This window comes from Planomonospora alba, assembly GCF_039534085.1.
GTDB lineage: Bacteria > Actinomycetota > Actinomycetes > Streptosporangiales > Streptosporangiaceae > Planomonospora_B > Planomonospora_B alba.
Window position 1 is genome coordinate 1 of the sequence record NZ_BAAAUT010000022.1, and the last position, 111,228, is coordinate 111,228.

General features: G+C 74.2%; 107 protein-coding genes and 1 pseudogene. 52 read left to right on the plus strand and 56 right to left on the minus strand.

The annotated features are described in order from the left end of the window. Positions 1-1,004 (plus strand): sensor histidine kinase (locus tag ABD823_RS14885; RefSeq protein WP_344859864.1); only part of this gene is annotated, 1,004 nt, incomplete at its 5' end. Here the strand turns inward: ABD823_RS14885 and ABD823_RS14890 are convergent. The 6 genes from ABD823_RS14890 to ABD823_RS14915 form a co-directional block, all read right to left on the minus strand. After that, the gene (locus tag ABD823_RS14890; RefSeq protein WP_344859866.1) at positions 994-2,157 is read right to left on the minus strand and encodes a methyltransferase; all 1,164 of its coding nucleotides are present in this window, start codon (positions 2,155-2,157) and stop codon (positions 994-996) included. The genes ABD823_RS14885 and ABD823_RS14890 overlap by 11 nt on opposite strands. A gap of 94 nt (positions 2,158-2,251) precedes the next feature. After that, the gene (locus tag ABD823_RS14895; protein ID WP_344859869.1) at positions 2,252-3,295 is read right to left on the minus strand and encodes an endo-1,4-beta-xylanase; all 1,044 of its coding nucleotides are present in this window, start codon (positions 3,293-3,295) and stop codon (positions 2,252-2,254) included. 305 nt (positions 3,296-3,600) lie between these two features. Further along, entirely contained in the window at positions 3,601-4,128 is a 528-nt protein-coding gene (locus tag ABD823_RS14900; protein ID WP_425566616.1) for an NUDIX hydrolase family protein, read from the minus strand. A gap of 142 nt (positions 4,129-4,270) precedes the next feature. Next, positions 4,271-4,738: a peroxiredoxin family protein gene (locus ABD823_RS14905; RefSeq protein ID WP_344859873.1), complete on the minus strand. Its 468-nt coding sequence runs from the start codon at positions 4,736-4,738 to the stop codon at positions 4,271-4,273. A 59-nt stretch (positions 4,739-4,797) separates the two neighbouring features. After that, complete coding sequence (locus ABD823_RS14910; protein WP_344859875.1) at positions 4,798-5,379, minus strand: RNA polymerase sigma factor; 582 nt, start codon at positions 5,377-5,379, stop codon at positions 4,798-4,800. Between the two features lie 164 nt (positions 5,380-5,543). Further along, a complete protein-coding gene (locus tag ABD823_RS14915) occupies positions 5,544-6,443 on the minus strand; it encodes an ROK family protein (RefSeq protein WP_344859877.1) in 900 nt (299 codons plus the stop codon). A gap of 504 nt (positions 6,444-6,947) precedes the next feature. Here ABD823_RS14915 and ABD823_RS14920 point away from each other — a divergent pair. The 3 genes from ABD823_RS14920 to ABD823_RS14930 all read left to right on the plus strand — a co-directional run bounded on the left by ABD823_RS14920 (position 6,948) and on the right by ABD823_RS14930 (position 11,322). After that, positions 6,948-8,645, plus strand: coding sequence for a DEAD/DEAH box helicase (locus ABD823_RS14920; RefSeq protein ID WP_344859879.1), 1,698 nt, complete (start codon positions 6,948-6,950; stop codon positions 8,643-8,645). Positions 8,646-8,861: 216 nt separating this feature from the next. Continuing rightward, positions 8,862-10,445: an MDR family MFS transporter gene (locus tag ABD823_RS14925; protein ID WP_344859881.1), complete on the plus strand. Its 1,584-nt coding sequence runs from the start codon at positions 8,862-8,864 to the stop codon at positions 10,443-10,445. Between the two features lie 190 nt (positions 10,446-10,635). Further along, on the plus strand, positions 10,636-11,322 hold the full coding sequence (locus tag ABD823_RS14930) for a class I SAM-dependent methyltransferase (RefSeq protein WP_344859883.1): 687 nt from the start codon (positions 10,636-10,638) through the stop codon (positions 11,320-11,322). A gap of 21 nt (positions 11,323-11,343) precedes the next feature. Here ABD823_RS14930 and ABD823_RS14935 read toward each other — a convergent pair whose 3' ends face one another. Further along, positions 11,344-12,366: a DUF305 domain-containing protein gene (locus ABD823_RS14935; protein WP_344859885.1), complete on the minus strand. Its 1,023-nt coding sequence runs from the start codon at positions 12,364-12,366 to the stop codon at positions 11,344-11,346. 925 nt (positions 12,367-13,291) lie between these two features. Between ABD823_RS14935 and ABD823_RS14940 the strand changes: the two genes are divergently transcribed. Together ABD823_RS14940 and ABD823_RS14945 are read left to right on the plus strand one after the other, a co-directional pair. Continuing rightward, the gene (locus ABD823_RS14940; RefSeq protein WP_344859887.1) at positions 13,292-14,179 is read left to right on the plus strand and encodes a DUF2382 domain-containing protein; all 888 of its coding nucleotides are present in this window, start codon (positions 13,292-13,294) and stop codon (positions 14,177-14,179) included. 136 nt (positions 14,180-14,315) lie between these two features. Then, positions 14,316-14,675 (plus strand): PRC-barrel domain-containing protein, encoded by a 360-nt coding sequence (locus ABD823_RS14945; RefSeq protein WP_344859889.1) that lies wholly within the window; start codon positions 14,316-14,318, stop codon positions 14,673-14,675. Here the strand turns inward: ABD823_RS14945 and ABD823_RS14950 are convergent. Continuing rightward, the gene (locus ABD823_RS14950) at positions 14,602-15,015 is read right to left on the minus strand and encodes a hypothetical protein (protein WP_344859891.1); all 414 of its coding nucleotides are present in this window, start codon (positions 15,013-15,015) and stop codon (positions 14,602-14,604) included. The two genes, ABD823_RS14945 and ABD823_RS14950, sit on opposite strands and share 74 nt — an antisense overlap. A gap of 89 nt (positions 15,016-15,104) precedes the next feature. On the opposite strand from ABD823_RS14950, the gene ABD823_RS14955 reads away from it, so the two are divergent. Then, the gene (locus ABD823_RS14955; RefSeq protein WP_344859893.1) at positions 15,105-15,914 is read left to right on the plus strand and encodes an SGNH/GDSL hydrolase family protein; all 810 of its coding nucleotides are present in this window, start codon (positions 15,105-15,107) and stop codon (positions 15,912-15,914) included. A 12-nt stretch (positions 15,915-15,926) separates the two neighbouring features. Here ABD823_RS14955 and ABD823_RS14960 read toward each other — a convergent pair whose 3' ends face one another. Then, positions 15,927-16,373, minus strand: a complete 447-nt coding sequence (locus ABD823_RS14960) for a nuclear transport factor 2 family protein (RefSeq protein ID WP_344859895.1) — start codon at positions 16,371-16,373, stop codon at positions 15,927-15,929. A gap of 31 nt (positions 16,374-16,404) precedes the next feature. Further along, complete coding sequence (locus ABD823_RS14965) at positions 16,405-17,283, minus strand: TIGR03619 family F420-dependent LLM class oxidoreductase (RefSeq protein ID WP_344859897.1); 879 nt, start codon at positions 17,281-17,283, stop codon at positions 16,405-16,407. A 125-nt stretch (positions 17,284-17,408) separates the two neighbouring features. Between ABD823_RS14965 and ABD823_RS14970 the strand changes: the two genes are divergently transcribed. The 3 genes from ABD823_RS14970 (at position 17,409) to ABD823_RS14980 (ending at position 18,738) form a co-directional block, all read left to right on the plus strand. Beyond that, entirely contained in the window at positions 17,409-17,855 is a 447-nt protein-coding gene (locus tag ABD823_RS14970) for a MarR family winged helix-turn-helix transcriptional regulator (RefSeq protein WP_344859899.1), read from the plus strand. Positions 17,856-17,956: 101 nt separating this feature from the next. Next, positions 17,957-18,454, plus strand: a complete 498-nt coding sequence (locus ABD823_RS14975; protein ID WP_344859900.1) for a hypothetical protein — start codon at positions 17,957-17,959, stop codon at positions 18,452-18,454. Further along, entirely contained in the window at positions 18,451-18,738 is a 288-nt protein-coding gene (locus ABD823_RS14980) for a hypothetical protein (RefSeq protein WP_344859902.1), read from the plus strand. Before ABD823_RS14975 ends, ABD823_RS14980 begins: the two co-directional genes overlap by 4 nt. Positions 18,739-18,913: 175 nt before the next feature. Here ABD823_RS14980 and ABD823_RS14985 read toward each other — a convergent pair whose 3' ends face one another. Together ABD823_RS14985 and ABD823_RS14990 are read right to left on the minus strand one after the other, a co-directional pair. Further along, positions 18,914-19,765 carry a DUF72 domain-containing protein gene (locus ABD823_RS14985; protein WP_344859903.1) on the minus strand — a complete coding sequence of 284 codons (852 nt, stop codon included), beginning with the start codon at positions 19,763-19,765 and terminating at the stop codon, positions 18,914-18,916. A 213-nt stretch (positions 19,766-19,978) separates the two neighbouring features. Next, on the minus strand, positions 19,979-20,245 hold the full coding sequence (locus ABD823_RS14990; protein ID WP_344859905.1) for a hypothetical protein: 267 nt from the start codon (positions 20,243-20,245) through the stop codon (positions 19,979-19,981). Between the two features lie 424 nt (positions 20,246-20,669). On the opposite strand from ABD823_RS14990, the gene ABD823_RS14995 reads away from it, so the two are divergent. The 3 genes from ABD823_RS14995 (at position 20,670) to ABD823_RS15005 (ending at position 24,605) form a co-directional block, all read left to right on the plus strand. After that, positions 20,670-21,659: a glucosyl-3-phosphoglycerate synthase gene (locus ABD823_RS14995; RefSeq protein WP_344859907.1), complete on the plus strand. Its 990-nt coding sequence runs from the start codon at positions 20,670-20,672 to the stop codon at positions 21,657-21,659. 156 nt (positions 21,660-21,815) lie between these two features. Beyond that, the gene (locus ABD823_RS15000) at positions 21,816-22,436 is read left to right on the plus strand and encodes a pyridoxamine 5'-phosphate oxidase family protein (RefSeq protein ID WP_344859908.1); all 621 of its coding nucleotides are present in this window, start codon (positions 21,816-21,818) and stop codon (positions 22,434-22,436) included. 57 nt (positions 22,437-22,493) lie between these two features. After that, positions 22,494-24,605, plus strand: a complete 2,112-nt coding sequence (locus ABD823_RS15005; protein WP_344859910.1) for a TerD family protein — start codon at positions 22,494-22,496, stop codon at positions 24,603-24,605. A gap of 223 nt (positions 24,606-24,828) precedes the next feature. Here ABD823_RS15005 and ABD823_RS15010 read toward each other — a convergent pair whose 3' ends face one another. The 3 genes from ABD823_RS15010 to ABD823_RS15020 all read right to left on the minus strand — a co-directional run bounded on the left by ABD823_RS15010 (position 24,829) and on the right by ABD823_RS15020 (position 27,544). Continuing rightward, a complete protein-coding gene (locus ABD823_RS15010) occupies positions 24,829-25,581 on the minus strand; it encodes a class I SAM-dependent methyltransferase (protein WP_344859912.1) in 753 nt (250 codons plus the stop codon). A 144-nt stretch (positions 25,582-25,725) separates the two neighbouring features. Further along, positions 25,726-27,048: a Na+/H+ antiporter NhaA gene (gene nhaA, locus ABD823_RS15015; protein WP_344859914.1), complete on the minus strand. Its 1,323-nt coding sequence runs from the start codon at positions 27,046-27,048 to the stop codon at positions 25,726-25,728. Between the two features lie 136 nt (positions 27,049-27,184). Then, positions 27,185-27,544, minus strand: coding sequence for a DUF3040 domain-containing protein (locus ABD823_RS15020; protein ID WP_344859915.1), 360 nt, complete (start codon positions 27,542-27,544; stop codon positions 27,185-27,187). Positions 27,545-27,981: 437 nt separating this feature from the next. On the opposite strand from ABD823_RS15020, the gene ABD823_RS15025 reads away from it, so the two are divergent. The 5 genes from ABD823_RS15025 (at position 27,982) to ABD823_RS15045 (ending at position 32,501) form a co-directional block, all read left to right on the plus strand. Further along, positions 27,982-28,434 carry an STAS domain-containing protein gene (locus tag ABD823_RS15025; RefSeq protein WP_344859917.1) on the plus strand — a complete coding sequence of 151 codons (453 nt, stop codon included), beginning with the start codon at positions 27,982-27,984 and terminating at the stop codon, positions 28,432-28,434. A gap of 133 nt (positions 28,435-28,567) precedes the next feature. Beyond that, positions 28,568-29,860, plus strand: coding sequence for a GAF domain-containing sensor histidine kinase (locus tag ABD823_RS15030; protein WP_344859919.1), 1,293 nt, complete (start codon positions 28,568-28,570; stop codon positions 29,858-29,860). 100 nt (positions 29,861-29,960) lie between these two features. Next, entirely contained in the window at positions 29,961-30,239 is a 279-nt protein-coding gene (locus ABD823_RS15035; protein WP_344859921.1) for a DUF2795 domain-containing protein, read from the plus strand. Beyond that, positions 30,229-31,518, plus strand: a complete 1,290-nt coding sequence (locus ABD823_RS15040; protein WP_344859923.1) for an erythromycin esterase family protein — start codon at positions 30,229-30,231, stop codon at positions 31,516-31,518. The genes ABD823_RS15035 and ABD823_RS15040 overlap by 11 nt, the downstream gene beginning before the upstream one ends. Before the next feature lie 56 nt (positions 31,519-31,574). Continuing rightward, positions 31,575-32,501, plus strand: a complete 927-nt coding sequence (locus ABD823_RS15045; RefSeq protein WP_344859924.1) for a PfkB family carbohydrate kinase — start codon at positions 31,575-31,577, stop codon at positions 32,499-32,501. A gap of 54 nt (positions 32,502-32,555) precedes the next feature. Here the strand turns inward: ABD823_RS15045 and ABD823_RS15050 are convergent, their stop codons facing one another. Further along, on the minus strand, positions 32,556-33,983 hold the full coding sequence (locus ABD823_RS15050) for a M20/M25/M40 family metallo-hydrolase (protein WP_344859926.1): 1,428 nt from the start codon (positions 33,981-33,983) through the stop codon (positions 32,556-32,558). Between the two features lie 205 nt (positions 33,984-34,188). Then, on the minus strand, positions 34,189-35,610 hold the full coding sequence (locus tag ABD823_RS15055) for an MFS transporter (protein ID WP_344859928.1): 1,422 nt from the start codon (positions 35,608-35,610) through the stop codon (positions 34,189-34,191). 485 nt (positions 35,611-36,095) lie between these two features. Between ABD823_RS15055 and ectA the strand changes: the two genes are divergently transcribed. The 8 genes from ectA to ehuA all read left to right on the plus strand — a co-directional run bounded on the left by ectA (position 36,096) and on the right by ehuA (position 42,603). Continuing rightward, a complete protein-coding gene (gene ectA / locus ABD823_RS15060) occupies positions 36,096-36,560 on the plus strand; it encodes a diaminobutyrate acetyltransferase (RefSeq protein ID WP_344859929.1) in 465 nt (154 codons plus the stop codon). Between the two features lie 78 nt (positions 36,561-36,638). Continuing rightward, on the plus strand, positions 36,639-37,925 hold the full coding sequence (ectB, locus tag ABD823_RS15065) for a diaminobutyrate--2-oxoglutarate transaminase (protein ID WP_344859931.1): 1,287 nt from the start codon (positions 36,639-36,641) through the stop codon (positions 37,923-37,925). After that, the gene (locus ABD823_RS15070) at positions 37,922-38,317 is read left to right on the plus strand and encodes an ectoine synthase (RefSeq protein WP_344859932.1); all 396 of its coding nucleotides are present in this window, start codon (positions 37,922-37,924) and stop codon (positions 38,315-38,317) included. The genes ectB and ABD823_RS15070 overlap by 4 nt, the downstream gene beginning before the upstream one ends. Positions 38,318-38,436: 119 nt before the next feature. Next, positions 38,437-39,330 carry an ectoine hydroxylase gene (gene thpD, locus ABD823_RS15075; RefSeq protein ID WP_344859934.1) on the plus strand — a complete coding sequence of 298 codons (894 nt, stop codon included), beginning with the start codon at positions 38,437-38,439 and terminating at the stop codon, positions 39,328-39,330. Positions 39,331-39,468: 138 nt separating this feature from the next. Continuing rightward, entirely contained in the window at positions 39,469-40,398 is a 930-nt protein-coding gene (gene ehuB, locus ABD823_RS15080) for an ectoine/hydroxyectoine ABC transporter substrate-binding protein EhuB (RefSeq protein ID WP_344859936.1), read from the plus strand. 21 nt (positions 40,399-40,419) lie between these two features. Next, positions 40,420-41,166 (plus strand): ectoine/hydroxyectoine ABC transporter permease subunit EhuC, encoded by a 747-nt coding sequence (gene ehuC, locus ABD823_RS15085; RefSeq protein ID WP_344859938.1) that lies wholly within the window; start codon positions 40,420-40,422, stop codon positions 41,164-41,166. After that, positions 41,166-41,819 (plus strand): ectoine/hydroxyectoine ABC transporter permease subunit EhuD, encoded by a 654-nt coding sequence (ehuD, locus tag ABD823_RS15090; protein ID WP_344859940.1) that lies wholly within the window; start codon positions 41,166-41,168, stop codon positions 41,817-41,819. Before ehuC ends, ehuD begins: the two co-directional genes overlap by 1 nt. 22 nt (positions 41,820-41,841) lie before the next feature. Further along, positions 41,842-42,603, plus strand: coding sequence for an ectoine/hydroxyectoine ABC transporter ATP-binding protein EhuA (ehuA, locus tag ABD823_RS15095; RefSeq protein ID WP_344860058.1), 762 nt, complete (start codon positions 41,842-41,844; stop codon positions 42,601-42,603). A 118-nt stretch (positions 42,604-42,721) separates the two neighbouring features. On the opposite strand, the gene ABD823_RS15100 is transcribed toward ehuA, so the two are convergent. Continuing rightward, positions 42,722-43,717 carry a saccharopine dehydrogenase NADP-binding domain-containing protein gene (locus tag ABD823_RS15100; RefSeq protein ID WP_344859942.1) on the minus strand — a complete coding sequence of 332 codons (996 nt, stop codon included), beginning with the start codon at positions 43,715-43,717 and terminating at the stop codon, positions 42,722-42,724. Next, positions 43,714-45,159 carry an MFS transporter gene (locus ABD823_RS15105; RefSeq protein ID WP_344859943.1) on the minus strand — a complete coding sequence of 482 codons (1,446 nt, stop codon included), beginning with the start codon at positions 45,157-45,159 and terminating at the stop codon, positions 43,714-43,716. The genes ABD823_RS15100 and ABD823_RS15105 overlap by 4 nt, the downstream gene beginning before the upstream one ends. Positions 45,160-45,198: 39 nt before the next feature. Here ABD823_RS15105 and ABD823_RS15110 point away from each other — a divergent pair, with 39 nt between their 5' ends. After that, positions 45,199-45,915, plus strand: a complete 717-nt coding sequence (locus tag ABD823_RS15110) for a TetR/AcrR family transcriptional regulator (protein ID WP_344859945.1) — start codon at positions 45,199-45,201, stop codon at positions 45,913-45,915. An 18-nt stretch (positions 45,916-45,933) separates the two neighbouring features. Here ABD823_RS15110 and ABD823_RS15115 read toward each other — a convergent pair whose 3' ends face one another. The 3 genes from ABD823_RS15115 to ABD823_RS15125 all read right to left on the minus strand — a co-directional run bounded on the left by ABD823_RS15115 (position 45,934) and on the right by ABD823_RS15125 (position 50,454). After that, positions 45,934-46,818, minus strand: a complete 885-nt coding sequence (locus ABD823_RS15115) for an ATP-grasp domain-containing protein (RefSeq protein ID WP_344859947.1) — start codon at positions 46,816-46,818, stop codon at positions 45,934-45,936. A 358-nt stretch (positions 46,819-47,176) separates the two neighbouring features. Further along, positions 47,177-48,829: an ABC transporter ATP-binding protein gene (locus tag ABD823_RS15120; protein ID WP_344859948.1), complete on the minus strand. Its 1,653-nt coding sequence runs from the start codon at positions 48,827-48,829 to the stop codon at positions 47,177-47,179. Then, positions 48,826-50,454, minus strand: coding sequence for an ABC transporter ATP-binding protein/permease (locus ABD823_RS15125; protein WP_344859950.1), 1,629 nt, complete (start codon positions 50,452-50,454; stop codon positions 48,826-48,828). Before ABD823_RS15125 ends, ABD823_RS15120 begins: the two co-directional genes overlap by 4 nt. A gap of 165 nt (positions 50,455-50,619) precedes the next feature. Here ABD823_RS15125 and ABD823_RS15130 point away from each other — a divergent pair, with 165 nt between their 5' ends. From ABD823_RS15130 to ABD823_RS15150, 5 genes are all read left to right on the plus strand, one after another. After that, positions 50,620-51,591 carry an ABC transporter substrate-binding protein gene (locus ABD823_RS15130; RefSeq protein ID WP_344859951.1) on the plus strand — a complete coding sequence of 324 codons (972 nt, stop codon included), beginning with the start codon at positions 50,620-50,622 and terminating at the stop codon, positions 51,589-51,591. Next, positions 51,588-52,601 (plus strand): FecCD family ABC transporter permease, encoded by a 1,014-nt coding sequence (locus ABD823_RS15135; protein WP_344859953.1) that lies wholly within the window; start codon positions 51,588-51,590, stop codon positions 52,599-52,601. The genes ABD823_RS15130 and ABD823_RS15135 overlap by 4 nt, the downstream gene beginning before the upstream one ends. Continuing rightward, positions 52,598-53,599, plus strand: a complete 1,002-nt coding sequence (locus ABD823_RS15140) for a FecCD family ABC transporter permease (protein ID WP_344859955.1) — start codon at positions 52,598-52,600, stop codon at positions 53,597-53,599. The genes ABD823_RS15135 and ABD823_RS15140 overlap by 4 nt, the downstream gene beginning before the upstream one ends. Continuing rightward, positions 53,596-54,369, plus strand: a complete 774-nt coding sequence (locus tag ABD823_RS15145; RefSeq protein WP_344859957.1) for an ABC transporter ATP-binding protein — start codon at positions 53,596-53,598, stop codon at positions 54,367-54,369. Before ABD823_RS15140 ends, ABD823_RS15145 begins: the two co-directional genes overlap by 4 nt. A gap of 121 nt (positions 54,370-54,490) precedes the next feature. After that, on the plus strand, positions 54,491-55,639 hold the full coding sequence (locus tag ABD823_RS15150) for an LLM class flavin-dependent oxidoreductase (RefSeq protein WP_344859959.1): 1,149 nt from the start codon (positions 54,491-54,493) through the stop codon (positions 55,637-55,639). A gap of 121 nt (positions 55,640-55,760) precedes the next feature. Here the strand turns inward: ABD823_RS15150 and ABD823_RS15155 are convergent, their stop codons facing one another. Together ABD823_RS15155 and ABD823_RS15160 are read right to left on the minus strand one after the other, a co-directional pair. Continuing rightward, on the minus strand, positions 55,761-56,126 hold the full coding sequence (locus ABD823_RS15155; RefSeq protein ID WP_344859961.1) for an MFS transporter: 366 nt from the start codon (positions 56,124-56,126) through the stop codon (positions 55,761-55,763). Positions 56,127-56,640: 514 nt separating this feature from the next. Then, positions 56,641-57,813 (minus strand): cation diffusion facilitator family transporter, encoded by a 1,173-nt coding sequence (locus ABD823_RS15160; protein WP_344859963.1) that lies wholly within the window; start codon positions 57,811-57,813, stop codon positions 56,641-56,643. A 79-nt stretch (positions 57,814-57,892) separates the two neighbouring features. Here ABD823_RS15160 and ABD823_RS15165 point away from each other — a divergent pair, with 79 nt between their 5' ends. Next, on the plus strand, positions 57,893-58,249 hold the full coding sequence (locus ABD823_RS15165; RefSeq protein WP_344859965.1) for an ArsR/SmtB family transcription factor: 357 nt from the start codon (positions 57,893-57,895) through the stop codon (positions 58,247-58,249). A 71-nt stretch (positions 58,250-58,320) separates the two neighbouring features. Here ABD823_RS15165 and ABD823_RS15170 read toward each other — a convergent pair whose 3' ends face one another. The 7 genes from ABD823_RS15170 to ABD823_RS15200 all read right to left on the minus strand — a co-directional run bounded on the left by ABD823_RS15170 (position 58,321) and on the right by ABD823_RS15200 (position 64,742). After that, a complete protein-coding gene (locus ABD823_RS15170; protein WP_344859967.1) occupies positions 58,321-59,967 on the minus strand; it encodes a methyl-accepting chemotaxis protein in 1,647 nt (548 codons plus the stop codon). A 218-nt stretch (positions 59,968-60,185) separates the two neighbouring features. Next, positions 60,186-60,785: a dihydrofolate reductase family protein gene (locus tag ABD823_RS15175; RefSeq protein ID WP_344859969.1), complete on the minus strand. Its 600-nt coding sequence runs from the start codon at positions 60,783-60,785 to the stop codon at positions 60,186-60,188. Beyond that, positions 60,782-61,654: a metalloregulator ArsR/SmtB family transcription factor gene (locus ABD823_RS15180; protein WP_344859971.1), complete on the minus strand. Its 873-nt coding sequence runs from the start codon at positions 61,652-61,654 to the stop codon at positions 60,782-60,784. Before ABD823_RS15180 ends, ABD823_RS15175 begins: the two co-directional genes overlap by 4 nt. A gap of 292 nt (positions 61,655-61,946) precedes the next feature. Next, entirely contained in the window at positions 61,947-62,924 is a 978-nt protein-coding gene (locus ABD823_RS15185; protein WP_344859973.1) for an L-threonylcarbamoyladenylate synthase, read from the minus strand. 228 nt (positions 62,925-63,152) lie between these two features. After that, positions 63,153-63,839, minus strand: a complete 687-nt coding sequence (locus ABD823_RS15190; protein ID WP_344859975.1) for an alcohol dehydrogenase catalytic domain-containing protein — start codon at positions 63,837-63,839, stop codon at positions 63,153-63,155. 100 nt (positions 63,840-63,939) lie between these two features. Then, positions 63,940-64,539, minus strand: a complete 600-nt coding sequence (locus ABD823_RS15195; RefSeq protein WP_344859977.1) for a TetR/AcrR family transcriptional regulator — start codon at positions 64,537-64,539, stop codon at positions 63,940-63,942. Further along, entirely contained in the window at positions 64,539-64,742 is a 204-nt protein-coding gene (locus tag ABD823_RS15200; protein WP_344859979.1) for a hypothetical protein, read from the minus strand. Before ABD823_RS15200 ends, ABD823_RS15195 begins: the two co-directional genes overlap by 1 nt. A gap of 335 nt (positions 64,743-65,077) precedes the next feature. Between ABD823_RS15200 and ABD823_RS15205 the strand changes: the two genes are divergently transcribed. Then, positions 65,078-65,770, plus strand: coding sequence for a hypothetical protein (locus ABD823_RS15205; protein WP_344859981.1), 693 nt, complete (start codon positions 65,078-65,080; stop codon positions 65,768-65,770). A 119-nt stretch (positions 65,771-65,889) separates the two neighbouring features. On the opposite strand, the gene ABD823_RS15210 is transcribed toward ABD823_RS15205, so the two are convergent. Further along, a complete protein-coding gene (locus ABD823_RS15210) occupies positions 65,890-67,053 on the minus strand; it encodes an NADH:flavin oxidoreductase (RefSeq protein ID WP_344859983.1) in 1,164 nt (387 codons plus the stop codon). Positions 67,054-67,313: 260 nt separating this feature from the next. On the opposite strand from ABD823_RS15210, the gene ABD823_RS15215 reads away from it, so the two are divergent. From ABD823_RS15215 to ABD823_RS15230, 4 genes are all read left to right on the plus strand, one after another. Continuing rightward, positions 67,314-67,916 (plus strand): TetR/AcrR family transcriptional regulator, encoded by a 603-nt coding sequence (locus tag ABD823_RS15215; RefSeq protein WP_344859985.1) that lies wholly within the window; start codon positions 67,314-67,316, stop codon positions 67,914-67,916. Positions 67,917-68,002: 86 nt separating this feature from the next. Next, on the plus strand, positions 68,003-70,147 hold the full coding sequence (locus ABD823_RS15220) for a glycoside hydrolase family 3 C-terminal domain-containing protein (RefSeq protein WP_344859987.1): 2,145 nt from the start codon (positions 68,003-68,005) through the stop codon (positions 70,145-70,147). 179 nt (positions 70,148-70,326) lie between these two features. Beyond that, the gene (locus tag ABD823_RS15225) at positions 70,327-72,564 is read left to right on the plus strand and encodes an Orn/Lys/Arg family decarboxylase (RefSeq protein ID WP_344859991.1); all 2,238 of its coding nucleotides are present in this window, start codon (positions 70,327-70,329) and stop codon (positions 72,562-72,564) included. A gap of 79 nt (positions 72,565-72,643) precedes the next feature. Then, complete coding sequence (locus tag ABD823_RS15230; protein WP_344859993.1) at positions 72,644-73,483, plus strand: ion transporter; 840 nt, start codon at positions 72,644-72,646, stop codon at positions 73,481-73,483. 137 nt (positions 73,484-73,620) lie between these two features. Here the strand turns inward: ABD823_RS15230 and ABD823_RS15235 are convergent, their stop codons facing one another. From ABD823_RS15235 to ABD823_RS15250, 4 genes are all read right to left on the minus strand, one after another. Then, positions 73,621-74,967: a family 2B encapsulin nanocompartment shell protein gene (locus ABD823_RS15235; RefSeq protein WP_344859995.1), complete on the minus strand. Its 1,347-nt coding sequence runs from the start codon at positions 74,965-74,967 to the stop codon at positions 73,621-73,623. Further along, on the minus strand, positions 74,964-77,147 hold the full coding sequence (locus ABD823_RS15240) for a terpene synthase family protein (RefSeq protein ID WP_344859997.1): 2,184 nt from the start codon (positions 77,145-77,147) through the stop codon (positions 74,964-74,966). Before ABD823_RS15240 ends, ABD823_RS15235 begins: the two co-directional genes overlap by 4 nt. Next, entirely contained in the window at positions 77,147-78,562 is a 1,416-nt protein-coding gene (locus ABD823_RS15245; RefSeq protein ID WP_344859999.1) for a family 2B encapsulin nanocompartment shell protein, read from the minus strand. Before ABD823_RS15245 ends, ABD823_RS15240 begins: the two co-directional genes overlap by 1 nt. A gap of 282 nt (positions 78,563-78,844) precedes the next feature. Beyond that, positions 78,845-79,954, minus strand: a complete 1,110-nt coding sequence (locus tag ABD823_RS15250) for a polyprenyl synthetase family protein (protein WP_344860001.1) — start codon at positions 79,952-79,954, stop codon at positions 78,845-78,847. A 419-nt stretch (positions 79,955-80,373) separates the two neighbouring features. On the opposite strand from ABD823_RS15250, the gene ABD823_RS15255 reads away from it, so the two are divergent. Continuing rightward, positions 80,374-82,434 carry a methyl-accepting chemotaxis protein gene (locus tag ABD823_RS15255; protein WP_344860003.1) on the plus strand — a complete coding sequence of 687 codons (2,061 nt, stop codon included), beginning with the start codon at positions 80,374-80,376 and terminating at the stop codon, positions 82,432-82,434. A gap of 145 nt (positions 82,435-82,579) precedes the next feature. On the opposite strand, the gene ABD823_RS15260 is transcribed toward ABD823_RS15255, so the two are convergent. Both ABD823_RS15260 and ABD823_RS15265 read right to left on the minus strand, forming a co-directional pair. Continuing rightward, complete coding sequence (locus tag ABD823_RS15260) at positions 82,580-82,813, minus strand: hypothetical protein (protein ID WP_344860005.1); 234 nt, start codon at positions 82,811-82,813, stop codon at positions 82,580-82,582. Between the two features lie 61 nt (positions 82,814-82,874). Then, a complete protein-coding gene (locus ABD823_RS15265; RefSeq protein WP_344860007.1) occupies positions 82,875-83,183 on the minus strand; it encodes a hypothetical protein in 309 nt (102 codons plus the stop codon). Between the two features lie 281 nt (positions 83,184-83,464). On the opposite strand from ABD823_RS15265, the gene ABD823_RS15270 reads away from it, so the two are divergent. Both ABD823_RS15270 and ABD823_RS15275 read left to right on the plus strand, forming a co-directional pair. Then, the gene (locus tag ABD823_RS15270) at positions 83,465-84,274 is read left to right on the plus strand and encodes a lantibiotic immunity ABC transporter MutE/EpiE family permease subunit (protein ID WP_344860009.1); all 810 of its coding nucleotides are present in this window, start codon (positions 83,465-83,467) and stop codon (positions 84,272-84,274) included. A 2-nt stretch (positions 84,275-84,276) separates the two neighbouring features. Continuing rightward, complete coding sequence (locus ABD823_RS15275) at positions 84,277-85,026, plus strand: ABC transporter ATP-binding protein (protein WP_344860011.1); 750 nt, start codon at positions 84,277-84,279, stop codon at positions 85,024-85,026. Between the two features lie 67 nt (positions 85,027-85,093). Here the strand turns inward: ABD823_RS15275 and ABD823_RS15280 are convergent, their stop codons facing one another. From ABD823_RS15280 to ABD823_RS15310, 7 genes are all read right to left on the minus strand, one after another. Next, on the minus strand, positions 85,094-85,876 hold the full coding sequence (locus ABD823_RS15280; protein WP_344860013.1) for a helix-turn-helix domain-containing protein: 783 nt from the start codon (positions 85,874-85,876) through the stop codon (positions 85,094-85,096). Between the two features lie 89 nt (positions 85,877-85,965). Beyond that, entirely contained in the window at positions 85,966-86,382 is a 417-nt protein-coding gene (locus ABD823_RS15285; protein WP_344860014.1) for a DUF2511 domain-containing protein, read from the minus strand. 12 nt (positions 86,383-86,394) lie between these two features. Further along, complete coding sequence (locus tag ABD823_RS15290) at positions 86,395-87,300, minus strand: ATP-binding cassette domain-containing protein (protein WP_344860015.1); 906 nt, start codon at positions 87,298-87,300, stop codon at positions 86,395-86,397. 46 nt (positions 87,301-87,346) lie between these two features. Further along, the gene (locus ABD823_RS15295; protein WP_344860017.1) at positions 87,347-88,141 is read right to left on the minus strand and encodes a hypothetical protein; all 795 of its coding nucleotides are present in this window, start codon (positions 88,139-88,141) and stop codon (positions 87,347-87,349) included. Next, the gene (locus ABD823_RS15300; protein ID WP_344860018.1) at positions 88,141-88,782 is read right to left on the minus strand and encodes a hypothetical protein; all 642 of its coding nucleotides are present in this window, start codon (positions 88,780-88,782) and stop codon (positions 88,141-88,143) included. Before ABD823_RS15300 ends, ABD823_RS15295 begins: the two co-directional genes overlap by 1 nt. 231 nt (positions 88,783-89,013) lie before the next feature. Beyond that, positions 89,014-89,958, minus strand: a complete 945-nt coding sequence (locus ABD823_RS15305; RefSeq protein WP_344860019.1) for a hypothetical protein — start codon at positions 89,956-89,958, stop codon at positions 89,014-89,016. Beyond that, entirely contained in the window at positions 89,955-90,512 is a 558-nt protein-coding gene (locus ABD823_RS15310; RefSeq protein ID WP_344860021.1) for an RNA polymerase sigma factor, read from the minus strand. The genes ABD823_RS15305 and ABD823_RS15310 overlap by 4 nt, the downstream gene beginning before the upstream one ends. A 279-nt stretch (positions 90,513-90,791) precedes the next feature. Between ABD823_RS15310 and ABD823_RS15315 the strand changes: the two genes are divergently transcribed. The 6 genes from ABD823_RS15315 to ABD823_RS15340 all read left to right on the plus strand — a co-directional run bounded on the left by ABD823_RS15315 (position 90,792) and on the right by ABD823_RS15340 (position 98,754). Continuing rightward, a complete protein-coding gene (locus tag ABD823_RS15315; protein ID WP_344860022.1) occupies positions 90,792-90,962 on the plus strand; it encodes a gallidermin/nisin family lantibiotic in 171 nt (56 codons plus the stop codon). Between the two features lie 93 nt (positions 90,963-91,055). Then, the gene (locus ABD823_RS15320; protein ID WP_344860024.1) at positions 91,056-94,259 is read left to right on the plus strand and encodes a lantibiotic dehydratase; all 3,204 of its coding nucleotides are present in this window, start codon (positions 91,056-91,058) and stop codon (positions 94,257-94,259) included. Beyond that, entirely contained in the window at positions 94,256-95,629 is a 1,374-nt protein-coding gene (locus ABD823_RS15325; protein WP_344860025.1) for a lanthionine synthetase C family protein, read from the plus strand. The genes ABD823_RS15320 and ABD823_RS15325 overlap by 4 nt, the downstream gene beginning before the upstream one ends. Then, the gene (locus ABD823_RS15330) at positions 95,626-96,594 is read left to right on the plus strand and encodes an ABC transporter ATP-binding protein (protein ID WP_344860027.1); all 969 of its coding nucleotides are present in this window, start codon (positions 95,626-95,628) and stop codon (positions 96,592-96,594) included. The genes ABD823_RS15325 and ABD823_RS15330 overlap by 4 nt, the downstream gene beginning before the upstream one ends. 49 nt (positions 96,595-96,643) lie before the next feature. Then, the gene (locus ABD823_RS15335) at positions 96,644-97,441 is read left to right on the plus strand and encodes an ABC transporter permease (RefSeq protein ID WP_344860028.1); all 798 of its coding nucleotides are present in this window, start codon (positions 96,644-96,646) and stop codon (positions 97,439-97,441) included. Beyond that, the gene (locus ABD823_RS15340) at positions 97,438-98,754 is read left to right on the plus strand and encodes a DUF6895 family protein (RefSeq protein ID WP_344860029.1); all 1,317 of its coding nucleotides are present in this window, start codon (positions 97,438-97,440) and stop codon (positions 98,752-98,754) included. The genes ABD823_RS15335 and ABD823_RS15340 overlap by 4 nt, the downstream gene beginning before the upstream one ends. Before the next feature lie 22 nt (positions 98,755-98,776). On the opposite strand, the gene pcaDC is transcribed toward ABD823_RS15340, so the two are convergent. The 6 genes and pseudogenes from pcaDC to ABD823_RS15370 all read right to left on the minus strand — a co-directional run bounded on the left by pcaDC (position 98,777) and on the right by ABD823_RS15370 (position 102,851). Beyond that, positions 98,777-99,898 (minus strand): bifunctional 3-oxoadipate enol-lactonase/4-carboxymuconolactone decarboxylase PcaDC, encoded by a 1,122-nt coding sequence (gene pcaDC / locus ABD823_RS15345; protein WP_344860031.1) that lies wholly within the window; start codon positions 99,896-99,898, stop codon positions 98,777-98,779. A 42-nt stretch (positions 99,899-99,940) separates the two neighbouring features. Continuing rightward, positions 99,941-100,531 carry a protocatechuate 3,4-dioxygenase subunit alpha gene (gene pcaG / locus ABD823_RS15350; protein WP_344860032.1) on the minus strand — a complete coding sequence of 197 codons (591 nt, stop codon included), beginning with the start codon at positions 100,529-100,531 and terminating at the stop codon, positions 99,941-99,943. Beyond that, positions 100,528-101,268 (minus strand): protocatechuate 3,4-dioxygenase subunit beta, encoded by a 741-nt coding sequence (pcaH, locus tag ABD823_RS15355; protein ID WP_344860034.1) that lies wholly within the window; start codon positions 101,266-101,268, stop codon positions 100,528-100,530. The genes pcaG and pcaH overlap by 4 nt, the downstream gene beginning before the upstream one ends. Positions 101,269-101,275: 7 nt before the next feature. Further along, positions 101,276-101,431 (minus strand): annotated as a pseudogene (locus ABD823_RS15360) (3-oxoadipyl-CoA thiolase); the annotation flags it as partial. A gap of 53 nt (positions 101,432-101,484) precedes the next feature. Beyond that, on the minus strand, positions 101,485-102,114 hold the full coding sequence (locus ABD823_RS15365; RefSeq protein ID WP_344860036.1) for a CoA transferase subunit B: 630 nt from the start codon (positions 102,112-102,114) through the stop codon (positions 101,485-101,487). Beyond that, positions 102,111-102,851 (minus strand): CoA transferase subunit A, encoded by a 741-nt coding sequence (locus ABD823_RS15370; RefSeq protein WP_344860037.1) that lies wholly within the window; start codon positions 102,849-102,851, stop codon positions 102,111-102,113. Before ABD823_RS15370 ends, ABD823_RS15365 begins: the two co-directional genes overlap by 4 nt. 281 nt (positions 102,852-103,132) lie before the next feature. Between ABD823_RS15370 and ABD823_RS15375 the strand changes: the two genes are divergently transcribed. Then, positions 103,133-104,602, plus strand: a complete 1,470-nt coding sequence (locus ABD823_RS15375; protein ID WP_344860039.1) for an IclR family transcriptional regulator domain-containing protein — start codon at positions 103,133-103,135, stop codon at positions 104,600-104,602. Here ABD823_RS15375 and ABD823_RS15380 read toward each other — a convergent pair. From ABD823_RS15380 to ABD823_RS15390, 3 genes are all read right to left on the minus strand, one after another. After that, complete coding sequence (locus tag ABD823_RS15380; RefSeq protein ID WP_344860041.1) at positions 104,544-104,963, minus strand: ATP-binding cassette domain-containing protein; 420 nt, start codon at positions 104,961-104,963, stop codon at positions 104,544-104,546. The two genes, ABD823_RS15375 and ABD823_RS15380, sit on opposite strands and share 59 nt — an antisense overlap. A gap of 188 nt (positions 104,964-105,151) precedes the next feature. Next, on the minus strand, positions 105,152-105,304 hold the full coding sequence (locus ABD823_RS15385) for a hypothetical protein (protein WP_344860043.1): 153 nt from the start codon (positions 105,302-105,304) through the stop codon (positions 105,152-105,154). A gap of 105 nt (positions 105,305-105,409) precedes the next feature. Then, positions 105,410-106,027: a TetR/AcrR family transcriptional regulator gene (locus tag ABD823_RS15390; protein ID WP_344860044.1), complete on the minus strand. Its 618-nt coding sequence runs from the start codon at positions 106,025-106,027 to the stop codon at positions 105,410-105,412. 89 nt (positions 106,028-106,116) lie between these two features. Here ABD823_RS15390 and ABD823_RS15395 point away from each other — a divergent pair, with 89 nt between their 5' ends. Further along, on the plus strand, positions 106,117-107,067 hold the full coding sequence (locus ABD823_RS15395) for a cytochrome P450 (RefSeq protein ID WP_344860046.1): 951 nt from the start codon (positions 106,117-106,119) through the stop codon (positions 107,065-107,067). A 5-nt stretch (positions 107,068-107,072) separates the two neighbouring features. Then, on the plus strand, positions 107,073-107,714 hold the full coding sequence (locus ABD823_RS15400) for a class I SAM-dependent methyltransferase (RefSeq protein WP_344860047.1): 642 nt from the start codon (positions 107,073-107,075) through the stop codon (positions 107,712-107,714). 86 nt (positions 107,715-107,800) lie between these two features. Here ABD823_RS15400 and ABD823_RS15405 read toward each other — a convergent pair whose 3' ends face one another. Together ABD823_RS15405 and ABD823_RS15410 are read right to left on the minus strand one after the other, a co-directional pair. After that, complete coding sequence (locus ABD823_RS15405; protein ID WP_344860049.1) at positions 107,801-109,102, minus strand: MFS transporter; 1,302 nt, start codon at positions 109,100-109,102, stop codon at positions 107,801-107,803. Beyond that, positions 109,099-110,163 carry an MBL fold metallo-hydrolase gene (locus tag ABD823_RS15410; protein WP_344860051.1) on the minus strand — a complete coding sequence of 355 codons (1,065 nt, stop codon included), beginning with the start codon at positions 110,161-110,163 and terminating at the stop codon, positions 109,099-109,101. Before ABD823_RS15410 ends, ABD823_RS15405 begins: the two co-directional genes overlap by 4 nt. Before the next feature lie 58 nt (positions 110,164-110,221). Between ABD823_RS15410 and ABD823_RS15415 the strand changes: the two genes are divergently transcribed. Further along, the gene (locus ABD823_RS15415) at positions 110,222-110,878 is read left to right on the plus strand and encodes an ArsR/SmtB family transcription factor (RefSeq protein ID WP_344860053.1); all 657 of its coding nucleotides are present in this window, start codon (positions 110,222-110,224) and stop codon (positions 110,876-110,878) included. After that, positions 110,875-111,171, plus strand: a complete 297-nt coding sequence (locus tag ABD823_RS15420; RefSeq protein ID WP_344860054.1) for a sulfurtransferase TusA family protein — start codon at positions 110,875-110,877, stop codon at positions 111,169-111,171. The genes ABD823_RS15415 and ABD823_RS15420 overlap by 4 nt, the downstream gene beginning before the upstream one ends. Positions 111,172-111,228: the final 57 nt, after the last annotated feature.

Consider the following 111,228-nt stretch of genomic DNA (forward strand, 5'->3'; position numbering starts at 1 on the left):
CCCGCGAGCACGACCAGTGGACGTTCAACGCGTTCATCCACGACATCACCGACCGGCGCCGGGCCGAGCGGGCACTGCGCGAGGCGTACGAGGCCGAGCAGGCCACCGTGGCCCGGCTGCGGGAGCTGGACCGGGAGCGCAACGACTTCGTCGCCGGCGTCTCCCACGAGCTGCGCACCCCGCTGACCACGATCATCGGCTATCTGGAGATCCTCACCGGCGAGGAGGTCGGGCCGCTGGCCCCCGCGCAGCTCCGGATGCTGGACGCCGTGACCCGCAACGCGGCCCGGCTCCAGCACCTGGTCGAGGACCTGCTGGCCGTCAACACCACGGACACCGGGAAGCTGACCGTGGAGCCGGCCGAGGTGGCGGTGCGCGAGGTCGTCGACGAGGCGGTGCGCCTCGGCCTCGCCGAGGCCCGCTCCGCCGGGCACGCCGTCGACGTGCGCGTGGACCCCGGCGTGGACCGCGTCACCGCCGACCGCGGCCTGCTGGTGCGGGCGGTGGGCGCGCTGCTGTCGAACGCCGTGAAGTTCTCCCCCGCCGGCGCCCCGGTCGCCGTGCACGCCTCCGCCGGCGGGGAGGCCGCGGACGGCCGAGGCGCCGGGGATGCCGGGGGCGCCGGGGGCACCGAGGATGCCGGGGGCACCGGGGGCACCGTGTCGATCGCGGTCACCGACACCGGGGCCGGCATCGCCCCCGACGAGCTGCCGCAGGTCTTCGAGCGCTTCTACCGCACGCGGTTCGCCGCCGAGCGCGCCATCCAGGGCATCGGGCTGGGCCTGTCCCTCGCCAGGACGATCGCCCAGGCCCACGGCGGCGCCCTGACCGCCGCCAGCACACCGGGCGAGGGCTCCACCTTCACCCTCACCCTGCCCGTCGCCGGGCCCGCCCCGCCGACCGCCCCGGGACCCTCCGGTGATCCCGGGGCGGCGCGGGCCGTACCGGGCGGCGGGGCGCCCGGGGACCGTGAGGCGCCGCCCGCCGGGCCCGTCAGCGCCTGACGGCGCGCAGGACGACGAACTTCGGGTCGCTCGCGACGACCTCGCAGCCGCCGAAGATCCGGCGGAGTTTCACGTGGTATCCGAGGTGCCGGTTGCCGATGACCCACAGCTCGCCCCCGCGGCGCAGCGCGGCCCGCGACCCGGTGAACATGCGCCAGGCCGTCGCGTCGCTCGTGCCCCGGTGGCTGTGGAACGGCGGGTTGTTCAGCACCAGGTCCACCGACCCGGCCGGAAAGCCCGCCATCCCGTCGCCGACCCGGAACTCCGCCCCGCCGGACGCCCTCCCCTGCCCGGCGTTCTCCCGGTAGGTGGCCCGCGCCGAGGCCACCGCCTGGTAGGACTCGTCGACGAAGACCACCTCGGCCTCGGGGGCGGCCAGCGCCACGGCCGTGCCGACCACCCCGTTGCCGCAGCCCAGGTCGACCACGCGCCGCGCACCCCGTACGGCGGGCAGGTGGCGCAGGAAGAACCGGGTGCCGATGTCGAGGCGGTCGGCGCAGAAGACGCCCGCGTGGTTGACGACGGTCCGGCCCGAGACCGCCCCGACGCCGTCGGGCAGCGTGTAGCCGCGCGGCCAGGGGCTGGGGGTGCGGGCGAGATCCGGGTCGGGCGAGCAGAGGACGAGGCGCGCCTTCTTCACCGCCAGCGAGGTCCTGGTCGGGCCGATGATCCGCTCGAACAGCCGGAGCGTCGAGGTGTGGATCTCGGTGACCATCCCCGTGCCGACGACGAGGGTGCCGGCGTGCACGCCGGGGGCCAGGCGGTGCAGCTGGTCCTCCAGGAGGCCGAGGCTCTTGGGCACCCGGACGAGCAGCACGTCGATCCGGTCCGGCGGCGCGTCCTGGGTCGACAGCAGCCGCACCGCGTCCGCGCCGATCCCGTTGCGCGCCAGGTTGGCGCGGGTCGCCTCCTGGGTGAGGAAGGAGTCGGTGATCTGGATGGGACGGTGCCCGGCGAGCGCGGTGACCAGGGCCCCCCACCGGTCGCCCGAGACGACCACGGTGCCCGACAGGTCCGCGGGTCCGCCGTCGGTCCCGGCGAGGTGCCGCAGGAGGTATTCGTCGGCGGCGTCCCAGGCGCGGAACGGGTCGCGGGGGTCGTCGGGGAAGCGGGTGAGGTCGTACTCCCCCTGCGGCGTCGTCAGGCGGTTCACCGGCCCCAGGCTAGCCGAGGCCCGCGCCCGGCCGGGCACCGCGAGGGGCGGGAGGGCGGTGCCCGGCCAGGGGTTCAGGGTGCGTCCGCGGCGCTCACTTCCTGCGGACGGTCAGCAGGGCCCGGTAGGCGGGCTTGGGGACCAGGTTCTCGTCCATGACGCAGGCCGCGCCCTCGCCCTCGAACCAGCCGGGGACCCAGGAGTGCCGGTCGGTGTAGCCCCAGACGGTGAACTCGACGCAGCGCCGGTTCTCCACGCAGGTGGTCAGCATGCGCGTGTAGTAGTCGGCCTGGGTGGCGAGTTTCTCCGGGGTGGCCGGCATGACCATGCGCACGTCGGCCTCGGTGATCGCGGCCTCCAGGCCGAGGTCGGTGAAGCGCCGCATGACGTTCGCGAAGTCGCCCGGGTAGTCGTACTGGATGCCGAGGTGGCCCTGGAAGCCGATGCCGTGGATCGGCACCCGCTTGGCCTTCAGGTCCTTGACGATCTCCAGGGTCTTGTCGATCTTCTTGGTGTCCCACTCCAGGTTGTAGTCGTTGATGTACAGCTTGGCGTGGGGGTCGGCCTGGTGCGCCCAGCGGAAGGCGTCGGCGATGTAGCCGGGGCCGAGGTGGGTGAGCCAGATGCTCTCGCGCAGGTTGCCCGAGTCGTCGACCACCTCGTTGACCACGTCCCAGGCGCGGATCTTGCCGCGGTACCGGCCGACCTCGGTCATGATGTGCTTGCGCAGGATGGAGCGGAGCTCCGCGGCGCCGATGCTGCCGTCGTTCACGCCCTCGGTGAGCCAGGCGGGCAGCTGGTTGTGCCAGACGAGGGTGTGCCCGCGGATCTTCTGGCGGTGGCGCAGCGCGTTGCGGACCACCGCGTCGGCCGCCTCCCAGGCGTAGACGCCGCGCTCGGGCTCGACCGACTCCCACTTCATCGCGTTCTCGGCGGTGACGTGGGTGAACTCGCGGTTGAGCACCTTGCGGTAGTCGGCCTCGTCGGCGAGGGCGGTGGGGTCGACGGCCGAGCCGATGTGCACGCCGATCCTGCGCGCCAGGTCGCGCAGGTCGTCCGGGGTCCGGTCGGCGTGGGCGGGCAGGGGTACGGCCAACGCGAACGCGGCGGCCACCAGTCCCAGCAGGAGACGTTTCATGGATGCCTCACTTGTGCTGTCGATGGCAACCCTCAGCCCCCGAAGTCACGACGCGGCCCGTCGAAACTTTCAGAAGATTACCGAGATGTTTCGTGACACGAAACGTAGAGGCAATGAAGGCATGGAGTCAACGTCCCGAAAGCTTTCGCACAGCCGGGGCGGCCGAGCAGGGCGGACAGGGCCCCGTCCCCGGCTCCACCGCCGGCAGGCCCCGCCGGCACCGCTCCGGCCCCCTCGGCCGGACGCCTCCGGGCGCGCGGGGGCGACCGTACGGCGTCGCCCCGGGACAGGCCGGGGCGACGCCGTCAGAGCAGGGCGCCGACGTGGGCCAGGGCCTGCTTCAGCAGCACGTCGTGCCCGCCGGACATCTCCTGCAGCACCGACGGCGAGGCCGCCTCCTGCGGGGTGAACCAGGCGAAGTCGAGGGCGTCCTGGCGGGGACGGCAGTCGCCCGCGACCGGGACGACGTAGGCGAGCGAGACCGCGTGCTGGCGGGGGTCGTGGTAGGGGGTGACGCCCTTCGTCGGGAAGTACTCGGCGACGGTGAACGGCTGCGGGGAGGCCGGGACCCGGGGCAGCGCCACCGGGCCGAGGTCCTTCTCCAGGTGGCGCAGGAGCGCGTCGCGGACCCGCTCGTGGTGGAGCACCCGGCCGGACACGAGCGCGCGGCTGACCGTGCCGTCCGCCCCGATGCGCAGGAGCAGGCCGACGTGCGTGACCGCTCCGCTGTCGTCGACCCGCACCGGCACGGCCTCGACGTAGAGGATCGGCATCCGGGCGCGGGTGAGCTCCAGCTCCTCGGGGGAGAGCCAGCCGGGCGTGGTTTCGGTCATTTCGGCCACTCGCCGATCCTACTCGGTGCCCGCCGGGGGCACACGGCCGCGTCCGGATGATCCGGATGAAAGAGGAATGGCCGGGAGCGCACGGAATGCGCTCCCGGCCCCGTTCGCAGGACGGAGACCGTCCTGATGCGGATCACCTCCGGGCGCGGAGGGCCTGGACCGCGGCGAGGATCGCCTTCCTGTGGTAGGCGTTGGTGGGCATGGTGGCGCCGTGGGCGTGGCGGATGACGCCCTGGGAGTCGATGAGGACGCTGCCCGACTGCTGCAGCGAGCCGAAGACCTTCCTGCTCAGGCCGATCATCTCGTGCGGGGTGCCGTGGCGGCCGGTGAGGACGGGGAACGGGATCCCGCGCTCGGCCTTCCACGCGGCCGCCGTCCGGCGGTCCTCGGGAACCGCGACGAACACCCGGAGGTCGTCGGCGGCGAACTCGTCGCGGTGCCGGACGAGGTCCTGGACGTGCCGGTTGCAGACCGGGCACGACGTCGACCGCATGAAGTAGACGAGCACGGCGTGGCGGCCTCGGTGGTCGGACAGGCGGACGGCCCGGCCGTCGGTGTCCTCCAGAACGACGTCGGGCGCGGGTGATCCGGTTTCAAGCATGGTGGGGCTCCACTTCGACTCGGGTTGCGGGAACGTTGCGGGGACACGGCCCGCTCGGGTCAGGCGCCGGTGGTTCCGGCCCCGTGCGGGCCGCCGGCGTCGCTCAGCCCGCCCAGGCTCCGCCGCAGCCTGCTGCGGGCCCGGTGCAGCTGGGACTTCATCGCGGCGTCGCTCAGCCCGAGCCTCTCCGCGACCACCCGCCCCGGGTGGCCCAGCACATCCCGCATGATCAGCACCCTGCGCTGGACGTCCGGCAGTTCCTTGATCGCCTGTGCGACGAGATCGGCCTCCAGCCGCCGGATGACCTCCTCCTCGGCCGAGGTCGCCGGGTCGGCGCCGGTCTCGCCGTAGCCGTCATGGCGGTCGAGCAGCAGCCGGGCCCGGCGCAGGCACTCGTTCCGGACGATCCGGAACATCCATGACGCCAGCGCCCCGGTGGCGCGCAGTGAACCGATCTTCCGGTAGAGGATGATCAGCGCTTCCTGCGCGGCGTCCTCGGCATCCTGCGGTGAGGCGCAGAGGTGCTCCGCGAAGCGCCGCACGTGGGAGTGGGCGCCCTGGACCACCGCCGCGATCGACTCCCGGTCACCGGCCTGCGCGGCCTCGATGAGCCGCGTGCTCGCCCAGGCGCGGTCAGTCACGTCCGCACCCCCGCCACCGGAACGGGGCCGTGGACGGTGCCGGCCGACCGGCCGGCGTCACGACGTCGCTCATCCGCATCTCCTTTCCCAGCGTGACCGTCACCCCATAAGAGGCCCGCACGCCGCGAAAGGATTCACCCCCTCGGGACCGGCCCCGCCGGGCGTCACCGCGGCAGCACCAGCGCGGCGGCGCCGAGCAGGCCGGCGTCCCGGCCGAGGCTGGTCGCCGCCACCCGCAGGCGCCGCAGGAAGCCCAGGCCGGCGTTGCGGGCGACCGCCTGCCCGAGGGGGTCCAGCAGGACCGGCCCGGCGGCGGCGACGCCTCCCCCGACCACGACGTGGTCGAGGTCGAGCAGGGCCGCGGCGGTGAGCACGGCGGTGGCCAGCGCGTCGGCGGCACGCCGGAAGGCGAGCTCGGCGACCGCGACGCCGGCGTGCGCGTCCAGGGCGAGGGCCCGGGCGTCCCGGCCCGTCCAGCCGTTCGCCCGGGCCCAGCGGACCATGCTCGGCCCGCTGGCGACGGTCTCCACGCATCCGGCCGCCCCGCACGGGCACGGCTCGCCGTCCGGGTCGGCGGTGATGTGGCCGATGTGCCCGGCGTTGCCGGTCGGGCCGAGGTACGGCGCGCCGTCGAGGACGAAGCCGCCGCCGACCCCGGTGGAGACGACCATGCCGAGCACGGCCCCGGACGGCCCGCGCTCCGGCAGCCCCTTCCACCACTCGCCCAGCGCCATGCACTGGGCGTCGCCCGCCAGCCGTACCGGGCGGCCGGGGAGCAGTCCGCCGAGCGCGTCCACCAGCGGGAAGCCGCGCCAGGCGGGGATGTTGACCGGGCTGACCGTGCCGGCGACCGGGTCGAGCGGCCCGGCCGACCCGATGCCGACACCCTCCAGGCGGGCCGCGGGCACCCGGGCGGTGACGCGGCCGACCACCTCCAGCAGCGTCTCCTCGGGACGGGCCCGGTGCCGCAGCGGGATCTCGGCGCGCGCCGCGATCGCCCCGTCGGCGTCCACCGCGGCGGCGGCGAACTTCGTGCCGCCGATGTCCACGGCCAGGACGGTCACGGCCGGGCCTCCCCCGCGCGGCGGGCCGGACCGGCGGGCGGGACGGGGCGCGGGCGGCCGGCCGTACCGGCGGCGCGGGACCTGGGCACGGTGTCCTCCTGGAGGTCGGAATGATCGCTTAACCGAGTAAGCGAGCTCGACGGTAGGACCTTATGACAACGATGTCAACGGCGGTGGCTCCCTCGTGGCCCGCGGGGCCGGGCGGGCGGGCCGGGCCCGGTCCGCCCGCGAAGATCTCCGCTCGCAGGCCGTTCGATTGGATCGAACGCGGTCATGTATGAGATAAGCACTCTGACGCGGACAGGCCCTGCGGACCGGCCGCACCGGGCGGCCATCCGCCCGGTGCGGCCGGGACCCGCCACCGGGCGCCGGCCGTACCGGGCACCGCACCGGTCCCGCGGCACCGGTGACCTGAGATCATTGACGGGCACGGACCATCCGCGGGGGACCGGACCGGCGGGCGGGACGGGTCCCGCGCGTCCGTCCCGCGACAAGGAAGCGACGATGACCCTGAACACGACCGACCCGAGCGGGTTCGCCGAGCTGGAGCTCCGGCCCGAACTGCTGGACGCGCTGTCCGGCCTCGGCTACGAGGAGCCCACCCCCATCCAGCGCGAGGCGATCCCGCCCCTCCTGGAGGGACGCGACCTGCTCGGCCAGGCCGCCACCGGCACGGGCAAGACGGCCGCGTTCGCGCTCCCGGTGCTGCAGCGGATGGCCCCGGACGGCGCGGACGGCGGACCCCGCGCCCTGGTCCTGGTGCCGACGCGGGAGCTGGCCATGCAGGTCTCGGAGGCGTTCCACCACTACGGCCGGGGCCTGGACACCCGCGTCCTGCCGATCTACGGCGGGCAGCCGATCGGGCGGCAGCTGCGGGCGCTCGAACGCGGCGTCGACGTCGTGGTCGCGACGCCCGGCCGCGCCCTCGACCACATCCGTCGCGGGACGCTCCACCTGGGCGGCCTGGAGACGGTCGTCATGGACGAGGCCGACGAGATGCTCGACATGGGCTTCGCCGAGGACATCGAGGCCATCCTCCAGGAGACGCCCGACGACCGCCAGACGGTGCTGTTCTCGGCGACGATGCCGCCGCGCATCAACGGGATCGTCCGCCGCCACCTGAACGACCCGGTCCGCATCGAGATCCGGCGCCCGGCCGCGGCTCCCGGTGAGGCCCCGCTGGTGCGGCAGGTCGCCTACGTGGTCCCCCGCACGTACAAGCCCGCGGCCCTGGGCCGCGTGCTGGACGTGGAGGCGCCCGAGGCCGCCATCGTCTTCTGCCGCACCCGCGACGAGGTCGACCAGCTCACCGAGACCCTGAACGGCCGGGGCTACCGCGCCGAGGCGCTGCACGGCGGCATGGGCCAGGAGCAGCGCGACCGGGTGATGGGGCGGCTGCGCGCCGGCACCGCGGACCTGCTCGTCGCGACCGACGTGGCCGCGCGCGGCCTCGACATCGAGCAGCTCACCCACGTGGTGAACTACGACGTCCCCTCCGCGCCCGAGTCCTACGTGCACCGGATCGGCCGGGTCGGCCGGGCGGGCCGCGAGGGCGTCGCCGTCACCCTGGCCGAGCCGCGCGAGCACCGGATGCTCAAGGCCATCGAGCGGGTGACCGGCCAGCGCATCCCGGTGGAGAAGATCCCGACCGTCGCCGACCTGCGCGCCCGGAGGCTGGAGCTGACCCGCGCCGCGCTCCAGGAGAGCCTGCTCACCGACGACCTCGAGCGCTTCCGCGTCGTCGTCGAGACGCTCACCGACGAGTTCGACGTCATGGAGGTGGCGCTCGCCGCGGTGAAGCTGGCGCACGAGGCCACCGGGGGCGGCGAGGAGGCCGAGGAGGACATCCCCGAGGTCTCGGTCGCGGCCAGGCCGGACCGGCGGGGCCGCGCCGAGGGCGGCAGGCGCGACGAGGGCGGCCGCCGTGACGAGCGGCGCGACCGCGGACCGGCGGGCGGCATGACGCGCCTGTTCGTCGGGGTGGGCCGGGCGGCCGGCGTCCGGCCGCAGGACCTGGTCGGCGCGATCACCGGGGAGTCGCGGCTCAGCGGGCGCGACATCGGGGCCATCGAGATCGCCGACCGGTTCTCGCTCGTGGAGGTCCCCGCGCCGGCGGCCGACGAGGTGATCGCGGCCCTGCGCACGACCACGATCAAGGGCCGCAGGGCCACGGTCCGCCGGGAGCGCCGCCCCGGGCGCTGACGGCGCCCGCGGACCGCCCCGGGGTGCCCTCCGGAGGGCACCCCGGGTCTGCCGCCGGGCCGGCCCCATCTGTGACTTGGCTCACTACTCCGAAAAAAATGTGCATGGTGTGAAATTTCTTCCCGGGCCCGGTCGTTGAACCGCCCGGCGTCCCCCGCAGAGCTCCGGAGCAGCACCGGGCGCCGCATGCCGTCCCTGTCAGAGACCCGAGGAAGAATGACCGCCACCAGCTCACCGCCCGAGTCCGCCTCCGCACCCCCGCCGACCTCCCGCAAGAAGGTTCTGCAGGCCCTGTCCGGCCTGATGGTGGGGATGTTCGTGTCCATCCTCGCCTCGACGGTCGTGGCCAACGCCCTGCCGCGCATCATCACCGACCTGAACGGCACCCAGACCGTCTACACCTGGATCGTCACCTCCGAGCTGCTGGCCATGACGGCCACCGTGCCGCTCTGGGGCAAGATGGCCGACCTCTACAGCAAGAAACTGCTGATCCAGTTCTCCCTGGTGCTGTTCGTGGTGGGCTCGCTGATCGCGGGACTCACCCCGAACGTGGAGATCCTGATCGTCAGCCGCGTGGTGCAGGGCGTCGGCGCGGGCGGCATGACCGCGCTGTCCATGGTCGTGATGGCGGCCATGATCCCGCCGCGCGAGCTCGGCCGCTACGCCGGCGTCTTCGGCGCCGTGTTCGGCGTCGGCACCGTGGCCGGGCCGCTCATCGGCGGCGTGCTCGTCGACACCTCCTGGCTCGGCTGGCGCTGGTGCTTCCTGATCGGCGTGCCGTTCACGATCCTGTCCATCGTCCTGCTCCAGCGCACGCTCGACCTCCCGGTGGAGCGCAAGGAGGTCAAGGTCGACTACCTGGGCGCCTTCCTGATCACGCTGGGCGTCTCCACGATCCTGGTGTGGTCGTCGCTGGCGGGCAACCAGTTCGAGTGGGCCTCCTGGTGGACGGCGGGCCTCGTCGGCGGCGGCCTGGTCGTGCTGGCGCTGGCGCTCTGGGTGGAGTCCCGGGCCGCCGAGCCGATCATCCCGCTCTACCTGTTCAAGAACCGCACGGTCACCCTGGCGACCGTGGCCAGCGTGCTGGTCGGCGTGGCGATGTTCGGCGGCACGGTGTTCCTGTCGCAGTACTTCCAGATCGCGCTCGGCAAGTCCCCGACGATCGCGGGCCTGATGAGCCTGCCGATGGTCTTCGGCCTGCTGGTCTCCTCCACCATCGCCGGGCAGCTCATCACCAAGTGGGGCCGGTGGAAGGGCTTCCTGGTGGCCGGCGGCGTCGTCATGCTCGCCGGGATGGGCCTGCTGTCCACGATCCACGGCCAGACCCCCACGCCGCTGCTCCTGGCCTACATGGCGGTGCTCGGCGTCGGCGTCGGCATGCTCATGCAGAACCTCGTGCTCGCCGCACAGAACGACGTGCCCGCGCACGACCTGGGCGTCACCACCTCGGCGCTGACCTTCTTCCGGAGCATGGGCGGCGCGGTCGGCGTCAGCGCCCTCGGCGCGGTGCTCGCCAACCGGATCACCGCGCTGATGACGGAGAAGCTCGGCCCGCTGGCCGCGGGCGCCCCGGCCGCTTCGGGCGGGGACGCCCACGCCGTCCCGGACATCTCCGAGCTGCCCGCGCCGGTCGTCGCCGTCATCCAGGACGTGTACGCCACGGCCACCGCCGAGCTGTTCCTCATCGGCGTGCCGCTGACCGCGCTCGCGCTGGTGGCGGTGCTGTTCATCAAGGAGAAGCCGCTCAACACGCTCTCCGGCGAGGAGCGGCTGGCGCAGGAGCGCGCGGCCGCCCACTGACGGCGATCCCGCCGGCGGCGCTCCACCGGTGACCCGGCGGCGTTCCGCCGACCGGCGGGGCGCACGCTCGTCCCACCCGGAAGGGCGGCCGCACCGCGGCCGCCCTTTCCCGTCCGGGGGCACCCGCGCCGCACCGGGGAGTCCACGACCGTCACCCCGCTCCGGCCGTGAGCGGAGGCACAGTGGGATCATGACTCCACGACGGATCTACCACGGAACGGGTCCCGGGCCGATCACCCCGGACGGCTGCGCGGTCGACTACTACGCCACCCTCACCGCGGGCGACGAGCCCGGGATCATCCACTCCGCCGTCCCGGCCGGGGCGAGCATCCTCGAGCTCGGCGCCGGCGCCGGGCGCATCACCCGCCCGCTGCTCGCGCTCGGGCACGAGGTCGTCGCCGTCGACGAGTCGCCCGAGATGCTCGCCCACATCACCGGCGCCGAGACGGTCTGCTCCCCCATCCAGACCCTGGCGCTGCCCCGGACCTTCGACGTGGTGCTGCTGATGTCGTTCGTCGTCGAGACCGCCGACGACGACCTGCGCGCCGGGTTCCTGCGCACCTGCCGCGCGCACGTCGCCGACGGCGGCTGCGTCATCCTCCAGCGCAAGCCGCCGGAGTGGTACGACGCCGTCCGGCCGTTCGAGCGGCGGGCCGGCGACGGCCGGACCGTCCGGATGACCGGCATCAGCCGTCCCGGCCCCGGCCTGCTGGAGGCCACCATGGTGTACACCGTCGGTGAGCGGCGCTGGACCCACACCTTCGTCAGCCGCCGCCTCGACGACGACTACCTGGAGCGGAGCCTCGGCGAGGCGGGCCTGACCGTCGCCGGGTTCCTGGACGACGAGCGCGGGTGGGTGCGCGCCGTACCGCGCTGAGCCGGTGACGGCGGGCGGTCCCTAGTGGTGCCCGCCGCGGCCGCCGTGACCCCCTCGCCCGTCGTCGTCATCGTCGTCCGCACCGCCGACGCCGCCGACCCCGCTGACGTCGTCGTCCTTGTCGCGGTCGTGGCGGCCGTGGCGCCCGTGGCGGCCGTCGTCGTCATCATCGTCGTCGTCGCCGAAGTCGACGTCGGCGACGTCGTCGTCCTTGTCGCGGTCGTGGCGGCCGCCGCGGCCGTCACGACCGTCGTGGTCGTGGTCGCCGTGGTCGTGGTCGCCGTCCTGGAAGGACAGCCAGGTCCGCATGTCGGTGATCTGGAACTGCTGCACGTCGTTCACCGTGGACGCGGCCACCCGGAGCTCGGGGTGGACGGCACGGGTCGCGGCCTCCAGGAACGTCACGATGCCCCAGACGTGGTGCGGGATCATCCACCGGACGAACTCGACGTCGAACCGGCGGCCCGCGGGGGTCTCCCGCAGCTCGTCGAGCATCTCCTCCAGGTGCTCCTCCGCCTCCGCGATCTCCTGGCGGAGCTCGCGGGGCAGGCTCCGGACGGCCTGCTCCGGGGTGAGCCCGTACCACTCGCGCAGCCAGCGGACGAGCTGCTGGACCTGGAAGCCCTGGAAGGCGACGATGTTCTCGGCGTGCGTGCGGATCCGCGGGTCGACGCCGCGCTGGACCTCCAGCCGGGACATCTCCACCCCGGCGCGGTGGTGCGGGATCATCTGCGCCAGGGCCGCGATCTCCAGTTCCTCGCCCTCCAGCTCGGCCAGGCTCTCCCCGAACTCGTAGGCCACCGTCGGGGTCGGGAACGGCTGCAGGCCGGAGCCGTGGTCGCCGTGCCGGTGCCGGGGCGCCGCGGCGACGCCGGGTGCCGCGGCGACGTTGGGCGCGGTCCACATGACCGCGCCGGGGTTGCCGGACGAGGTGCTCCAGGCGATCGTGACGGGGACGCCGACCGCCCCGACGGCGACGGCCGTGGCGATGGCGACGTTGCGGCGCAGCGGGGTCAGGCGAGCACGCAGGGGAGTCAGGCGCACACGGAAAGGAGTCAAGCGCATGTGAACGGGTACCTCTTCTGAAGTCTCTGGACGGGTGGTGGCAGGCAGGCCGCGGGCCCGTCCCGGTGTCGCGCGCCTCGCGCCGCCACGGCGGCGCGAGGCGCCCGGCACTGTGCGGAGACAGGAGACACCGGGAGAGCCCATCGATGACGGCGGCGACTCCCGGAGCGGAGATGGCCTCGACCGTCGCCGTGCTCCGCGCCCCGGGCCCGGGTGGCCGGTCGAGCCGTCCGGGGCCGCGCGCGACCGGTACGGCCGGACGCGCACCCGCCGGTGATCGCGCGTCCCCGCATACCGTTCGCCCTCGTCCGCCTGCCGAGCGGCCGGGCGTCGCACCGTCACGCATGATCGTCGTGCAACCGCGTTCCGCACTCAAGCGCGACACGGGGCCACAGGGGCAGCTGACGGAGCCATGACGCGACCGCGGTCGAGGGCGGTTCCGGGGGGCCACGGGAGCGTAAAAGGCAGGGCACCGGATGGGCCTTCCGCCCTCCTCCGGCGCGCCCGGGAACCACCCCGGCCCGGCGCCGTGCGCGCCGCCGTCCCGTTCACCGCCCTCACCGCCGTCGCCGCCGTCGCCGCCGGCCGCGGGAGCGCCGGGCCCGCCGCCTTCCCGGGTGCCGAGAGGGAGCCCGGCGGGTGACGGCCGGTAAGCCGGTTCTCACCTTCAGGCCAGGGTTCCGGAGGATCCCGCAGGTCGCGGGCCGTTTCCGAGGGAGGGCCCGTCCCGGCGGCCCTTCCGGCGGGTGGAACGCGTTTTCCGCGCCCGAACTGGCCGCGGGCGGCCGTCCCGCGGGCCCGGGCGGCGGCCGGTACGGCCCGGGCGGTTTCCGGTCCGCCAGGTTTCCTCCGTAGATCCGTGGTTATCGATTCGTGACCGAAGGATCGAAGAGAAAGGAACGACATGATCACTCAGGATCAGGTCCGCACCGTTCTCGACCAGGACGTGTACGACATCAACGGCGAGAAGATCGGCGAGGTCAAGCACGTCTACCTCGACGACGCCACCGGGCGGCCCACGTGGCTGTGCGTCAGGAGCGGCCTGCTCGGCATGCGGGAGCGCTTCGTCCCGACCCAGGCCGCCGACGTGGTCGCCGACCACGTCGAGGTCGGCTACGCCAAGGAGCGGGTCAAGGACGCCCCCGGCGTCGACCTCGGCCCCGACGGCCACCTGCCGCCCGAGGAGGAGCGGGAGCTGTACCGCTACTACGACCTGGACTGGGAGACCTCCTGGCGGCAGGCCAACCGGCCCGGCGGGGACGGCTGGGCGCACACCGGGGGCGAGCGCGAGCGCGAGCGGCTGGGCCGTACCGACGCCGGGCTGCCGGGACACACGGCCGGTACGGCCGGCGCGGACGGCACCGCGTGGCCGGCCGGCGCGGACGGCACCGGGCGGCCGGGCCACGCCGACGACGCGATGACCCGCTCCGAGGAGCAGCTGGCCGTCGGCACCGAGGAGCACGAGGCCGGCCGGGCCCGGCTGCACAAGTACGTGGTCACCGAGGAGCGGCGGGTCGACGTGCCGGTCACCCGTGAGGAGGTGCGCGTCGAGCGGGAGCCGATCACCGACGCCAACCGGGAGGCGGCCCTGTCCGGCCCCGACCTCCGCGAAAGTGAGCACGAGGTCACCCTGCACGAGGAGCGCCCGGTGGTGGACAAGCGCACCGTGCCGGTCGAGCGGGTGCGCCTCGACAAGCAGCGGGTCGCCGACGAGGAGACCGTCTCCGGGCAGGTCCGCAAGGAGCGCATCGACGTCGAGGGCGACGTCGACGGCTCCGGCCGCACCTTCTGACCTCCCCGCCCCGGGACACGTCCCGCCGGTCCACCGGACCGGCGGGACGTCCGCTTTCCGTGCTCCCCTCCGGGCCGTTCGACCGGGGGTCGCCCGGGTAGGCGACGGACGGTACCCGTATGGAAAGAGGTTGAGCATGACGGTCGAGAACCTGTGGAACTACCGCCCGGACGTCTACGGCGGCGAGCGGTCGCTGGACCTCATCGGCTTCGAGGTGGAGACCCCGGACGGGAAGGTCGGCGTGGTCGAGGAGGAGAGCACCATGGCCGACGACAGCTACATCGTCGTGGACGCGGGCCCGTGGATCTTCGAGCGGAAGCTGGTGATCCCGGCGGGCGTCGTCACCCGGATCGACCCCGGGGAGCGCAAGGTCTACGTCGCGCGCACCAAGGAGGAGATCAAGGCCTCCCCGGAGCCCGACCTCACCGGCGACTCCACCGGGCCCGGCCTCCACCGGCGGCTGAGCGACTACTACGCGGGCCTTCCGGGGTCCTGAGGCGGGAGCGGAGCGGCGCGGACAGCCGTCCGACGCCCTCGTCGGAGATCCCGGCCAGCGCGGCGAGCGCCTCGCGCACGGTGGAGCGCTGGGCCAGGGCGGTCTTCTCGACGGGGTCGTCCGCCCCGGCCTTCGCCACGGCGTAGAGCCTGCCCGCGTGCGAGGTGCGCAGCCGCCCGTCCCGGACGAGGGACGCGAGTGCCGCCAGCGCGACGCGCCGACGGCCGCCGGTGCGGGCGCGCCGCTGCCCGTCACCGGGGTCTCCGTGGCCCTGCCGTACGGCGGGCGGGCCGGCGCCGGCCGGATCCAGGCCGGCACCTCGCGGCCGGCGGCCTTCCACGGCCGCCCCTCCGCGGTCGTGGAAGGTCGGCGCGCAGGTCGTGTCCGACCCGCTGGACTTCGACCTCGCCCCCCCGCTCCGGCCTCACCGTGACGATCCACCTGGCCGACGGCCAGGCCTCCGACGCCATCACCTCGCACCCCGGCTCCCGGACCACCTCCCACCTGCTGGCCGGTGACCACGTCGAAGCGGAGGAACTGCCCGGGGCCACCCCCACCGGCCACTGGTACTTCCTCAGCGGCGTCGAGGTGCTCTCCAGGGGCACCACCGCCGCGGCCGTCATCCTGGGCGACTCACTGACCGACGGCCGGGGCTCCACCGCCAACGGCAACGACCGCCGGCCCGACCGGCTGGCCGACCGGCTGCACGCCCAGCGCCCCACGGCCGGCGTCGCGGTCCCGAACCAGGCGGCCGGCGGCAACCGGGTGCTCGACGACGGTCTCGGACCCGACGTCCTGGCCCGGCTGGACCGCGACGTGCTGGCGCAGCGCGGGGCCGAGTGGCTGGTCGTCTTCGAGGGCGTCAACGACATCGGCACGGCCGAGGCCGCCGCCGCCCAGGAGCGGGTCGCGGCCGACCTGACCGCGGCCTACGACCAGATCGTCGTCCGGGCCCACGCGCAGGGCATCCGCGTGTACGGCGCGGCGCTGACGGCCTTCGGCGGCGACACCGCCTACGACGACCCCGAGGGGCACCGCGAGGCGGCCCGGCAGAGGGTCAACGCGTGGATCCGCACCGGCGGACGCTTCGACGGCGTGATCGGCTTCGACCGGGTGACGCGCGACCCGGCCGACCCGCGGCGGCTCCTGCCGGCGTTCGACACCGGCGATCACCTGCACCTGAACCCGGCGGGCTACCGGGCGATGGCCGACGCCGTCCCGGCCCGCCTGTTCCGGTAGGGAGGGCGGGCGTCACGGAGCGGTCAGGGTGGCCAGCGCGCGCTCCGGCTCCCAGTGGGCGCGCAGGGAGGTGATCGCCCCCGCATCGTCGACGGTGTAGACGATCACGCAGTCGACCGTCATGGTCGCGCCGCCTTCCAGCGTCATGGCGATGGAGGCGACGTTGGCGCAGCACGGGCCGTTGGCGAAGGAGTCCGTGACCCGGAAGCGGCACGCGCGCACCGAGGCGATGTGCGCGTCCCAGAACGCGGCGATCCCGCCGCGTCCGGCGTGCCCCTTCCCCTCGGGGTCCAGCATCGACGGCCCGACGGGGTCCTCGACGAGGGCGTCCGGGGCGAACAGCCCGAGCCAGTCCTCCCTGCGGCCGGCGGCGACCGCGGCCATGGACGCCCGGGCCGCCCGGCGCGCGGGGTGGTCGCCGTCCGGCGCCTCCCAGGCGACGGCCGCGAAATCACTCATACCAAAAACTGTAACGTGTTACCGTCCGCCATCAAGGGTTCACCTCCGCCATCACGGTCTCGGCGAAGCGCTCCAGCTTCTCGATCTTCCTGCTCAGCGGCTCGGTGTCCGGCCCTTTGACGTACGGCGCGCGGAAGCCGACGATCAGGTCGGTGACGCCCTTGTCGGCCAGCCGCTTGACCCCGTCCGCGGTGTACGCGCCGGGGGAGATCGCGTGGATCTCGAAGGGCCGGTCGGCGGTCCCCTCCTCGGCGCGCAGGGCGGCCAGCCTGGCCAGCAGCGCGTCCAGCTCCTCCGTGCCGCCCCCGCCGTGCATCCAGCCGTCGCCGAGGCGGGCCGCCCGGCGCAGCGCCGCCTCGCTGTGCCCGCCGACCAGGATGGGGATCGGCTCGGTGGGGGCCGGGGTCATCTTCACCGGCGGCAGGTCGTAGAACTCGCCGTGGTACTCGAAGTAGCCGCCGCCGGTCAGCCCCCGGATGACCGCGATGGCCTCGTCCATCCGCCTGCCGCGCCGCCGCCACGGGACCCCCATCACCGCGAAGTCCTCGGGCCACGGGCTGAGCCCGACCCCGAGGGCCAGCCGGTTGCCGGTCAGGCAGGCGACCGAGCCCGCCTGCTTGGCCACCAGGACCGGCGGGCGGACGGCCAGCTTGAGCACGAACGGCGTGAACCTGATCGTCGAGGTCACGGCGCCCATGGCCGCGATCAGGACGAACGTCTCGATGAAGCTCTTGTCCTCCAGGAACTCCCGGCCGCCGTCCGCGGTGTACGGGTACCTGGCGTCGGACTCCCTCGGGTAGACCAGGGAGTCGGCCACGCTGACGCTCGCATATCCCGCGGCCTCCGCGGCCCTGGCCAGCGGGAGATGGTACGACGGGTCGGTCATGGCCTCGGCATAGGTGAACCGCATGAACCGAAAGCATAATAGAACGCGTTTCAATTAAAAACGCCCGACCGGTGGAGCCCCCCGGCCCCTTCCGGTCCCGCTCCGCCGGACCCGCCCCCGCGGGTCCCGCCGTACGGGAGACTGGAGGGGTGAGTACCGAGACCGGCCGCCCCGATCCGCCCGTGACCAGTCCCTCCATCGTCCTGCTGACGCTGGCGCGCCGGATCGAGACCGAACTCAACACCGCCCTCGCGCCGCTGGACCTCACGGTCGGCAGGCTCGGCCTGCTCGGCCACATCGCCGGCGTGCCGGGGGTGTCGTTCAGCGATCTGGCCCGGATGTCCGGGATCACGGTCCAGAGCGTGCACACCGCGGTGAAGGCGCTCGCCGCCGCCGGGCTGGTGCGCGACCGCACGGCCCGGGCCGGGTCCGCCTCGACGATCGAGATCACGCCCGAGGGCGACCGCCTCCTGCGGGCGGCGAGGGAGGCGGTCGCCGCGGTCGACGACCTGCTGTTCGGGCCGGACGCGGACCCGATCCAGCGGCGGATCGCCCAGACCGTCCGCACCGCGTTCCCGGGCGGCGGCACGCCCTGACCCCGCTTCGGCGCCGCGGCACCGCCTCCCCCACCCCGACATTCAGACTGGCTGAAGCTTCACGTAGGCTTCAGGCAATCTGAAGATCGGAAGGAGAGTCCATGGACCACGTGCTGCTCTCGGTGCACGTCCTGGCGAGCATCGTGTTCGTCGGAGGCTCGGCCGTCGCGGCGAGCCTGTTCCCCCGCTACGCGCCGGTCGCCGCCGCCGTCCCCGCCGGGCCTGCGGGCCCGGGCGCGCCCGCCGACGCCCCGCCGCCGGAGCCGGGCGAGCGGAACCGGGCCGTGGCCGCCGCGCTGCACCGCATCACCGGCGGTTACGCCGCCTTCGGCCTCATCGTCCCCCTGGCCGGACTCGCCCTGGCCACCGTCCAGGGCCGGATGGGCGAGATCTGGATCACCGTCTCCATGATCCTCACCGCCACGGCGGGCGCCGTGCTGGCCACGCAGATCCACCCGCGTCAGCGCGAGGCGCTCAACGTCCCCGACGACGGCCGGCGGCTGCGCACGCTCTCCATGCTCGCCGGTGTCTACAACCTGCTGTGGGCGGCCGTCGCCGTCCTCATGATCGTCCGGCCCGGCTCCGGGGCGGCGGCGTGACCCCCCTGCGCGTCCTGCGGATCGCGGCCGGCCTGGAGGCCGCCTCCCTGGCGGTCCTGCTCGCCAACCTGCTCACCGTCCACTCCGAGGCGATCACGACGCCCACCGGCCCCGTGCACGGCATGTCCTACCTCGTCGTCATCGCCACCGCCTCGATGGCCCCCTCCGCCGCGCCGTCCGGCACCCGGTGGCGCGCCTTCGTCCCGGGAGTCGGCGGGCTGCTCGCCCTGCGGCACCTGCGGGCTCACTCCCCGCAGCCCGCCCGCGCCGCCCAGGAGGGATGACGCGCCGGACGCCCGCGGGGCCGCCCGTCCTCCGCGGCGGCGCCGGGCGCCGGTCCGCGGGCGTCCGCGGTGCCTTCCCCGCCCCGCGAAGCCTCCCGGTCCCGCCCGGGGCCGGCGGATCCGGCCGTCGCGGGGTCGGCGCCTCGCAGGGACGGCGCCTCGCAGGGACGGCGCCTCAGAAGAGCGTCGGCGGTTCGGCCGGGACCGGCTCGGGCAGCGGCTCGACCTCGGGCAGCACGGCCCGCACCTCGTCGTGGAAGCGGCGGGCGAGCACGAGCGCCTCGGCGTTGTCGGGGGTGTGGACGAACACGGTCGGCGAGCGGCCCTCGCGCAGCCACTCGGCGACCGTGCCGACCCAGTGCCGCCACCCCTCGACCGTGCGGGCCGTGTCGTCCCGGCCGAGGTAGCGCACGATCGGGCGGTCGGTGAGCGCGCGCGTCCGGAGCGGCAGCCGCGGCTTCTTCGTCCAGGCGTCCCGCTCGGCGTCGCTGGTCGGAGGGCTCCGGAACAGCGTGGTGGTGTCGAACGGGACCCACTCGGCACCGGCGCCGGACAGGACGCGTTCGAGGAGGCTCCCGGCCCGGGCGTCCTCGAAGAAGGCACGGTGGCGCACCTCGACGGCGTACCGGTGGGCGGCGGGCAGCCCGCGCAGGAACGCCGCCAGGACCCCCAGGTCGGCCGGCCCGAACGACCCCGGCAGTTGCACCCACAGGGCGTGTGCCCGCGGGCCGAGCGGCTCGATCGCCTCCAGGAAGGCGCGGAGCTCCTCGCCGGCGCCGGTGAGGCGGTGCCCGTGCGTGATCTGCCTGGGCAGTTTGACCACGAGCCGGAAGTCGGGAGCGGTCTGCCGCGCCCACGACTCCACCGCGCCCCTCGCCGGCGTCGCGTAGAACGTCGTGTTGCCCTCGACCGCGTTGCACCAGCTCGCGTAGGCCCGCAGGCGCTCGTCCTGAGGGAGCGGGTGGGGCAGGAGGCGTCCCTGCCATGGCTTGTGCGTCCACATCGCGCATCCCACATGAAGCCGCATGGCTCCGACGCTACCGAAGGACCGCCGGGCTCCGCCGACCGGCGGTCGCGTCACCGCGCCCCGGCCCGCGCCGGTCGCTGCGCCCCGCCGGACCCGGCCCCGGCCGCTCCGGCACGGCGCAGCGGGACCCGCCGTCCCGCACCGCCCACGACGGAGGCCCCACCCGGGGGCGGGGCCTCCGCTCCGGATCACCGGAGACGTCTCACGGCCGGATCACCAGAGCCAGCCGCCGGTGCCGGTGTTGATGTTGTAGTTGGCGGCGCCGTACGGGCCGGACACCGTCTGGTTGGCGTTGTAGAAGGCGCCGTTGCCGCCCCAGCCGCCCCCGTAGCCGCCCCAGCCGCCGTAACCGCCCCCGTAGCCGCAGGCGCCCCAGCCGCAGCCGTTGCCGCCGCCCGCCATGGCGACGGACGGGACCGACAGGATCAGCGCGGCCGCGGTGACGCCCGTGGACGCGATGCGCATCAGTGTCTTGCTCATGGGATGTGCTCTCCTTCCGTTCACCGGCCCTCACGGGCCGGAACCGCGGTCGATGCCCGGCCCCACCTCGACCGTCTCCCGAGCAGGTGGAACCGCGACCAAGTCGCTGATACCCGACCACTCTCCCCACAAACACACAGAGTAACCATTACTTCACTTATAGTAACGATCAGTGTGTGGCGACCACTGTCCGGAAAACGGGGAAATCCCGCCATCGCGGGAGGCCGCCGGAGGCCGCACACCCCCGGCGGACGGCAGGCGCACCCGTACCGGTACGCCGCCGCCGGGAGCCCTCCCGGCGGCGGGCCCTCGCTCCTCCCCGCCGGGTTGAATCGGATAAACCGGGGCAAACAACACCACGATGGCCGTCCAGCAGGAAGGACCCGAGCCGTGACGGGATCCGCTCTGTCGCCCTTGGAGGGTGATGCTCCCTGACGTCAGCCGCTGGCTGCGCACCCGCACCAGCCGGACCGCCGACTGGCCGCCCGACGCGGTGCTCGCCGCCAAGCGGGATCACAGGATCAGCGTGATCCTTCCCGCACGCGACGAGGAGCCCACGGTCGGGCAGATCGTCGGCCGGATCCGGCGGGACCTGCAGGAGCGCCTGCCCCTGGTGGACGAACTCGTCGTGGTCGACTCGCGCTCGCACGACGCGACCGCGCGGGTGGCCGCGGCCGCGGGCGCGCATGTCGTCGACCAGGACGGCATGCTGCGCGGGTACGGCGCCATGACGGGCAAGGGCGAGGCGCTGTGGAAGGGACTGGCCGCCACCACCGGCGACCTGGTCGTGTTCGTCGACGCGGACCTGCGCGACTTCGATCCGCACTTCGTCACCGGGCTGCTCGGGCCGCTGCTGGCCGACCCCTCGCTGGCCTACGTCAAAGGCTGCTACGACCGGCCGCTCGCCGACGGCCCGACGACGCGGCCGCACAGCGGGGGAAGGGTGACCGAACTGGTCGCCCGCCCGTTGATCAACCTGTACTGGCCCGAGCTGGCCGGCTTCGTCCAGCCGCTGGCCGGTGAGTACGCCGGCCGGCGCGCCGTACTGGAGCGGGTCCCGTTCGTCACCGGCTACGGCGTCGAACTCGGCCTGCTCGTCGACCTGCTCCACCTGGCGGGCCTGACCGCCCTCGCCCAGGTCGACCTCGGGGTGCGGGTCCACTCCCACCAGCCGACCGACGCGCTGGGCCGCATGGCCGGTCACATCATGCTCACCGCCTGGTCGCGGCTGCAGCGGGAGGGGCGGCTGGTCTCCGCGGACCGGCCGGGGGAGCTGATGGTGCAGTTCCACCGCGCCGGGCACGTCTGGCGGCCGCGGGAGAGCAGGGTGGACGTGCACGAGCGCCCGCCGCTGATCACGATCCCGGAGTACACCGCGGGCTCCCTGCCGGTGCCGCAGCGGGGATCCCGCTGAGGTCCCGGACGCTCCCCGCGGCCGCCCCCGCCGTATCCCCGCCCCCGCCGCCTCCCCCGCCCCGTCACCGCCGCCGGCAGCCGCGGCCGGAGGACGGGCGGCTGCTCCGCCGCGCGTTCCCTGGCAGGATGGAGGAAACCCCCGAAGGGAGATCGCATGAGCTGGGTGGAGATCGGGTCGGAGAGCGAGCTGCGCGAGCTGCTCGGCGAGGTCATGCCGCGGGCCGTGACCAAGGAGCGGACCCGGCTGCACGAACGCGACCGCCAGTGGCTGGCGAACTCGCCGTTCTGCCTGGTCGCCACCTCCGACGCCGACGGCAACTGCGACGTCTCCCCCAAGGGCGACCCCGCCGGGTTCGTCAGGGTCCTGGACGACACCACGATCGCCATCCCCGACCGGCCGGGCAACCGCCGGGCCGACGGCTTCGTCAACGTCCTCGCGAACCCGCACGTCGGATTGATCTTCCTGGTCCCGGGCCGGAACGAGACCCTGCGGATCAACGGCCGCGCCCGGCTGGTGCGCGAGGCCCCGTTCTTCGACGAGATGATCGTGAAGGGCCACCGCCCGCGGCTGGCGCTGGTGGTCGAGATCGAGCAGATCTTCTTCCACTGCGCCAAGGCCTTCCTCCGCTCGGAGCTGTGGCGGCCCGGCACCTGGACGCCGGACGTCCTGCCCTCGCACGCCAGGCTGGTCAAGGACGTGCAGAAGGTGGAGGAGACGCTGGAGCAGCTGGAGGACTACTACGGCGAGTCCTACCTCCGGCGCCTCTACGGCTGATCCCGCCGTCCGGAAAATCCGCAGAGCGCAGGCATGTTCCGGCGATAAGGTGCGCCGGTGGACAACCTGGAAAGCCTCGTCATCGCCAGGCGGCTTCGGGTCCCCCTCGACGCTCCCGGCGCCGCCACGCCGGACTGGGGGGAGACCGCCGCCCGGCAGCTCGACGCCGCGCTGCTGAGCGTCGGCTTCACGTGCTCGCCGGCCCTGCTCGAACGCCTGTCCGCGCTGCCCGGCGCGGCCGTCGTGGACCTCGGCGTACGGGTCCTGTCCACCGTCCGCACCCTGGTGGGCGACCACGTCCGGCACAACGCCTACTTCATCGACTTCCCCGCGAACGTGCCCGGCACCCTGGAGTTCTGGGCCGGCCTGCTGCGCGAGACCCTGCTCGACCCGGCCGCCGCTCCGCCCGTCCGGCAGGCGACGCTCGACCTGCTGACCCTGCCGGGCTACGGCCGCTACCGGCACACCTACGCCGACCTGCTGGCCGCGCACGCCGAGCTGGTCCCGCTGGCCGGGGACCGGGTGACGGTGCTGGAGCCGGGCGGGAGCCTGGAAGAGGAGGCGCACGCGCTCTACCTGTCGCTGGCGGGCTCCGAGGTGCCCCTGGCCGCCGAGGACCTGGAGGCGCTGCGTCTGCTGGCGTCGTTCTGCGCCGAGGCGCCGGAGCGCATCCCCGTGCGCGAGAACCGCGCCGTCGTCAACGAGGCGCGGCTGGCCGCCGGCCGCCCGCTGCTCGTCGACACGGTGACCGACGTGCTCCGGCTCGCCTGCGGCTGCTCCGGCGGCGACGTCACACTGGCCGTCCCCACCAGGATCCGCTCGTTCCGCCGCGCCGAGCGCCGCGCCCTGCTGCAGGCCCTGGACGCCGTCGCCTCCCCGGCCAAGCTCGGTGACGTGCCGCGCCACCGGGAGCAGTGGAAGCGGCTCGGCGAGCGGCTGCACCCCCACGAGTACCCGCGCTTCCCGCGTGCCGCCCACGTCTTCGAGGTCGCCAGGGGCGAGCGCCGGGCCGCCGGGCTCGACAGCCGCGTCGAGACCGCCCTGGCCGAGGGCCGTACCGCCGAGGCCGTCGAACTGCTGGAGAAGGCGCCCGGCGCGCTGCTGCGCCGCCTCGACCACCTGCTGCGGACCGGCCCGTCCGCGCGGGTCGTGCTGGAGGCCGCGGAGCGGGCCGCGGCCGGCGCCTCCGGCCGCGTCCTGCTCTCCCTGCGCGAGCACCTGCAGAACCGGCTCGCCCCCGCCGCCGGCCGCGTCTTCGCCAACCGGTACGGCAGGGCGTGGGCGGCGCCGGACTCCCGGCCGCCGCTCGGCGAGGAGGTCCTGTCGCGGGCGCTGGCCGTCCTGGACGAGGAGATCGCCCGCCGCCTCCCCGACCCCGGCGAGCTGGTCGTCGACCCCGACGTGCTCGACGTCGCCCTGCCGCTGTCCGGCAAGGCCGCCGCGCCGGGGCTCGGCATGCTGCCCCGCGGCTCGGTCTCGACGGTCGACGGCGGGCTGCTCAGGTTCTTCGTCCACTGGCGGCAGGCCGGGCGGCGCACCGACTACGACCTGTCGGCGCTCATGCTGGACGCCTCCTACGGCGATCCGGAGCACGTCTCGTGGACCAACCACGCCAACGGCTTCGCCACGTACTCCGGTGACCTCGTCGAGGCGCCCGACGGCGCGTCGGAGTTCATCGACGTCCGCCTCGCCGAGGCGACCCGGCCGATCGTCGTCCCCCAGGTCCACGTCTACGCCGGAGAGCCGTTCGACGAGGCCGCCGAGGCGTTCTTCGGCTACATGACCAGGGACGCCGCGCAGGAGGGCAGGCCGTTCGAGCCGCGCACCGTGCGGATGAAGTCCGACCTGCGCGGGTCGGGCCGCGTCGCCCTGCCGCTGGTCTTCCTCCGCGGCGACGACGGCGGGTGGCGGGTGAAGTGGCTGCACCTCTATCTGAAGGGGCATCCCGGCTTCAACCAGGTCGAGGGCAACCGGGCCACCGCCTCCCTGCTGGTGCGCTCGATCGTGGAGCGCGACCACCTGCGCGTCCGTTACCTGGTGGACCTGCTGCGCGCGAAGGGCTCCACGGCCGGGCACACCACCTACATCGGGCTGGAGGCGCCGGCCGGCCTCCCGCCGGGCTCGCGGGTGTACACGCCCGGGACGCTGCACGAGCTGATCCCCGCCTGATACGGTTGACGCCGCGAGGCCATGGGAGGGCTTCCTTCTCACCTCTCCAAAAGGACGCTCCAGTCTTCCCGCTCTCCTCGCACGCCGGTCGTGAGGCCATTCGGGGGCTTCCTTCTCTCCTGGTTCGACTCCAGGGAGGCCCGTCGGGCCTTCTGGCATCCCAGCTCCCGAGCTCTCCCCACGACCGGCCGCCGGGCCGCCCGCAGCCCGGCGGGGGCCGCGGTCACCGCGGGAGGCGGTAGACGGACACGTGGGAGCGGGAGTCGGCGGTGAACTCGGCCCCGGTCCAGTCCGCGTGCCTGCTCTCCAGCTCGAACCCGGCCAGCTGCGCCATCAGGTCGAGCTCGGCCGGCCAGACGTAGCGGTGCGGGCTGCGGGACAGCCGGGCCCGCCTGCTCTCGTCGAACCGGAAGTGGTGCGACACGACGTGCTGACGCAGCACGTCGTAGGTGTCCAGGCCGATGTAGCCGGGCTCGCAGTGCCAGACCGTGGCGTGCTGCCCCGGTGGCAGCCTGCGCAGCTCGGGCACCCACAGCTCGATCACGAACCGGCCGCCGGGGACGAGGTGGCGGGCGGCGTTGCGGAAGCAGGCGACCTGCTCGGCCTGGGTGAGCAGGTTGGAGATCGTGTTGTAGACGAGGTAGACGAGCGTGTACTCGCCCGGGGCGACGGCGGTCGCCATGTCGCCGACGACCACCGGGATCGTCGCCTCGTCCGCCTTCGCCCGCAGCCGCCCGACCATCGGGCGCGACAGCTCGATGCCGGTGACGGGCACTCCCCGCGCGGCGAGCGGCACGGCGACCCGGCCGGTTCCGACGGCGAACTCGAGCGCCCGTCCGCCGCCCGCGAGCTCGGCGAGGCGGTCCACGGTCGGCCCCAGCACGTCGGGCGCGAACATGCCGACGCCCGGTGTGTCATAGCGCCGGGCGGCCTCGGCGTCCCAGATCTCCTCCTGTTTCATCTCTTCGGCTCTCATGCTCCCGACGATCGCCGGGAGGGCGCGGCGCTGTCCACCGGTTTTCCCGGGCCGCCCGGCCGCCCCCTGCCCCACGACGGCCGTCCACGCGGAGTGATCCCGGTCGGCTCCCGCTCGGGATGGCCGGGTACCCCGCGGCCGGGGTCAGCCGCCGACCGCGCCGGGCCGGTCGGTCTCGTAGACGTCCGGCACGCCGTCGTGGTCGAGGTCGGCGGTCTCCATCTCGTGGATGCGCCGGTAGACGCGGTTGCGCAGGCGCAGGATCACCGTCGCCAGCAGCGCCGCGGTCACCGAACCGGTCAGCACCGCCACCTTGACGTGCCCGGCGCCTTCGATGCCGAAGGCCAGCTCGCCGATGAGCAGCGAGACGGTGAACCCGATGCCGGCCAGGATCGACAGCCCCAGCATGTCGACCCAGGACAGGCCCTCGTCCAGGTCGGCGTGGGTGAAGCGGGACATCAGCCAGGTCGCGCCCATGATCCCGATCGGCTTGCCCGCGACCAGGCCCACCGCGATCCCGACCACGACCGGGTCGGCGAAGGCGTCCACCAGCCCGGCCGGCCCGCCCAGGGACACACCCGCCGAGAAGAACGCGAACACCGGCACCGCCACCCCGGCCGAGAGCGGGCGGAAGCGGTGCTCGAAGTGCTCGGCCAGGCCAGGCCCGGCCTCCGGACCACCCGCCTTGTCGCTGCGCAGCACCGGTACGGCGAAGCCCAGCAGCACGCCGGCGACGGTGGCGTGCACCCCCGAGGCGTGCACCAGCGCCCAGGCGGTCACGGCCAGCGGCAGCAGCAGCCACCACGAGCGCACCCGGCGCTGCACCAGCGCGGTGAAGAGCGCCAGCGGCACCAGCGCCGCCAGCAGCGGGACCGGCGCCAGGTGGTCGGTGTAGAACAGCGCGATGATGACGATGGCCACCAGGTCGTCGACCACCGCCAGGGTGAGCAGGAAGGTGCGCAGCGCCGTCGGCAGGAACCGGCCGATGACCGCCAGCACCGCCAGGGCGAAGGCGATGTCGGTGGCGGTGGGGATCGCCCAGCCCTTGCCCGCGCCCTCCACACCCCGGGTGACGAGCAGGTACAGCAGGGCCGGGGCGATCACCCCGCCGAGCGCGGCGGCGATCGGGACCGCGGCCCGCCGTACGTCGCGCAGGTCGCCGGCGACGAACTCGCGTTTGAGCTCCAGCCCGGCCACGAAGAAGAAGACCGCCAGCAGGCCGTCGGCCGCCCAGGTGCCCAGCGGGAGGTTCAGGTGCAGCGCCTCGGGACCGACCCGCAGATCGCGCAGCGACTCGTAGGCGCCCGCCCACGGGGAGTTGGCCCAGATCATCGCCACCACGGCGCCGGCCAGCAGCAGCGCCCCGCCGACGGTCTCCTTGCGGAGGATGGCGCCGATCCGGCGGGCCTCGGGCCAGGAGCCCCGGCTGAGCAGGGTCGGCTTCCGGGACGGGGCGGGGTGGGTCACAGGGCGCTCCAGGTTTCCGGGTACGGGTCGGACGTTGCCGACCAGACTTCCCGGCGCACCGCGGCCCAGTTTACCGAACGATTTTCGAACGGCTGCGGCACGGGTGCGCCCCGAGGGCTGCTCCGGGCCTCCGCGGTCACCCCGCCGCCGGCGGCGAGGAGGGCGCGCCGCCGCCGCAGCCCGCCTCACCGGCCGGGCAGAACACCTCCGGCGGAGCCGTCTCCATCCCGCCGGCCAGGAGCCCGATCACCAGCACCAGTGCCAGGAGGCCGGCCGTCACCGCCACCAGCACCGGCCACGGCAGCTTCGCGGAGACCCCGGGCGGAAGGACGTACGGGCACGGCCAGCAGGGGACGCCCACCATCCACATGTCGCCGTCCGCCGCGCCCGCCGCCTCTCCGCGCGGCGCGGCCAGCAGGGCGTCGAGGTCGGGGTCCTCGTAGGCGAGCCGTTCCTCGATCTCGGCCAGCGCCTTCCGTTCCGCTCTGGAGAGCATGGCACCAACTCCCCGGCAGGGTCCGTTCCCGTGGGTCCGCGGCTTCCAGGAAGCCTTCCGTCCCCCTACCCCGCAACGCCCTTCCCACGCGGACCCGTGCCCGCGCCGCCGGATGACCGGGCAGGGCCGTGGCCCGTATCGCGGTAGACTGAAGCAACCGGGGATATCTCAGGCGCCGGTGTCAGGGCCGGCGACGTTCACGGCGATTCACCAGCGCGGTCCCTTCCAGGACCGGGACAGACTGCCGCCCATGACACCCGGACCGCTTTCCGCACCACCCGGACCACCGCGTCTTCCCGCCGTCGTCTGACGGTTCCCGCCGTCCTCCGGCAGCCGTCCCGCGGCGGCAGGCGCTCGCCGGTCACGCCCGCCCGCCTGCGGCCACGCGCGTCACCGGACGAGCCGCCACATCCGACCCATCCCGATCGGGGAATCCCATGACCACCGTCCAAGCCGCCCGATCCGCCCGCACCCGGGCGAGTCTCCTGGCCGTCTGCCGGCCTGACCACACCATCATCGCCCTGCACGGCGAGATCGACGCCGCCGTCGGTCCGGCGCTGCGCAAGCGCCTGCGCAACGCGCTCCAGCGCAGCGCGGACCTGCTCGTCCTCGACCTGTCGGCGGTGTCGTTCTGCGACGCCGCCGGGCTGAGCGTGCTGGTCGGCCTCCGGCAGCACAGCATGGAGTCCGGCGTCACGCTGCGCCTGGTCGCGCCCCGGCCGCACCTGGTCAGGTTGCTGCGCATCACCGGCCTGCACCGCGGCTTCATGATCTACCCCACGCTCTCCAGCGCGCTCGCCGTACGGGAGGGTGATCCGGTGGCCGGCGGACGCCTCACGAGGTTGAGGAGCCGGTTCCCCGGTGGCCTCCGCCGTCCCGCCGGAAGCTGACGGCCCGGGAGGAACGCGCCCGCGCCGCCGTCGTGACCCGCTCTTTACCCACCTCGTGCACCGGACGGTCCGGACCGGGTAGGACCTACCGGCGAGGACCCGAAGGCAGCGGCGGACACGCGGGGAGGCGTCGATGGCCGAGGCACCGGCGGCGTCCGACGCCACCGAGCGCACGCAGGAGCTCGACGAGCTGAACGCGCTGGAGAGCCTGCTGGCGCCGGACTTCCAGGCCATCGCCGTCTCGGCCGCGCACGTCTGCGGCACGCCGATCGCGCTGGTCAACCTCGTCGCAGAGGACCGCCAGTACGTCAAGGGCCGCGCCGGCACCGACCTGACCGGGATGAACCCGCCGGTTCCCTTCTGCGAGCACACCGTCGCCGGACGCAGGACGCTGGAGGTCGCCGACGCCCGCGCCGACCCGCGCTTCCGCGACGACCCGATCGTGACCGACCCCCCGCGGGTGCGGTCCTACACGGGTACCCCGATGATCACCAGTCAGGGGAACGCACTGGGCACGGTCTGCGTGATGGACCACCGGCCGCACCGGCTGGACGCCGCCCAGCACCAGGCCCTGCGCACCCTGGCCACCCACGCCGTCACCCTGATCGAGCTGCACGGCCGCGCGCACCAGGCCGAGGAGGTCGTGCGGCGGCTGCACGCCCTGCAACAGCTGAAGAACCAGTTCCTGCGCAACGTCAACCACGAGCTGCGCACCCCGCTCACCGCGATCCGCAGCTACCTGGAACTGGTCCGGGAAGGCGGACTGGACGAGGCCACCGAGAAGCACTTCCTGCAGGTCGTCGAGCGCAACGGCGACCGCATGCTGCGCCTGGTCGACATGATGCTGCTGATGGCCAGCCTGAACGCGCAGACCGCCACCTTCACCCCCGCCCGCGTCGACCTGTCCGGCCTGGCCCGCCAGGCGGTCGAGCTGTCCGGCCCCGCCGCCCGGCTCAAAGGGCTGTCGCTGAACCTGCACGCGCTCGGCCGGGTGGAGGTGTGGGCCGACACCGAGCAGCTGTGCACCGCGCTGCTGCAGGTGCTGGACAACGCGATCAAGTTCACCTCCCGCGGCGGCGCGATCGACGTGGTCGTCACCGCCGGCCCCGAGCCCGAGGTGGAGGTCCACGACACCGGCATCGGGGTGGAGTCCGACGATCTGCGGCGCGTCTTCGATGACTTCTACCGCACCCCGCAGGCCGAGGAGCAGGCCGCCCAGGGCACCGGGATCGGCCTGTCCATCGTCGAGAAGATCATGGAGATGCACGGGGGCTCCGCCCGGATGGAGAGCGAGCCGCACGAGGGCGCGTGCATCCATCTCACCCTGCCCGCGCCCCGCGGCGGGCCGACGGTCCCCGGTCCGGCCGGTGGACGTGTCGCCGCCGACGAAGCGGGTAGCGGACCGGAGTATCAGAAAAAGAAGTGATTCGCGCTTCTCATCCCGGCAGCCCTGCCTGCGCCACCGAGCGGGCCCGGGTCCGCGGCGCCGGCGTCCTGCCCGGGACGGACCGGGAGAAGAAGGTGCCATGACATCGGGAACGGGAACCGAACGCATCCGCCGCGCCCTGGCGGGTCTGGAGTATCCGGCCGACAACCGGGCCGTGGTGCGGCACGCGACCGGCGCCGGAGCGGACGACGCGGTCCTGGGGGTCCTGCTCGACCTGCCGATCGCCACCTACGCCGATCTCGACGAGATCCTCCGCTCGGTCCCGCGTGATCCGCAGGACGACTCCCCCGCCGGCGGTGCACCGCGGCGCACGGCCGGGGACCAGCGGACCGTGCGAGGGGGCGGGCGTGAGCCCTGACGAGATCCGGCGGTCGGCACGGCCGCTGGACGGTCCCGCCGACCTCGACCCGCTGCTGGAGCGGATCGGCGAGGCGCGCTACGTCCTGATCGGCGAGGCCAGCCACGGCACGCACGACTTCTACGCCTGGCGGGCCGCGCTGACCCGCCGGCTGGTCGTCGAGAGGGGCTTCCGGTTCGTCGGCGTCGAAGGCGACTGGCCCGACTGCGACCGGGTCCACCGCGCGGTCACCGGCGCCTCGGGCTCCTCCCCCGACGAGGCCGTGTACGCCTTCGACCGCTGGCCGGCGTTCATGTGGGCCAACGAGGAGGTCGCGGAGTTCTGCCGGTGGCTGCGCGCCTGGAACGAGACCCTCCCGCCGGAGCGGCGCTGCGGCTTCCACGGCCTGGACGTCTACAGCCTGTGGGACTCGCTGCGGGCCGTGCGCGGCTACGCGCTGCGGCACCTGCCCGAGCAGGCCGAGACGGTGCTGCGCGCGCTGCACTGCTTCGAGGCCTACGGGCACGACCCGCAGCGGTACGGCCTGGCCGCCCGGCTGCTCCCCGGCTCCTGCGAGGAGGAGGTCGTCGGCATGCTGGCGGCGGTCAGGCAGGCGGCCCCCTCCGGCGAGGCGGGCCTGGCCGTACGGCAGAACGCCGAGGTGGTGGCCGGGGCCGAGGAGTACTACCGGGCCATGGTGCGCGGCGGGCCCGACTCGTGGAACCTGCGCGACACCCACATGGCCGACACCCTCGACCGGCTGACCGACTTCTACGGCGACGGCGCCAAGGCGGTCGTGTGGGCCCACAACACCCATGTCGGCGACGCCCGCGCCACCGACATGGCCGCGGCCGGGATGACCAACCTCGGGCAGCTGGTGCGGGAACGGCACGGCGCGGGCGACGGGAACGGCGCGGTGGTGCTGGTCGGCTTCGGCACGCACCGGGGCACGGTGGTCGCGGGCGAGGCCTGGGACGCCCCGGCCGAGGTCATGGCGGTCCCGCCCGCCCGCCATGGGTCGCTGGAGGCGCTGCTGCACTCCTCCGCGCCGGAGCGCGCGCTGTTCGTCGTGCCGCCCGCGGGCGCGGACCGGCCCGGCTGGTACGACCGCCCGGTCGGCCACCGGGCCATCGGCGTGGTCTACCACCCCGAGCTCGACCACCTGCGCAACTACGTGCGCACCGTGCCCGGCCGCCGCTACGACGCGTTCGTCTGGCTGGACGAGACCCGGGCGCTGCGCCCGCTGCACGGCGAGCCGCCCGGCGAGACGGAGCCGGAGGCCTTCCCCAGCGGGCTGTGAGGAGACCGGCGGCACGGTGGAATCCGGTGCCCCGCCGTACCGGGAGGAGGCGGATGATGACGGGCTACGACGTGGTGGTCGTCGGCGGCGCCGGCGTCGACGTCACCGTCCTGGTGGAGGAGCCGCCCGCGGCCGGGCGCGCCGTGCAGGCGCGGGCGGGCTGGACGGGACCGGGCGGCAAGGGCGTCGTGGCGGCCGTCTGCGCGGCCCGCCAGGGCGGCCGGGTGGCCCTGGTCGGCCGCGTGGGAGCCGACGCGGCCGGGGACCAGGTGCTGGACCGGCTCACCGACGAGGGCGTCGACACCCGGTACATGACCCGCGACGACGGCGTGCGCACCGAGCAGGTCGTCATGATCGTCCAACCGGACGGCGAGAGCCGGGACGTCGTGCTGCGCGGCGCCAACGCGGCGCTGCGCCCCGAGCACGTGCTGGCCGCCGGAGCGGCCCTGACCTCCGCCGGCGTGGTGGCGGCCCAGCTGGAGGTGCCGCAGCCCGCCGTACAGGCCGCCTTCGACCGGGCCGAGAGCGCGGGCGTGCCGCGGCTGCTCGACCCGGCGCCCGCCCAGCCGGTCGCGCCGGAGCTGCTGGCCATGGCCACCGCGGTGCGGGCCAACGCGGCCGAGGCCCGGCACCTCACCGGAGCCGAGGTGCGTGATTGGGACGGCGCCCGCCACGCCGCCGCGCTGGCGCGGCACCGGGGGCCGTCGCTCGTGGTCTTCCAGGCCGGTTCGCAGGGCGATCTGGCCGCCTGGGACGGGGGCGAGGCGCGACTGCCCCGCCGCGCCGTGCCGGTGACCGACCCGAGCGGCGCGGGTGACGCCTTCACCGGCACGCTCGCGCTCGGGATCGCCCGGCGCGACCCGGCCGGCCGGGCGGTGCGCCGCGCCGCCGCCGCGGCCGCCCTGGTGACCACCGCCCCGGGCGCCCTGCCGCCCCTGCCGACCGCGCCCGAGATCGACGACCTGCTCGCGTCCGGCACCTGACGCCGCCACGGCGGCCGCGTCACCACGGCGGGTCCCCGGCGGCCCGGGCGGGCCCTAGCCCCGCCGTCCCGCCAGGGTCTCGGCGAGTTCGGGCCAGAAGAAGGCCATCGTGGCCGCGCCCTTGAGCAGCATGTCGACCTCGACCCGCTCGTCGCTGTCGTGCCAGCGGTCGGTCGGCAGCCCCGTGCCGAAGAAGACCACCGGCGCGTCCAGGGAGGTGTGCAGCAGCTGGGCCGGGGCTCCGCCGCCGTTGCGCATCTCCCCCGCCACCGGGACGCCGAACCCCCGCTCCATCGCCCGGCCCAGCGCCTCCAGCGCGGGATGGCCCGGCGGGGTGCGGTACGGCTCCTGCGCGGCCTCCAGGGAGACGTCCAGCTGGTAGTCGACCTTGTCGCTGATCCGCTCGGCCACCCAGGCCCTCAGCTGCTCGGCGACCTCGGCGACCCGCTGGTCCGGCACCAGGCGCAGGTTCAGGTCCACCGAGGCCACCGAGGGGATCGCGCCGCGGGAGGCGCCGACGGGGTCGCCGCCGATGAAGGCGAGGATCTCCACCGCCGGTCGGGTCCAGACGCGCTCCAGCACGCTGTGGCCGTCCTCGCCGCCGACCGTGCGGGTCTCGGTGCGCTCCAGCCAGTCGGCGTCGCTGTAGGGCAGGGCGTTGATCCGGTCCCGCTCCTCGGCGGACAGTTCCGTCACCCGGTCGTAGAAGCCGGGCAGCGTCACCCTGCCCCGCTCGTCGTACAGCTGCGCCATCAGCTTGCACAGCTCGGCGCAGGGGTTGGGCGCGGCCCCGGAGACCGCACCGCTGTGCACGTCCCGGTACGGCCCGAACACCTGCAGTTTGGCGCTGAGCATGCCGCGCAGCCCGGTGCAGAGCGCCGGGGCCTGCGGCGACCACATCATCGTGTCGGAGAGCACGACCAGGTCGGCGGCCAGCTCCTCGCGGTGGTCGTCCAGCAGGGCGGCCAGGTGCGGGGAGCCGATCTCCTCCTCGCCCTCGACGAGCAACTTGAGGTTGACCGGCGGCGCGTCGCGGCCGGTCGCCGCCAGGTGGGCGCGCAGACCCCACAGGTGGGCCAGGATCTGCCCCTTGGCGTCGGAGGCGCCGCGGCCGTACATCTTGCCGTCGCGCACCTGCGGCTCGAACGGCAGCGACTCGCCCCAGGTGTCGGCGTGCACGGCGCGCACGTCGTGGTGGCTGTAGACCAGCACGGTCGGCGCGTCCGGCTCCCGGCACCAGGCGGCGTGGACCGCAGGCATGCCGTCTCGGGTCTGCCACAGCTCCACGGCGGGGAAGCCGATCTCGCGCAGCCGCCCGGTCAGCCAGTTCGCCGAGCGCAGCAGGTCCGCGCCGTGCTCCGGCATCGAGGAGATCGAGGCGATGCGCACCCAGTCGCCGAGCTCGCGCAGGAACTCCTCGCGGTACTCGCGCAGGAACCGGTGCACGGCCTCGTCACCGGTGCGGCCGTCATCTGCTGTCATGACGGCGATGCTAGGCGCGCACCCGCCGGTCCCCACCGTGGCGATCTGCCGTTTTACCAGGAAATCAGGGAAGGACGACGCGGTCGCGTCCTCGTCGCGCCGCACGGCGGGCGGGGGCCGGATGACCGGCCGCCGCCCGGTGGCTCCGGATCCCGCGCGCCCGGACCGGCGGGAGCGGTCCCTCCCGGGCCGGTCCCCTCGCGGCTCAGGCGGGGTGCCGGCCGGGCCGGGGGCGGCGTGCGGGGCCGGAGGAGCGGGCCGGGGGCGCCGCGGGCACGCGCCGGGACGGCACCGGGCGCCGGGCGCGGCGGGCCGCGTGCGGCCGGACCGGCCGCACCGGCGCCGTCCGCCGCGGACGGCGGAAGCCGCGCGGCGGGACGAGCGCGGCGGTGATCGACGCGACGGCGGGCAGGCGGAGCCGGTGCCCGAGCGCGCCCGCCATCGCCAGGGCGGCCGCGCACACCGCCGCGGAGGCGGCCAGCCCCGCTCCGGTGAGGGCCGCGCGCGGGCCCAGGGCGTCGCACAGGACGCCCAGCAGCGGTCCGCCCAGCGCGCCGGCGGCTCCCGTGACCATCGACTGCGCGGCCAGCACGCGGCCCCGCATCCGAGGGTCGGTGCCGAGCTGGAGCCGGGCCCCGATCGTGGTGTCGAGGATCACCGCGCTCGCGCCGACGGGCAGCAGGACGGCGGCGAAGGGCAGCAGGCCCGGCATGGCGCCGCCCGCCGCCTGGCCGACGGCGGTGAGCGCCGCGGCGGCGAACAGGACGGGGAAGGTCAACCGGCGCCGCAGGACGGCGTACAGGCCGCCGATGACGGCGCCGGCCCCGAAGACGACGGACAGGGTCCCGTACCCGGCTGCCCCGGCCTGCAGCGGCCCCTGGCTCATCGTGGTCATGGTGACCTGGTAGTTGCGGCTCAGCGCGCCCAGCACGAGGGCGAACAGGAGCAGGACCAGCAGCCACCGGGTCCGGCCGATGTAGCGCAGCCCGGCCACGGCCCCGGAGTCCTCCGCGGCGGCGCGCGGCAGCGGGTGCAGCTCGCCGCCGCGCATGAGGCAGATCGCCGCCACGACCACGGCGAAGCCGAGCGCGTCGATGACGAACAGGCCGCCGGTCCCGGCGACGGGGATGAGCACCCCGGCCAGGCCCATGCCCAGGACGCGTCCCACGGAGGTGATCACCGCGCCGAGGGACAGGGCGTCGGGCAGGTCGTCGGGGCCGACCACCTCGGCGCCGAACCGGCCCAGCGCGGGGAAGTACAGGGAGGGCAGCACCCCGCCGACGAGGGCGACCGCGTAGACGGGCCAGACGCTGTCCACCCCGGTGAAGACCATCACCGCCAGCACCACGGCGAGCGTTCCGTGCAGGGCGTGCCCCGCCGCCACCAGCGGCCGGGCGGGCAGGCGGTCGGCCAGGGACCCGCCGGCGAAGGTCATCAGCAGGCCCGGCGCCGACTGCAGGAACAGGCCGAGGCCGAGACTGGTGGCCGAGCCGGAGACGGACAGCAGGAGCCAGTTGACTCCCATGACCTGGGTCCAGCTTCCGATCATCGACATGAAGTTCGCGCCGGCCCACATACGGTAGTTGTGGTGCCGCAGCACGCGCAGCATGCCGGGGTTTCGCAGCACGGTGACGCTTCCTCACTCGGGTTCTCACGGGGTGGGAGGAGCCGCCGCGGCCGTCCCCGCCGCGGCGCCGTACGGCGCCGGCCGGGCGGGGAGGTCCGAGTGGTGCGCGGGTGTACGGCGCGCCGCCGCCGGACGGTGAACGGTGTGTCCCTCCGCGCAGTCCATCGGCGGGCGCAGGCGCGCTCTGAGCACCTTCAGGTTGAGGATTCAACTTTTTCCGCGGCCCCTCCTCCCGCGCAGGCGGACGGGCCGCGGGGTGGCCGGGAGCGGGGAGGACGGGAGCGGGGAGGACGGGCCGCCTTATATCACATCCGAATGGCCGGCCCGGCGACCGGATCCGGTTTCCCGTTCCATGGAGCCGTGCTCACGAAGTTCCCACCGCCTCCATTCCTATGATCTACGCACATATGATTAATTTGAGATGCATGTCTGGTGGAAAGCCCTCAAATCGGGCATACAACTCAGCGACTGGAAACCGCATCCGAATGGAGGAGCCCGGAATCGACGACGGTCCGGACATATGGCGTATCGCACGTGAATCGGAGACCCTGGACGTGAACTCTCCCTACAGCTACGTACTCTGGTGCCGGGACTTCTCCGGCACCTCTGTCATCGCGCGGGGAGAGCACGGCGCCTGCGGCTTCGTGACGGGGTTCACCCGCCCGAAGGCGCCGGACACGTTCTTCGTCTGGCAGGTCGCGGTCGACCGCTCCTGGCGCGGGCGGGGACTGGCCCGGCGGATGCTCGACCATCTCGCCGACCGGCTGGTCCCGTGGGGACACCGCTTCCTCGAGGCCACGGTCACGCCGGACAACGCGCCCTCGGCCCGCCTGTTCGAATCCTTCGCCAGGAACCGGGGAAGCTCCCTGGAGCGGCGCCGCCTGTTCGGCCGGGAGCACTTCCCGGTCGACCACGAACCCGAGGTGCTCTTCCGCATCGGCGCGCTGTAGCCGAGGCGGGCCGCGGCCGGGAGGACTTCCCGCCGGCCGCCCCGGAGTTCACGACCACACCCCTGAGGACGGTGAACGATGGACATATTCGAACGGCTCGAATCAGAGGTGAGAAGTTACTGCCGGAGCTGGCCCGCGGTTTTCCGCACCGCGCGGGGAAGCCGCATATTCGACGAGGACGGCCGGGGATTCCTGGACTTCTTCTCCGGCGCGGGAACGCTGAACTACGGGCACAACCACCCTCACCTGAAAGCCGAACTGCTGGCCTATCTCGCCGGCGACCACGTCGTGCACAGCCTCGACATGCACACCACGGCCAAACGCCGGTTCCTGGAGAAATTCCAGGACGTCGTCCTCGGGCCCAGGGGCCTCGACTACAAGGTCCAGCTGCCCGGCCCCGGCGGCACCAACGCCGTCGAGGCGGCGCTGAAGCTGGCGCGCAAGTACACCGGCCGCCAGACGGTCGTCAACTTCACCAACGCCTTCCACGGCATGACCCTCGGCTCCCTGGCGGTGACCGGCAACGCGGCCAAGCGCAACGGCGCCGGGGTGCCGCTGAACCACACCGCGACGATGCCGTACGCCGGCTACCTCGACGGGCGCACCCCCGACTTCCTGCTCTTCGAACGGCTCCTGGACGACCAGGGCAGCGGGCTCGACAGGCCCGCCGCGGTCATCGTGGAGACCCTGCAGGGAGAAGGCGGGCTCAACGGCGCCGACCCCGGCTGGCAGCGGGCACTGGCGCGGCTGTGCGCGCGGCACGGCATCCTGCTCATCGTCGACGACATCCAGATGGGCTGCGGCCGGACCGGGCCGTTCTTCAGCTTCGAGGACGCCGGGATCACGCCCGACATCGTCTGCCTGTCGAAGTCCCTGAGCGGGTACGGCCTGCCGATGGCGCTCACGCTGCTCCGCCCCCACCTGGACGTGTGGGAGCCCGGGGAGCACAACGGGACCTTCCGCGGCCTGGACCCGGCCTTCGTCACGGCCGCCGCGGCCCTGGACCTCTGGACCGGCGACGGCCTGCGGGAGCAGACCCTCGCCAAGGGCGCCCGGGTCAGGCGGGCCCTGGAGGAGATCGCGGCCGCGCGCCCCGACGCCGTCGCCGGCGTGCGCGGCCGGGGCCTGGCCTGGGGGCTGGTCTTCACCGAGCCCGGCCTGGCCCCGCGGGTGTGCGGGGCCGCCTTCGAGCGCGGCCTGCTGATGGAGACCTCCGGACCGGACGACGAGGTGGTCAAGCTCCTGCCGCCGCTGACCGCCACGGCCGATGAGCTCGCCGAAGGGCTCGGCGTGCTGGCCGAGTCGGTGGCCGCCGTGTGCGACCGGCGGCCGGTCCCGGCCGCCGCGGGAAGGGGACGATCATGATCGTCCGCTCTCTCGACGACGTCACCGGGACCGACCGCGACGTCCGGACGCCGACCTGGCGCAGCCGCCGCCTGGTGCTGGCCGAGGAGAAGGCCGGCTTCTCCCTGCACGACACGGTCCTGTACGCCGGGACCGAGACCACGATGTGGTACGCCCACCACGTCGAGGCCGTGTACTGCGTGGAGGGCACGGGCGAGCTCGTCGACCACGACAACGGCGACAAGCACCTGATCGCGCCGGGGACGATGTACCTGCTCGACGGGCACGAGCACCACACCCTGCGGGCCCGCACCGACCTGCGCATGGTCTGCGTGTTCAACCCGCCCTGCACCGGGAGGGAGGTCCACGACGAGAACGGCGCCTACCCCCTGCTCAGCGAGACCGGCGCCTGATCCCGCCGGCGGCGCGCACCGGCGGCCGGCGGGCGGCCCTCCCGTACCGGAGGGCGGCCCCCGGCGAGCCGGCGGCGCCCCGGCAGGGCGCACAGCGACGAACCCGGAGGAGACCGACCATGCACATGGACGTCTATCCCACGCGCAAGACGAACGAGCCGACCCTCATCTTCCGGCAGGACCCCGTCGTGTACGGCGGGCCGGGCAGCGGGCCGGACGGCGGGCCGATCGACCCGCGGACCCTCGCCGACTACGACGCCAAGGGCTTCCTCACCGTCGAGTCACTGATCTCCCCCACCGAGGTCGAGCGCTACCGCACCGAGCTGCACCGCCTGTCCACCGACGAGAGCCTCCGCGGGGACGAGCGGGTGATCACCGAACGCGGGTCGCAGGAGGTCCGCTCGGTCTTCGAGATCCACAAGGTCAGCGAGGTCTTCGCGAAGCTGGCGGCCGACCCGCGCCTGGTCGACCGCGCCCGGCAGATCCTCGGCTCGGAGGTCTACATCCACCAGAGCCGGGTCAACTACAAGCCCGGCTTCACCGGCAAGGAGTTCTACTGGCACTCCGACTTCGAGACCTGGCACGCCGAGGACGGCATGCCCCGCATGCGCGCGGTGAGCATCTCGATCGCGCTCACCGACAACCACGTGCACAACGGCGGCCTGATGATCATGCCGGGTTCGCACCGGACCTTCGTCTGCTGCCTGGGTGAGACGCCCTCGGAGCACTACAAGCAGTCCCTGAAGGGGCAGGAGATCGGCACCCCGGACCCCGACAGCCTGCGGCTGCTGGCCGAAAAGCACGGCATCGAGCTGTTCACCGGCCCCGCCGGCTCGGCGACGATGTTCGACTGCAACTGCATGCACGGCTCCAACGGCAACATCACCCCGTTCCCCCGCTCCAACGTGTTCATCGTCTACAACAGCGTCGAGAACACCTGCGTGGAGCCGTTCGCCGCACCGGACCGGCGCCCGCCCTTCATCGCCTCCCGTGACTTCACCCCGGTCGGCTGAGGACCGGAGCCGCCTCCCGCGCCGACCGCGTGGAGACGCGGCCGGCGCGGTCACGCCTCCGCGCGGCGCCGCGGGGCCCGGGAGGCCGATCCCCCGGCGGATCCGGACCGCCGGCACGGAAGCGGACAGGAGCGCAACGTGACGGAGCAGGGATGGACGCGCCGCCGCTTCCTGCGGCGCTCAGGACTGGCCGCGGCGGCGCTCGCCGCCGGGTCCGCCCCGGTCGCGGCGTGCACCCGCGTCGACGCCCCAGGCGCCCCCGGGCAGGACGCCGCGGACCCGCTCGCCCGGTACCGGGAGGCGGGCGTGATCAGAGTCGGCGTCGCCAACGAGCAGCCGTACGGCTTCCGCGACGGCGACGGCCGGCTGACCGGGGAGGCCCCCGAGGTCGCCCGCGCGGTCTTCAGGGCGCTCGGCGTCGGCGGACTGGAGGCGCAGATCGTCGACTCCTTCGGCTCGCTGATCCCCGGCCTGCAGTCCCAGCAGTACGACGTCATCGCCGCCGGCATGTTCATCACCCCGGAGCGCTGCCGGCAGGTCGCCTTCTCGCACCCCGACTACGTGGCGGCCGAGGCGTTCCTCGTCCCCCGGGGCAATCCCAGACGGATCCGGCGCTTCCCCGACGTCGCCGCGAGCGGCGCGCGGCTCGGCGTGCTCGAAGGCGCCGTGGAGAAGGGCTACGCCGAGGCGAGCGGGGTGAGCGGGGAGAAGATCACCGTCTTCCCCGACCAGAACGCGGCCTTCAACGGCATCCTCGCCGGCCGGGTGGACGCCGTCGCGCTGACCGCGGTCTCGCTGCGCTGGACGCTGCGGCAGCAGTACGCCGGCGAGCCGCTGGAGGCGACCGAGTCCTTCGTGCCGGTCATCGGCGGCAAGGAGCGGCTCGGCGCCGGCGGGTACGGCTTCCGCAGGCAGGACACCGCGCTGCGCGACGCCTTCAACGCGCAGCTGAGGAGACTGCAGGACGCGGGAGGGGTGCTGCCGCTCATCGAGCGGTTCGGCTTCACCCGCACCGAGGTCGAACGGGCCCGCGGGCTGACCGCCGACCGGCTCTGCGCGGCCTCCTGACCGGCCGCGACGGTGATCACGATGACGATCGGTCCCTGCAGCGGCGACCTGCCCGGCACTCTGGGCGAGGCGATGCCCTTCCTGTGCGAGGGAGCGGCGGTCACCCTCGCCGCCGCCGGCGGCGGCTCCCTGCTGGCGGTCGCCATCGCCCTGCCCGTGGGGCTGGCGGCCGTCTCCGGCCGCCGTGCCGTCCGGGCGGCCGCCCGCGCCTACCTGGAGTTCTTCCGCGGCACCTCGGTCCTGGTGCAGCTGTTCTGGATCTACTACGCCATGCCCCTGCTCACCGGCTACCAGCTGGAGAAGACCTTCGCCGGCGTCCTGGCGCTCGGCCTCAACCTCGGCGCCTACGGCTCGGAGGTGGTGCGCGGCGCGCTGCGCTCGGTGCCCCGCGGCCAGTGGGAGGCGGCGGTCGCGCTGAACCTGTCCCCCTACCGGCGCATGCGCCACGTCATCCTGCCGCAGGCGTTCGTCGCCATGATCCCCCCGATGAACAACCTGCTCATCGAGCTGCTCAAGGCGACGTCGCTGCTGTCGGTCATCACCGTGGCCGACCTGACCTACCAGGGCCGGCTCCTGGTGAACTCCGGCAGCGACCAGGCGGCCGTGTTCGCCCTCCTCCTGGTGGTCTACTTCCTGTTCGCCTACGCGATCACGCTGGCCATGCGGGCCGTCGAGCGCAGGGCCGGGCGCCTGGTCGGCCGCGGCGGCCCCCCGCGCAGGCGTCCGCCCCCGCTCCCCGCACCGCCCTCCACCGCGGGGGAGGCGTGATGGGCTGGGACTGGCGGTGGACGCTCCAGATCCTTCCCGAGCTGCTCACCCGGGGGCTGCTGGTCACCGTCCAGGCGACGCTGGGCGGCGCGGTGCTGGCGTTCGCCCTCGGCCTCCTGCTCGCGCTGCTGCGCCGCTCGCGCCGGCCGTTCCTCAGCCGCCCGGCGGGCGCCGCCGTGGAGTTCGTCCGCAGCACCCCGCTGCTGGTGCAGCTGTTCGTCCTCTACTACGTGCTGCCCGGGTTCGGCGTCACGATGAGCGCCCTGGCGACGGGGATCATCGGGCTGGGCGTGCACTACGCGGCCTACACCTCCGAGGTGTACCGGGCCGGCATCGACGGGGTGCCGCGGGGCCAGTGGGAGGCGGCCGTCGCCCTCGACCTGCCCCGCCACCGGACCTGGACCGACGTGGTGCTGCCGCAGGCCGTGCGCCGCACGCTGCCGGCCCTGGGCAACTACCTGGTGGCGATCTTCAAGGAGTCGCCCCAGCTGTCCGTCATCACCGTCGTCGACGTGGTGGGGCTCGCCCGCGAGCTGGGCGCCGAGCGCTTCCGCTACCTGGAGCCGCTGACCGTCGCCGGCCTGTTCTTCCTGCTCGTGTCGGTCCCGGCGTCGATCCTCGTCCGCCGTCTGGAGCGCCGCCTTGGCAGCTGAGATCTCTGCCGGCTCCCCGCCGATGGTCCGCTTCGAGCGGGTCGTCAAGCGCTTCGGCGACCTGGAGGTCCTGCGCGGGCTGGACTTCGAGGTCCGGCGCGGTGAGCGCGTCACGCTGATCGGGCCGAGCGGCTCGGGCAAGACCACGATCCTGCGCCTGCTGATGACGCTGGAGCGGGTCACCTCGGGCACGATCGAGGTCGACGGCGAGTGCCTGTCCCACGTCCGGCGCAGGGGCAGGCTGGTGCCCGCCGACGAGCGGCACCTGCGCCGGATCCGCAGGAAGATCGGCATGGTGTTCCAGCAGTTCAACCTGTTCGCGAACATGAACGTGCTGCGCAACCTCACCGAGGCACCCGTGCGGGCCCTGGGGCTCCCCCGCGAGCAGGCGGAGGCGAGGGCGCGCGAGCTCCTGGAGATGGTCGGCCTGGCCGACAAGGCGCTGGAGCACCCGTCCCGGCTCTCCGGAGGGCAGCAGCAGCGGGTCGCCATCGCGCGGGCGCTCGCGATGGAACCGGAGGTGCTGCTGCTCGACGAGGTCACCTCCGCACTCGACCCGGAACTCGTCGCGGGTGTGCTGGACCTGCTGCGCGACATCGCCCGCAGCGGCGACCTGACCGTGCTCTGCGTCACCCACGAGATGCGCTTCGCCAGGGACGTCTCCCACCGGGTCCTGATGTTCGACCACGGGCGGATCATCGAGGACGGCCCTCCCGAGCAGATCTTCAGCGATCCCGCGCATCCGCGCACCCGGGCGTTCCTGCAGGCGGTCCTGGACGCCTGAGCCGCCGTGCGCCCCTGTTCGGGCGGGGCCGCAGGCGCGGCTCCTCACGGCGGTGCCCGCCGCGGCCGGGCGCATCGGGCACGCGCGGGGCAGACCGCCCGCCGGGAAGCCGTGGCCGTCACGCGGGACCGCCCTCCCCCGCCTCTCCGAGATGGAGGCCGAACCCGCCGGCGGCGAGTTCGGTCAGGAAGGCGACCGGGTCCACCAGCTGCTCGATGTGCCGCACACCCGGCGGCAGAGCGGGCAGGCGGCGGACGAGCAGCGCGGCGGCGCGCCCGGTGGCGCGGCTCTGCCGCCGCCCGCTGAAGGCGGCCTGCGCGGTGCCGGAGCGGACGGTCACGGCGAACCCGTCACCGCCGGGACGGATCCCGCCCAGCGCGCGCAGCAGCAGGCCGCGGACCGCGGGGCGGCGCAGCAGGCCCGCGACGGCGGGCCGGCCGGCCGCGGCGAGCAGGCCCGTGGCCAGGCGGGAGTCCAGGCACAGTCCTGTGCGCACCGAGGCCGCGCCGAGGGTGCCGGGCAGCGTGTACTGGTCGGAGAAGGGGAAGCGGTGGACGGTGCGCTCGCCGTACGGCGGTGGGAAGCGCATCGTCCACGAGCCGCCGAGCCCGCCCAGCCCGTCCAGGGTCCAGGCGAGCGCCGCCGGGCCGTGCCGCTCCCCCGAGCCGAGCAGCACGCCGATGCGCAGGTCCCGGGCCGGTGAGCGCTCGGCGCAGATGCGCGCCAGCAGGTTGGTGACGCCGGGCACGAGGCCGACGCTGAGGACGGCCGTCGCGCCGCGTTCCACCGCCAGGCCGTCGAGTTCACGGATCGCGGCGAGCACGTGGCGGGAGGCGGAGACGTCCACGTAGCCGATGCCGCGTTCCAGGCAGGCGCGGGCGACCCGCGCGTCGCCGGTCTCGGCGCACATGAGCACGGCGCCGACCCCCTCCAGCGCCCCGGCCAGGCCGGCGGGATCGGTGGCGTCCACCCGCATCGCGACGGCCCCCGGGACCGGGCGGGCCCGGTCCGGGTCACGGCCGGCCACGATCACCGTCGCGTCCGCGGTGAGCGCGGCCGCCGCCTCGCGGCCGACCGCGCCGTATCCGCCGAGGATGAGGACCGTGTCCGTCACCGGGGGGCTCCTCGCTCCGGTGCGGGGGCGGCGGCGGTGCCCGCCGGCCGGCGGGCGGAGGACATGGCCAGGGCGCAGACGACCCCCAGGACGGCGAGGCCGGCCGCGACGGCGAACCCGATCCGCAGTCCGCCGGCGGTGTCCCCGTGGGAGGCGGTCCACGCGGCCGAGAGCAGGAGCACGCCGGTGACGCCGAGCGCGGCGCCGAGCCGCTGGGCGGTGTTGAGCAGCCCGGAGGCGGCCCCCTTCTGCTCCTCGGGCGCGGCCCGTACGGCCGAGGCGGTGGAGCCGACGAACACCGCCGGAAGCCCGGCCGCGAACACCAGGCCGGGCGGCAGCACGGCGGTGAGGAACCCCGCGCCCGGACGCAGCAGGACCGCGTATCCGGTCAGGCCGAGCGCGAGCAGGCCCATGCCGGCGGCCAGGACGGCGCGCATCCCGAAGCGCCCCGCCGCCCAGGGCACCACGGTGCGGGCGGTCACCATGTTGACCGCCGCGATGGGCAGGACGGCGAACCCGGCGGCGAGCGCGGAGTAGCCCAGCACGTCCTGCAGCATCAGCGACAGCAGCACGAACGCCGGCACGTGGGAGGCGCCCACCAGGGCGTTGGCCACGGTGCCCGCGCGCATCTCCCGCTGCCGGAGCAGGGCGGGGGGCAGGATCGGCTGCGGGTGGCGGGGCTGGCGGGCCCAGAAGGCGACCGCCAGCGCCGCGCCGGTCACGGCCGCCGTGACGGTGGGCGCGTCCCAGCCCCGGACGGGGAGCTCGGAGGCGACGAGCACCACGGCGAGCAGGCTCCCGGTGCCGGTGAGCGCGCCGGCCACGTCCAGGTGCGGTCCGGCGGCGCGGGGGCGCCCGGCTCCGGGACGGTCCGGGGGCAGCAGGCGCGGGGTCGCGGCGAGCGCCGCCAGGCCGATGGGCACGTTGATCAGGAAGATCCACGGCCAGCCGGCCGTCTCGGTGAGGATTCCGCCCAGCGCCACGCCGGAGCCGGCGCCCGCGGCCGCCATGGCGCTCCACACGCCGAAAGCGCGGCGGTAGGCGGCGGGCTCGGTGAAGACCGTCGCCAGCAGCGCCAGCTCGGCCGGGACCACGAGCGCCGCGCCGACGCCCTGCACCGCCCGGCCCGCCAGCAGCGTGGCCGCGTCGGGGGCCAGTCCGCACAGCAGCGATCCCGCGGTGAACAGCGCGATGCCGGTCTGGAACATCCGGCGCCGCCCGAACACGTCCGCCGCCCGCCCGCCGACCAGTTGGAAGCCGCCGAACGTCAGCTGGTAGGCGTTGACCACCCAGGCCAGGCCCGCGCCGGTCAGTGACAGGGACGCGCTCATCGCGGGGAGCGCGACGTTGACGATCGACACCTCGAGGAACACCACGAGCTCGACCGAGGTGAGCAGGAGCAGGACCGCGAAGCCTCGCGGTCCCCATGTTTTTGTAGTCACACTCTAAGAATGTTTTTAGAGTGCTGCTATAGTCAAGTCGTGAGCGAGACACCACGAGGCACGACCACCCGAGGCTCCGGGAGAGAGGACGGGCGGAGCGCACGGGCCCGCGCCACCCGCGCCCGCATCGTCGCGGCGGCGACCGGGCTGTTCACCACGGCCGGCTACACCGCGACGAGCATCACCGCCATCGCGGCCGAGGCAGGGGTGAGCGAGCAGACCGTCTACTACGCCTTCGGCACCAAGCGGGCCGTCCTCGCCACCGCTCTCGACCTGGCCGTCGCGGGAGACGACGAACCCGTCCCCACCCTGGAGCGCCCCTGGGTCCGCGACGCGCTCGCCGACCCCGATCCGCTCGGGCAGATACGCCGCCAGGTGGCCGGCGCCGGGGACATCTACCTGCGCGCCGCACCGCTCCTCGACGTCGTGCGCAGCGCCGCCACGACCGACCCCGACCTGGCCGGCGTCTGGGCCGTCAACGTCCGGCAGCGGCTGACCGTGATGCGCGTCTTCATGGACGCCCTCGCCCGCAAGACCCCCCTGCGCGACGGTCTCGACACCGACACCGCCTCCGACATCGCCCTGGCGGTCCTGTCGCCGGAGACCTACAACCTGCTGGTGGGCGAGCGGGGATGGGAGCACGCACGCTGGCAGGCGTGGGCCGCCGACGCGCTCGGCCGCCTGCTCACCACGCTGCCGTCCGCGGCGGCCCCCGACCCCGCGCCGGACCGCGACCCGCTCCCCGGGCGGGGGTGAACCCGCCCCGCGTGCCGGTCAGCCGGGGGCGCGGGCCGCGCCCCCGGCCGCGAGCAGTGCTCCGGCCAGGACCCCGGGGTCGGCCGTGGACGGCCAGTCGCTCACCTGGCCGTCACCCACCTCGATGACCCGCCAGGCCCCGTCGGCCCGCCGTACGAGGTCGGTCGTGACGAACCGGGCGCCGAGGCGCCGGACCGCCTCGCGCACGTCGCCCAGGATCTCGGGCCGCTCGACGGCGTCACCGGGACTGTCGGGATGCGGCCCGGCGAACACCGCCTCCCCGTCCAGCCACCACACCCGCACCTGCGCCCCGGTGAAGTGCTCGAACCCCCGGATCACCAGACCGCCGGTCAGGTCCTCGCCCTGCAACTCGACGAACCGCGCGGCGACCCGCTCCAGCGCGTCCAGATCGGGCGCGTAACACGCCTGCAGCCACTCGTGCTTGCGCGACTTGACGTAGTCCTTGACCACGAAGCCCGTCTCCCCCAGCCCGCCCGCCAGCCGGGCCAGCCGCCGCCCGCCCGGCGCACGCCCGCCCGGCGCCATCGGCACCACGGCCGTGCGCGGCGTCAGGTCCTCGAAGCAGCGCAGCCAGCCGGGCAGCTCATGGGCACGGCGGTAGGCGCCGGCGTCGGTGAGCAGGCGGCAGCCCCTCGCCCGCAGCGCCTCCTCAAGCGCCGCGTACTGCCCGGAGCGGAGCATCCAGCCGCGGTACCAGACCGGGCCGAACCCGTCCGGCACCCGCGCCACCGCCTCCCCGGTCCGGCCCGCCGTCAGCGCGTCGTGGTCGACCAGCGCCACCCGCCCGTCCCCGTCCCGTACGGCCAGCGCCTCCGGCCCGAAGTGCGGATCGACCCGCCGGGGCCGGAGCGGGTCGGCGCAGAACAGGAAGCCCACGGTCACACCCCCTGAGGATACGGACCGTCCGCACCGGTCTCACGTGGATATCCGGCCACCTCGCACGCCCCGGTCCCGGCGCCCGGAGACCACCGGGACCGACCGCGGCGGTGACCGGACGCCGTCTGGGAGGGAACGAGCCGGCCTGTGGCGGCCACGACGTCGCGTGCACGTCGACGACCACGCGGCCGCCGGCCGGGATCCGAACCGCCCGGGCCGGCGCCGGTGCGGCCGAGGTCCGCGCCATCCGGGTGCCGCGGCCGGGGTGGGCGTCCAGCCGACCGCCGATCCCGCGGCCGCGGAGGCGGTCCCGGGCCGTCCCGTCGGCGGCGGAGCGGAGCGGGCCCTCCCGGCTTCTCCGCGGCTACCGGGCGAACAGGGGGGCCAGCCGCTCGGCCAGCTCCGCGTAGGACCCCTGGGCGGCCACGCGCCCCTCCTCCAGGAGCACGATGCGGTCGGCTCTGCGGACGGTGGACAGGCGGTGCGCGATGACGAGCGTGGCGCGGCCGGCGGCTGCCCCCTCGAGCGCGTCGGCGAGGCGGGCCTCGTTGTCGGGGTCGAGGTTGGCCACCGCCTCGTCCAGCACGAGCACCGGCGCCCGCGTGGCCAGCGCCCGGGCCACGGCCACCCGGGCGCGCTGGCCGCCGGAGAGCGTGACGCCCCGCTCGCCGACGGGGAGCCCCGGGTCGACGGCGAGCTGGGCGGTGCGCAGGGCGTCGGCCACGTCGGCGCGGGGGGCGCCGAGCCGTACGTTCTGCTCGACGGTGCCGGCGAACAGGTGCACGTCCTGCGGCACCACCGTGACGTGCCGGTGCAGGTCGGCGATGCGCGGCAGCGGCACGCCGCCCACCAGGATGCGGCCGCCGTCGGGGTCCCAGTGGCGCAGCAGCAGGGAGACGCAGGTGGACTTGCCTGCGCCCGAGGCGCCGACCAGGGCGACGGTCCTGCCGTACGGGACGCGGAAGGACACCCCGCGCAGCACGTCGGGGCCGTCGGGCGTGTACCGGAAGCGGACGTCCTCGAAGACCACGTCCGGCTCGGCGGGCACCTCCAGGGGCTCCCGCGGCGGGGTCACGTTGGCGGGCGCGGTGACCAGGGCGTGCACCCGGTCGGCGGCCGCGCGCAGCGTGCCGTACTCCTTGAGCAGCAGCGCCACCTGGGCGGCCGGGCCGAGGGAGCCGGCCGCCAGCACCATGGCGACCGGGGCGTCCGCGGGGGATCCGATCACCGTGGCGACCAGGAGCAGCGTCCCGGCGGCCGCGACGGCGAGGAGCAGGTCGGTGAGGGCCGTCTCGAGGCCGCCGCGGGCCGCGTTCGCCGCCTGGGCCCGCGCCAGCCGGCGGGTCTTGCGGGCCAGCAGGTCCCTGCGGCGTTCCACGGCGCGGAAGGCGGCCAGCTCGCGCATGCCCTGGACGGTGTCGACCACGTCGGCGGTGAGTTCGGCGGTGGCCTCGCGCAGCTCGTCGCCGTGCCGGCGGGAGGCCCTGCGCAGCCACAGCGGCACGGTCAGCACGCACGCGGCCAGCGGCAGCGAGAAGGCCGGCAGCAGGGGGTCGATCACGGCGGCGGCCGCGCTCCCCGCCACCAGCACCGTGCCCGCGGTGATGAGCTGGGCCAGGGTGTGCGCGAAGAGCCACTCCAGGGTCTCGACGTCCGACAGCGCGGCCGCCGCCAGGTCGCCGCTGCGGCGGCCCAGGAGGCGGGCCGGGGCGATCCGGGCGACCGCGCCGTAGACCTGGCCGCGCAGTCCGGCCAGCACCCGGTAGGCCAGATCGTGCGCGACGTACGTCTCCCACCAGGCGGCCAGCGCGGCCACCGCGACGAGCCCGCCCAGCACGGCGCCGGCCGGGCCGAGCGGCACGCCGCGGCCGGCGATCGCACGTCCCACCAGCCAGGCGCCGGTCACCGCCGCGCCGAGCACGGCCAGCTGCCCGATCAGGTTCGAGACCAGGGTGGAGACGAACGCCCGGCGGTGCGCGCCGACGGCGCCCGCGAGCCAGCGGATGGACGGGTTCATGCCGCGGTCTCCAGGACGGTTCCGTTCTCCAGGGTCACCACGTGGTCGGCCTGCCGGATGGTGTCGGGCCGGTGGGCGATCATCAGGCAGGTACGGCCCCGCCGCACCTCGGACAGGGCCTGCTCGGTGCGCGCGTCCACGTGCGAGGTGGCCTCGTCGAGCACCAGGACGGGGGCGTCGGCCAGCAGCGCCCGCGCGATGGCCAGGCGCTGCCGCTGCCCGCCCGAGAGCGTCGCCCCGCGCTCCCCCAGCCGCGTGTCGTAGCCGTCGGGGAGCCGGGCGATGAAGTCGTGGGCCGCGGCCAGCCGGGCGGCGGCGACCAGTTCCTCGTCGGTGGCCTCCGGTCTGGACAGGCGCAGGTTCTCGGCCACGGTGCCGTGGAAGAGGTAGGTGTCCTGCGCCACGACCGCGACGCCGCCGCGCAGCGCGTCGAGCGTGAGGTCGCGTATGTCGACCCCGCCGATGGTGATCGCGCCCCGGTCGGGGTCGTGGTGGCGCTGCAGGAGGGCGGCCAGGGTGCTCTTCCCGGCGCCGGACGGTCCGACCAGGGCGACGGTGCGGCCCGGCTCGACGGTGAAGGCGACGTCGCGTACGGCGGGGCGCTCCGCACCGGGGTAGGTGAAGGTGACGTGCTCGAAGGCGACGGCCGGCGCCTCGGGGAAGTCGCGCCGCGTCCCCCGGTCCTCGACGGCCGGGGACGCGGTCAGCAGGTCCTCGATGCCGTCGACCGCCGTTATGCCGAGATATCCGGCATGCCAGGCTTCGGAGAGGTTCTTCACGGGGCGGAAGCACTCCACGGTGATCACCAGGACGGCGACCGCCTCCCACGTGCTGCCCGCGGTCGCCGCGGCGAGGACGGCCCCGGCCGTGCCCGCCTGGACGAGGAACGCGCTGACCCCCGTCTCCACCAGTGAGATCCTGAGCTGGCGCATGGTGGTCAGGTAGAGGTCGTGCGCCCGGCCGGCCAGCCGCGCCCCCACCGCGCCGACGGCTCCGAACGCCCGCAGGGTCGCCATGCCCTGCGTCGCCTCCAGGTAGTCCGAGGCCAGCGCGGCGAACGCGGCCCAGCGGCCGCGCCCCCGCCTGAGCAGCGTCGCGTCCCAGAACCTGGGGATGACCAGGACCCCCGCCACGGCGGCGGCCAGGACCGCCGCGGCCGCAGCGTCGACCGTGAACAGCCAGCCCGTCAGCGCCACCGGCACGCAGAAGGTGACGACGACCTGAGGGAGGTAGCGGCTGAAGTACGGGTCGAGCCCCTCCACCCCGTCGACCAGGGTGGCCTGCACGTGTCCCGTGCGGGCGCCGGTCAGGTGCGCGGGGCCGAGCCGGCCCAGGTGGTCGATCAGCCGGTCGCGCAGCCGGGCCTTGATCAGCGCGCCCGCCCACACGGTCACGGACTCCCTGACCCACAGCAGCGCCGCCCGCGCCACGATCACCGCGAAGGCCCAGGCCAGCAGCCGCACCGCCGCCGGGACGTCTCCACCGGCCAGGGCGGCCAGGGCCGCGGCGAGCAGGACCGCCTGGCCGGTGTACGCGGCGCTGACCGCCAGGCCCAGGCCCGCGCAGACCGCGATCGGCCCCTTCACGCCACCGGCCAGTTGCAGCAGCCGGCGATGAACGATCACTCGCCCTCCCCTTTCCGTCCCCGAGGGAGGACGCGGCCCTCCCCTTGATGCGAAGCGAGAGTAAATGATAACTATTTTCATCGTCTAGAGTTGGCAATGGTTTTCATATCTGGAGGTCCCATGCGCCGCGGCGCTCTCTCTCCCGGCGGACGGCAGGCCGGGCCGGTGGCGAGGCGATCGGTCATCGCCCTGGTCGCGCTCGCACTGGTGGCGTCCTGCGGTCGAAGCGACCCCCGGACCGGTGGCGCCCCGGCGGAGCCGCGGGCCGCCGCGCCGACCGCCGTCCCGGTCACGCCGGTCGGCGCGGCCCTGACCGTCACCGACCCCCACGGCAGGACGCTCACGCTGAAGAAGAAGCCGGAGCGCGTGGTCTGCCTGACCGGCCTGTGCGACGACGCCCTCGTCGAGCTGGGACTGACCCCCGTGGCCACGACCACGCCCGAGCTGCTGTCCCGCCCCGACTACCTGGGCGCGAAGGGCGCCGAGGTCCCGGTCGTCCCGGGAAGCTTCGGCAGTGAGGACGTCGCCGCGATCGCCGAGGCGGAGCCCGATCTGGTGATCGGCCTCGCCGGCGTCCACGACCAGCTCAGAACCGCGGTGGAGAAGTTCGCGCCGCTGTGGGTGGTCGAGGTGAGGTCGTACGAGGACTCGATCGGCTACCTGCGCGCGCTGGCGCAGCTCACCGACCGCGGCCGGCAGCAGGCCGCGGCCGAGAGCCGCTTCCGCGCCAAGCTCGCCGACGGAGCGGCCCGCGCCAGAGCCGCGGGACTGGACAAGAAGCCGGTCCTGGCGATGTACGGGGGCACCTCGGTGGGCGTCAACACCACCGAGGACGTGCTGGGCCACTTCATGTCCCGGTTCTTCGCCTACCCCTGGCCCAGCAAGGGCGGCGGCTTCGAGACCGCGCAGGCCTACAGCATCGAGGAGATCCTGGCGAAGGCACCGCAGGTGATCTTCATCCAGTCGTTCGGGACCTCGGTCAGCGAGCACTACAGGGACAACCCGGTGTGGAGGCGCGTCCCCGCCGTGGCCGCGGGCAAGGTGTTCGAGGTGCAGACCGAGCTGTGGGCGTCGGGCCGCGGCACCAGGGCGTTCGGCATCATCCTGGACGAGGCGCTCGCCAAGGCCGCCGGATGAGCGCCGCGCCCGGCGGACGTCCGGCGGGCGGCGCCGGGCGCCCGCGCGCGCTCGCGCCCTGGGCGGCCGGGCTCGGCCTCGCCGTCGCGGCGCTGGCCGGGCTGTGCCTGGGCACGCCGTTCGTGGCCCCTCACGACCTGCTGTCGGCCGCCCCCGGCTCGATCGCGCACGTGGTGGTCTGGGAGCTGCGCGTCCCCCGCGTGCTGATCGGCCTGGCGGGCGGCGCGGCGATCGGCACGGCCGGCCTCCTGCTGCAGGAGTCGCTCGGGAACCCGCTCGCCGTGCCCGAGATGCTCGGCGTCTCGACCGGAGCCGCGCTGGCCGTGGGCGTGTGCGTGGTGTGGGCGCTGCCCGTGCCGCCCTCGCTGTATCCGCTGGCGGGCCTGGGGGGTGCCGCGCTCGGCGGGCTCGTCACACTCGCCGCGGCCAGGACGGGCCGCACCGCCGGCGGCGTCCTGCTGACCGGCGCCGCGGTCTCGACCGGCATCCAGGCGCTGCTGCTGGCCGTGATGGCCACCGCCGACCGCCTCCAGTACGACATGCTCTTCCGTTACCTCGTCGGAAGCCTGTCCGGCCTGATGTGGGAGCAGGCCGCCAGGACCCTGCCGTGGTTCGCCGCCGCGATCCCCCTCGTCGTGCTGTGCGTTCCCGCGCTCGGCCTGCTGCGCCTGGGCGACGACGCGGCCGCCTCGCTCGGCAGCCGGGTGGACCGCGCCCGGCTCGGCGTGCTCGCGGTGTCCACCGTGCTGATCGGCGCGGTGACCGGTCCCTGCGGCCCGATCGCGTGGGTGGGGTTCCTGGCGCCGGTGGCGGCCCGGCGGCTGCGCCCGCACGCGGGCGCCGGGAGCCGGCTGACGTGGTCGGCCGCGCTGGGCGCACTGGTCACCGTGACGGCCGACCTGGCCGCGCGGCTGGCGTTCGCCCCGGTGGAGACCCCGCTCGGGGCCTGGACGGCACTGGCCGGCGTTCTGGCGGGTGCCGTCCTGCTGCGAAGGCGGGCCCGCGCATGACGCTCACGCGCAGGCCCGAGCCGGGTGCCTACGGCGCGGCGCCCGGCCGGGTGGCCACGGCTGCGGTCCTGCTCGCGGTGGTCGCGGTCGCGCACCTGCTCGCCTCAGGCCAGCCGCCCGGCGCGGTCACCGGCCTGCTCGACGGCGCCGCGGACGGTCGGGCCGAGAAGATCGTGTGGGAGCTCGGCGTGCCGAGGCTGCTCACCGCCCTGCTCACCGGCGCGGCCCTGGGCGCCTCCGGATACGTGCTCCAGGCGGCGCTGCGCAACCCGCTGGCCGCACCCGAGTTCTCCGGTGTGAACCCCGGCGCGGTGCTCGGCATCCTCGGCGGGCTCACCCTCGGCCTGTTCCCCGCCGACTCCGCCGCCGGAGCGCTGCTCGCCGCGCTCGCCGGCGGCGCGCTGGGCGGCGGGACCACCTGGCTGATGTCCGCCCGCCGCCCCCCGGCCGACCTCGTGGTCCACGGCCTGCTCGGCAGCGCGCTGCTGGCAGGGCTGACCACGATGCTGCTGGCCTACCAGCCCGGCAGGTTCGGCAACGCGCTGCGCTGGCTGATCGGCTCGGTCGACGGGCGGGTGTGGGAGCACCTGGCCCTCGCCTCCTGGTGGATCGCCGGGGGCGTCGCCGTGGCGTGGGCCTGCTCGGGGGTCCTGGCCGTCCTGTCCCCCGGCGACGACCACGCCGCCTCGCTCGGCCTGCACCCCGGTCTGGGCCGGGCCGTCGCGCTGACCACGGCGATCGCCCTGACCGCCGGCGCGGCCAGCCTGTCGGGGGCGATCTCCTTCGTCGGCCTGGTCGCCCCGCACGCCGCCCGCAGGCTGGGCGGCCGCGTCCTCACCGCCGCCGCCACCGGGGCCGTCCTGCTCGCCGGCGCGGACACCCTCGCCCAGTTCGCCGGGCACCTCCTCGACGGCGCGCACCGGCTCGGCGTCCCGACCGGTGTGGTCACCGCGCTGGCCGGCGCCGCCGTCCTCATCAGACTGGGAAGATCGCAATGAGCATCACGGTCCAGGACCTGCACTTCTCGTACGGCACACGCCCGATCCTGACCGGGATCGACCTCACCGTCGAGCCCGGCGAGTCCGTGGCCCTCGTCGGCGTCAACGGCTGCGGCAAGAGCACGCTGCTGCGCCTGATCGCGGGCCTGCTGGAGCCGTCGTCCGGCCGCATCCTGCTCGACGGCGCGGAGCTGGCCTCCCTGTCGCGGCGGCAGGTGGCGCAGCGGCTGGCGGTCCTGCACCAGAGCCTGCCGCCCGTCCCCGGGCTGACCGTGCGCCGGCTCGTCCGCCAGGGCCGGTACCCGCACCGGGGACCGCTGGGACTGCTGCGGGAGTCGGACTCCGTGGACGAGGCACTGGAGCTGGCCGGGGTCGCCCATCTCGCCGACCGCGTCCTCGACACGCTGTCCGGCGGCGAGCGCCAGCGCGTACGGCTCGCGCTGGCCGTGGCCCAGGACACCCGCATCCTGCTGCTGGACGAGCCGACCGCCCATCTGGACATCCGCCACCAGCTGCAGGTCCTCGACCTGGTCCGCACGCTGCGCGCCGCCCGCGGCCTCACCGTCGTGACCGTCCTGCACGAGCTCGACCACGCGGCCCGCTTCGCCGAACGCATCGTCGCGCTCCACGGGGGACGGGTCCGGGCCGACGGCAGGCCTGCGGACGTGATCACGCCGGACCTGCTGGCCGAGGTGTTCGGCGTGGCCGGGCGCGTGGTCATCGACGAGCTGCACGGCACTCCCCGCTGCCTGCTCGACGCGGCCCTGTGACCGCCTCCGGCCCGCGGGCGCCGCCGGGCGCGCCGCACGTCGCTTGCGAAATAAATGATGCGTCATGTACGTTGAGCCGGCAGGTACATGACGAGTCATTTATGAGCGGACGGGGAACGTCATGCAGTTCGGTGTCTTTTCGGTCAGTGACATCACCACCGACCCCACGACCGGGCGGACGCCCAGTGAGGCCGAGCGGATCCAGGCGATCGTCACGATCGCCAAGAAGGCCGAGGAGGTCGGCCTGGACGTGTTCGCGCTCGGCGAGCACCACAACCCGCCGTTCTTCTCGTCCTCGCCCACCACCACCCTGGGCTACATCGCCGCGCAGACGCAGCGGCTGCAGCTGTCCACCGCGACCACGCTGATCACCACCAACGACCCGGTGAAGATCGCCGAGGACTACGCGATGCTGCAGCACCTGGCGGGCGGCCGCGTGGACCTCATGCTGGGCCGCGGCAACACCGGCCCGGTCTACCCGTGGTTCGGCCAGGACATCCGGCAGGGCATCCCGCTGGCCATCGAGAACTACGCGCTGCTGCACAGGCTGTGGCGCGAGGACGTGGTCGACTGGCAGGGCCGCTTCCGCACGCCCCTGCAGGGCTTCACCTCCACGCCCCGGCCGCTCGACGGCGTGCCGCCGTTCGTCTGGCACGGCTCGATCCGCAGCCCGGAGATCGCCGAGCAGGCGGCCTACTACGGCGACGGCTTCTTCCACAACCACATCTTCTGGCCCAAGGAGCACACCCAGCGGATGGTCGCCCTGTACCGGCAGCGCTTCGAGCACTACGGCCACGGCTCGGCCGACCAGGCCATCGTCGGGCTCGGCGGGCAGGTGTTCATGCGCAAGAACAGCCAGGACGCGGTGCGCGAGTTCCGCCCCTACTTCGACGAGGCCCCGGTCTACGGCCACGGCCCGTCGCTGGAGGAGTTCATGCGCGAGACCCCGCTGACCGTGGGCAGCCCCCAGCAGGTCATCGACCGCACCCTCACCTTCCGCGACTACGTGGGCGACTACCAGCGCCAGCTGTTCCTCATCGACCACGCCGGCCTGCCGCTGAAGACCGTGCTGGAGCAGCTCGACATCCTCGGCGAGGAGGTCGTGCCCGTGCTGCGCAGGGAGTTCGCGGCGCTCAAGCCCGCCCACGTGCCCGACGCGCCCACCCACGCCGCCCGGGTCGCCGCGGCGGGCGGCGCCAAGGACGCCACCGTGTACGCGCCCGCCGACGACGTGACCGGCCGGTCCCGCCCGCAGGCACCGGCCCGGTGAGCACGCGCGCCCCCGCCGCGGCCTGCGCCCGGCCCGCTCCGGGGGCGGTGAGCCGGCGCCGGCGGGCCTACCTCGATCAGGCCGGGCAGCGGGCCGCCGATCCGCGACCGCCCTCAGCAGCTCAGTCGTCGTGGGCGATGAGCATGAGCTGCCGCCACAGCAGCACCACGAACACCGCGGAACCCGCGAAGGCGAACCAGAAGGGCGCCGCGACGCCGAAGCGGGCGGCCAGGACACCGCCGATCAACGAGCCGACCACCAGACCGGCGTAGACGCAGATGGTGTTGACGCTGCCCACCCGGCCCTGAAGGTCGCGCGGGACCGCGCGCTGGCGGACGGTGACCGAGGTCGTGCCCCAGATGAACGCGTGCGCGCCGAAGACCAGGAAGATGCCTCCGGCGACCCACGGCGAACGGGCCAGGGCCAGGCCCAGGTGGGTGAACGTCTCGATGACGAGTCCGATCCGCATCAGGGCGCCGAGGCTCACCCTGCGGGTGATGGCCCCGTACAGACCGGTGCCGATCAGGCCGCCGATCCCCCCCGAGGGTGGTCATCAGGCCGAAACCCACGGCGCCGAGGCCGAGCTGCTCCTGGGTGTAGAGGACGAGAACCGACCAGGCCGCACCGAACGTGAAATTGAAGATCAGGATCGTGAGCGCCAGCGTGCGGACCGCCGCGTGCCGGACGGTCCAGCGGAAGCCGTCGACGAGCGCCCGTACGGTGTCGGGCGCGGGGTCTCCTGCCTGCCGGCCGTGCGGCGGCAACGTGATCCGGGAGACCAGGACGATCCCCGCCACCACCAGGAGCAGCTGGCCCGCGAACGGCCAGGCCGAGCCCAGGCCGAACAGCGCCGCGCCGATCGGCGGCCCGGCGAGCTGGTTGAGCGTGATGAATCCCGTCCCCAGCCGGACAGGCAGGAATCGCTCCACCGCTGTGACCACGAACGCAGAACCATACGTTTCGGGGGGAACCGGCGGCAACGCGTTTTCGCGTCCGCGCGCTCAGCGGTGACCCGCCAGCACCGCGTGGGGATCGGTGCCGGCAGGGCCGTCGGGATCGGCGTGCACCGTGGCCGCGCGCAGGCGCGGCACCTGGTGGATCAGCCGGTGCTCGGCCTCGACCGCCACCGCGTGCGCCTCCACCAGCGGCAGGCGGCCGTCCACGACGATGTCCACCTCGGCGCGCAGCGCGTGCCCGATCCAGCGCAGCCGTACCACGCCCACCTTCCGCACGCCGGGGGTGGCGGCCAGCACCCGCTCGGCGCGGTCGACCAGGGCGGGGTCGACGGCGTCCATCAGCCGGTGGTAGATCTGCCCGGCCGCGTCCCGCAGCACGAAGCAGATCGCCAGCGTGATCAGCGATCCGACGAGCGGATCGGCGAGCGGGAATCCGAGCGCGGCACCGCCCGCGCCGAGCAGCACGGCCAGGGAGGTGAAGCCGTCGGTGCGGGCGTGCAGCCCGTCGGCCACCAGGGCGGCCGAGCCGATCTCGCGGCCGACCGCGATCCGGTAGCGGGCCACCCACTCGTTGCCGGCGAAACCGACCAGTCCCGCCGCGGCCACCCAGCCCAGCGCCCGCACGTCCTGAGGATCGATCAGCCGCCGGACCGCCTCGTAACCGGCCAGTCCGGCGGAGGCTGCGATGACGACCACGATGACGATCCCGGCCAGGTCCTCGGCCCGGCCGTAGCCGTAGGTGAAGCGGCGGGTGGCCGCGCGCCGCCCGGCCCAGAACGCGATGCCCAGCGGCACCGCGGTCAGCGCGTCGGCGGCGTTGTGCAGCGTGTCGCCCAGCAGCGCCACCGATCCCGACGCCGCCACGATCACCGCCTGGGCCAGCGCGGTGACCGCCAACACCGCGAACGAGACGACCAGCACCCGCATCCCGCGACTGCTGGACTCCAGCGCCGCATCGGTCTTGTCGACGCCGTCGTGGCCGTGCGGGGCGAGGGCGTGCCCGGCGCGGGAGAGCAGCCTGCGGATCCCGCCGCCGCCCGCCTTCCCGCGCCCGTGATCGTGCCCGGGATCGTGGCCGTGGCCGTGCCCGCGCCCGGGATCGTGGCCGTGGCCGTGGCCGTGCCCGCGCCCGTGACCGTGCCCGGGATCGTGGCCGTGGTCGCCGCCCGGCCCCCGGTCAGGGCGGTGCGGCTCGCGGGGCGTGCTCTGGTCGCTCATGACGGCTCCAGCGTGTGCGGATCGGGGCGCGACGGGCGGGCCGCTGGACGGCGGCCCCCGCATCCCCCATTATGTGCGTATGAGCGCACGCATGCACCTCTCAGGTGCGCATGGTTCGCAGGAGCACGACCAGGGCGAACGGTTGAAGGCGGCCGCCGGCATCCTGGCCCTGCTGGCCGACCGCACCCGCCTGGCCCTGCTGCAGCGACTGTCCGAAGGCGAGGCGGACGTGACGACGCTCACCGCGGCCTGCGACCTCCCCCGCCCGGCGGTGAGCCAGCACCTGGCCCGCCTGCGCCTGGCCGGCCTGGTCACCACCCGCAAGGAAGGCCGCCGCGTGATCTACCGCCTGTGCCACGGGCATCTGCGGCGCCTGGTCGACGAAGCGCTCAACGCCGCCGACCACCGGCTCGGCCACCTGCCACCGCACGACTGAGGCGGCCGCCGGCCCGGGAGCGGTCACGGCCGGGGGGCGCGGTGGCGGCCGCCGGCCGCCGATGACGCCGGTCAGACCCGGAAGCGGGCGGCCACGTCCTGCAGCTCGCGGGCGAGACCGGCGAGCTCGGTGACGGTGCCGACGGCCTCGGCCAGCGTCGCGGTGGTGCTCTGCGCGGCGGTCGCCACACCGCCGATGTTGGTGGCGATGTCGGTGGTCCCCTGGGCGGCGTCGGAGACGCTGCGGGCGACCTCGCCGGTGGTGGCGGTCTGCTCCTCCACCGCCGAGGCGATGGTCAGCTGGTAGTCGTTGATCCGGGCGACGATCCGGGAGATCTCCCCGATCGCGGTGACCGCCTCGGCGGTGTCGGCCTGGATCGCCTCCACCCGCCGGGAGATGTCCTCGGTGGCCCGGGCGGTCTCCTGGGCGAGGTCCTTGACCTCGTTGGCGACCACGGCGAAGCCCTTGCCCATCTCACCGGCGCGGGCCGCCTCGATCGTGGCGTTGAGGGCCAGCAGGTTGGTCTGCTCGGCGATCGAGGTGATCACCTTGACGACGTTGCCGATCTCGGCGCTGGACTCGCCGAGCTTGGAGACGGTGGCGTTGGTGGTCTCGGCCACGCCGACCGCCTCGGAGGCGACCTTGGCGGCGTCGTTGGCGCTCTGCGCGATCTCGCGGATCGAGGCGCCCATCTGCTCGCTGCCGGCGGCCACGGCCTGCACGTTCGTCGACACCTCCCCGGCCGCGCTCGCCACCACGCCGGCCTGGGCCGCGGCCTCCTGCGCCGAGGCGCCGATCTGCTCGGTGGCGGCGGTCAACCGCTCGGTGCTCTGCCCGAGGGTCCGGGAGCCGGCGGTCAGCCGGCCGACCATCGCGCTCAGGCTCTCGCGGGCGGTGTTGACGGCCACCGCCATGGCGCCCAGCTCGTCGCGAGCGCGCACCTCGGCCGGCACGGTGAGGTCGCCCTCCGCCACGGCGGCCAGCGCGGTGGATACGCTGCCCAGCTGCCGGATGATCACTCGGGAGACGAACGAGGCCAGGCCGACGGCCAGCAGCAGGGCCACGGCCAGGTACATGACCACCTGGGTGCGGGCACTGCCGTAGGCGTCCTCGGCCGCCGCGGCCATCGCGGCCGATTCGGCGTCCTCGGCCTGCTGCAGTTCCTCGACCGACTCCTTCAGCCGCTGCTGGGCCTTCGTCCACTCGGCGACCATCTGGTCCGCGGCGGGCAGCCGGACCCCGGCCGCCGGCGCCTCCTGGAACAGCGCGTGGTCACGCAGGTTCTGGAAGTAGACGAAGGTCTCGGCCACGTCCGCGGCGGCCGCCTCCCTCCGCTCCGAACCGGCGGACAGCTCCCGGTAGGCCTCCAGGGCGGCCAGGAAGTCCGCGTCGGCCGCCTCGACCATCTCGCGGCTGCCGGCCTTGTCCGCGGCCTCCACCGACACGGCCCAGCCGAACAGGCCCTGGAAGCCGTCGCCGGCCGCGCCGCGCAGCGTGCTCAGCTGCACCAGGCTGTCGACGTGCCGGGCCTTCATCTCCTTGATGTCCTCGTTGAGGCCGCTCATCCGGCTGATCGCGAGTCCTCCGACGGCGAGGGCGACCAGCGCGATGCAGACGACGGAAACATAGATCTTGGTCCCGACGCGGAAGTCCGCCAGCCGGCCGGCCAGCCGGTTCCGGTCGGCGGTGACCTGGACCGCGGCCTTTCGTGCGTTCATGACGGTCGCACACCTTTCCATAGCCCTCTTCGAGGGTCAGCCGGAGTCCCGGCTCGCCCACTGGATCGGCGCGGCCTGCGCATAGGTGAGGAATTGTGCGACAGTCCCGCCGGTCGAGCACCGGCGCACCGAGCCGGAGGCGCCGAAGAGGCGGTTCCCTCCACAGAGCCGGGGCGATCTCAGCGGCCCCACCGGCTGGTGCGCTCCGATCGGCCGGCTCAGCGGACCCGGTCGTAGACCACGGCGATCTCGCCCAGCTCGCCGGTCTCCTGGTGGGCGAGCCTCCATGTCGACGCCGGCAGGCCGTCGTCGAACAGCCGCTGCCCACCCCCGGCGATCTCGGGGAAGATCATGAGATGCAGCCGGTCGAGCAGGTCCGCCGCCAGGAGCGGCTTGATGAGGCTCGCGCTGCTGTTGACCAGGATGTCGCCCTCGCCGGTGGCCTTGAGTCCGGCGACGACGTCCACGACGGGAGCGTTCACCACGCGGGTGCGTTCCCACGGCGCCTCGGCCAGGGTGGTCGAGAAGACCACCTTCTCCGCGCCGACCAGCCACTTCGCGTATCCGCGATCACGCGGGTCGGCGCCGTCGTCTTCGGCGACCGCCGGCCAGTACCCCATGAACCCCTCGGCGTTGATCCGGCCCAGCAGCGCCGTCGTCGCGCCCTCCCAGATGCGGGTCATGTGGTCCCGCGCCACCTCGCTTGTCACATACGGGGCGAACGCTCCGAAATCGTGCGGCCCGCCGGGACCGTTGTAACGCCCGTCGAGGGTGAGGCTCAGGTTCGCGGTCACCTTGCGGCCGGTGTGGCTGGTCACGTCGTGCTCCTCGTGTCGGGGTCGTGCGGGGTTCCGGGATCGTTGGGGTCGTGCGGGTCCGCGGCGAGGGCCGCGGCGAGCTTGTCGAGGCTCTGGCCGAAGCCGATCTCGATGCCCGCGATGAAGTCCGCGGAGTCGACGGTGCTGCCGGTGATCCGCCAATGGGCGTCGAGGCCGGTGCCGGTGCCGGTGGGCCTGAGGCCGATCTCGACGTGGGCGGTGAAGGCGAGGCCGCCACCGGGAAGCAGCGGGGAGAGCCGGTAGGCGAGGCGCTCGCCGGGCCGTACGTCGTCGACGACCCCCTCCGCGCGTCCGGCGACCGGGTCGGAGCCGTCGGCGTCCTCGGCGTCGCGGTACTCGTGGACGATCCGCCCGCCCGGCCGCGCCTCGAAGACGAGCTCGGAGACGCGCAGATCGTCGGGCGTCCACCACCGGGCGAGCAGAGAGGTCTCGGTCAGGTGGCGCCAGACCAGCTCGGGGCGGCCCGGCAGCGACCGGTGGAACGCGAACGAGCGTCCGTCGGCCCACCCCGGCGCCTCGGCGGCGAGCCGCTCGGCGTGGAGGCTGAGCCCGTAGCGGTCGTAGGTCTCGCGCGGCCCGCCGGCCCGCTCCGCGGTGTCGGCGAGCCGGGTGAGCCCGGCCGCCAGCTCCCGCAGGCGGCCGGGCCGGAGCGCGTAGACGCGGCGCTGGCCGACGCGCTGGGAGACGACGACACCGGCGCGCTCAAGGGTCTGCAGGTGCTTGGTCGTCTGCGGCTGGCGCGCCCCGGCGAGCTGGGCGAGGACACCGACGGAGCGGGGCCGTTCGGCCAGCAGGTTCACGAGCCGCCAGCGGGCCGGGTCGGCCAGCGCGGCGAGGAGTGCGTCCACGGGAAAGATTATTCCCTCAAGTGAATATTCGCGTCAAGGAATAATTCAGGGTGGACGGGGCCGGCGGAGACCCGCCTCTCCCCTCCCGGCTCAGCCTTCCCCTGGACGTCCCACGGAGCCACCGGCTCGGCGCCTGTCGGTGCACGGCCGCATCACGTCGCGCACCGGCAGGCGGACCCGGTCACGCCCCCTGTCTCACGCCTCGCGCCGACCGGCCTCCGCCGCGAGCCGCGAGGGGGCCGCGGACACGCAAACGCGGTCACCGGCGGAGGGCGTCACGGACCGCTCCCGGTCACTCGGAGGGCCGGGGCCCCGCGGCGCGGCGGAGCCGGTTGGCGATCGCGAGCCCCAGCCCCTCCTCCACCGGCAGGGAGGCGACGATGAGGTCGCACCCGCGCTGGTCGAGCTCGCGCAGGAACCCGTACAGCCGCCGCGCGTAGGCCGCCGCCGACGCGGGGACCGCCACCACCGCGTGCGCCTTCACCGGAGCGCCGGCGAGGGAGGGGGGAAGGAGGACGCCCACCTGGCGCCCCAGCTCCTGGGCGAGCTCCGCTTCGGCGACGACCTTCTCCGGCTCGACGAGGACGACGCGCGCACGCGGCGCGTAGTGGGACGGATGCTGGCCCGGCACCCGGACGCGGCTCGTCGAGCCGACCTCGACCGGGCGCCCCAGCACCGCTTCGAGGTCCTCGCGCGTCACCCCGCCGGGCCGCAGGACGCCGGGGGTGACGCCCGTGGCGTCGACGATGGTCGACTCGACGCCGACCTCGCAGGGGCCGCCGTCCAGCACGAAGTCGACGGCGTCACCGAGCTCGGCGCGGACGTGCTCGGCCGTGGTGGGGCTGACCGAGCCGAAGCGGTTGGCGGACGGGGCCGCGATGCCGCCGCCGAAGGCCGACAGCAGGGTGAGCGCGACGGGGTGGGCGGGCACCCGCACGGCCACCGTCTCCAGGCCGCCGGTCGCCTCCAGGGGCACCCGGCGACCGCGCCGCAGGACCAGCGTCAGCGGCCCCGGCCAGAAGCGTTCGGCCAGCAGGCGCGCCGTCTCGGGCACGTCCTCGACCCAGTCGCCCAGCTGCTCGGCACCGCCGATGTGGACGATCAGCGGGTGGGAGGGCGGGCGCCCCTTGACCTGGAAGACGCGTGCGACGGCGGCGGCGTCCTCGGCGTTGGCGCCCAGGCCGTAGACGGTTTCGGTCGGCAATGCCACCAGGCCTCCGGCGCGGAGCACCCCGGCGGCCTTCTCGATGTCGCTGGTTCTTTCCGTCACCCTCGCAATCCTCTCACTGTTCCGCTCTGGCCGCTCCCATGCCTGGCGCCATCAGGAGCCGGCGCACCGCCGTGTTCGATGCCGGGACCACGCCGGCCGTCTGCGGCGCGCTCCACCTCGTCGCGCTCGCCCGGAACGGGGCCGCGAGCACCGAGGGGCGGCCCGCGCCCGGCGCGGGCCCCTCCGGACCCCTCGTCACCCGGAGCGGACCGGCCGCTCGAGGACCGGTCAGTCGAACCGCAGGACGAACCGCCCGCGAACGCCGCGTTGTCCGAGCGAGCGGTGCGCGTCGGCGGCTCGGGAGGCCGGCAGCCGGCCGGCCACGCGGACGGTGAGCCGTCCTTCACCGGCGAGTTCGGCGAGCCGGTCGAGCTCGGCTGCGGCCTCGGCGTAGTCGCGGACGAAGACCGGGGCGACGCGGATCCGGCCGGTCCCGTCGCCCCGGTAGCCGCGGACGGTGACGACGGTGCCGCCGTCCTTGACGGCCGGGAGCACGGCGGCCTCCAGCGCGGCGGCGTCGAGGAGCCCGTTCATCGGGATGGTGGCGGCCTGGACCTCCGAGAGCCCGGCCGGGATCTTCGCGACCGACCGTGCCGGCACGACCAGGTCCGCCCGGTAGCCGCCGTGCCCGCCCGAGGGCACCACGATGGCCATGACGGCCTCCCCGGCCGTGAACGCGCGGTCGGCGGCGGGGCCGATCTCCGTGATCACACCGGCGACCTCCATGCCCGGTACCCGCACCTCGTCCGCCTCGTCCTGGCGCGGACGTGAACGGACCATCGCGTCGACCGGGTTCACCGTGGCGCTGGTGACCCGGATCCTGACCTGGCCGGGACCGATCGGTTCGGCCGCCAGATCGAGCTCGCCGAGGGCCTCCGGTCCGCCTGGTCGTGTCACTCCGATTGCTTGAACCATGGCTGTTCGTCACTCCTTGTTCGCCGCTGCCCGGGTGGTGGCGGGCAGGACTGACCGCGCCGCTGAACGCCGGCCGCGGTGTGTGCTCGGCCCGATGCGGCTAGGACGACGCAGGGGCCTGAAGGCCCTCGAGCAGCAGGCCGCACACCTCGTCGAGTTCGGTGCCGATGCCGGGGTCCTGCCATTCGGCGGCATGGGCGAGGTGATTGAACTTGGCGGTGGCGTGGAAGACCACGCGGGCGGTGGCCTCCGCGTCGCCGGTGCGGAAGCTGCCGTCGGCGGCGCCGTCGGCGATGATGGCGGCCAGCTGGCCCAAGAGGTCGGCGACGTGGTCGGTGGCGACGGTGCTGTGCGCAGCCGCGAGGATTCCATAGGCGGCGAACAGCTCCGGGTCCTCGCGGATCTTGGCCTGCTTCACGGCCAGGACGGCGTGCAGCCAGGCACGCAGGCGCTGCGCCGGCGGGACCGCGCTGTCGGCCGCGATGGCGGCGAGGGTGTCGCGGTCGCGGTCGAGCCAGCGCCGGGTCACGGCCTCGCGCAGCACCTGCTTGGAGGGGAAGTGCTTGTAGACGGCGGCGTGGCTGACCCCGAGTGCCCGGGCGACGTCGACGACGGTCGCCTTGTCCGGTCCGTGGCGGCGCAGGATCTCCTCGGTGGCCGCCAGGATGGCGTTCGCGTCCAACGGGATGCGGGCAGGCATCAGTGCTCGCCTCCCGTCCGCTCGCCGCCCGGGAGCACGGGCAGGGCGGGGGGGGAGCGCTTCCCGGCGACCGCTCCTCGCGGGACGGCCTGCTCGACCGCGTCCAGGTCGTCGTCGGTCGGCTGCAGGCGGGGGACCTCTGCGGGCCCGGCGGTCCGGCACGGCCGGCCGGCCCCGGCCGGCGCGCCGGACCTCACGCTCACCACGGCGCGGTGTCCGTACGCACCGGGCATACCTGCACGACCAAGCCCGACCGCCCCCGCACAGACGTCGGCACCGGGTGTCCTCTGCTCCATACGGCGAACACTAAGCGGGTTGGTAACAAATATCAAATCTTGTAACTTGATACTGCGATCTCCGGCCGCAGACCGCTTCGCGCATTCGCGCAGACCGCTTCGCGCATTCGCGCAGACGACTTCGGGAACCGGCAGCGGCCCCGCAACCCGGTCTCCGCGCGTCCTGGGCCGGGACGGGTTCCGGGACGATGCTTCCTTCCGGTCACTGCCGCGGCCATGCCGAGTGCGGTAGGAAGGCGTACATGACCGATGATCAGCGACACGGCCGTCGACGGCAGGACCGCTCACGTGCGGCCCGTCTCGCGGGCATCTTCGTGGGGGCGCCGGCGGCCGGAGCGGGGTTCGGCGCAGCGACCTCCCTCGCCAACGCCGCCTCCCACGGCTACGCCGACCTCGAAAGCGAGGCCTACACCACCAGCGGGTGGTCGATCGCGGAAGTCGTGAGCGTGCTGCTGGACTCCGGCTGGGCGTGGGCGGGGTTGGCGGTCGCCGCGGGATGGTCGCTCGGCCGCGCCGGGGCGGATCGCCCCGCGGCACCGGCTCGGGCCGCCGCCGCGGGTGCGCTGGCCCTGCTCGCGGCCACGGCCGCCTACAGCGTGGCGGAGACCCTGCGCAGCGGCGGCCCCTTGTCCTCCTGGTACATGGCCGAGCCGCTCGTGTGGTGGGTCACCAGCGTCGTCTTCGGGGCGCCCCTGGGTGCCGTCGGCGCGTGCATCGCGCGTCCGGGAGTGATCGGCTTGCTCGCGAGACTGACCGTGCCGGTCGGCGCCGCCGTCCAGATGATCGTGCTTCCGCCCGGCAGGAACGAGGTGATCGCGGCCGTCGGCAAGACGATCGTGTGGGTCGCGGCTGCCGTGAGCATCGGTGTCGTCGTCATCCGCTTCCTCGGCGCGCAGCGGCGCCGGCGCTTCCCGGCGGCCGCGGAGTCGCCGTAGGGCGCCGGCGCCGTCCACCGCGCCGTCGAAGGCCACTGGGAGCACCCGTCCCCCACGGTGCGGCCGTGCCGTTCCCCGCCGACCCGGCGGCCGGCCCGGACGCCCGGGGATCCGCGGGCTCAGGCCAGGACGCAGTGGGTGCCGGAGAAGACGGTCGGCATGCACTTGTTGCAGTGGATGCACAGCGGGCGGGTGGCCGGTTCCGCCCGCATGCGGTTGAGGAGGTCGGGTTCGCGCAGCAGGGCGCGGGCCATGGCGACGAACTCGAAGCCCTCGGCCATCGCGCGGTCCATCGTGGCGCGCTCGCTGATGCCGCCCAGCAGCACCAGCGGCATCGTCAGCGCCGCCCGGAACCGGCGGGCGCTCTCCAGCAGGAACGCCTCCCGGTAGGGGTAGGCGCGGATGAACCGCCTGCCGACGAGCCTGACGCCCAGGCGGATCGGCCGGGGGAAGGCGGCGGCGAACTCCTGGATCGGCGCCTCGCCCCGGAACAGGTACATCGGGTTGAGCAGGGAGCTGCCCGCGGTCAGCTCCAGGGCGTCGAGGCCGCCGTCGCGCTCCAGCCACCGGGCCACCTGCAGGCTCTCGTCCAGCCAGAGCCCGCCGGGCACGCCGTCGTCCATGTTGAGCTTGGCCAGGATCGCGATGCGGTCGCCGACGGCCTCGCGGACGGCGCGGGCCACGCCGAGGGCGACCTTGGCGCGGTTGGCCAGGGACCCGCCGTACCCGTCCGCGCGCCTGTTGAGCCTCGGGCTGAGGAACGAGCTGGTGAAGTAGTTGTGGCCCATGTGGATCTCGACCGCGTCGAAGCCCGCCTCGACGGCCAGGCGCGCGGCGTCGGCGTGGGCGGCGGTGATGCGTTCGATGTCGGCGGCGGTGGCCCGGCGGATCCGCTGCATGGACAGGGGGCTGAACGAGGCGCTGGGCGCCAGGGCGGGCAGGCCGTTGGACTTGCCGTCGGCCACCGGGCCCGCGTGCCCGATCTGCGCCGAGACGGCCGCGCCCTCGGCGTGCACGGCCTCGGTGAGGCGGCGCAGACCGGGCAGGGCCTCGGGCCGCATCCAGATCTGGTCGCGCCCGGTGCGGCCCTCGGGGGCCACGGCGCAGTAGGCGACGGTCGTCATGCCGACGCCGCCGGCGGCGTGGCGCCGGTGGAAGCCGATGAGCTCGTCGCTCACCACGGCGCCCCTGGTCATGCCCTCGAAGGTGGCGGCCTTGATGACGCGGTTGCGCAGCGTGATCGGGCCGAGCTCGGCGGGTGCGAACACGTCGGGGACGGTCATGGGTGCTCCCGGGGGTCGGAAGTCCGGTTCGGCGGGCCGGTTCAGAGGGTCATCGGGGTGGGCATGGCGGCCTGGGCAGGTCCGGCCCGGAGCCGGCCGCCGCCGCGACGCCGCCCATGCCCGAAGCGGATCCGGTGCCGGCGAAGACTCCCCTCGGTCTCCCCTCCGTGTCGGCGCGCGGCCCGGGTGCGGCCGGTGGTCCTGACACAATTCAATCAGTGATTGATTTATAGTCGCGCAGCATGTGGTGAAATGACCAGGTGTCCGAGGGAACTTCTTCGACCCGTGACCGCCTGCTCGCCGCGGCCGAACGGCTCTTTTCGGCCAAGGACCCCGACCAGGTCTCGGTGCGGGCCATCAACGCCGAGGCGGGCCTGAACCCCGGGGCGGTCCACTACCACTTCGGGTCGCGCGAAGGACTCGTCGCGGCACTGCTGGAACGCGAACTGGTCCCGCTCTGGGCCGACCGCCTGGCGCCGATCGTCCAGCGCTCGGAGCGACCCGGCGAGACCGGGCCGTTCGCGGTCGCCGACCTGGTGGCGGCGCTCGTCCAGCCGTTCGAGGAGCTGGCCCGCACCGAGAAGGGCCGGATGCTCTGCCGCCTGCTGGCGCGCTCCGTGCTGCCCCGGTGGCGCATGCCGATCTCCTCGCCCTGGTTCAGCCCGGCGCCCTTCGAGGTCATGCTCGGCCGGGCCATGCCCGAACTGCCGGTGCGCGAGATCTCCGACCGCTGGCGCCTGGCCTTCACCCTGCTCCTGGAGATCTACGGCCACGCCTCCGGCCCGTCCTCCGACCGGCCCCCGGTCCCGCCCGGGACCGTCGTCGCCTTCATCACCGCCGGCCTCACCGCCCCCGCCCGCTGACGCCGACCGAGGTGTCCGCCGAGCACTCCCCCGTCCCTCCCCGGCTCGTCCGGGGAACCGGTCGACGATCCGAAGGAAGCCGCCCAGTGAACCTCGAGCAGAAGGCGTCCCTGCTGTCCGGCCGGGACATGTGGAGCACCAAGGCGGTGGGCGAGGTGCCCTCGGCCGTGCTCAGCGACGGCCCGCACGGCGTGCGCCGGCAGGTGGACGACGCCGACCACCTGGGCGTCCACCGGAGCCTGCCCGCCACCTGCTTCCCGCCCGCCGTCGCGGTGGGCTCCAGCTGGGACCCCGCCGTCGCGGGGCGCCTGGCCGCCGCGGTGGCCGCCGAGGCCCGCGCGCACGGCGTCCAGGTGGTCCTGGGGCCGGGCGTGAACATCAAGCGCTCGCCGCTGTGCGGACGCAACTTCGAGTACTACTCCGAGGACCCGCTGCTGTCCGGCGTGCTGGCCACCGCCCACGTGCGGGCCCTGCAGGCAGGCGGCGTCGGCGCGTCGGTCAAGCACTTCGCGGCCAACAACCAGGAGACCGACCGCATGCGCGTCAGCGCCGAGGTCGACGAGCGCACCCTGCGGGAGATCTACCTGCCCGCCTTCGAACGCGTCGTCACGCAGGCCCGGCCGGCGACGGTGATGGCCGCCTACAACAAGCTCAACGGCGTCTACGCCGGCCAGCACCCCTGGCTGCTGACCACGCTGCTGCGCCAGGAGTGGGGATTCGACGGCGTCGCGGTCTCCGACTGGGGAGCCGTCAACGACCGGATCGCCGCCCTGAAGGCCGGACTCGACCTGCAGATGCCCGGCAACCCCGCCGACGACGCGAAGATCGTGCAGGCCGTCCGCGACGGCTCACTGGACGAGGCGGTCGTCGACCGCTCCGCGGCCCGGGTGCGGGCCATGGCCGAACGCTGGCGGGCCGAGCCGGGTGGCTTCGACGCCGACGCCCACCACGCCCTCGCCCGCGAGCTGGCCGCCGAGTGCGCCGTGCTGCTGAAGAACGACCGTGCCGTGCTCCCGATCGGACCCGACGTCAGGACCATCGCCGTCGTCGGCCCGTTCGCCACCGAGCCGCGCTTCCAGGGCGGCGGCAGCTCCCGCGTCAACCCCACCCGGGTGGACGTCCCGCTGGAGGAGATCGGGAAGCTGGCCGGGGAGCGGACCGTCACCACCGATCCCGAGGGCGCCGACCTGGCGATCGTCTTCGCCGGGCTCGCCGACGCCGACGAGTCCGAAGGCTACGACCGGACCACCGTCGAACTGCCCGACGAGCAGGTGGAGCTGATCCGCGCCACCGCCGCCGCGGCCCGCCGTACCGCCGTGGTGCTGTCCAACGGCGGCGTCGTGTCACTGGAGGGCTGGCACGACGACGTCGACGCCGTCCTGGAGGGCTGGCTGCTCGGCCAGGCCGGCGGAGGCGCCGTGGCCGACCTGCTGTTCGGCGTGACCGGCCCGTCCGGGCGGCTGGCCGAGACCATCCCGCTGCGCCTGCAGGACACCCCCGCCTACCTGAACTTCCCCGGCGAGCAGGGCACCGTCCGCTACGGCGAGGGCGTCATGGTCGGCTACCGCCACTACGAGAGCGTCGGGCGGCCGGTGCGCTACCCCTTCGGCCACGGGCTCACCTACACCTCCTTCGCCGTCGGCGACCTGGCCGTGGAGGCCACCGGGGACGACAGCGCGCGCGCCCGCCTCACCGTCGCCAACACCGGCGGGCGGTACGGCAAGCACGTCGTCCAGCTCTACGTGGCCACCGCCGCCGGACCGGTGCGGCGCCCGGCCCGGGAGCTGCGCGCCTTCACCAAGGTCGCGCTCGGCCCCGGCGAGTCCACGACCGTGACCTTCGACCTGGACGCCCGCGCCTTCGCCTACTGGGACGTCGCCGAAGGCCGCTGGCTGGTGGCGCCCGGCGACTACACCGTGCAGATCGGCGAGAACGCCTCGGTGATCGTCGCCGAGAAGACCGTCGAGCTCGCCGGTGAGGCGGTCGCCAGGGAGCTGACCCTGGACTCCACCGTCGGCGAGTGGTTCGCGCATCCGGCCGTCGGGCCCGCGCTCATGGACCGGCTGACCGCGGGCATGACAGAGGAGCAGCGGGCGCGGGCCGCCGACCACGCCGACCTGCTGCGCATGGTCGAGTCACTGCCGATGCACCAGTTCCTGGGGTTCCTGCCCTCCCCCCTCCCCGAGGAGACCCTCACCGGGCTGATGGCCCTCAGCAGGCGCCGGGGCTGAGACGGCACACGCCTGCGGCGCCGCGGTGACCGGCGCGGGCGCCCCTCGGGCGTTCCCCGGACACCCGAGTCGCAGATCACCTGAATAATTACGAGACGTTGCCATTCGGCAGCACACCGTTACCATTGCATGGGGCCGGGAAGACCCTCCCGTCCTTCCCCCGGATCATGGAGTGCTGCATGGAGCGAACAGTCCTGGCCGCCGTCACCGAGCGCCCCGACGCCGATTCGGCGCTCGCCGAACAGATCCGCCGCGTGTGCGCGGTGATGGGCGAGCTCGGGCTCCAGGTGCGGTGGACCCACCGGGCCGAGGACGCCCTGGCGGTGGTCGGGTCGGACGCCTCGCTGACGGCGGTGCTGGCGGCATGGGACGCGCCGGGGGCCGAGGAGCTGCTGGGCGCGGTGGCCAAGCGGTTCCGCGGCCTGCCCGTCTTCCTGATGGCGCACGAGCAGGAGCTTCCGCTGTGGGTGTACGAAGTCATCCAGGGATACGTCTTCCCGTTGGAGGACACCCCGCAGTTCATCGCCGGGCGCATCGCCCACGCGGCCGACCAGTACGCCGAGAAGATCCTCCCACCGTTCTTCGGCGCCCTGCGGCGCCTCCAGGACCATCACCGCTACTCCTGGCACACGCCGGCGCACGCCGGAGGCGTGGCGTTCCTCAAGTCACCGGTGGGGCGGGCGTTCTTCGACTTCTACGGCGAGCGGCTGCTCCGCACCGACCTGTCCATCTCCGTCACCGAACTGGGCTCGCCGCTCGACCACACCGGCCCGATCGGAGAAGCCGAGCGCAACGCCGCCCGCGTCTTCGGTGCCGATCGCACGTTCTTCGTGGTCAACGGCAACTCCACCGCCAACCGCATCGTCGGGCACCACGCGATCGCCCGTGACGACACCGTCCTGGTGGACCGCAACTGCCACAAGTCGGTCCAGCACGCGCTGGCCATCAGCGGCGCCCGCCCGGTCTACCTCGTGCCCGAGCGCAACGGGCTCGGGCTGGCGGGTCCGATCCCCCCTGCCGCGCTGGAGGCTGAGGCGGTCCGCGCGCGGCTGGCCGCCCACCCCCTCGCCACCGGAGAGCCTGCGTACGCGGTGATCACGAACTCCACCTACGACGGGGTGTGCTACGACGCGGTGCGGGTCGGCGAACTGCTGGGCGCGAGCGTGCCGCGGCTGCACTTCGACGAGGCCTGGTTCGCCTACGCCCGGTTCAATCCGCTCTACGCCGGCCGGTACGGCATGGCGATCGACGAGCGCACGCTGCCCGGCCCGGACCGCCCCACCGTGTTCGCCACCCAGTCGACGCACAAGCTGCTGGCCGCCCTGTCCCAGGCGGCCATGCTGCACGTGCGTCCCGCGCGACGCGCGCCGGTCGACTACGACGCGTTCAACGAGACCTATCTCATGCACGCCTCCACGTCTCCGCTCTATCCGGTGATCGCCTCGCTGGACGTCGCGACGGCGATGATGGACGGCCCGTCGGGGCGCTTCCTCACCGGGGAGGCGATCGTCGAGGCGGTCCGGTTCCGGCAGGCGATGGTGCGGCTGGCCGGCCGCATCCGCGAGAACGGCCTGCGGCCCGGATGGTTCTTCGGCGTCTGGCAGCCCCCCGCGGTCACCGACCCGCACACCGGCCGGACCGTCCCGTTCGCCGACGCCGACCCGGCGCTGCTGTGCACCGAGCCCCGGTGCTGGACGCTGGAGGCGGGGGCCGACTGGCACGGCTTCGACGGGATGTCCGAGGGCTACTGCCTGCTCGACCCGGTCAAGGTGACGATCACCTGCCCGGGCGCCGACGCCGCCGCGGGCACGCTCGAGTGGGGCATCCCGGCCCGGATCGTGGCCGCATACCTGGAGCGGCGCGGCATCGTGGTGGAGAAGACCGGTGATCACACGTTACTGGTGCTGTTCTCCATGGGGATCACCAAGGGCAAGTGGGGCACGCTGATCGACGCGCTCACCGATTTCAAGAACGCCTACGACGACGACCTGCCCTTGGCGGAGCTGCTGCCCGGCTTCGGCCCGCCTGCGATCTCGCTGCAGGAGTTCTGCGGCCTGGTCCACGGGAAACTGCGCGACTCCGGGGTCGGGAAGCTCCTCGACCAGGTCTTCACCACCCTGCCCGAGCCGGTGTCGACTCCCGCCGACTGCTACCAGGCCATGATCCGGTCCCGCACCGAGCGCGTCCCCCTGGCCGACCTGCCGGGCCGGGTCGCCGCCGCCACGGTCGTGGTCACCCCGCCCGGGATCCCCATGCTGATGCCCGGCGAGGCGACCGGCCCGTCCGACGGCCCGCTGATGACGTACCTGCGGGCCCTGGAGGACTTCGACCGGTCCTTCCCCGACCTGGCCGCGGACATCCACGGCGTTCACCGTGACGGCGACGGCCGCTACCGGGTGGAGGTCGTCAAGGACTGAGCGTCCCGTCCCGCCCGCCACCGCCCTCTCAGCATTCCTCTTTTTCCGGAGAGTCGACTTCGTGTCATGCCGTGAACGTGTGCGTTCCCTCGTGGAGGCGCGGTCCTTCCAGCGGACCGTCATCGCCGTCATCCTGCTCAACGCCGCCACCATCGGCGCGGAGACCTCTTCGGTGCTGGTCGGCCACTTCGGCGGTTTCCTGCACGCCGTGGACCGGATCGCGCTGGCGGTCTTCGCCGTGGAGCTCGGGCTGCGCGTGTACGCCTACCGGGGGGCGTTCCTCAGGGATCCGTGGAACCACTTCGACACGGTCATCGTGGCCGTGGCGCTGATCCCCGCCGCAGGATCCGTATCCGTGCTGCGGGCGCTGCGGATCCTGCGGGTGCTGCGCCTGCTGTCGGCGGTGCCCAGCATGCGCAGGGTCGTCTCGGCGCTGCTGGAGGCCATCCCCGGCATGGTCTCCATCATCGGCCTGCTGGTGCTGGTCATGTACGTCTCAGGGGTCCTGGCGACCGAACTGTTCGGCCGGATCGCCCCCGGCTACTTCGCCGAGCTGCCCGTCTCGCTGTTCACCCTGTTCCAGATGATGACCGGTGACTCGTGGTCGGACATCACCCGCCAGGTGATGGCCGAGCGCCCGTGGGCGTGGGTGTTCTTCATCGGTTACATCCTGGCGTCCACCTTCGTGGTCCTGAACCTGTTCATCGCCGTCGTGGTCAACGCCATGGACGAGCAGACCACCTCCTCGGAGGAGCAGCACACCGACGACCAGCTCGCCACGATGCTGGCCGAGCTGGCCCGCCTGCACGCCAAGATCGACGCCATGCGGGCCGCCCAGGCCGTGCCGGCCGGCTCCCACGGGGACCACCCCGGCGACCGGCACGCGCCCGCCCCCGCGTCCCCGGAACCGGACGCCTGACCCGGCGTCCGGTTGCGGGGACGGCCGACCCGGCGGACGCCTTCCGGATGCGAGCCGGTCGGCGGGCCCGCCGGGGGCGGCCTCCGCGTCCCCGGCGGTGGGCGGCACCCGGATCACGCGCGCCCCCGGGAGGGCGGTCAGAGGTTCACTTCGACGCTCTCCAGGATGCCCAGGGCGTCGGGCACCAGGACGGCCGCCGAATAGTAGGCGGTCACCAGGTAGGAGATGACGGCGTGCTCGTCGATGCCCATGAAGCGCACCGACAGGCCCGGCTCGTACTCGTCGACCAGCCCGGTGCGGCGCAGCCCGACGACGCCCTGGTCCTTCTCCCCCAGGCGCATCACCATGATCGAGGTCAGGCCGCCGTCGCTGACCGGGATCTTGTCGCAGGGCAGCAGCGGCACGCCCCGCCAGCTCATGACCTTGGCGCCGTCGATCTCGGTGACGTCCGGGTACAGCCCTCGCCGGTTGCACTGCCGCCCGAAGGCGGCGATCGCCCTGGGGTGGGCCAGGAAGCAGTGGGAGCGGCGGCGCCGGCAGAGCAGCTCGTCGAGGTCGTCGGGGGTGGGCGGGCCGGAACGGGTGTGGATGCGCTGCTTGAGGTCGGCGTTGTGCAGCAGCCCGAACTCGCGGTTGTTGACCAGCTCGTGCTCCTGGCGCTCGCGCAGGGCCTCGATCGTCAGCCGCAGCTGCTGCTCGGTCTGGTTCATCGGCTCGTTGTACAGGTCGGCCACCCGGGTGTGGACCCGCAGCACGGTCTGCGCCGCGCTGAGCTCGTACTCGCGCGGGGCCAGCTCGTAGTCGACGAACGTGCCGGGCAGCACCGGCTCGCCGCGGTGGCCCGCGACCAGCTCGATCTCCGCCTCGCCGTACCGGTTGCCGGGCCGGGCGGGGGCGGGCCGGCGCAGATGGTCGCGGAGACCGCCATGGCTCCGGACGAGCTCCGCCAGGTCGGCGCGGGACAGCACGAGGACGGTGCTGGGCGTGAGGGTCCTGGCCGTGACCTCGCCGGGGCCGGTGAGGTCGCCCAGATGGTCGCCGTGGGCCAGGATCCGCGCGACCTTCTCGCCGCCGTACTCCCCGGCGGCGGTCACGGCGAGCTTGCCGTGCGCCACCAGGACGACCTGGCCGGGCGGCACCCTCCGGTCCGCGTCGAGGTCGTGCTGGACGAACCTCCCCGCCAGGGCGTCGAGCACCCGCCCGTCGCCGTAGCCGCGCAGCGAGGGCAGCTCGCGCAGCTCGTCCGGGACGACCGCCACCCGGGAACCGGTCGCGACGAAGCTCACCCTGCCGTCGCCGACGGTGAGGGTGAGCCGCCGGTTGACCCGGTAGGTGCCGCTCGTCTCGATCCACGGCAGCACCCTCATCAGGTGCCGAGGGGTGATCGCCCGCATCTGCGGCGGGGTCTTGGCCGTGGTCGCCAGGGTGCGGGCGGCCCGCGTGCCCAGGCTCAGCCGAGAGCCTCCGGCCGCCGGAGCGGTCACCGCGCACCCGCCCATCCGGTGGGGAACGCGGCCGGCGCCAGGGAGGCGATCCGCACCGTGGCGGTGCCGAGGCCGGTGGGGCCCTGTGTCCACCGCACCGCCGCGGGACGAGCCGGGTCGCCGCGGTAGCGCGGGGTCGTCCGGTGCCAGCGCAGGACGGACGCCATCCACCGCTGCAGGGCGGCCACGTAGCCGCCGACCGCCTCACGGGTGGGGGTGTCGGCCCCGGTCCTGTCGAGCAGGGCCGGCAGATCGACCGCGGTGACGTACTCGAACTGCTTGATCCGGGAGGTCATCAGGGCGTCGACGACCGCCATCGCCTCTTCGGGGCCGCAGCCGAGGAAGTTCTGCATGACCAGGACGCAGTTGTGCAGCTCGCCCTCGAACTGGATCTCCTTGCGGTAGGAGACCACGTCGTTGACCATGAAGGCGTAGTCCTGGGCGGCACCGGTCATGCCGAGGAGCTCACGGGTGCGGTGGAGCCCGGCGGGGACGCCCCGGCCGGGGGCGAGCCGGGTCAGGGCCACCGTCAGGTCGGAACCGAAGGTCTTGCGGCGCATCTCGATGTAGTCGACCGGGTCGGGCACCCGGTGCTGGGCCTGGTTGGCCAGCTCCCACAGCCAACTGTCGATCATGTCCTCGACCGCGGCGCGGAACGCTCTGCGCGACTCCGCCGGCATCGGCCCGGCGGTGCGCGGCCACAGGTCGGCCAGGCCCCGCTCCACCGCGTTGAGCGGGACGGGGACCGCGGCCGGGTCCAGCGGCATGAACCCCCGCAGGCGCCGGTTGAGGAGTTTGGCGCCGACCAGGTCGCGGGAGGCGCCGAAGACCCGGGGGTAGTAGTCGTCGGCGTAGGTGGCCCAGGTCAGCCAGTTCGTCACCGTGATCAGTTCCCCGGCCGGGGCGTCCGGGACGAAACCCGAGGCGCACAGCGCGCAGTCCAGCTCGGCGAGCTGGCGCTCGGTCCAGACGGGAACGGCCGGGATGCCGGGGACGGGGTCGAGGAAGCCCATCGCCGCGCCCCACGCCACGTCGGCCGCCCGGGCCTCCTCCAGGTGCGGGTTGTCGCGCAGCGCGAAGGGCATGTACGGCTCCGGCGGCCGTACCGTGACCTCCGCGTAGGGGATGTGGGTGTGGTTGCGCAGCCCTCCCGGGCCGGTCAGATGGGCCCGTGAGACGTTCATGCCGAGCACCCCGCCCGGGCGGCCCGTCTTGGTGTAGCGGCTGGAGGCGGTGTGCCAGGCGTGGCCGCCGGCCTGCCAGTCCTGCAGCCCTTTGACGTAGCGCAGGACGTGGTCCTGCTCGGCGGGCGAGACGCCCTCGTCGGTGAAGAGCGACGGCAGTTCGGTCAGCGCGGTGTGCTCGAACTGGTGCAGCCGCGAGGTGAGCAGGTCGTTGGTGATCTCCACCGCCCGCCGGGTGTCACAGCCGAAGAACCGCTCGCAGACCAGGACGCAGTTGGACAGCTCGCCCTCCTGCCGCACCTCCCGTTCGTAGGAGAACAGGTCGTTGCGCAGGTGCACGGCGTCGGCGAACGATTCGGTCAGCACGCGGACCGGCCTGCTGCCGGCGAGCCGGGCCGGCAGTTCGGCCCCTGCCGCGTGCTCGACCAGGGCGGCCGACCAGGGGGCGCCGCCCACCTTGCGGCGCTCCTCGATGTACTCGATCGGGTTGGACACCGCCTCGCGCTCGATGTGGAACAGCTCCCACATCGACTCCTGGATCAGGTCCCGGGTGACGCGGACGAACCGGTCGCGCCAGGCCGGCGACATCGCGGGCACGGTGCGCGGCCACAGGTCGGCCAGCCCCCGCTCGACCGGGTTGGCCGGTGCGGGCGGGGTATCGGCCATGAAGGCGTCGAGCCGGTCCAGGTAGGCCTGGGCGCCCTCGGCGTCCCGGCTTTTCTTGAAGGTCTCCAGGAAGTGGTCGTCGAAGTAGAACACCCAGACGTACCAGTCGGTGATCAGGTCCAGTTCGGCGGACGGGCAGTCGGGATGGGTGTAGGCGCACATCAGGCCGTAGTCCATGGCCTCCAGCCGTTGCTCGTCCCAGATGTCGGGGTCGTCGAGCATGCCCATGGCCGCCGCCCAGGCGTGGGTGTGCGCGCGTGCGGTCTCCAGGTGGGGGTTGAGGCGGGGAGGGTGGGGGAGGTAGAAGTCCGGCAGCGTGTACGAGGACATCAGGCGACCTCGACGCTCTCCAGGATGCCCAGGGCGTCGGGCACCAGGACGGCCGCCGAATAGTAGGTGGTCACCAGGTAGGAGATGATGGCGTGCTCGTCGATGCCCATGAAGCGCACCGACAGGCCCGGCTCGTACTCGTCGACCAGCCCGGTGCGGCGCAGCCCGACGACGCCCTGGTCCTTCTCCCCCAGGCGCATCACCATGATCGAGGTCAGGCCGCCGTCGCTGACCGGGATCTTGTTGCAGGGCAGCAGCGGCACGCCCCGCCACGCGGGTGCCTTCTGCCCGTTGACCTCCACGCTCTGCGGGTAGATCCCCCGGCTGTTGCACTGGCGCGCGAACGCCGCGATCGCCCTGGGGTGGGCGAACAGGACGGTCGGGTTCTTCCAGACGGTGGCGAGCAGGTCGTCGAGGTCGTCGGGGGTGGGCGGGCCGGAACGGGTGTGGATGCGCTGCTTGAGGTCGGCGTTGTGCAGCAGCCCGAACTCGCGGTTGTTGACCAGCTCGTGCTCCTGGCGCTCGCGCAGGGCCTCGATCGTCAGCCGCAGCTGCTGCTCGGTCTGGTTCATCGGCTCGTTGTACAGGTCGGCCACCCGGGTGTGGACCCGCAGCACGGTCTGCGCCGCGCTGAGCTCGTACTCGCGCGGGGCCAGCTCGTAGTCGACGAACGTGCCGGGCAGCACCGGCTCGCCGCGGTGGCCCGCGACCAGCTCGATCTCCGCCTCGCCGTAGGCGTTCCGGGGGCGGCCGGGGTCGTCCTGGGAGCGCCGGACGTGGGTGCGCAGGCTCTCCGACCGGTCGGCGAGCCGTTCGTAGGCGTCCCGGGCCAGGGCGAGCACCGTGCAGGCGGTGGTGGCCTTGACGGTGTGCTCCCACCGCGCGTCCGTGCTCACCAGCGCCTGCTCGCCGAAGTAGTCGCCGTCGGCGAGCACGCCGATGAGCGCCTGGCCTCCGTAGGGGCCGTCACCGAGCTTGTCGACCTTGCCGTGGGCCAGGAGGAAGACCTCGTCCACCGGGCGGCCCGCTTCCACGATCACCTGGCCGGGTTCGTACTCGCGCTGGACGAACTGCTCCGCCAGATCCGCCAGCACGTCGGCGTCGCCGTACCCCCGCAGCGGGGGGAGCTCGCACAGCTCGGCCGGGATGACCTTGACCTGGGCGCCGGTGGAGGTGAAGGTGACCCTGCCGTCGGCGATCTGGTAGGTGAGCCGCCGGTTGACCCGGTAGGCGCCGCCGACGGCCTCGACCCACGGCAGCATGCGCAGCAGGTGCCGCGAGGTGATCGCCTGCATCTGCGGCGGGGTCTTGGTCGTGGTGGCCAGGTTGCGCGCGGCCCTGGTGCCCAGGCTGAGCCGGTTGTCCTGAGGCTCGCCGGCGTCGCGGGTGCCGTCGGGCATGGTGGATTCGGTCATGTACACCATCCATTCCTGTCGATGACCGGTTTTCGGGGGCCGGGCCCGCCGTGGTGAGCGGAGCCCGGCGGGCAGGGGGGAGGTCGGGTCCTCCCGGGGGAGGGCGAGCGGCCGCACGTCGGTGCAGCCGTGTCCGGCCGGTCGCCGCAGAGGTCCGGTGACCGGGTGCGCGGGAGCGGGGGCACCGGAGCCGGCACCGATGGTCCGCACTCCGGCCGGCCACCGCTCCCGGACGTCGTCGTGTGGTCGGCCAGGTGTCCGCCCGTGCCGTGGGCGTTCCTCCTACAGGACCCGGTGGGTCAGCCGGTCGGCCAGCAGCGCCAGTGCTTCGCGTGCCCGTTCCGGGATCGTGCCCTCGCGCAGCGCCCCGAGGGCCCGGCCGACCCGCCGGGTGATCAGTTCTTCGACGTGGGCGAGCGCTCCGGTGTCCACGATGACCTGCCGCAGGACGGCCGCGTGCGGCTCGTCCAGGTCGGGGTTGCCGTGCCAGACGCGCAACCGGTCGCGTTGCGGGCCCGAGGCGTGGGCGAACGCGTATGCGATCAGCGCGGTCTGCTTCCCCTCCCGCAGATCGTCGACGACCGGCTTCCCGGTGACCGCGGTGTCACCGAAGACGCCCAGGACGTCGTCGCGGAGCTGGAACGCCTCGCCCAGCGGCAGGCCGAACCGGGAGTACGCGTCCAGCAGCGGCGGCTCGGCCCCGGCGAGCGCCCCGCCGATCTGCAGCGGCCGCTCGACGGTGTACTTGGCCGTCTTGTAGTGCGCCACCCGCAGGGCCTGCTCGACGCTCGCGCCCTCGCGCAGGCGCGCCAGGATGTCGAGGTACTGACCGGAGATCACCTCCGTCCGCATCCGGTTGAACAGCGACCGGGCGGCGTGCACGCGCTCGCTGTCCGCCTCGACCTCACCCAGCAGCTCGTCGGCCCACGCCTGGGCGAGCACTCCCAGCAGGACCGCCGCGGAGCGGCCGAAGTCCTGCCCCGCGGGCCGCGGATCGGAGCCGGCGAGGCCGCGGTGGACCGTCGGACGCCCTCGGCGCAGTTCGCTGCCGTCCATGACGTCGTCGTGCACGAGCAGGCCGGCGTGGCAGAGCTCCAACGCGGCGCCCGCACTGACCGCGGACGCCTCCTCGGACTCCTCGCCGCCGGCACCGTACCACCCCCAGTAGCACAGGATCGGCCGGATCCTTTTCCCGCCGTCCACCACGAAGTCCCGCAACGACCGGTATCCCTTGATCACGTCCGGGTCGTCGACGGGGGAAAGGTGCGAGTCCATGAATCGGACCAGCCGGTCGTCGACTTTTCTCCGCACCCGCTCGATGGTCCGGCCGATCGGCGCCTGTACGGCTTCCGCCGCCATGGGCAACTCCTCGCTGACGATTTCCGTTCCCATCCGGGAATCTAAACGAGGCTCCAGGAAATAGGAATACCCATTTCAACTTTAGGGAATTTTTCCTAAAAATGCATATTGATCACACATGGGGGGCGAGACCGATTTATAGGAGATGAGGGCGCATAGGATATTTATTCGCTTTCTAGCGCTTCATGTCTCCCGCAGTACCGTCCCCGCGCCGTAAGACGTGCCCGGGAAGGCCGGTGGCGGAGCACCCCGCGGCGTCGGCCCGCCCCGCCGGAGAACATCCGCGCCCCGGCGGCGGCTCCGCTGCCCCGGGAGCGGCGAGCGGACCGGACCGTGCGCAGCGGGGCGGCACGGGTGCCCGCGCGGACCCGGTGGGGGGACCCGCCTCGGAGCGCGCAGCGCGGGCGGTGCCTTTTTCCTCAGGTCGCTCCGGGACATCCGATAAGTCTTCCGTGGATATCCGTCGTCTGCGCGCGAGCCCGCCGTACGCCGTGTTCGTCGTCCTGCTGGTCGTCGCGCTGGGGTTCGCGGCTCAACGGCACATCACCGTCACCGCGTTCGACGAGGTCGAGGCCGACCGCGTCGCCCACGACGCGCAGCGGATCCGGATCGCCCTGGACTACGAGGTCCGCCTGCTGAGCGACTACGGTGCGACCAACTCCATGTGGGACAGTTCCTACACCGATGTGCGCACCGCCGATCGGGCCGCCTTCGAGACGGACTTCCCGCCCCAGTCCCTCCGGAGCATGTACGGCATCGACGGTGTCGTGGCGACCGCACCCGACGGCGCACCCCGGCTGGGTGGACTGGCCGGCCCGCAGACGGGTTACGCGCCGCTCCCCGCCGATCTGGCCGAGCCCTCGGCGCTGCGGCGGCTTTTCGACATCGACGCCGAGGCGGGGAAGGCGCGCTGCGGTGTCGTGCGGACGTCCGCCGTGCCGTTCCTGTACTGCGGCTTCGCCAGCTATCCCACCGACGGAAGCGGCGAGGCCGCGGGCGGCCTGATCTATCTGAAGGCCCTCGACCAGGCTCGGCTTTCGGCGCTCGGCGGGCAGATCGGCCTGCCGGTGAAGCTGAGCACCCGGGCGCGGCCGTCGGACGGCGGCTCCCTCACGCTCGGCGGCCTGCTGGGCGAGGTGAAGGTCACCACCCGCGTCGCCGGCGACGACCGGATCGATCTGAGCGTCGAGATCCCCGGCACGGACGGGACCCCGATCGTGATGGAGGCGGTGCGCGACCGGCCGATCCACGCGACGGCGACGGCGGCGCTGCGCGATGTGTTCCTGCTGACCGCACTGGCCGGGGCGCTGCTGGCCGGGGCGATGACGGTGATGGTACGGCGAGGCATCCGCCGGCAGGTCGAGCCGCTGCTGCGCACGGCCGAGGCCGCCATCGCCTCCGGCGATCGCCGTCTGCGCGTGGGTTCCGGCGCGGGCGGAGAGATCGGCGCCCTGGGACGGGCCATCGACACCATGCTCGAGGCGGTCGCCGCCCGTGACGAGGAACTGGAACGGGTCGACACCGCGCGGGAGGAGCACCTGCGGGCCACCTACGCCGAACGTCAGCTCAGCGAGCAGCAGGCCCGCCAGCGCGCCCAGGAGATGATCGCCGACAACGTCGCGACCGTCATGGGAGAACTGCGCACGGTGATCGGCAAGGCCGAGGACCTGCGCAGGACCGCCGACACCATCGACGAGCGCGTCAGCATGACCGACGCCATCACCGACCGGGTCGTCGGCCAGGCGCGGTGGGCCAACGAGACGGTGGCGCACCTGGAGGCGAGTCTGCGCAAGGTGGACGGCATCGCCCGCATAATCGCGCAGGTGGCCTCGCAGACCAACCTGCTGGCGCTCAACGCCACCATCGAGGCCGTCCACGCCGGTGAGGCGGGCAAGGGGTTCAGCGTCGTGGCGAACGAGGTCAAGGAACTGGCCACGTCCACGACCCGGTCGACCGGCGAGATCACCGCCATCGTCCGCTCGCTGGAGCAGAACGCCACGGCCATGGCGGATGCGCTGACCGCGATGACCGGCGGCGTCGACAGCCTGGGGCAGGCGGCCGCCCAGGTCGGCACCCTGACCCGGGAGCAGCACGCCAGCGTCGAGGGGGTCCGGCGGTACCTGGAGCAGGCCATGCGGCGGATCTCCGCCATGGCCGACCTCACCAACCAGCTGGAGCGCCGCAACGCCCCCCGAGCGCCGATCAGCGGCGCCACCCGGATCCACCTGGACGGCAAGGTCCATCCGGCCCACCTGATCGATGTGAGCAGCACCGGAGCGCACTGCTCCACCGGTCCGGACGTCCCGCTGGCCGCGGGGGACCGGGTGCAGGTCGACATCCCGCTGCCCGGCGGCGGCCCCGTACGGGCCGATGCCGAGGTCGTCCACTACCGCAGGCACGACGACGCCGCCGAGCTCGGGTTGCGTTTCACCGGCCTGCCGCCGGCCCTCGCCACCCGCATCCACCACTACGTCACGGCGTCCGCGCGGGATGCGGGCGGGCCCGGGGCCTGACACGGGGTCCCGCCCCGCGGCGCGGACACCGGTGGTCACGCGGTGAGCAGCACGCGGAAGGGCCGCCTCCTCGGGAGGCGGCCCTTCCGCCGGTCCCCGCCACAGGCCGGGCGCCCTCCCGCCGGGACCCGGGAGGACCGGGGCGTCACCGGCGCAGGCGGTTCTCGATGCGGGCCTGCTCGACCAGTTCCGCGTAAGCGTCGTGGTCATCGAGGTCCGACCGGTGCAGCATCGACACCGACCACGGGATCGGGCACGGCGGAGCATGGTCCGGATCCGGGCACAGCAGCCTGATGACGCGTTCCCTGACCTCTTCGGCCTGTTGCCGGGTGGCGTGGACGCCCAGGCGGATCTCCCAGACGCTCGGTTCCTCAGACATCATTCATCCGTCCTCACTGCAGGAGGGGGAGCGAGGTGACCCGCTCCCCTCACGAAGCCGCCTACCAGATGCGCTTCGTGTCGCAGTGCCGCTTGTAGTGGCCCTGCGGCACGGGGATGTTGCGGGCCGCGTCCTGAACGGCCGCTTCCTGGGTGTTGCCCGTGCCGTCGGCCCTGTCGTAGCCGACGACGTTGTTGTCGCTGATCCGGACGATCTGGCACTGCACCGTGGCGTGCCAGACCTTCAGGATCCCGGCTTCGGCCACCGGTGCCGCGGCGGGGGCGCCGGCCGCGGACGCGGCGGGTACGGCGAGTCCTCCGAGGGCGAGCGCCGCGGTGCCGGTGACGAACAGGCGGTGAAGGGGCTTCATGGTCGTTCCTTCCTGACTGGAGTGGACCGGAACACTGGGGTGGACCGGAACGCGCCGGGCCGCGGTGTCGGAAGATCACCGGTCCGGCGGCTTCTTCGACCCTCGCATCCGGCATCGCGGAATTCACCCTCTGGCAGGCCGGATGGCAGTGCGCCGTCAGTTGTCCGCCGACTGCCGCTCCCCGCCGGCGGCGGGACGTTCCGGGTCCGCGCGGTGAACCACGCAGCCGGCGGCCGCTACGTACAGGGCGTGACCACGATCGGCCGAGCAAAGGAGACACGGTGAACACCACGGCCGCCGCACCCGCCCCACCTCCGACGAGGCGACGCGACTCCCCCTCGCTGGCGAGCGTGGTGGGGACCGAGCTCATCCGCGGCAGACGCGGGTTCCTCGCCTGGTACCACCTCATCGCCCCCATGGTCATCACCGTTCCGCTCTTCCTCGGCGCCCTGGGGTCGCCCGAGGCGAAAGCGGGCCAGACCTTCGAGGTCTTCCGCAACGTGACGCTCGAGTTCTGGGGGGTGCTGGTGCCGATGACGGCGGGTCTGGCCGCGGCGCTGTCGGTCCGTGCCGACCAGGACGCCTGGCGCCTTCTCCTGTCGTACGGCGTGCCGCGCGGACGCTACTTCGTCGCCAAGGTGGTCGCGCTGGGCACCCTGGCCCTCGTCTCCTCCACCGTGCTCCTGGTGATGCTCTCCGCGGGCGCACTGATCACCGGGCGTTTCCCCGACGCCCTGGGGACGGTGGCGGCGGCGGTCTACCTGCCGTGGCTGGTGGGCCTGTCCATGACGGCCATGGCCGTACTGGTCGCGGTGCTGTGGGGCACGGGCCCCAGCGTCGGCGTGGGCGTCGCGGGCCTGCTGTGCGGGGCGCTCGTGTCGGACAAGGACTTCTGGTACGCCGTCCCCTTCGCCTGGCCGATGCGGGTGGTCCTGCCGCTGGCCGGGATCGGGCCCAACGGGGTTCCGCTGCCCGAGGGCAGCCCCGTGACCGACATGTCGGCGATCCCGCTCGCCGTGGCCCTGTCCGCCGTCCTCACCGCGCTCCTGCTGGTCGCCGGCAGCGTGCACATGAGCCGTAAGGAGATCTGACGATGAGCTCGCCGTTCCCCGGAACGCCGCAACCGCCTGCGGCCCCGGCACTCGTGATCCGCCGGCTGCACAAACACTACGGCGCGCACCGCGCTCTGGACGGTGTGGACCTCACGGCGGGCAGAGGGGAGGTCTACGGCCTGCTCGGGCCCAACGGCGCCGGCAAGACGACCCTCATGAAGGCGTTGCTGGGCCTGCAGCGGCCGACGTCGGGCGACATCGAGATCTTCGGCAGGGCGGTCGGGCGGGAGTCGCTGTCCGAGGTGGGTGCGCTGATCGAGGTGCCGGGACTGTGGCCGGCGCTGACCGGCGACGAGACGCTGAGGGTGCACGCCCGGCTGCGCTGCGTGCCCGAGGGGTGGATCGATCCGGCGCTGCGCCTGGTCGGGATGACCGGCGCCCGCACCCGGAAGGTCGGCACGTACTCCCTGGGCATGCGCTGGCGGCTGGGGATCGCCGTCGCCCTGCTGGCCAGGCCGCGGCTGCTCGTCCTGGACGAGCCCACCAACGGCCTGGACCCGGTCGGCATCCGGGAGATGCGCGGGATCATCCGCTCGCTGGCCGGCGAAGGCGTGACGGTGCTGATCGCCAGCCACCAACTGGCGGAGGTCGCCCAGGTCTGCGACCGGGTGCAGGTGCTGGTGGCCGGTCGCACCCGGTACGAGGGCTCCCTCGCGGGCCTCGCCGCCGACGGGGATGTGGAGGCGGGGTTCTTCCGGCTGCTGGAAGCCTCCGATGCCGGTGTCCGCTGACCCCCGCAGAGGACGGCGTACGGCCGCCCGTACCCGCGAGGAGGGGCGTACGGGCGGCCGGAGGCCTTCAGCCGGCGCGCGACACCGGCGGCCGGTTCAGGCCGAGCTCGGAGGCCAGGGCGATCAGCTCGGTGCGGCATCCGACGGCCAGGTCGTCGTACAGCCTCCGGATGCGGCGGTACATGGACCGTTCGGAGCAGTAGTAGCGCCGGGCGATCTCGGAGATGGTCATGGACGTGCACAGCAGCCGCGTCAGCTCCCTGTCGTACTCCCGGGGGAGCGGCTGCGAGGGTCGCTCCCCCGGCGCGCGGCCGGAGCGGGGGGACGCGCCCGGGTGCCGGGCGGAGTCCTGGTGCCGTGTCCCGCCCGCCGGACCGTGCCGTTCCGGCGGGTTCCCCCGGGCGGCGCCGTGTTCCGCGGGGACGGCCTGCAGCGGGGTGGCGGTGTCGGTGGGAGCCGTCATGCAGTGCGTCCGCAGCAGCCCGTACAGCATGTCGCTCTGGCTCTCGCCGGGTATGGCGAGATTGAGCACGAAATTCGCGCCCGAGCGGATCGCGTCGTAGGTCTGGAATCCCGAGACGTCGGTGGTGACCGCGATGAGCAGGGCCAGCGGGTTCCGTACGCGCAGGGTGCGCAGTCCCTCGGCCTGGAGCTCGCTGGTGACCGGTGTCAGCAGCGGGAGGTCGAGTGACTCGTCGGACGCGGCGAGGTCCTCACTGTCGACGAAGTCGACGTGGTCCAGGCCGGAGCGGATCGTGTTGAGGGAGGTGTTCGGTGAGTCGAAGTGGGCTTTCAGCCCGGAGTGGGCCAGGACGTTGAGTTCGACAGCCTGCGAAGCGTGCCGGCGCAATGCGGTCCCCCGTGAGTTCGGTGATCATCATTGTCGGGCCGATTCCTTGATCACGTTCGTGGTTCGTGCGCGTACCTCTCCGCTCCCGGTCATCGGGCGAACCGGCAGAGCTTCATGGTCCTGCTGAGCAGCGGGCCGAGACTCACCTTGCCGCCGCCCTCACCCGACAGGCGCACCGGGTCGACGGCGGCGTAGCCGGCTTCCCGGGCGCGCTCGTTGAGCGCGTACGTCGTGCCGTCGGGGGCGGTGAAGACGGCGCGGTCCCCGTCGCGGCACTCGGCGGTGCCGTGGTCGACCGTCAGCGGCCAGGTGTAGCCGAAGTTCCGCTCGCTCACCTGCTGCGCGGCCGCGGTGGGGCTGGGCAGCGCCACGGGTTCACGGGTGGCGGGATCGGCCTGCCCGCTGCCGCCGCAGGCGGTCAGGAGCAGTGCCGCCCCCGCCAGGATCGGTGCCGCGGCGGCGGCGCGAGCAGAGGCGGTGGCGGGACGCCGATGTTCGTCGGTCATTCGTCGGTCCTTTCACTGGTGGAGTGCGGTGGTGGACGGCCGGGCCGCGCCGTCGGCGGCGAGCAGGGCGGCGTAGCCGTCCTCCAGCGACGGTGCGATCGGACGTGCCCCCGCCGGTGGGACGGCGGTGACGATGCGGTACTCGGAGCCCTCGGCGGTCGTCACCGCGCTCACCACCTCGGCGCCGGGCGGCGGGCCGCCTGCGGGACCGGCGGCTTTCCAGAGGTAGGTGTAGCCCGCGGCCTGGTTGACCAGGGCGGTGGTGGCGTCGTGGAAGAGCAGGCGGCCGGCGGCCAGCACCGCCACCTCGGGGCAGGTCTGCGCGACGTCGTCGAGGATGTGCGTGGACAGCAGCACGGTGCGGCCGCGGCCCAGCCCGGCCAGCAGGGTACGGAAGCGCATCCGCTCGTGCGGGTCGAGACCGGTGGTGGGCTCGTCCACGATCAGCACGGACGGATCTCCCATCAGCGCCTGGGCGATGCCGACCCGCCGCTTCATACCGCCGGAGAACCCGGCCAGCCGCTCGTCGGCCCGCTCCTGCAGACCGACCTCGGCGATCCGCTCGTCGACCTGGCGGCGGCGCTCACGCCTGTCGTCGATGCACTTGAGCACCCCGATGTAGTCGAGGAACTCCCGTGCGGTCAGATCGGGGTAGAGGGACAGTTCCTGCGGCAGGTAGCCCAGGGTGTGCTTGAGGGCGGTGAGTCCCGCGCCGGTCGACAGGTCATGGCCGGCGACGACCACCCGGCCGGAGGTCGGGCGCAGCACACCGGTCAGGATGCGCAGCAGGGTGGTCTTGCCCGCGCCGTTGGCGCCCAGCAGACCGACGGTGCCGCCGCCGATGTCGAGGTCGACGCCGTCCAGCGCACGGCGTCCTCCGGAGTACACCTTCGTCAGCCGCTCGGTGGTGATGGTCATTGGATCTCCTTGGGAGGAAGGCTCCGCTCTGCGGCGCAGGCGGCGGTCAGGCCGCCGCGTGTCGCCGGACGCGGGCGGCGAAGTGGCCGAGCGCGTAGCAGACCACGGCCATGGCGAGGATGAGCGCGACGTTCAGCAGGGCGGTCGCGTCGCCGACCGCGGGGCGCAGCGCTCCCGTGCCCTGCCGTGCCGCCCACACCTCCGGTGCGTGCGCCCAGGCGACCAGGGGGTATCCGGCGAGCGGCGACAGGACGGTGCCCGTCGCGGTGGGCACCGGGGAGAAGACCGGCGGGAAGTGGCAGGCCCACAGCCACACCACGACCGTGGCGGCGCGTGCCGCGGCCACGGGCAGCAGGACGCCGAGGAGCCCGGCGAACGCCGTGACGAGCAGCGCCGCCGGCAGAACGGCGGTCACCAGGGAGACCAGCGCCGAGCCGAGGGGTGCCGCGGAGCCTTCGACGACGGAGACCACCACCGCGTACAGCAGGAGGAGCGCGGCGACCGGTGCCAGCGCGGTCAGCAGCGGACCGGCCAGGGATCCGGCCGTACGGGGCAGCGGCCCGGTCGGGGTGGTGGCCAGCAGCTCGGGCATGCCGCGCGATTCGGAGGCGCGGCGCAGCCGGTCGGTGAGCGCGAGCCCCACCCCCAGGGTGCAGAAGGTGTTGACGAGCACCGCGGCGGCGCCGAGCCGGGCCGCCGGGTCGCCGTGGCCGGTCACGGCGGGCCAGGTCGCGGACAGCAGCAGGCTGAGCAGCGCCAGAGGCAGCACCGCGCCCCACACGACCGGGCGGCGGACCGCCATCAGGGCCTCGTACCTCAAGATCCACAACAGCGCGGTCATCACGCCTCCCCGATGCCGTGGTGGGGGCCGGTCCCCCGGCCGAGCCGGTCGCCGGCCCGGCCGTGGCGGCCGAACTCCCGCAACGCCAGAGCGGCCAGCCAGATGCCGGTCGCGGACGCGGGCAGCGCCTGCGCCAGTCCTGCGGGCACCACCCGGTCCAGCAGGAGCAGCTTGGCGAGGACCGCGGCGACGACCAGGCCGGTGGCGGGCGCGGCCGACGCGAACCGGGCCGTCGCCAGCATCGCACCGCCCGACAGCAGCACGGCCAGGCCGGCCATCTCCAGGAACACGGTCGCGGGATCGGAGAACCGCCCGGTGAGCGTCACCGATGCCGCCAGCGCCAGGGCCGCCGCCGCCGCGACGGCCCCCGGCCAGGCCAGGCGGCGGGTGACCGTGCGCGGATAAGCGGTGGGCAGCGACAGGTGCAGCTCCAGCATCGGCTCGCGGGCCACCACCGCCGCGCAGGCCAGCGCCGTGGCGGCGGGCAGAGCGCAGCTCATCAGCGAACGTCCGAGCAGCATGCCCGCGCCGGGGCCCGCGGCCACCGCCGCGTAGGCCAGGAGCGCCGCGAGGACCGGCAGGGCGAACGCCTGCCTGCCGCAACGGCGGACCTCGTGTCTCCACCACGTCGCAGTGGTCATGTCGTGGCCTTCCCTGGTCGGTCGCGGCCGGGCGACGTCCCTCGTGGAGGAACCCCGCTTCCGCCCGGTCGGCGTCCTGCCTTCCGGTACCTGGTACGTAGCGGTCCGCAGAGCCGTGGTTCACGATCCGGGCGAGAAATCCTCCCGTGCGGGCGGCGGCCGGCGGCAGGGCTTCCGGGAGACCCGGCGGGCCGATCGGCGTACGGACCCCGCCGCCGGCCGGGGCTCGCGTCAAAGCCGGTCGGAGCCGTCCGCCGAGCGCGGCGACCAGGCGGCGGAGGCCGTCCCGGTGAGCGATCGCATGGCGCCGGCGGCCCATCCCAGCAGGGCTGCGGCCAGGACCAGCGTCCACGGGGTCGTCGACGTCAGCATGCCGAGCAGGCCGTCGACCGGGGTGGCGAACAGGCCCTCGGGCCCGCTCACCACGCCCAGCACCCACAACGCGCCTCCCGCCGCCGCGCCCGCGGCCGGAGCGATCCGCACCGACAGCGCCAGGGCCAGGGACGCGGCCAGCAGCGCCTCACCGAGCCAGCTCGACACCACGCCCCACCAGCCCGGCCCGTCCACCAGCGTCGAGCAGATCATGGCCAGCACCACGTCGGCGCAGAGCACCACCGTCATCCGGCCCAGGAAAACCACCGTGGGCGAGATCGGCAGGGTGAACAGCAGCTCGCGCCGGGGGTCGCGCCGCGGCGAGGCCGCCGTCAACGCGCCGAACAGCACGACCAGCACCGCCACCGCGCCGAACAGGCGCAGCCCGAACCGCTCCTGCACATGGGCCAGCAGCGTCGCGCCGGCGAAGCCGGCGGCGCTCAGCGGGATCCAGGATCGGGGCATCAGCACGGCCTGCCCCGTCACCAGCTGCCACGCCGTCCGCCAGGGACGGTTCGCGCGACGGGCACGCCCGGACGCGGCCGTCGCGGCGACGGCGGAGAAGGCCGCCGACGGCCGCGTGCCCGCCTCGGCGCCCGCCAGCGCCGGTCCCAGCAACAGGTCGAAGGGCGGCAGGGCGGCGGCCTGCTCGGCCGCCTCCGTGCGCATCACCGAGGCGACGTCCCGCCACAGCGCCAGTCTCCTGCGGCAGTCGGAGCAGTCGTCCAGGTGCCGCTGACCCCGGCCGTCCGGCCCGGTCCGCGCGAGACGCGCCAGGACGTCGTCTGGGCAGTGTTCCGTCATCGTCGTCCCGATCCTTCCAACCGCGCAGCGGCGATCATGTTGCCCAGCCGCCTTCGCGCGTGGGACATCCGGCTCTTGACCGTGCCCACCGGGATGGACAGCACGGTGGCCACCTCCGGGTAGGCGAGTTCCTCGACCAGCACCAGCGCGAGGACCTCGCGGAGATGCTCGGGCAGGGCGTTGACGGCCGACAGGAGCTCCGTGTGCTCGGCCTCCCGCACGAGCCGGTCCTCCACGCCCGGCTCGGGGTCGGGCACGTCCTGCACCTCGGCCAGGTCCGCGGGCTGGAGCCGGGGCCTGCGCAGCTGGTTGTGGGCCTGCCGCCGGGCCACGCCCATGAGCCATCCCCGTACGGAGGACTCGCCGCGGAAGCCCTCCGCCGAGCGCCACACCGCCAGCCACGTCTCCTGCAGGATCTCCTCGGCCACACCGTGGTCGGAGGTGAGCCTGCGGATGAGGCGGAACATGGCGGCGGCGTGCCTCTCGTACAGGGCGCGCAGAGCCGTCTGGTCGCCGCGGGCGACGGCGGTGAGTAAATCCTCGTCCGGACACACGCCATGTACGTATCCGGAAAACCGCGATCGGTTCACGGTTCACGCCCGGCCGTTCTCCCCGCGCCCTCCGTCCTGCCACCCCGTCTGCCGACGGGTCCTGCCACCGCTCCGGCTCCTGCCGATCCGGCCGCAGGTCATCGTCCTGCCACGTCGGAGCTGCCGGCACTGACAGCACTGCCAATGCGGACCAAAAGCATTGATAAGTCAGGAATGCCCATGATTGCGTGATTTACGGAACGCAATCCGCGAACACCTGTTCGATTATTCGAAGGAGTAATCATGGGAATCAGTTCCCCGGCCCTGCCGCAGAACACCGCCGACCTGTTCCAGCTGGACCTGGAGATCGGCGTGGAGCAGTCCCTGGCCAGCCCGGCCATCACCAGCGTCTCGTGGTGCACCCCGGGCTGCACCAGTGAAGGCGGCGGCTCCGGCTGCAGCCACTGCTGCTGACCGCACCCGCACACGCCCGTGGGGCCGGGCACCCGCCCGGCCCCACGGGCCGTTCCGGAAACCTGGCGACCAGGAGCGAGGAAGGGAATCTCCGTGGAGGGATCGTCACAGGAAGCACTGTTCGTCGCCGGAGACGTCTTCCTGCACCGGGCACCGCTGGTGCCGGACATCTGCGGCCCGCCCCTCCCGGCGGAGGGACCGCACGATCTCGGGGCGTGCGCCGACATCCTCGCCTCGGCCTCCGCCGACACCGCGTTGAGCGAGGCGATCGCCCTGGCCTCCCCCAGCCTCAGCGCCATGATCGGCCGTGTCGCCGAGCACGGCGCCACCGGGATCAAGGCGAACCAGCTGCGCCGGGCCGCGCTCGCCACGCTGCGCTACGACATCAGGATGCGGACCCGTCCCACCCCCTTCGGCCTGTTCGCCGGCGTGACGACCGGGCAGTTCGACTCCGCCGCCAAAGTGGAGCGGGGGACGGCGCACCGCACCCGCACCCACGCCGACATGCAGTGGCTCACCAGGATCGGCCATCGCCTCGAACGCGACCCGGCCGTGCTGTCCACGCTCACCGTCCAGGCCCACCAGTCCCTGATCACCCGCGGAGAGCGGCTCGTCCTCACGTGCGCCTCCTCCCAGGGAGCCCGGCTCACCGGGGGCGCCGACGTCCGCTCCACCGCGTCGGTGCGCAGGACACCCGTCGTCGAACGGGTGATGGCCGAATCCTCGGCGCCGCTGCCCTACGGCGAACTGGTCCGGCGCATCGTCACGGCCTTCCCCGGCGCTCCCGCCGGGCGGGTCCGGGAGCTGCTCGCCGAACTGGTGCGCCAGGAGATCCTCATCACCGGCCTGCGGCCCCCGCTGGACGGCGGCGACCCGCTGCGCCACGTCCTGGACCTGCTCACCCGCGTCACCGGCCCGTCCGAGGAGACCCGGCGGATACACGACGCCCTGCTGAGAGTGGAGCGCGAGCGGAAGGCCTACGACGCCCGGGCCGTCGGTGCGGGCCGTGCGCACCTCGACCGGCTGCTGGACACGGCACGGTCGATCGAGCCCGACGACACGCCGGTGCACATCGACACCCGCCTGGACGCCCGCCTGCACCTGCCGTACGCGGTCCGCGAGGTGATCGAGCACGCCACGGGGGTGATGTGGCGCCTGTCACGCCCCAAGCTCGGCCTGTTCGCGCTGCGCGACTACCACCGCCGCTTCCTCGACGTCTACGGAGCCGACCGCCTGGTGCCGATCCTGCAGCTCCTCGACGAGTCGACGGGACTGGGCGCCCCGGCGGGCTACGGCTGGCCGAACAGCGAGGCGGCGCCCGTCCCGCCCGACGACTTCCGCACCGCTCGCCGCGACCGCGCCATGGCACGGCTGACCGCCGCCGCGCACCGCACCCGGCAGCGCGAGGTCGTCCTCGGCGACGCCGACCTCGACGAGCTGTGCCACGACACCGCCGACCACGCGGACCTGCCCAACTCCTGCGAGGTGACCGTCCAGGTCGTCGCCCCCTCGGTGGAGGCGCTGGACGACGGGGACTTCCTGGTCTTCCTGTCCCCCTCGCCCGGCTCGCACCGCGCGGGCTCCACCTTCGCCCGGTTCGCCGACCAGCACCCCGCCTGGCGGGCGGAATTCGCCGCTCTGCACCGCGGCAACCCCGTGCACGTCCACGGCGCCGTCCCCGTCGACCTCGCCTTCAGGACACGCTCGGGCCGGGCGGCTAACCTCGCCCACACCGTCCCGGCCACCGGTCGGCGCATCAGCGTGGGCGTCCCCGGCTCCCCCGGCACCGAGGAACTCCGGCTGAGCGACATCGGCGTCGGCGCCACCCTGGACCGGCTCACCGCCGTCCACCTGCCCACCGGCCGCGAGATCGTCCCCGTCCTCGGCAATATGGTCAGCGCCCCCGCCCAGGCGCCCAACGCCGTGCGGCTGCTGTGGGAGATCGGGCTGGAGGGCCAGCGGCTGTGGGAGCCCTGGAACTGGGGACCGCTCGTCGACGCGCCCTTCGTGCCACGGGTGCGGTACGGACGCTTCGTCCTGGCCTGCGCCGTGTGGCGCCTGGACGGGATCCGCGCCCGCGCCGAGGCGGCGCGGGCGGAGAGCGCCGACGCGCGGGCCGCCGCCCGGGACCGCGCGATCGGCGAGTGGCGGGCCGCCTGGGACGTGCCGCGCCGGATCCTCGCCGTCACCACCGACCAGCGCCTGCTCCTCGACCTCGACCGGACCTGGCACCGCGAGCTGCTGTTCGACCAGGTGCTCCGGCACGCCGACCTGATCGCCCAGGAGATCCCCGGCGAGTACGAGAACTGGCTGGACAGCCCGCTCGCCGGCCACGTCTGCGAGCTGGTCGTCCCGCTGACCCGCAGATCCGGCACGCCCCGCCGCCGCCCGTACGCCGGGCGCGGCCGGCCCGGGCGCACCGTGCACGGCCTGGGCGGCGAGTGGCTCTACCTCAAGCTGCACGGCTCGGCCCGCACCCAGGACGACCTGCTGCGCGACCACATCCCCGAGCTGGTCGACCTGGCGCGCCGCCACGGCGCCGACGCCTGGTTCTTCATCCGCTACACCGACCACGGCGGCCACCACCTGCGGTTGCGGTTGCACGGCGCCCGTCCCGAGGAGCTGTGGGGCGCGGCCGCTCCCGCCGTCGGGGCGCTCCTGCGGCGGTGGCAGCAGCAGGGAGTCCTGCGCGGCCACTCCGTCGCGGAGTACGACCCGGAGACCGAGCGCTACGGCGGCCCCGTCGCCCAGCACTCGGCCGAGCAGGTCTTCCAGCGCGACAGCGAAGCCGCCATCGAGCTGCTGCGGCTGGCCAAGGACCCGGCCAACGACCACGGGGTCGACGACCTGGCCGCCATCTCCTGCGCCGCGCTGGCCCACGCCTTCGGGCCGCCCTCCCCCGGCAACCCGCTGGCCACCGAGGACTGCGGCGACGACGGCGCCGCGGCGTGGCTGTCCATGACCGGCGCACGGCACGACCTCCCCGCCGCGTTCCGCGCCCGTCCCGCCCACTGGCGCGGCCTCATCGACCCCTACGGCGGCTGGCCCGCCCTCGCCGGCGACCCGGCGGGCGCCCGCATCCTCCAGGCCCTGCGGCCCAGGGACGAGGCGGCACGCCGGCTGGCCGAGGTCGTCCGCGCGGCCGCCGTCACTCCGGAGGGACGGGTCGTCGGCAGCCTGATGCACATGGCCTGCAACCGCCTCTTCGGCGGCGAGGGGGCCCGCGAGCTGGCCGTCCTCGGCATCGCCCGCGGCGCCGTACAAGACCACCTCAACCGCCGGAGGCATCGCCCATGACCACCACGACCACCACGACCGCCACGGCCACCCGCTCCCGGGACGCCGTCGCCCTGGTCGCCGAGCGGCTCGCCGACCCCGGGCACGTCGCCGCCGTCGCCTCCCGCGACGACAACCGCGACCCCGTCTACGACGCCGTGATGTGGGGACCGCTGACCCTCGCCAACGGACTCCCCGGCACCGCCCTGCTCTACGGTGAGCTGGCCCGCGGCGACGACGGCTGGCGGCAGGTCGCGCACCGGCACCTCGCCGCCGCCGGGCAGGCCCTGAACTCGGCGCCGAGCCACGGCCTGTTCTCCGGTCCCGCCGCGCTGCTCGCCGCCGCCCAGACGTGCGCCGGCCCCGAAGGGCACTACGGCCCGCTGCGCCGGAAGCTGGCGGCGTGGGTCGCCCAGGACCAGCTCAACCGGCTGCGGGTCTTCCGCGACCACGTCCGATCCGGCGCCCCCGGCGTCGACTGGGCGGCCTACGACCTGATCAACGGCCTGTCCGGGACGACCCGCCTGCTCCTGGACTCGGCCGCCGACCCGGCCGAGACCGGACCGGACGTGGAGCAGGCCCTCACCGAGTCGCTGCACCACCTCGTCCGGCTCACCGAGCCGGTCCGGGTCGACGGCCGCGACGTCCCCGGATGGTGGGTGCCGGCCGAGCTCCAGCTCAGCCCGCGCGACCGGGAGACGTACCCCCGCGGGGACTTCAACCTCGGCATGGCGCACGGCATCACCGGACCGCTCGCGGTGCTCTGCTCGGCCCACGAGTCCGGTCGCGAGCACCCCGGCATGCGCGAGGCCGTCCACCGGATCGCCGGCTGGCTGCTGAGCTGGACGCTGCACGACGAGGCCGGGCCGTACTGGCCGGCCAGAGCGGGCTGGGAGCACGAGCTCGCCCCGCGCAGGCCGCACCGGCTGTTCACCCGCACCGCGTGGTGCTACGGCACCCCCGGGGTGGCCGCCGCGCTGCTCCGCGCGGGCAGGGCCATGGACCGGCCCGACTGGTGCGCCGCCGCCCTCGACGCGCTGCACGCCGCACTGCGGCGGGACGAGTCCCTGTGGGCGATCGAAGGCGCCACCATCTGCCACGGCTACGGGGGCCTGCTGCGGATCGTGGCCCGGGCGGCGCAGATCACCGGCGATCCCGGGCTGCGCGCCGCGTGCCGGCGTCTGACCGGGAAAGTGCTGTCCTGCGCCGACCGGGACGCGCCCTTCGGATTCCGCCACCTCATGCGCTTCCCGGCCGCCGCCCGCTCCCCGGTCCCGCACCGGGGCGTGGACACCGCGGGCATGCTGGAAGGCGCCGCGGGCGTGGCGCTCGCGCTCCTGCCCGTCGACGACGGCGCGCTGCCGTGGGACCGCACGCTGGGGCTGGCATGACCGGGCCGTCGGGGACGGAGACGCCGGCGGCCTTCGAGATAACCGGTCTCGTCGTGCGCCACGGCAAGGTGACCGCCGTCCGGGACGTGTCGATCGCCTCTCCGCCCGGCCGCGTCACCGCGCTGCTCGGCCCCAACGGCGCCGGCAAGTCCAGTCTGCTGAGCGTGCTGTCGACGGCCTCCCGGCCCGACGAGGGCACGGTCAGGGTCTTCGGCCACGACGTCCGCGCGGAGCCGACTGCCGCACGCCGCCGTCTCGGCCTGGTCTTCCAGGAGCGCACCCTGGACAAGGAGCTGTCCGTCGAGCGCAACCTGTGGTTCCACGCCCGCCTGTTCGGCATGGCGCGCGAGGACGCCCGGGCCCGCATCGACCTGATGCTCGACCTGTTCGGCCTGGCCGACCGCCGCGGCCAGGCGATCGAGGAGCTGTCGGGAGGGCTGGCCCGCAGGGTGGAGATCGCACGCGCCCTGCTGCACCGTCCCGGTCTGATCGTCCTCGACGAGCCCACCAACGGCCTGGACCCGAGCGCGCGCGCCGCCGTCTGGGCCGACCTGCTGCTGCTGCGCCGGGAGCTGGGCGTCACCATCCTGTACGCGACGCACTACATGGACGAGGCGGAGTACGCCGACGAGATCGTCATCCTCGCGAAGGGCCGGATCGTCCGGCAGGGGAGCCTCGGCGAGCTCAAGGGCAGCCTGGACTCCTCCCGCATCGTGGTGACCTGCGCCGACCACGGGGCCGCCGTCAGGCAGCTCCGCACGGCGGGCTTCGACGCGCTGCTCGAACCCGGCGGGGTCGCGGTGCACTGCGCCGATCCCGAAGCCCTGATCGCCCAGGTGGTCCGGGCTCTGGACGTCCCCGGCCTGACGCTCTCGGTGCACCACCCGTCCATGAACGACGTCTACCTGGCCGCAGCCGGACACGACGGGCCGGGGGCGGGGCGGGGGAGTGTGATCACACGGTGAGCCCCTCCCCCGCCCCGCGCGCGACGTCCGCGTACCGCGAGGAGATCCCATGACCGCGACCACCGTCGCCGCTCCCCCGCCCGCCGCCGACCAGCCGCTGCGGACAGCGCTGCGCGCCGTCGGCGTCATCGCCCACCGCGACCTGCTGCGGCAGGTCAAACGCCCGGGCATGCTCCTCAGCCAGGCCGTGCAGCTGTTGTTCTTCGTCCTGGTCTACGCGGTCGGCTTCAACGGGATGATCGGCTCGGTCGGCTCGGTGCCGTTCAGCGCCTACGTCCTTCCCGGCATCATCGCCATCCAGGTCGTCTCGATCGGCGTCGCCTCCGGGCAGACCTACGCCTGGGACCGGGAGTACGGCGTGCTGCGCGAACTCCTGGTCGCCCCGGTGCCCCGGATCTGCCTGCCCCTGGGGAAGATCGCGGCCGGCGCGGGGATGGTGACCGCCCAGAGCGCGGTGATGCTCGCGTTCTCCCCGCTGACGGGGGTGTCCCTGACCCCGGGCCGGTTCACCGCCGCGCTCGGCTGCTACGCGCTCGCCGCCGTCGTCTTCAGCGTCATCGGCCTCTGCCTGGCCACCGTCATCGAACGCGTGCAGACGCTGCAGGCCACGGTGCAGCTCGCCATGTTCCCCATGCTGTTCCTGTCCGGGTCGGTCTTCAGCCCCCAGGACGCCCCCGACTGGCTCGCCTGGGTCATGCACCTCAACCCCATGACGTACGCCGTCGACCTGGCCCGCCAGGCGCTGCTCGGCACGGGCGGCCTGCTGCCGTGGTGGACGGACCTGTGCGTGCTGGGCGCGATGCTGGCGGCGGTCCTGGCCCTGCTGCGGATCCGGAGCGGCCGATGAGCGCCGCGGCGGGTGACGTCTCCTGGCCTCCGCTGCCCGCCCACGCCCGGACGGGCGGCAGGCCCGCGGACGAGGACGAGGCGGCCGAGCGGGTGCTCACCCGCGCGCTGGGCTGGCTCGAAGCGCACCTGGAGTGGTTCGCGCCCCCGCGCTGGGAGCGGTTCCTGCCCCGGCGCCCCTTCCGGCCGGGCCCTCTCCTGGAGCTCGTGGGCCTGGTGCGCGTGCTGGAGCAGACAGGCGTCCTCCCCAGGCACGCGCCGCTGTCCGCGCGCGCGCTCGACCTGGCCGCCCAGGTCGCCGCCGGAGCGGACTTCGGACACGGCCTGGCCCGCGGTGACGAGTTCTTCCCCTACCATCTCAACCTGGTCGCCCTCCTGGACCTGCTCGGCCGCCCTCAGCCCGCACTGCGCGCGGCCTGCCAGGAACTGCTCGCCGCCGACGCGGGCGGCCACGCCCGGCCCTACAAACCCGTGGTCAACAGGATCGAACTGCGCTACTTCATCGACCGCGGCGGCTTCACCGCCCCCGCCTCGCTGCCCGACGCCCGCACGCTCCACGGCCAGAGCATCGCCGCTCTCGGCCCGGATCTGCTGCAGCTGACGGAAAGCGAGACCTACGCCCTCACCCACGTGCTGTTCTACATGACGGACTTCGGCCGCCACCGCCGTCTCCCCGGCGGAACCGCGGAGGCGGCCCGCCTGCGCGAGACCGTACAGGTGCTGCTCGGGGTCCATCTCTCCCGCGGCAGCCTGGACCTCCTGGCGGAACTGCTGCTGTGCGCCACGGCGCTGGACGACGGGCACGGAACCGGCCCGACGGCGCGTCAGGGGTGGAACGCCCTGGCCCGGGCCCAGCGGCCGGACGGCGCCGTGCCCAGCCCCGTGCACCGCCCCGAGGTGATGAGCGGCCTGTCGGGTGAGAAGGCGGCCGCCTACCTGTTCGGCACCTGCTACCACACCACCACGGTGGCGGTCCTGGCCGCCGCCGTCCGCAGGCGGAGCCTGCGGCTCCTCCCCCGTCCCCAGGACCGGCGCCCCGAACCGCCCCTCCCCCCGCTGCCGTGCGCTGACCCCGAGGAGATCCGGTCGTGGACGCGAAAGGCGCCCGAAGCGCTGCGGACCGCGCCGCCGGGCGGCCGGGCCGTCTGGTCGTCCTACCTCGCTCCCCTGCTGGTGCTCGGGGTCCAGGCACGCGATCCCGCTGTGCTGGCGGACGTCACGCGCGCCGCCGACCGGCTCGGCCACGGCGACCATCCCCTGCTCCGCGCGGCGGCCGCCCTCTGCTGCGCGCGGTCCCGGCGCCCGCCGGGCTGAACGGACGCGCACCGGATGCGGTTCACGGTCGCTCCCCCGGGGTGCCGGGGGCGGTCTCGGCCAGCACGCGCTGGGCGACGGCGAAGGCGGCGTTGGCGGCGGGCACCCCGCAGTAGACCGCGGTCTGCAGCAGCACCTCGCCGATCTCGTCGGCCGACAGGCCGTTGCGCAGCGCCGCGCGCACGTGCATGCCCAACTCCTCCAGGTGGCCGCGGGCCACCAGCGCGGTCAGCGTGACGCAGCTGCGCGTGCGGCGGTCCAGGCCCGGACGGGTCCAGATCTCCCCCCACGCGTAGCGGGTGATCAGGTCCTGGAAGTCGCGGGTGAAGGCCGTGGTGCGGGTGATCGCCCGGTCCACGTGGTCGTCGCCGAGCACCTCGCGCCGGACCGTCGTCCCCTCCTGCGCGGGCAGGTGCGCGAGCAGGGCGGCGGTGACCGGCTCCGGCCGGTCGACGCCCGCCAGGTGGGCGGCGCCGGGGACCTCCACCAGACTGGAGCCGGGGATGCCGTCGGCGAGCAGCCGGGCGTGCGCGGGCGGCGTCGCGCCATCCTCGCGCCCGGCCAGGACCAGCGTGGGGACGGTGATCTCCGCGAGGGAGCCGCGCAGGTCGTAGCCGGCCAGGGCGTCGCAGCAGGCGGCGTACCCGGCCGGGTCGGCGGCGGCGAGGTCGTCCAGGAGCGGCTGCCGTACGGGGCCGGCGAACCACCGCCGGGCGGCGGCCTCCACCAGCGGCCCGGTCCCCGCGGCGCGGACCGCCTCGGCCCGCTCCCGCCACGCCCGCGGCTCGCCGAAGCGGGCCGAGGAGCAGAGCATCGCCAGGGACCGCACCCGCCCGGGGTGCCGTACGGCCAGCGTCGCGCCGATCGCGCCGCCGATGGAGATCCCCGCGTAGTGGAAGCCGGTGAGGCCGCAGGCCTCGGCCGTCTCCAGCACGAGGTCGGCGAGGTCCTCCATCGTCCGCACGCCGCGGGCGCCCGGAGCGGACCCGCCGTGGCCGGGCAGGTCGAACCTGACCACGCGGAACCGGCGGGCCAGGGCGGCCAGCTGCGGTTCCCAGACCCGCAGCGAGGTGCCGAGCGAGGGCCCGAGGACGAGCGGTTCGCCGTGTTCGGGGCCGTCGATCCGGTGGTGCAGCGCCGTCATCTCTCCTCCCGCGGCGCCCCGGAACCGTCCGGGCTCCGGGGGTCATCCGAAGTCAAGGAAGACCGTCTCCTTCTCGCCCTGCAGGTGGATGTCGAACCGGTACACGCCCTCGCGCTCCCGCTCGGCCAGGAGGGTGCGCCCGCGCCCGGCGGGCAGCGTGTCGAGGAAGGGGTCGGGCGCCAGGTAGACGCGGGTGAACAGGTGGTGCAGCAGGCCGCGGGCGAACACGCAGACGCTGATGTAGCCGTTGCCGGGCGCCAGCGTGCGCAGCACCCAGCGGCCGTCGGCGTCGGTGGCGACCCGGCCGAAGCCGGTGAAGTCGACCCCGTTCCTGCCGGCGACCGCGCCGGTCACCGGGTCGCGGCGCAGGCTGCCCGGCGCGCCCGCCAGATTTCCGGCGGGGTCGGCCTGCCAGAACTCCAGCAGCGCGTCGGGGACCGCGTCGCCCGCGCCGTCGTACACGCGGCCGTGCACGGTGATCGCCGCCGGATCGCCGGCCGGGGCGACGTCGCCGCCGCCGGGGAAGGGCAGCGCGTAGCCGTAGAACGGCCCGACGGTCTGCGAGGGGGTAGGACCGGTGCCGCGGCCCTCGGCGAACCGGTCACGGTTCGACGCCGACGCGGAGGACGTCACCGGCCCTCCTCCATCCAGGTCGCGGCGGGGCCGTCCAGCACGATGTCCCACCGGTAGCCCAGCGACCACTCCGGCACCGACAGGTCGTGCTCGTAGGCGGCGACCAGCCGCTGCCGGGCCCGCTCGTCGGTGACCGACTGCAGGATCGGGTCGTAGGGGAACAGCGGGTCGCCCGGGAAGTACATCTGGGTGACCAGGCGCTGGGTGAAGGCCGTGCCGAACAGCGAGAAGTGGATGTGCGCGGGCCGCCAGGCATTGACGTGGTTGCGCCAGGGGTAGGCGCCCGGCTTGATCGTGGTGAACGTGTACTCGCCGTCGTCGCCGGTCAGGCAGCGGCCGACGCCGGTGAAGTTCGGATCCAGCGGCGCGGGGTGGTCGTCGCGCTGGTGGGGGTAGCGGCCGGAGGCGTTGGCCTGCCAGATCTCCACGAGCTGCCCGCGGACCGGGCGGCCGTGGCGGTCGGTGACGCGGCCGCGCACGGTGATGCGCTCGCCCAGCGGCTCGCCGGGGTGCTGGCGGGTCAGGTCGTTGTCCAGGGCGGTCACGTCGGTGACGCCGAAGACCGGCCCGGTCAGCTCGGCGGCCTCGGGATCGGTCACCGCGACCGGCGGCTGCTTCGGGTGGCGCAGCAGGGTGCTGCGGTAGGGGGCGTAGTCGCGCGCGGGATGGTCGCCGGGTGCGACCGCGGCACGCCGTTCGGCGATCTCCCGGTCGATGTCGGCCTGGGTGAGGGACATGGGGTGGTTACCTTTCGAGGATGACGGCCAGGCCCTGACCGACGCCGATGCACAGGGAGGCCGGGCCGGTGCCGGATCCGGCGGCGGCCGGCCGGTGGGCGACCGTGCCGGTGATCCGGGCCCCGGAGGCCCCCGGCGGACGGCCCGGCGCGAGCGCTCCGCCGTACCGGCCGAAGGGGGTGCGCACGGCGCCGAGGACGTAGACCGCTCCCGTGCTCATGCGACGACCTCCGCGCCGGTGCGGCCGCGCAGCTCGTCCGGGCTCACCCCGGGGGCGGTCTCCACCAGCCGCAGCCCGCCGGGGGTGACGTCCAGGACGCCGAGGTCGGTGATGATCCGGTGCACGCACGCCCGGCCGGTGAGCGGGAGCGAGCACTCCTGAACGATCTTGGGTGAGCCGTCCCTGGCCGTGTGCTCCATGACCACGAGCACCCTGCGGGCGCCGTGCACCAGGTCCATCGCCCCGCCCATGCCCTTGACCAGCCTGCCGGGGACCGCCCAGTTGGCCAGGTCGCCCCGGGCCGAGACCTGCATCGCGCCCAGCACCGCCACGTCGACGTGACCGCCGCGGATCATGCCGAACGACAGCGACGAGTCGAAGAACGACGCGCCGGGCAGCACGGTCACGGTCTCCTTGCCCGCGTTGATCAGGTCGGGGTCGACCTCGTCCTCGGCCGGGTAGGGGCCGACGCCGAGGATCCCGTTCTCCGAGTGCAGCACGACGCCCGTACCGGCCGGCAGGAACGACGGGATGCGCGTGGGCAGCCCGATGCCGAGGTTGACGTAGTCGCCGTCGCGCAGCTCCGCCGCCGCCCGCGCGGCCATCTCGTCCCTGCTCCAGCTCATGGGGTGCGCACCGTCCGCTTCTCGACGCCCTTGTCGGCGGCCTGATCGGGGGTGAGCGGGAGCACCCGCTGCACGAAGATCCCGGGCAGGTGGACCTCGTCGGGGTCCAGCTCGGTCAGCTCCTCGACCTCGGCGATGGTGATCCGCCCGGCCATCGCGGCCAGCGGGTTGAAGTTGCGGGCGGCCTTGGCGAAGACCAGGTTGCCGTGCCGGTCCCCCCTGGCCGCGCGGACCAGCGCGAAGTCGGTGGTGATGGCGTGCTCCAGGACGTAGGCCCGGCCGCCGAACGCGCGGACCTCCTTGGGCGGCGAGGCCACCGCGACCGACCCGTCGGCGGCGTGGCGGAGCGGGAGCCCGCCGTCGGCGACCGGGGTGCCGACCCCGGCGGGGGTGTAGAAGGCGGGGATGCCGCACCCGCCCGCGCGCAGCCGCTCGGCCAGGCTGCCCTGCGGGGTCAGCTCGACCTCCAGCTCGCCCGCCAGGTACTGCCGGGCGAACTCGGTGTTGTCGCCGATGTAGGAGGCGGTGACCCGGGCGATCCGCCGGGCGGCCAGCAGCACGCCCAGGCCGCCGCCGTCCGTCCCGCAGTTGTTGGACACGACGCTGATGCCGGTCACGCCGATCTCGTACAGCGCCCGGATCAGCACGGCCGGGATGCCGCTGAGGCCGAAGCCGCCGACCGCGAACGAGGCGCCGTCGCGCACCCCGGCCAGCGCCTCGGCGGCCGAGGCCGCCACCTTGCCGCGCCCCCGGCCCGCTGCCGGACCTGTAGCCAGGTCTGCTGCCGGGCCTGTTTCCGGACCTGCCGCCAGGTCCGCCGCCGGGCCCGCTGCGGGCACTGTCCCCGGACCGCCTCTTCCCGTGTCCGTCCGCACGACGCTCCGTCCGATCCGCCGCGCCCACCGGGCGAGCTGTTCGCTCAGTGAACTTCAGTTCGCTAGCGTGGAGACGAGTATCCGCAGCGGAGGCACTCCTGTCAAAGGATCCTTCCGCTGATCTCCGCTGAGCGAGGAGCGCGATGGAAGCGGCCGGAACCCTGGAGCGCGGCCTGACCGTGCTGCGCGCGCTGTGCGCCGATCCCCGACGGGCACGCGCCACCGACCTGGTCCGCGCCACCGGCCTGGCCCGATCGGTGGTCGACCGCGTCGTTTCCACCCTCCTGCACCTCGGTTATCTGCGGGCCGAGGGCCGCGACCTGCTGGTCGCCCCTCCTCTGGCGGAGCTGGGCGCGGCCTACCTGGCCTGCAGCGGGCTGCCCCGGGTCCTCGGCCCGCACGCCCGGCGGCTCGCCGACGAGCTCGACGAGTCGGTCTCGCTGGCCGTGCCGGACGGCGACGACGTCCGGTTCGTCGCCCAGTTCCCCCGGCGGCGCGCCCTGTCGATCACCTTCCGGGTCGGGGACACGCTCCCCGCCGACCGCTGCGCCGCCGGGCTGGCCCTGCGCGGCCCCGCGGCGCCGTGCGCCGAGGACGACCAGCTCGTCGAGCCGGGCCTGGTCGCGGTCGCGCTGCCGGTGCGCGCCCCGGACGGCAGAGCCGTCTGCGCGGCCAGCGTGGTCAGCCACACCAGCAGGCACGACGTCGCGGGCCTGCGCGAGCACGCCCTGCCCCGGCTGCGCGCGACGGTCGGCGCGATGGAGACGGCCCTGAGGGAGCCGGCCCTGAAAGGGGACTCGCCCGCTCCCCGACCCGCCGGAGCCGCGGACTCCTCACCGGCCGTGAAGGCGGAGCTGGGCGCGGCCTACCTCCAGTCGCTGGCCCGCGGCCTGGCCGTGCTGGTCGCGCTCGGCTCGGCGCCCGGCGGGCTCACCCTCGCCGACGCCGCCCGGGCCACCGGCCTGCCCCGCGCCACCGTACGGCGCGCGGTCCGATCCCTGGAGCGGCAGGGCTACGCGGCGGCCGAAGGCACCCGGTTCGTCCTGCTGCCCCGGGTGCTGGAGCTCGGCTACGCCCGCCTGTCCGCCCTGACCTTCCAGCAGATCGTCCAGCCGCACCTGGCGGACCTGGTGGCCCGGGTCCGCGCGTCGGCCTCGGTCGCCGTGCTCTCCGGCGACGACGTCGTCTACGTGGCGCGCGTGCCCACCGCCGGCGTCATGAGCGTCGACATCACCGTCGGCACCCGCTTCCCCGCCCACGCCACCTCCGTGGGCCGCGTCCTGCTGGCCGGCCTGCCCGAGGAACGCCTGGCGCAGCTCACCCCCCGGCCGCTGACCCGCCACACGATCACCTCTCCCGCCGCGCTGGCCGACGCCGTACGGCAGGCCGCCCGCGACGGCTACGCCCTGGCCGACCAGGAACTGGAGGAGGGCCTCCGCTCCATCGCCGTGCCCGTCCGCGACCGCGCCGGACGCACCGTCGCAGCCCTCAACGTCGCCACCCACGCCGGCCGCGCCACCCCCGGCGACCTGGTCCGCGACGTCCTCCCCGCCCTCACCGAAACGGCCTCCCGGATCGAGACGGACCTCCGCCACGTCCCCGCGGCCCCGTGACCGCCACCGCGGCCTTCGACGCCAGCGTGAAGCCGATGAACGGCCCCATCAGCATGAACGGCGCGGCGCCCACGACCAGCACGCCGAGCCCCAGCAGCAGCCCGGTCTCCTGAGGCGTCACGCCGATGCCGCGCCGCCTGGCCGGGTCCAGCGGCGAGCCGCCGAACAGCTCCACCGTGCCCGACGCGGGCCGGCGCAGCCCTGCGAAGAGGTTGATGAGGGTGGACTTTCCCGCGCCGTTCGGGCCGAGCAGTCCGATCAGCTCACCCGCCCGGATGTCGGGCGAGACGCGGTCGAGCGCGAGCACGTCGCCGTAACTGGCGGGTGACCTCGACCGTTCGGGCGAGGATCGCCATGTCATGCCTCCTGTGCCGTCCCGCCGCCGCCCGGCAGGGTGCGAATCGTCCCGGTCCTCCTGATGGAGGTGTCCATGCCTGTCAGCCTCGCCCGGCAGCCCGCCCTGCCGCATCGGGCGCGCGGTCGGGCCGTGTCCTCCCCCGGTGCGGTACGGGTCCGACCTTGGTAGTGACGGATTCGCCGTACCGCCGATCAGCCTGGGCCGATGAGCCAGATCCGGCACCCGCACCCGCTCGCGGTGGCGGGCAGGGTCCTCGGGATGGGCACGCTGACCACCGTGGCGCTGCAGGTGGCCCAGCGCAGGCGCCTGCCCGTCGCCGCCGCGGTGACCGCCTTGAGCAGCACCGCCAGCTCGGCCGCCTCCGCCTCGGCGAGCGGCTCGCGGGCGATCGGCGCGCAACAGCGGCTGCGTCAGGCCCGGCGGTCGGCAGCCGGGCCGGGAAGGCCGTGTCAGCGGGGCTGGGCGGCGGCGATGACGCCGTGCACGGCTTGGTCGATGCGGCTCGCGGCGGCCTCGGGGTCGGGTCGGCCGGCCTCCAGCCAGGCGATGACCGCCTCGACGGTGAGGGCGGGGATCAGGTTCGCCGCCCAGTCCAGCCACGGCCCCGCCGGGATGACTCTGGCCAGGTTGCGGTGGGCGATCTCGCGGGAGGCGGCGGTGATGGAGTCGATCAGGTCACGGAAGTCCGGCTCGCGGGCGGCATAGCGGAACAGCAGCCGGAAGCCGTCGGGATCAGCGGCGGCCGCGCGCAGCAGTGCGGGGATGGCGCCCTCGTCGAAGTCGTCGCCTCCGGTGGCCTCGGCCAGCCGGACGCAGGCGCGGTCCAGCACGGCCCGGTACAGGTCGGCCTTGGACTCGAAGTGCCGGTACAGCATGGCCCGGGTGAGGGCGGCCTCGGCGGCGACGTCGTCCAGGCCGGTGGCGGCGTACCCGGCGCGGGCGAAGGCGCGGGTGGCGGCGTCCAGGATCTGCTCGCGGCGCTCGGCGCGGCGCAGCCGGCGCACCGGCGTCGGCTGCGCCGGTGCGCCGGGGTCGGCCCGGGGGCCGCCGTGGTCGGGGATGGTCATCTCCGCTCCTCCACTTGTAGAACCACGAGTATACAAGTAGCGTTTTAGACATCGGTGTATACAAATCCTTGTCTACTTCTGGAGGAGTCATGTCCGGACCTGCCCGGCTGCCGTTCGAGCAGCCCCACCCGATGCGGCCCGCCCCGCTGCTGCAGCCGCATTTCTCGCCCAAGCGCATGCGCGCGCTGCGCGGCCGCGCCGAGACGCTCACCGCGGCCCTACTGGATGATCTCGCCGCCGCGGGGCCGCCCGCCGACCTGCACGCGGCGCTGGCGCTGCCGCTGCCGATCGCGGTGATCTGCGAGCTGCTCGGCGTACCGTTCGCCGACCGCGCGCAGTTCCGGGAATGGACGCAGGCCGCCGCCGACGTCACCGACCGCGCCCGTTCCGAGCGCGGCCTGGCCGAGCTGTTCTCCTACGGCCAGCGGCTCGTGGCCCGCAAACGCACCGACGGCGACGACCCGGACGCCGACGTGATCTCCCGGCTGGCCGCCACGCCGGGTGTCAGCGACGACGAGGCCGCCGCGACGGGCATGACCCTGCTGTTCGCCGGGCACGAGACCACCGTGGCCGCGATCGGCAACGGCGCGGCCTGGCTGCTGGCCGACCCCGGCCAGTGGCGGGCGCTGGTGACCGGCCCCTCCCGGATCGGCGCCGCGGTGGAGGAGATCCTGCGCGCGCCCGGCCTGGGCGGCGGCGGCATTCCCCGCTACGCCCGCACCGACCTTCAGATCGCCGGCGTGCATGTGCGGGAGGGCGACCTGGTGCTGCTGGACACCGGCGCGGCCAACCACGACGCGGCCGTCTTCACCGACCCCGACCGCTTCGACCTCCAGCGGCCGGCGGTGCCGCACCTGACCTTCGGCCACGGCGCCCGCTACTGCATCGGCGCCCCGCCGGCCCGTATCGAGCTGCAGGTGGTCTTCTCCGAGCTGGCCGCCCGCTTCCCGGCACCCACGCTGGGCTGCGCGGTGGAGGAGCTGACCTTCGACGCGAACGTGCTGACCGGCGGGCTGACCGCGCTGCCGGTCACCTGGTGACCGCCATGAGGACAGGCACCCGCCGGCCGGTCTTCGGCCGGATCTACCCCCGGCTGGCCGCCGCCATGGACGAGGGCGGCATGGCCCAGCACCGCCGGGCACTGCTGGCGCCCCTGACCGGGCAGGTGATCGAGGTCGGCGCGGGCCACGGGGTGAACTTCGCCCACTACCCGCCCGCCGTCACCGGCGTGCTCGCCGTCGAACCGGAACCCCGGCTGCGAGAGACCGCCCACGCGGCCGCCGCCGCGGCCCCGGTTCCCGTGGAGGTCGCCGGAGCCGTGGCCGAGCATCTGCCGGTCCCCGACCGCAGCGCCGATGCGGTGGTGTTCTGCCTGGTGCTGTGCTCACTGCCGGACGTCGAGGCGGCGCTGGCCGAGGCGCGGCGGGTGCTCAGGCCGGGCGGGCGGCTGCGGTTCCTGGAGCACGGGCGCGCCGACTCACCCGGCCTGGCGCGCCTGCAACGGCTGCTGGACGCGACCGTCTGGCCGCGCCTGGCCGGCGGCTGCCACACCGGCCGCGACACCGTCGCCCTGATCGAGCGGGCCGGGTTCACCGTCACCGCGCTGGAGCGCTTCCTGCTGCCCGAGGCCCGTACCCCGTTCTCCTTCCACACGCGGGGAACCGCCGTGGCGGCCACCGGCCGCTGACCGTCAGCCGGGTCGCGGGAGCGCGCCGGCGGTGTGCGCGACCAGCGTTCCCGGTGCCGGCCCGCCGGCCAGGCCGGAATGGGCCATCATGCTCGTCCCGGGCGGGTCTCGGTCATACGTACCGCCACCACCAGGCCGGAGACCCCGGTCAGGCCGGCCACGGTCCAGACGGCCGCCTCCAGGCTCCACAGGTCGGCGATGATCCCGGCCAGCAGCGCGCCGACGGCGAAACCGCCGTCCCGCCACAACCGGTAGACACCGACCGCGCGGGCCCGCCAGGCCGGGTGGGCGACATCGCCGATGACCGCCAGCAAGGTGGGGTATACCAGCGCGGTCCCGGCTCCGAGCAGCACCTGGGCGGCCGCCCACACGGTGAAGGACTCGCCCAGCGCCACGAGCGCGATCGCGGCGGCCTGGACCAGCATCCCGGCGGTGATCAGGTGCTTGCGGCCCACGTGGTCCGACCACCAGCCGGTGGCCATCTGCCCCAGCCCCCAGACGGCCGGGTACAGCGCGCCCAGCACCCCGATCTCGGCCACGCCCAGTCCGCGGGCGGCGAAGACCAGCGGGAAGATCCCCCAGGCCAGGGCGTCGTTGAGGTTGTTGACCATCCCGGCCTGGCCGGCCGCCGACAGCGACCGGTCACCGACGCTGGTGCGCCAGGCGATCTGCCGCGTGGACAGCTCGGCGTGGTGGTGTCCGCCGACCGGGTGGGCGGCGGCCTCGGCCCGGGCGTGCTCGCGCGTCTCACGCACGATGAGCGTGGACAGGCCCAGGCCGAGGGCGGCGTAGGCGGCGCCCAGCAGGAACGGCGCCGGGCGCAGCCCGAACCGCTCGGCCAGGTGTCCGGTGGCCAGCGCGGTGGCGGCCACGGCGAAGTAGCCGGCGGCCTCGTTGAACCCCATGGCCAGGCCGCGCCGCGCGGGCCCGGCCAGGTCGATCTTCATGATGACGGTGGTCGACCAGGTCAATCCCTGGGAGACACCCAGCAGCACGTTCGCCGCGATGATCCAGCCCCAGGAGGGGCCCCAGGCCAGCATCGCCGGGACGGGCAGCGCGATCAGCCACCCGGCGATCAGCACCGGTTTGCGGCCGTAGCGGTCCGACCAGGTGCCGGCGAAGAAGTTCGTGATCGCCTTGGTCGTGCCGAAGGCCAGGATGTAGGTCAGCGCCGCGGTGTGGGCCGACAGGCCGAAGACGGTCTCGGCCAGCAGCGGCAGCGTGATGCGTTCCTGGCCGAGCATGCCGCCGACCAGCGCGTTGACCGCGACCAGCAGGACGAACTGGGGAAGGTTGGCGGCCAGGCCCAGCCGGATGCCCACCCCGGCGCCTGCCGCGTCCCCCGTGTCGCCGCCGGTGCCGCCGGACGTGGGGACGGTCGCGCTCATGCCCGCCCCTCGACCGGCATCCGGCCGGTGGCCCTGGCCCAGTCCTCGGGCCCGCCCTCCAGCACCCGCACCTCGCGGTGGCCGGTGCGCGCCAGGAGGCTGGCGGCGGTCATGGCGCGCTCGCCGTGCCCGCACATCACCACCACCGGCCCGTCCGGCGCGTCGTCGGCGCGGGCGGGCAGGGAGCCGAGCTCGATGTGCGCCGCGCAGGGGACGTGCCCGGAGGCGTACTCGGCGTCCTGGCGCACGTCCAGCACCTGCATGCCTTCCAGCCGGTCGGCACCGAGGAGGGCGATGCTCTGCGTCGGGCCGCCCCAGGCGCTCATGCCGCCGGCCAGAACGGGCGCGCCGATGCGGTTGGCCTCCGGCAGGGCGAGGACGTACGGCGGGAAGCCGCCCAGGCCGCCCAGCAGCGCGGCGACGAAGGCGTCCTCGCCGGGGGCCTGCAGCAGCGCGTTGGCGGCCTTCTCGGCGCCGATGGTGGAGGTGCGCTTTTCGCCGGGCGGGGCCGAGCAGAACGAGCCCGCACCGTGGGTGGGCCACAGCGCGGTCTCGTCCGGCAGCGCGGCCAGGCGCCGCAGCGAGCGGTACTGGGCGCGCGCCAGTTCCTCGGTGCGCTCGGGTCCGGACAGGTCGGTGCGGGCGGCCGAGCCGACGATCAGCGACCCGCCGGAGAACACCCCGATCGGCGTCGCGCCGTCCAGCAGCACGAACGCCAGGTGCTCGCCGGTGTGGCCCGGCGTGGCCAGGGCCCGCAAGGTCAGAGCGCCCAGGCCGATCTCGTCGCCGTCGGTCAGGCCGACATGGTCGAAAGCCCGGCCGCCGGCGGCAGAGGCCAGCACGGTCGCGCCGTCGTCGGCGGCCAGCTGGACCGCGCCGGACAGGAAGTCGGCGTGCAGGTGGGTGTCGGCGGCGAACGCCACCGTCAGGCCATGCCGTCCGGCGGCCGCGCGCAGGGCGCGCAGGTCCCGGCTCGCATCCACCGCCAGCGCCCGGCCGTCACCGAGATCGACCAGATAGGACGAGTTCCCCAGGCCCTCGTCCGCGATCGGAATGATCATGTTGCTTCTCCGCTCTCCAATAGATACAGTATTCCAAGGATATTTGGAGGATTGTCAAATGGGTGACACGGCTGCCAAGACGGCGCTGTTCGAGGCGTTCGCCTCGGTCGGGAAAGCACTGGCCAACGGCAAGCGCCTGGAACTGGTGGACCTGCTGGCCCAGGGCGAGCGCTCGGTCGAAGCCCTGGCGCAGGCATCGGGGCTCGGGCTGACCACCGCCTCCAGCCACCTGCAGGTGCTGCGCCAGGCCGGACTGGTGACCACCCGCAGGCAGGGCACGAAGGTCTTCTACCGGCTGGCCGGCGCCGACGTGGCCGCCCTGTGGGCGCACCTGCGAGGCGTCGCCGCCGCGCACCTGGCCGAGGTCGAGCGCGCCCGCGCCGCCTACCTGGGATCCGGCGACACCGAGCAGGTCACCCGCGACCAGCTGCTGGAGCGCATCCAGGCCGGCGAGGTGACGGTGATCGACGTGCGCCCGGCCGCCGAGTACGCCGCCGGGCACATCCCCGGCGCCCTGTCGGTTCCACTGGACGAGCTCGCCGACCGGCTGGCCGACCTGCCCGACGACGGGCAGATCGTCGCCTACTGCCGCGGCGCCTACTGCGTGATGGCCCATGAGGCGGTGCGGGAGCTGACCGCCCGCGGCCGCCGCGCGGCACGGCTGGCCGACGGCATGCTGGAGTGGCGCCTGGCCGAGCTGCCGGTCGCCGTATGAGCGCGCCGAGCCCCGGCGGGCCGGTGGTGCTGGACGGCGGGGACCGGCGGTGCGTGCAGTTGCTGATCGAGCTGCGGCGCCTGGTCAACGGTCTGGCTCCCGGCACCGTGGTGCACCTGATCGCCAGCGATCCGGCCGCGCCGATCGACCTGCCCGCCTGGTGCCACCTGACCGGCCACACCTACCTCGGCCCCACCGGCGCGTACACTCCCCGCTCGGCCTACGCCTTGGCGGTGGCCGCCGATGCCCGTTCCACCGCGGCCGACCGGCCCTGGCATTCCGGCGACCGCTGAGGAGGCGGCCACCGGAGAGCCGGGGCTGGCGGCAGATCACCCTGCTGCCAGCGGACT

What these genes read in the sequence shown, in the direction of transcription:
- ABD823_RS14975 (WP_344859900.1), top strand. Translation starts at nt 17,957, where the DNA reads ATGGACCACGTGCTGCTCTCGGTGCACGTCCTGGCGAGCATCGTGTTC.
- ABD823_RS15140 (WP_344859955.1), top strand. Translation starts at nt 52,598, where the DNA reads ATGACGCTCACGCGCAGGCCCGAGCCGGGTGCCTACGGCGCGGCGCCC.
- ABD823_RS15300 (WP_344860018.1), bottom strand. Translation starts at nt 88,782, where the DNA reads ATGACCACTGCGACGTGGTGGAGACACGAGGTCCGCCGTTGCGGCAGG.
- ABD823_RS14940 (WP_344859887.1), top strand. Translation starts at nt 13,292, where the DNA reads ATGATCACTCAGGATCAGGTCCGCACCGTTCTCGACCAGGACGTGTAC.
- ABD823_RS14895 (WP_344859869.1), bottom strand. Translation starts at nt 3,295, where the DNA reads ATGAAACGTCTCCTGCTGGGACTGGTGGCCGCCGCGTTCGCGTTGGCC.
- ABD823_RS14960 (WP_344859895.1), bottom strand. Translation starts at nt 16,373, where the DNA reads ATGAGTGATTTCGCGGCCGTCGCCTGGGAGGCGCCGGACGGCGACCAC.
- ABD823_RS15205 (WP_344859981.1), top strand. Translation starts at nt 65,078, where the DNA reads ATGACCGATGATCAGCGACACGGCCGTCGACGGCAGGACCGCTCACGT.
- ABD823_RS15410 (WP_344860051.1), bottom strand. Translation starts at nt 110,163, where the DNA reads ATGATCATTCCGATCGCGGACGAGGGCCTGGGGAACTCGTCCTATCTG.
- ABD823_RS15325 (WP_344860025.1), top strand. Translation starts at nt 94,256, where the DNA reads ATGACCACCACGACCACCACGACCGCCACGGCCACCCGCTCCCGGGAC.
- ABD823_RS15330 (WP_344860027.1), top strand. Translation starts at nt 95,626, where the DNA reads ATGACCGGGCCGTCGGGGACGGAGACGCCGGCGGCCTTCGAGATAACC.
- ABD823_RS15240 (WP_344859997.1), bottom strand. Translation starts at nt 77,147, where the DNA reads ATGTCCTCGTACACGCTGCCGGACTTCTACCTCCCCCACCCTCCCCGC.
- ABD823_RS15050 (WP_344859926.1), bottom strand. Translation starts at nt 33,983, where the DNA reads ATGACAGCAGATGACGGCCGCACCGGTGACGAGGCCGTGCACCGGTTC.
- ABD823_RS15405 (WP_344860049.1), bottom strand. Translation starts at nt 109,102, where the DNA reads ATGAGCGCGACCGTCCCCACGTCCGGCGGCACCGGCGGCGACACGGGG.
- ABD823_RS15210 (WP_344859983.1), bottom strand. Translation starts at nt 67,053, where the DNA reads ATGACCGTCCCCGACGTGTTCGCACCCGCCGAGCTCGGCCCGATCACG.
- ABD823_RS14900 (WP_425566616.1), bottom strand. Translation starts at nt 4,128, where the DNA reads ATGACCGAAACCACGCCCGGCTGGCTCTCCCCCGAGGAGCTGGAGCTC.
- ABD823_RS14990 (WP_344859905.1), bottom strand. Translation starts at nt 20,245, where the DNA reads ATGAGCAAGACACTGATGCGCATCGCGTCCACGGGCGTCACCGCGGCC.
- ABD823_RS15195 (WP_344859977.1), bottom strand. Translation starts at nt 64,539, where the DNA reads ATGCCTGCCCGCATCCCGTTGGACGCGAACGCCATCCTGGCGGCCACC.
- ABD823_RS15170 (WP_344859967.1), bottom strand. Translation starts at nt 59,967, where the DNA reads ATGAACGCACGAAAGGCCGCGGTCCAGGTCACCGCCGACCGGAACCGG.
- ABD823_RS14995 (WP_344859907.1), top strand. Translation starts at nt 20,670, where the DNA reads ATGCTCCCTGACGTCAGCCGCTGGCTGCGCACCCGCACCAGCCGGACC.
- ABD823_RS15145 (WP_344859957.1), top strand. Translation starts at nt 53,596, where the DNA reads ATGAGCATCACGGTCCAGGACCTGCACTTCTCGTACGGCACACGCCCG.
- ABD823_RS15135 (WP_344859953.1), top strand. Translation starts at nt 51,588, where the DNA reads ATGAGCGCCGCGCCCGGCGGACGTCCGGCGGGCGGCGCCGGGCGCCCG.
- ABD823_RS15165 (WP_344859965.1), top strand. Translation starts at nt 57,893, where the DNA reads ATGAGCGCACGCATGCACCTCTCAGGTGCGCATGGTTCGCAGGAGCAC.
- ABD823_RS15380 (WP_344860041.1), bottom strand. Translation starts at nt 104,963, where the DNA reads ATGACATGGCGATCCTCGCCCGAACGGTCGAGGTCACCCGCCAGTTAC.
- ABD823_RS15250 (WP_344860001.1), bottom strand. Translation starts at nt 79,954, where the DNA reads ATGGGAACGGAAATCGTCAGCGAGGAGTTGCCCATGGCGGCGGAAGCC.
- ABD823_RS14965 (WP_344859897.1), bottom strand. Translation starts at nt 17,283, where the DNA reads ATGCGGTTCACCTATGCCGAGGCCATGACCGACCCGTCGTACCATCTC.
- ABD823_RS15305 (WP_344860019.1), bottom strand. Translation starts at nt 89,958, where the DNA reads ATGACGGAACACTGCCCAGACGACGTCCTGGCGCGTCTCGCGCGGACC.
- ectA (WP_344859929.1), top strand. Translation starts at nt 36,096, where the DNA reads ATGGAGGAGCCCGGAATCGACGACGGTCCGGACATATGGCGTATCGCA.
- ehuC (WP_344859938.1), top strand. Translation starts at nt 40,420, where the DNA reads ATGACGATCGGTCCCTGCAGCGGCGACCTGCCCGGCACTCTGGGCGAG.
- ABD823_RS15020 (WP_344859915.1), bottom strand. Translation starts at nt 27,544, where the DNA reads ATGCTCTCCAGAGCGGAACGGAAGGCGCTGGCCGAGATCGAGGAACGG.
- ABD823_RS15190 (WP_344859975.1), bottom strand. Translation starts at nt 63,839, where the DNA reads ATGGTTCAAGCAATCGGAGTGACACGACCAGGCGGACCGGAGGCCCTC.
- ABD823_RS15045 (WP_344859924.1), top strand. Translation starts at nt 31,575, where the DNA reads ATGACGGGCTACGACGTGGTGGTCGTCGGCGGCGCCGGCGTCGACGTC.
- ABD823_RS15070 (WP_344859932.1), top strand. Translation starts at nt 37,922, where the DNA reads ATGATCGTCCGCTCTCTCGACGACGTCACCGGGACCGACCGCGACGTC.
- ehuD (WP_344859940.1), top strand. Translation starts at nt 41,166, where the DNA reads ATGGGCTGGGACTGGCGGTGGACGCTCCAGATCCTTCCCGAGCTGCTC.
- ABD823_RS15290 (WP_344860015.1), bottom strand. Translation starts at nt 87,300, where the DNA reads ATGACCATCACCACCGAGCGGCTGACGAAGGTGTACTCCGGAGGACGC.
- ABD823_RS14925 (WP_344859881.1), top strand. Translation starts at nt 8,862, where the DNA reads ATGACCGCCACCAGCTCACCGCCCGAGTCCGCCTCCGCACCCCCGCCG.
- ABD823_RS15000 (WP_344859908.1), top strand. Translation starts at nt 21,816, where the DNA reads ATGAGCTGGGTGGAGATCGGGTCGGAGAGCGAGCTGCGCGAGCTGCTC.
- ABD823_RS15030 (WP_344859919.1), top strand. Translation starts at nt 28,568, where the DNA reads ATGGCCGAGGCACCGGCGGCGTCCGACGCCACCGAGCGCACGCAGGAG.
- ABD823_RS15365 (WP_344860036.1), bottom strand. Translation starts at nt 102,114, where the DNA reads ATGAGCTGGAGCAGGGACGAGATGGCCGCGCGGGCGGCGGCGGAGCTG.
- ABD823_RS14945 (WP_344859889.1), top strand. Translation starts at nt 14,316, where the DNA reads ATGACGGTCGAGAACCTGTGGAACTACCGCCCGGACGTCTACGGCGGC.
- thpD (WP_344859934.1), top strand. Translation starts at nt 38,437, where the DNA reads ATGCACATGGACGTCTATCCCACGCGCAAGACGAACGAGCCGACCCTC.
- pcaH (WP_344860034.1), bottom strand. Translation starts at nt 101,268, where the DNA reads ATGTCCCTCACCCAGGCCGACATCGACCGGGAGATCGCCGAACGGCGT.
- ABD823_RS14920 (WP_344859879.1), top strand. Translation starts at nt 6,948, where the DNA reads ATGACCCTGAACACGACCGACCCGAGCGGGTTCGCCGAGCTGGAGCTC.
- ABD823_RS15010 (WP_344859912.1), bottom strand. Translation starts at nt 25,581, where the DNA reads ATGAGAGCCGAAGAGATGAAACAGGAGGAGATCTGGGACGCCGAGGCC.
- ehuA (WP_344860058.1), top strand. Translation starts at nt 41,842, where the DNA reads ATGGTCCGCTTCGAGCGGGTCGTCAAGCGCTTCGGCGACCTGGAGGTC.
- ABD823_RS15025 (WP_344859917.1), top strand. Translation starts at nt 27,982, where the DNA reads ATGACCACCGTCCAAGCCGCCCGATCCGCCCGCACCCGGGCGAGTCTC.
- ABD823_RS15160 (WP_344859963.1), bottom strand. Translation starts at nt 57,813, where the DNA reads ATGAGCGACCAGAGCACGCCCCGCGAGCCGCACCGCCCTGACCGGGGG.
- ABD823_RS14905 (WP_344859873.1), bottom strand. Translation starts at nt 4,738, where the DNA reads ATGCTTGAAACCGGATCACCCGCGCCCGACGTCGTTCTGGAGGACACC.
- ABD823_RS15265 (WP_344860007.1), bottom strand. Translation starts at nt 83,183, where the DNA reads ATGAAGCCCCTTCACCGCCTGTTCGTCACCGGCACCGCGGCGCTCGCC.
- ABD823_RS15315 (WP_344860022.1), top strand. Translation starts at nt 90,792, where the DNA reads ATGGGAATCAGTTCCCCGGCCCTGCCGCAGAACACCGCCGACCTGTTC.
- ectB (WP_344859931.1), top strand. Translation starts at nt 36,639, where the DNA reads ATGGACATATTCGAACGGCTCGAATCAGAGGTGAGAAGTTACTGCCGG.
- ABD823_RS15225 (WP_344859991.1), top strand. Translation starts at nt 70,327, where the DNA reads ATGGAGCGAACAGTCCTGGCCGCCGTCACCGAGCGCCCCGACGCCGAT.
- ABD823_RS15390 (WP_344860044.1), bottom strand. Translation starts at nt 106,027, where the DNA reads ATGACCATCCCCGACCACGGCGGCCCCCGGGCCGACCCCGGCGCACCG.
- ABD823_RS15260 (WP_344860005.1), bottom strand. Translation starts at nt 82,813, where the DNA reads ATGTCTGAGGAACCGAGCGTCTGGGAGATCCGCCTGGGCGTCCACGCC.
- ABD823_RS15415 (WP_344860053.1), top strand. Translation starts at nt 110,222, where the DNA reads ATGGGTGACACGGCTGCCAAGACGGCGCTGTTCGAGGCGTTCGCCTCG.
- ABD823_RS15340 (WP_344860029.1), top strand. Translation starts at nt 97,438, where the DNA reads ATGAGCGCCGCGGCGGGTGACGTCTCCTGGCCTCCGCTGCCCGCCCAC.
- ABD823_RS15285 (WP_344860014.1), bottom strand. Translation starts at nt 86,382, where the DNA reads ATGACCGACGAACATCGGCGTCCCGCCACCGCCTCTGCTCGCGCCGCC.
- ABD823_RS15120 (WP_344859948.1), bottom strand. Translation starts at nt 48,829, where the DNA reads ATGAACCCGTCCATCCGCTGGCTCGCGGGCGCCGTCGGCGCGCACCGC.
- ABD823_RS15400 (WP_344860047.1), top strand. Translation starts at nt 107,073, where the DNA reads ATGAGGACAGGCACCCGCCGGCCGGTCTTCGGCCGGATCTACCCCCGG.
- ABD823_RS15275 (WP_344860011.1), top strand. Translation starts at nt 84,277, where the DNA reads ATGAGCTCGCCGTTCCCCGGAACGCCGCAACCGCCTGCGGCCCCGGCA.
- ABD823_RS15295 (WP_344860017.1), bottom strand. Translation starts at nt 88,141, where the DNA reads ATGACCGCGCTGTTGTGGATCTTGAGGTACGAGGCCCTGATGGCGGTC.
- ABD823_RS15335 (WP_344860028.1), top strand. Translation starts at nt 96,644, where the DNA reads ATGACCGCGACCACCGTCGCCGCTCCCCCGCCCGCCGCCGACCAGCCG.
- ABD823_RS15035 (WP_344859921.1), top strand. Translation starts at nt 29,961, where the DNA reads ATGACATCGGGAACGGGAACCGAACGCATCCGCCGCGCCCTGGCGGGT.
- ABD823_RS14985 (WP_344859903.1), bottom strand. Translation starts at nt 19,765, where the DNA reads ATGCGGCTTCATGTGGGATGCGCGATGTGGACGCACAAGCCATGGCAG.
- ABD823_RS15395 (WP_344860046.1), top strand. Translation starts at nt 106,117, where the DNA reads ATGTCCGGACCTGCCCGGCTGCCGTTCGAGCAGCCCCACCCGATGCGG.
- ABD823_RS15245 (WP_344859999.1), bottom strand. Translation starts at nt 78,562, where the DNA reads ATGACCGAATCCACCATGCCCGACGGCACCCGCGACGCCGGCGAGCCT.
- ABD823_RS15375 (WP_344860039.1), top strand. Translation starts at nt 103,133, where the DNA reads ATGGAAGCGGCCGGAACCCTGGAGCGCGGCCTGACCGTGCTGCGCGCG.
- ABD823_RS14930 (WP_344859883.1), top strand. Translation starts at nt 10,636, where the DNA reads ATGACTCCACGACGGATCTACCACGGAACGGGTCCCGGGCCGATCACC.
- ABD823_RS15420 (WP_344860054.1), top strand. Translation starts at nt 110,875, where the DNA reads ATGAGCGCGCCGAGCCCCGGCGGGCCGGTGGTGCTGGACGGCGGGGAC.
- pcaDC (WP_344860031.1), bottom strand. Translation starts at nt 99,898, where the DNA reads ATGACGGCGCTGCACCACCGGATCGACGGCCCCGAACACGGCGAACCG.
- ABD823_RS15150 (WP_344859959.1), top strand. Translation starts at nt 54,491, where the DNA reads ATGCAGTTCGGTGTCTTTTCGGTCAGTGACATCACCACCGACCCCACG.